The sequence below is a fragment of the Streptomyces sp. SP17BM10 genome, assembly GCF_036322405.1.
Lineage (GTDB): Bacteria > Actinomycetota > Actinomycetes > Streptomycetales > Streptomycetaceae > Kitasatospora.
This window is the reverse complement of the sequence record NZ_JAQYXB010000514.1, coordinates 1-113,882: the sequence shown is the minus strand read 5'-3', so window position 1 is coordinate 113,882 and position 113,882 is coordinate 1. Positions and strand designations below refer to the sequence as shown.

Genomic DNA, 113,882 nt, shown 5'->3' with positions numbered 1-113,882 from the left:
GACATGGCCACGGGGCGCGGGAGGGGATGGGGGCAGGAGATCACTGGAGGGTAGGCGGGCCCGTTCCGGCGGAAAGGGCCCGTTGACACAGGTGGGGCGTCGGGTGCACCTTTCCGGTCCGGTTTCCCGGGGGAACGGACGCCGGGCCGCAAGCGGCCGATTCAGTTCGCCTGCCTGATGTCGCTCAACGCCCCGCTGATGTTGAGGAGTTCGTGGCACGTCGACGCCTGCTTGCCCGAGGCCGGGGTGCCGGGCGTCTCACAGGTCACGTTCACCGTCACGGCCTGGTCCTCCGGGACCTGGATGGGAGTCACCCAGTGGTAGTCCTGGTTGCGGAAGGTCTCCAGTGCGATGGTGGTGATCGTCTGCTTGCCGGCCGTGATGGTCAACAGCCCTTGGTCTCCCTGGAAGTTGGCGGCCACGATGTCGGTGATGTCGAAGACCTTGCCGTGCGGCACCTGGTAACTGCCGGACGACGACGTCGTGTTCGCCGTCTGCACGTCGATCGTGGCGGAGCTCTGCTGCCCGGTGCCCGGCACCGCCAGGCCCCCGGGGCCGGAGCCGCCGCGGCCGCCGGTGGTCGGCTGTCCGGCACTCGGCTGCCCGGCCCCGGGCTTGCCCTGGTTGGGCGTGCTCCCGGGGGCCGGTGCCCCCGGTTCGCCGCCGGTGGCCGGACCGGGGGTGGCGCTCTGCTGGGCGACGGCCTGCTCGGCGGCCTGCTTCGCGGAGCTGCGCACCGCCGGGCGGACGAGGGCGAACCAGGCCAGCAGCAGCGCGATCAGTGCCGCCAGGAGGGCGAGCAGCCACTTGGGGAAGATCGGGAGCTGGAGGAACTCGCCGCCGAGGACGGGGCGCTGAGCCGCCGACGGCGCCTCGGCGGTGGTGGCGGCCGGCTCCCTCCCGGCCGACTCCTTCCCAGCCGGTTCCTGCCCGGCCGAACCCTTCCCGGGAGGCTTGACCTCCTCCGGTCCGACCGCGACCTCGAACGGCCACGACGCCTGCTTGCCGAACCAGATGAGCTTACGGGCGCGAGCCTGCACCCGCACCTCGCCGGACTCGCCGGGTTCGAGGCGCAGCTTCTCCGGCGTGACCTTGAACCGCAGGTCCTCGCCGGCCTGGCCGGGCGTGAACACCACGCTGGCGGGGGCGTTCCCGAGATTGCGCACCGACGTCCGGTAGCGCCCGCGCAGCCAGCCGCGACGGCGGCGGGGCGCGATGGCGCCCTGGAGCTCCTGGAACGGGGTCACGGTGACGGTGGTCTCCGGGACCGTCACCAGCTCGGGGCGCTCGGTCGGCAGCACCCGGATGCCGAGCGGGAATTCACCGGCGCGCGCGGCGGGCGACCGGGGCGGGGCGAGGCGCACCGTCACCGTCGTGGACGTCCCGGGGTAGAGGGAGACGCGGGCCGGTTCGACCGTCGTCCACGCGGCGCAGTCGCCGACGACCTCCAGCGAGTACGCCTCGACGATGTCGAGACCGTTGCGCACGGTCAGCGTCGTGGTGGCCACGCCACCGGGCGCCACCGTCAGTGTGGGCAGGCCGAGTTCGGCGGATGTGGTCATAGCGCGACGGTAGGACCGCCGGCCCCTGCGCGGAGAGGGCCGGGCGGGCAAGCCGCGGGCCGCACCCCTTGCCCCGCGCGGACAGGCGTGCCCGCCAGAGGCGAACCACAGGCCCCCGCCCGGTGCCGCCGCCGAGCAGCGCGCGAGCCGGGCGTCCCTCACCCAGGCCCACGGCCGGTCCCGCCCCGCGGCGGACGGCCGTCACATCGCAGGCCCCCTGCAGAATGGAGTGTTCGATGACGTCGACGTCGACCGATGCGTCCCGCGAGGAAGCCGTCACAGCCCCGCGGACCCCGGTGGCGCCACGGTCCGGCAGCGCCCGTCCGTCCGCGGCGCGCGTGCCCGTCCAACCGGTGCGTGGTACGGCGGGCCGGTCGTCCGGCGCCGCGGGCCAGGTAGCGGGCAAGCCGGGCCAGGTGCGCGTGGCCGTGTACGCGGAGGACCTCATCCTGCAGACCGGCGTGGTCCAGCAACTGCGCCAGCGGCCGGAGGTGGAGCTGCTGAGCGAGGCGGACGCGGGCAAGGCGGAGGTCTCGTTGCTGGTGGTGGACGCCCTGACCGACGTGGTGGCCGAGCAGCTGCGCCGGCTGCGGCTCGCCACCTCGGGCCGAATAGGCCTGGTGGTCGGCCACTTCGAGGCGGGCGGGTTGCAGACGATCGTCGAGTACGGGGTCGCCGCCGTGCTGCGGCGCTCGGAGGCGGACCAGGACCGGCTGGTGCACCTCATCACGGCCCTCGCCAACGGTGAGGGCGTGATGCCGGGGGACCTGCTCGGCGAGTTGCTCGACCGGATCGGGGCGCTCCAGCGCACGATGCTCGACGGGCGCGGGCTGACCCTGTCGACGCTGACGGCCCGGGAGGTGGAGATGCTGCGGCTGGTGGCGGAGGGCTTCGACACGAGCGAGATCGCGGCCAAGACCTCGTACTCCGAACGCACCGTCAAGAACGTGCTGCACGAGATCATCACGCGGCTGGGCCTGCGCAACCGGGCACACGCGGTGGGGTTCGCGATGCGGCGCGGGCTGATCTGAGAGGGGCGGCGGTCGCGGCCCTCCCGGAGCGCGGCGACCGCCCGCACCTGCCCTCCGGGGACAGCGGTCGCTACCCCCGGATCGGGTGCCCGGGCCCTGTTCCCGGGTACCCGATCCGGTGAGACTGCCGGGGAGACCGCCCCTGCAACCTGTGAGGTCGAGCGTGACCGGCGCCACCGCCACTCCCCGCTCCACCCGGCGGCCGGCCCGGGCCGCCGTCGCCGTCCTGCTCGCGCTGGCGGCGGCCGTGCTGACCCTGGGCTCCGCCCCCGGAGGGTCGGGCGGTCGCGCCGCGCCGGCCGTCACGGCCGACCCGCCCGGCGGACGGATCGTCTACGCCGGCACGAACCACCGCGGCCTCGGCCGGGTGACCGGCCCGGCGGACAGCGCGCCGCTGTTCGGGCCCGGCCCGGTCCATTTCGACCAGGACCCCTCGGCCCGGGGCGGCGAACTGGTCTTCACGAGCCTGCGCGACGGCCCGCTGCCGCAGGTGTACCTGCGCGACGCGGCCGGCGCGGTGCACCGCCTGACCACCGGCATGGACACCGCCCACCCCGCGCTGGCGCCGGACGGCAAGGCCGTCGTCTTCGAGGCGCTGGAGCCCACCGGAACGGGCAGCACGTCCCAGCACGTCCTGTGGGTGGTGAACCGGGACGGCGGCGGCCTGCGGCGGCTGACCGACGGCGCGGCCGACGAGACGCACCCGACGGTCTCGCCCGACGGCAGGTGGGTCGCATACGCGTGCACCGGCGACCCGGCGCACACCCAGATCCACCTGCGGCCGTTCGCCGGCGGCCCGCCGACCAGGATCACCAACGTGACCAGCGGGAACGCCGTCGACCCGACCTGGAACCCGCTCGACGACAACGAGCACCGCCACCAGATCGTCTACACCTGGGACCAGGGCGACAAGGGCCGCACGCTCATCCTCACCTCGCCCACCGGCGGGGAGAAGGCGTTTTTCCCGGGCACCGGCTCCACCTGGAAGACCGGCTCCGCCTCCTGGCTGGCCGACGGCACCGGCGTCCTCTTCCTGAGCCCCGACCTGCCCACCCCCAAACCCCCGGCGGATCCGTCGCTGCCGCCGGTCGTGAACCTCTACCGCGCGCCGACCTGCGACTGCACCGCGCCCCAACTGCTCTACAGCACCAACCGGTTGATCGCGACGCCGACGTGGCTGGGCACCCAGGCCGAGGGCGGCCCGGTGGTGGAGCAGACCAGCGCGTCCGCCGCCGACGTCGCCGACGTCCAGGACATCCGACCCGACGGCGCCGACCCGCGCGACCTCGGCATCAGCGTGCTGCGGGAGGACCCGGCCGCCGACGCCAACACCAGCACCGACCCGGCGGCCGACCCGCTCTTCCACCCCCGCCCCGGCTACGACCCCTGGTACGAGCGGCAGGCCTACACGCCCGACGGCCGCCAGATCGTGGCGACCCGCTACGAGGACTCCCCGGCCGGCCGGATCGAACGGATCTGGCTCGCCGACGCCGACGGCTCGAACCCGCACCCGATGAACCTGGCCGGACGCCGCCCGGACGACCGCGACACCGACCCCTCCTTCTCTCCGGACGGCAAGCGGATCGTCTTCAGCCGCAGCTCCCCGGGCAGCGACCGGGCGCCCGCCCGGCCGGGCCGGATCCTGATCGCCGACGTGTCCACGGGTGCCCTCCTGGGCACCGTCGAGCCGCCGGCCGGGCAGCAGGGCGCCTCGGACGGCGAGCCGTTCTGGTCCCCCGACGGCAAGCTGATCGCCTTCTCCAGGACGGCCGTCGTCAACGGCAACGCCGGCAACCTCCACGTCTGGACCGTGCCCGCCGACGACCTCGCCCGGCAGACCGACCTCAGCAAGGCCATCTGCCCGGGCACCTGCGACGTCATCGACGACAGCCCCGTGTTCTCCCCCGACGGCCGCCGCATCGCCTTCAACCGCAAGGCCGGCGACGGCGGGAACAACCGGCAGGACGGCGTCCTCGTCACCTCGCCGACCGGCACCGGCTGCACGGTCGTCCTGCCCGCCGGTCTCCGTGACGACAAGGGCGCCTGCACCCGTCCCCTGCCCGACACCTCCGCCACCGGCCCGTACCAGCCCCGCGACGTCGCCTGGACGGCCGACGGTGCGCAGCTCGTGCTCACCTCCCGCCGGGCCCTGGCGCCCAACTCGCCCGAGGGGCTCGGCGTCTACGACTTCGCGGCCGGCACGCTCACCCCGCTCGAGCGGCGGATGCCGGGACGGCAGAAGGAGCCGTCCGTCCAGCAGTCCGTCGACCTCGCGCTCAAGGCGCCCGACCGGACGCCCGACGTCCCCGTCGACAAGGCCACGGACGTGCCCGTCACCGTGACCAACAAGGGCCCCGCGCCCTCGCCCGGCACCACCCTCACGGCCTCGGTGCCGACCGGCGCCCGGCTCGGCGGACTGAGGACCCCGGTCGGGACGTGCGACGCCGGCGCGCTGCGCTGCGACCTCGGCACCCTGGCACCGGGCGCGGAGGTCCGGGTGACGGCCACGCTGATCGGCACCCGCAGCGGGCCGCAGCCGTTCGGCTGGAGCGTCACGGGGACGGTCGTGGACCCGAATCCGGAGGACGACTTCACGGAGACGGTGCTGCCGGTGGTGGAGGCGCCTTCGCCTCCGCCGACGCCCACGGCAACGCCGACGCCGACCCCGACCCCGTCGCCGAACCCGACCCCGTCCTCGACGCCGAGCCCGCCGCCGACCGCCTCGACGCCGCCCGGCTCGACCGACCCCCACGGGCAACCGGGACCGCAGCCCGGACCGCAGCCCGCGGCCGGCCCCGGCGTGGCCGTCGCCGCCCAGCCCGACCCCGGCTACGTCGGCGGCCACGTCACCGTCACCTACACCGTGCGCAACAGCGGCCAGGCCCTCGCCACCGGGCTGCGCCTGACCCTCGGCCTGCCACCGGGCGTGCCCACCGAGGCCCTGCCCCCGGGCTGCCGGGCCGGGACCTGCGCCCTCGCCGACCTGCGGCCCGGCAGCAGCCAGGTGGTCCGCGTGGTGCTGTCCCCGGTGGCCGCCCTCGACACCACCATCACCACCGAACTCACCACCACCGGCACCGATGCCGAACCGGGACCCCATCGGGCGAGCACCCCGCTGCGCATCCTCCAGCCCCGCATCGTCGCGGTGCCGCCCATCGGCAAGCCCGGCTTCGTCACGTCCGTGCGCGGCGTGGACTTCCCGCCCGGCGCACCGGTCCGCTTCACCTGGCAGCCCGGCATCACCGCCTCGGCCGCGCCCACCTACCCGCGGGCGGACGGGACGTTCGCCGGGCAGCTGCTGATCCTGCCCAAGGACGAGACGGGACCACGGACCATCACGGCCGACGGGCCGGGCTTCTCGCCCGTGACGACGCCGTTCCTCGTCGTGGAGGGCAGCATCGGCCCGCCGGGGGCGGTGGAGCGGCGGTGATCCACGAGGTCGACGAGGCACTGCGCCTCCTGCTCACCGAATCCGGGTTGCCGGAGCGTGGCGTCGAGGTCGTGTTCGACGCCCCCACCCGGGACATGGCGGCCAGGCGGGTCGCGCCGACCGTCGACGTCTTCCTCTACGGAATGCGCGAGGACACCGCCCGGCGGCAGGCCGGTGCCGTCGCCGAGTACGACGAGGACGGCGTGGTGGTCGGTCACCGGCCCGCGCCCCGCTGGTTCGAGCTGGCCTACCTGGTCACCGTCTGGACCAACCGGCCGCAGGACGAACACCGGCTGCTGGCCGAGGTGCTGCAGATCCTGACCGCCGTGGACGCGCTGCCCGCGCGGGTGCTCACCGGTACGCTCGCCCGCCTCGGGCTGACCGTCGGCCTCGACATCGCCGGGCGCGACTCGGGCCTGCCGTCGGTGTCCGACGTGTGGTCCGCGCTCGGCGGAGAGCTGCGGCCCTCGATCGACCTGAGGGTGCTCGCCCCACTGGCGGGCACCCTCGACCCCGCCGGACCGCCCGTCACCGACGGGCTCGTCGTGCGCGCCGAGGACCTCACCCGGGAGCCCCCGGCACCGGCCGACCACCCGGGCCGCCGGCTCCGGTACCACGGCGGCGCGGACCCGGGCCCGGACGGCTTCGCCGCGCCCCGGGAACGCGGGCTGCCGCCGGGCCGCCGACCGCGCGGCGGCGCGCGGTGAGCCCGCCGCACACCGGTGCCCCCGCCGGCCACCTGTGGGAACGCCTGCACCGGGTCGAACAGCGCGTCCGCACCGCCGTGCACGAGCGCCGCGCCGTCGACCCCGACCCGGACGACCCCTACCGCGGCCAGTACCTCGGCCCGGAGGCCGTCGAGCGCATCCTGGCGGCCTTCGCCGCGACGGGCAGCGACGGCCACGACGACAGCACGGACCCGCCGCCACCCGGCTCCCGGCTCGCCCGGCTCAGCGCCGCCTTCGGGCTGCTCCCGGTGGACCTCGACCTCCTCCTGGTGGCCCTCGCCCCCGACCTCGACGCCCGCTTCGAACAGCTCTACGGCTACCTCAACGACGACCTGACCCAGCGCCGCCCGACCATCGGCCTGGCCCTCGACCTGTGCGGCCTGCCGGCAGCCGGCCCCGGCCGCCTCCGGTTCTCCGCGCGGGCCCCGCTGATCGCCGGCGGACTCCTGGAGATCACTGAACCGGAGCGCCCGCTGCTCTCCCGCGCGCTGCGCGTGCCGGACCGCGTGACGGCCCACCTGCTCGGCGACGACGAGCCGGACGACGCACTCGCCGGCCTGGCCCGCCGGGCCGCCGCCCGGGCCGGCACGGCCGAGCCCGTCGACGGGCTGCGCGCACTGGCCGCAGACGGCGGCCTGGTGCACCTCCTGGACCGCAGCGGCCACGCCGGCCCGCTCGCGGTGGCCGCCCTCGCGGCCGACGGACACCCGCCGCTGGTCGTGGACGCCGCGGCGCTGGCCGCCCGCCCGCCGGGCGCCGTCGTGCGGGTGCTCGCCCGCGAGGCGCGCCTCGGCGGGAGCGGCGTGGTGCTCGGGCCGCTGGACCGCCTGGAACCCGAACGGCCCGAGCGGGCAGCCCTGTTGCGCGAGCTGTGCGCCGCGCTCACCGGTGTCCCGCTGGTCGTGCACGGCCCGCAGGTGTGGGACCCGGCCTGGGCCGACCAGAGCCCGGTGATCCTCACCGTCCCGCCGCCGGACCCGCGCGGGCTGGCCGAGCAGTGGGCCCGCGCACTCGGAGGCGTGCCCGAGGAGGAGGAACCGAAGCCGCTGGACGAGGAGTTGGCACAGGCGGTGGCCGCCTACCGGCTCGACGGCGAGAAGCTGCGCCGCGCCGCCGCCGTCGCGGCCAGGACGGCGGCCGCCGAGCAACGCCCGGTGCACGCCGACGACGTACGGGCGGCCGTGCGGGCGCAGAACGCGGCCGGTCTGGCCCGCCTGGCGCGCCGGATCGAGCCCGCGGTCGGCTGGTCCGACCTGGTGCTGCCGCCGCCCACCGAGGTCCGGCTGCGGGAGCTCGTGCTGCGGGCCCGCCACCGCGACCAGGTGCTCGGGCAGTGGCGGATGCGGCCCGGCGGCGGCCGGGGGAACGGTGTGATCGCCCTGTTCGCGGGCGAGTCGGGCACCGGGAAGACGATGTCGGCGGAGGTGGTCGCGGCCGAACTCGGCATGGAGCTGTACGTCGTGGAGCTGTCGACCGTCGTGGACAAGTACATCGGCGAGACCGAGAAGAACCTGGAACGCGTCTTCACCGAGGCCGCCCAGGTCAACGGCGTCCTGCTGTTCGACGAGGCGGACGCGCTCTTCGGCAAGCGCTCCAAGGTCGAGGACGCGCACGACCGCCACGCCAACCTGGAGACGGCCTACCTGCTCCAGCGCATGGAGTCCTTCGAGGGCATCGCCGTCCTGACGACCAACCTGCGGGCCAACCTCGACGACGCGTTCACGCGACGGCTCGACGTCATCGCCGAGTTCCCGCTGCCGGACCAGGCGCAGCGCCGTCTGCTCTGGGACCGCTGCCTCGGGCCGCGGCTGCCGCGCGGCGACGACCTCGACCTGGACTTCTGCGCCCGGAGCTTCGAGCTCACCGGCGGCTCCATCCGGGCCTGCGCGGTCTCCGCGGCCTACCTGGCCGCCGGGGCGGGTGCCCCGCTGGGCATGGCGCAGCTGGTCGCGGCGGTGGTCGGCGAGTACCGCAAGCTCGGCCGGCTGGTGCTGGAGAGCGAGTTCGGGCCGTGGCTGGGCGTCCTCGGGGACGCGGGACCCGGCTGAGCGGGTCCGTGGCGTCGGTGCCCGCTGTGCCGGATGCGACGGCTGGGAGTGCCCGCCGGGGACAGTCGTCGCTGCCCCCGGTCGGGGACCGTCGGACATGTCCCCGGGCGCCGTGCGGGCAGCAGACTCGGGGGCGACCGACCTGCCACCCGAAGGAGCGCGAATGCCGTCGTACCTCACACCGGGCGTGTACGTGGAGGAGGTCCAGTCCGGTGCCCGCCCGATCGAGGGCGTCGGCACGGCCGTCGCCGCGTTCGTCGGCTTCGCCGAGGCGGGTCCGTTCCACGAGCCCACGCTGGTGACCACCTGGGACCAGTACGTCCAGCGGTTCGGCGGTTTCACCGAGGGCACCTACCTCGCGCACGCCGTGTACGGCTTCTTCGCCAACGGCGGCGGCTCGGCCTACGTCGTCCGGGTCGGCGACCCGGCCCGGCGGGCGCCCGGCGTCGTGCCCGGTCCGGTGGCGCCGCCGCCCGTCGCCGTCTCCGGCTTCCTCTTCTCGGCCCTGCCCGGCGCGGGCGGTGACGTGTCCGTGGAGATCGCGGACGCCGAGGGCGAGAACGTCCCCGAGGACCGGTACCGCGTGCTGGTCCGCAAGGGCGCCGAGGTCGTGGAGACGTACGACGTCTCGACCCGCCGGAACACCAAGGGCTACGTCGTCACGCAGCTGCGGGAGTCCAAGCTGGTCGCCGTCGCCGAGCAGCCCGGCACCGCGCCGAGCCGCCCCGAGCGCCAGACCCACGCGCTCGCCGCCGCCCCGGCCCCCGCGCCGGCCGCGCCCGCGCGGCTCGACCCGGCCGAGTACGTCGGCGACGCCGCGGCCAGGACGGGCTTCTCCGGCCTGGAGGCGATCGACGAGATCACCATGGTCGCCGTGCCCGACCTGATGAGCGCCCACCAGCGCGGCGACCTCGACGACGAGGGCCTGCGGACGGTGCAGCTGGCGGTGATGTCCCACTGCGAGCAGATGGGTGACCGGATCGCCGTCCTCGACCCGCCGCCTGGCCTCAACGCCCAGCAGATGCGCACCTGGCGCAACGACGAGGCCGGCTTCGACTCCCGCTACGCCGCCCTCTACTACCCGTGGATCAAGGTCTTCGACCCGGCCACCGGCCGCAACGTGCTGGTCCCGCCGAGCGGGCACGTCGCCGGGGTGTGGGCGCGCAGCGACGCCGAGCGCGGCGTGCACAAGGCGCCGGCCAACGAGGTCATCCGCGGCGCGGTCGACCTGGAGATCCGTCTCAGCAAGGGCGAGCAGGACCTCCTCAACCCGATCGGGGTCAACTGCGTGCGGGCGTTCCCCGGGCGCGGCATCCGGATCTGGGGCGCGCGCACCCTCTCCTCCGACCCGGCGTGGCGGTACCTGAACGTGCGCCGGCTGTTCAACTACCTGGAGGAGTCGATCCTGATCGGCACCCAGTGGGTGGTGTTCGAGCCCAACGACGACCGGCTGTGGTCCAGCATCCGCCGGAACATCACCGCGTTCCTCACCGAGGAGTGGCGGCGCGGCGCCCTGTTCGGCCAGACCGCGGCCGAGGCGTTCTACGTCAAGTGCGACCGCGACAACAACCCGCCGGAGTCGATCGACCTCGGACAGGTGATCTGTGAGATCGGGGTCTCGCCGGTGAAGCCCGCGGAGTTCGTGGTGTTCCGGCTCGCCCAGTTCTCCGACAGCACGAGCCTCGTCAACGAGTGACCGGCACCGTCGGCACGTACGGGAATGGGAAGGTGACAGCACGCCATGGCTGAAGGCGATCCGCTCTCCACACACATATTCGGCGTCCAGCTCGGCGGCTACAACGTCGAGTCGGTGAAGGAGGTCAGCAACCTCACGGTCGAACAGGACGTCGTCGAGTACAAGCAGGTGACCCAGGAGGGCAAGCTCATCGTCCGCAAGCAGCCCGGTGCCCGGCTGCCCGGCGAGGTGACGATCACCCGCGGCCTGGACAAGAGCAGCGCGTTCTCCAACTGGATCAAGGAGACCCTCAACAACGGGGCGATCAACACCGCGCGCCAGAACCTCACCATCGAGGTCAAGGACACCACCGGCGCCACCCTGCGCCGCATCCAGCTCACCAACGCCTGGGCGAGCCGCTGGGAGGGACCCACGCTCAGCGCGGGCGAATCCAGCCCGGCGACGGAGACCGTGACCATCGTGTTCGAGGAGATCTCGGTCGAGTGAGGCGCAAGATCGGACTGGACGAGCTGCTGGAACGGGCCCCCGCCGCCCAGCAGAACAGCGCGCCGCAGCAGCACCAGGCGTCGGGACAGGCGGGGCCGGCCGCGTCCCGGGGGCGTGCGCCGCACACCGAGTTCGAGTTCGAACTGCCGCTCGGGTACGTCGACGACGAGGGCACCGTCCACCGCTACGGCGCCATGCGCCGGGCCACCGCCCGCGACGAACTGATGCCGCAGATCGACCTGCGCGTCAAGGAGAACCCGGCCTACCTGAGCGTCGTGCTGCTCAGCCACGTCATCACGCGGCTCGGCGACCTCACCGACGTGCACGCCGGCGTCGTCGAGCGGATGTACGCGACCGACGTCGCGTTCCTCCAGGACCTCTACCACCGCGTCAACAGCGAGGGGCACACCCGCGCCGCCGTGACCTGCCCGCACTGCGACGGCGCCTTCGAAGTCGACCTCGCCGGTGGGCGCCTGGGGGAATCGTGACGTACGCGCCTGCTCGGCTGCACGAGGAGGTCGCGTACATCGCCTACCACTTCCACTGGCAGCGCGAGGACATCCTCGACCTGACCCACCACGAGCGCCGGCAGTGGGTACGCGAGATCGCGCGCCTCAACACCCGCATCAGCGAGGGTGGGTGAGCGACGGATGGGGCTGCGGGACCGGCTCGGCCGGGGGCGGGATGAGGGCGTGGAGGACGTTGGGGCCGGTGCTGCCGAGCGGCGGCGTCCGCTGGCGCCGGGGGACGGGGGGTGGCGGGAGGTCGCGCCGCTGGCACCGACCCTGGGCGGCGCCGTGCGCGGTGTCAGTGACGGGCTGAACTTCCGTTCCCGCCTCGCCTCCTGGCAGGATCCTTCGCTCTGCGGCTCGCTCGGGCACGCCGTCCATCCGGGCGCTCCGGTGGGGATCCTGCGGGCGGTGGCGGTACCGGGTGCGCCGTCGACGCTCTCGGGCGGGGACGAGCTCGTGCTGCCGGACGTGTGGGGCGAGGGTGTCGAGGAGGAGCCGGGCGGGGTTCGGTCGGTGCAGCGGTCCGTTCAGCGGTCCGTTCAGCGTGTCGGGGCAGTGCGGAGGCTTCCCGTGCGGGCGGTGCGGCGCGCGGTGCGGCCGGCCGGTTCGCAGGGCGGCGCCGACGGTGATGGCGGGTCGACGACAGGCCTGGTGCCGGGCCGGTCGGGGGCCGCCGCGCCCGAGGGTGGGGATGCCGAGGCGCGCTCGGTCGGCGGTGCGGTGCGGTTGCGTCCGGTTGGTCAGTCGCTGACCGTGGCGCGGCGTCCCCGTGGCGTGTCGGTGCGTCCCGTTGCGGTTGTTCGCGGTTCGGGCAGGACACCTGAAGTCGTGGGTGGGGCGCAGCCCGTCGCGGCCGCGGGTGACGAGGTTCCTGTCCGGACGGCCGCGCCGACGTCGGAAGGGCGGGCCGAGCGGCCGGTCCAGCGTGCCACCGTCGTGCCGGGGGAGGGCGGACCCGCCCGCCCGGTTCTCGGCGAACCCATGGCGGCGTTGCCGGCGAGCGCCGCGCCTGCGGCCACTGTCGGTCCGACGGCGGATTCCGGCTCGGTGACCATGCCAGTGGTCCCGGCTGACGCGGGCGGCACCGGTCCCGTGGCAGGTACACCTGACCGGGGAAACGCGACGCCGTCCCGTTCGCGGCGTGGGGCCGTCGGTGATGCGCCCGTCCAACGCGTGCGCTCCGAAGCGCCGACGGGACGGTCCGGGCCCGACGGAACTCCTGACCGGGGCCGCCCGGAACAGTCCCGTCCCAGGCGCGAGTCTGTCCGTGACGTGCCCGTGCAGCGTGCGTCGTCCGAGGCGCCTGGTCGGGGTGGCCCGGCGCCGTCTGCGTCCAAGCGCGAGTCCGTCCGTGACGTGCCCGTGCAGGGTGTGCCGTCCGAGGCGCCTGGTCGGGGTGGCCCGGCGCCGTCTGCGTCCAAGCGCGGGTCCGCCGGTGACGTGCCCGTGCAGGGTGAGTCGTCCGAGGCGCCTGGTCGGGGTGGCCCGGCGCCGTCTGCGTCCAAGCGCGGGTCCGCCGGTGACGTACCTGTGCAGCGTGTGCCGTCCGAGGCACCCGTGGGACGGACGCGGCCCGATGGCGCCTCCGCCCGTACACGTGGCGGCCTGGGCGCGCCCCTCGAGGCCTTGCCGCCGACGGCGGCTGGGCCCGGTGGGCGACCTCCGGTCGGACGCGGGAGCGGGACGGCGGCGGAACACGGCGTGCCCGGCGGCATCGCTCCGGTGCTGGGCGAGCGACGGCCGGTCCGACGGGTCATGGGCTCCGGTGCGGCGGCGACGGCACGGGAACCGGGCGCCTCGGCCATCGGTGAAGGGATGCCCGTTCAGCGTGCCGTCGTCGACGGCACGCAGCGGGCAACAGACCTCCCTGGTGGACGTGTCGGGGAAGGAGGGGAAGGGCACGACGAGCTGCGGGTGGATGGCTCGAACACGCCGCCGTCGAGGGCTTCCGTGCCCCAATCCGGTGCTGCGGCCCCCGTCGTGGTTCCGGTGCGTCCGGTCGGCGGTGGCCGGGCCGTGCAGCGGGACGCGGACGTCGTCGGCCCCAGGCGAGGGTTGATCAGCGCTCGCCGCATGGCCGTCGCCCTCGCCGGGTCGTCGGCGGCCACCGGTAGCAGCATTCCCACCGGGACGAGCGCGGCGCCCGCTCCGCCGGTGGTTCCGGCGACCTGGCCTCATGCGCTCGGGTCTCCTGGGGAGGCCCACGTGTCGGCGAGGCCTGGCGGGGCGGCCGCGGTTCGACGTTCACGAGGTTCGTCGGACGGCAGGGAGGAACGCGTGCCGGTCGATCGCCCTTTGCCATGGGAGAGCTCGGCTTCGGCGGGGGCTCCCGGTGAATCGGCGGTGCCGGGCGGGCGGACGGTGGCCGAGGCCGCAGCCGGTGCGGGACGGTCCTCAGGCGGGCGCGGGGTCGTGGCGGCGGTTCAACGCTGGCGTTCCCGACGTTCGTCGGGATCCGGCGCGAGGGCGGCTGTGCAGCGATCGGTCACCGCGCACTCCCCGCAACGCGAGGACGATCGGCCGTCACCGTGGGGGAGTTCGACGTTTCCCGCTGCGGCACCGGTCGCCGGCACAGCGGCAGCGCTGCCGCTGAGCACCGACAGGAGCACCCGCGAGCCCGCCCCCGTACCGGGCCCGAGTCGCACCGCGTCCGGCCCGTCCGCCACCCCGGTGACCGCCCAGCGCCTCCCGCTGGTCCGGCCCGCGCCCGTCGCGGCTCCGACGGTCCAGCGGCTGCCGTCCCTCGCCCGGATCCCGCAGCCGTCCCCGGCGCAGCCGCCCGCAGCGCCGCCTCCGCCCGCCGTGCAGCGCACCCTCCCGGCCGCGCCACCGTCACCCGTCACGGCGCAGACGCTCCAACGGGTGGCCGAGCAGGCGGGGCTGTCCGGCGTGCCGCTGACCGCCGTGCCGGCGCGGAAACCGACCACCGTTCAGACGCCTTCACCCCCGGCCTCCCAAGCGGCCCCGCGCGAGGCGACCGCCCCCGGCCCCGCCGACCTCGACGACCTGGCCCGGCGCCTCGTCGAACCGGTGGGCCGCCTGCTGCGCACCGAGGTGCGCAGGGGCAGGGAGCGCGCCGGGAGGCCGTACGACATGCGCCGCTGAGCGGGGACGACAGCGGGGCCGGACGCAGGAAGCTGACCGCAGGAAGCAAGCAGGGGACGGGGAACGGACCGATGACCGACAACATCTTCGCCAGCAGCGTGTTCTTCAGCCTGACCATCGGCGGCAACGACCTGGGCGACTTCGCCACCTGCTCGGGGCTCGGCGCGCAGGTGGAGATCGAGCAGTACGCGGAGGGCGGCAACAACGGCTTCGCGTGGCAGCTGCCGGGCCGGATCACCTGGTCGAACATCACGCTGACGCGCGCGGTCACCGCCGACACCGCCAAGATCGCGCGCTGGCTGGGGGAGATCGTCCGGAAGGTCGAGCCGAAGGACGGCGAGATCGTGGCCCTGCGGCCGGACCTGAGCCGGATCGTGGGTTGGCAGGTGCTCGGGATCGTCCCGGTGCGGTGGGAGGGGCCGTCCTTCGACCCCTCCAACTCCCAGGCGGCGATGGAGACGCTGGAGATCGCCCACGCGGGCCTGCGCCCCTCCTGAGAGTCCGCCCGCACCCATTCCGTCCACCCCGAGGAGCAGCAAGGATGTCCCCAGCGGTCCCCGCGAGCGTCACGCGGGCCCAACTGACCATCATGGAGCCCCCGTCCACGGTCGGTGCCCAGCCCGGCGGGGCGATCGCGCGGCTTCCGCTGCAGTTCAACCCGGCGACCCTGGTGCTGCGCAAGACGACCGAGTGGCGGCGCACGCCGTCCCGGATGGCGGGCCAGTCCGCGCTGCCGGAGTTCGTCGGCAGCGGGCCGCGGTCGCTGTCGCTCGACGTGTTCCTGGACTCGACGGCGACGCACGACGACTCGGTGGAGCGGGCGGTGGAGCAGCTGATGACGGCGTGCGTGCCGACCCCGACGAGCCTGGCGCGCAAGACGCCGGCCAGTCCGTGGATCCGGCTGGACTGGGGCACGCTGAAGACGACCTCGTTCAACGGCGTGCTGACCGGCCTGTCCGTCACCTACACGCTCTTCGACGTCAACGGCAATCCGCTGCGCGCGACCTGCTCGCTCACGATCGACGAGGCCAGCGTCGACCCGGCCGGCCAGAACCCGACCTCGGGCTCGCCGGAGGCGCGCAGCACCCACCGGGTGATCGCGGGCGACACCCTCCCGATGCTCGCCTGGCGGGCGTACGGGGACGCGACGGCCTGGCGCACGATCGCGGAGGCCAACGACGTCGACGACCCGCTGGCCCTCCTCCCCGGCGCGGAGCTGATCGTGCCGGGGATCGACGAGCTCACCCGGGGAGGGCGCGCGTGACGACCCCCGAGGCCCGGGGCGGCCGGCCGTTCGCCGCGGATCCAGTCGTCGAGGCGCCGGGACCGCTGCCGCCGGCGTGGGCGGCGCAGCTGGTGTCCTGCGACATCGAGGAGAGCGTCGCCCTGCCCGACACCGCCGTCCTGACCTTCCGGGACGCCGACCACGCCTTCCTCACCGCGACGGGCATCACCATCGGCACGAAGGTGCGGGTGTCCGTGGTCACCGTGCAGGGGCACACGCAGGTGCGGCTGTTCACGGGGGAGGTGACGGCGCTGGAGCTGGAGGTGGACACCACCGGCTCGTACACCGTGGTACGGGCGTCGGCGGTCACGCACCGGCTGATGCGCGGGCGCCGGGTGAAGGCGTTCCGGAACATGACGACCGCCGACATCGTCCGCGAGGTCGCCACGCGGGGCTGACCTGCGGGAAGGTCGACTCCTTCCCGGTGGTTCACCAGCAACTGTCCCAGGCGAACGTGTCGGACTGGGAGTTCCTCCAGTTCCTGGCACAGGAGAGCGGCGCGCAGGTGCGGGCCGACGACGACGGGCGGCTGGAGTTCGTCAAGCCCGAGCCCGCGTCCGGCGCGCCGGCGCCGTCCACGCCGGCGCCGCAGAGCCCGCTGGTGCTGGAGTACGGCCGCAACCTGCTGGAGCTGCGGGGCGTGCTGACGGGCGGCGCGGGCGCGGACACCGTCGAGGTGCGCGGCTGGAACGTGACGACCAACAGCGCGCTGGTGGCCGTCGAACCCTCGGTGACCTCCCGGACCGTGCAGCCGGGCATGAGCCCCTCGGCGGCGGCCTCCGCCTTCGCGGGGCCGGCCCGGCTGACCGTCGCCGACACGCCGTACCGCACCCAGGCGGAGACGACGGCCGCGGCGCGCTCGCTGGCGGCCTCGGTGGCCGCCGGCTTCGGCGAGCTGGAGGCGGTCGTCGAGGGCAATCCGCGGCTGCGGGCGGGCACGGCGGTCGCGTTGGGGAACGTCGGCGCCGCCTTCTCCGGCCGCTACACCGCCACCGGGGTGCGCCACCTCGTCGAGCCGTTCCGCGGTTACCGGACCACCGTCGTCGTCAGCGCCTCGCCCGACCGCTCGCTGGCAGGGCTGGCCACCGGCGGCAACGCGCCGCCGCGCGGGCCGCGGATGCCGGGCCTGGCCGTCGCCGTGGTGACCGACGTCCGCGAGCCGGGCGACGGGCGGCGCGGCTGGGTCAAGCTGAAGTTCCCCTGGCTGGACGACACTTACGTCTCCGACTGGGTGCGCACCGTGCAGTGGGGCGGGCACGGGGGCGGCGGCGTGGTGAGCCCCGAGGTCAACGACGAGGTCCTGGTCGGCTTCGAGCAGGGTGACCTCGACAGCCCGTACGTGCTCGGCGGGCTCTACAACGGCGTGGACCGGCCTTCGCCGCACGACGTGCCGCTCGTGGACACGGCCTCCGGGACGGTCAACCGCCGTTCCGTGGTGTCCCGTTCAGGCCACCGACTGGAGCTGCTGGACGTTCCGGGCGGCAGGTCCGGCGTCCGGCTGGCAAGCGGGGACGGGAAGTTGGAGGTCAAGCTGGACCAGCAGAACGGCGAGATCGTCCTTATCGTCCACGGCGCGGGCAGCGTGGGGGGAAGCACGGTCCGCCTTTCCTCCTCCGGCATCACCCTCGACGCGGGCACCGGCGAGGTGAACGTGCGCGGCGGGTCGGTGACCGTCCGCGGGACGACGGCCGTGACGGTGGACGGCGGGGCCCAGGCCGTCATCAAGGGGGCTTTCGTGCACATCAACTGACCGGAAGTCACATGGCAGCAAGCGCCCCACGAACCCCCGTCGGGCACCCCCGGATTGGAGACCGCACATGCCCCCCGCAGCCCGGACCGGCGACCTCACCGACCACGGCGGCGCCCTCACCACCCCGCCGCCGGGCGCCCTCGCCGTCGAGACCGTCCTGATCGGCGGCCGCCCCGCCGCCGTGGTCGGCAGCGTGCACGCCTGCGTCCCGCACGTGGAGCTGGGCCCCGCCAACGTCGTCGAGCCCCAACTCGGCTCCGTGACCAGGGGAGTGGTCCTCATCGGCGGCCTGCCCGCGGCCCGCATGGGCGACAAGACGACCTGCGGCGCCACCATCACCGTGGGCGCGTTCAACGTCCTGATCGGAGGCGTCGCGTGACCGGCAACTTCATCGGCCGGGGCTGGGCCTTCCCGCTGCGCGTCAACGCCACCGGCGGCATCGGCATGGTCGAGCGCGACCGGGAACTCGCCGAGGCCATCCGACTGATCCTCGGCACCGCCCCCGGCGAGCGGCCGATGCGCCCGGAATTCGGCTGCGGCATCCACGAGTACGTCTTCGCCCCCGGCGACAGCACCACCGCCGGCCGGATCGCCCGCGAGGTGCGCATCGCCCTCGAACGCTGGGAGCCGCGCATCGAGGTCGACGACGTCGCGATCGCCTTCGACAGCGTCGACGAAGGCACGCTCTACATCGACGTCCACTACACCGTGCGCGCCACGAACGACCGCCGCAACCTCGTCTTCCCCTTCTACACCATCCCGGAGTCGCCCGGGACCGTCGACGGGAGCGTGCGCTGATGGCCCTGCCCTCCCCGAACCTGGACGACCGCCGCTTCCAGCAACTCGTCGACGAGGCCAAGCGCTACGTCCAACAGCGCGCCCCCGAGTGGACCGACCACAACGTCTCCGACCCCGGCGTCACCCTCATCGAGACCTTCGCCTACCTCGTCGACCACCTGCTCTACCGCCTCAACCGGGTGCCGGAGAAGAACTACTCCGCCTTCCTCGACCTGCTCGGCATCCGGCTCTTCCCGCCCGCCGCCGCCCGCGCCGACGTCGACTTCTGGCTCTCCGCCCCGCAGCCCGAGACCGTCCTCCTGCGGGCCGGCACCGAAGTCTCCACGCTGCGCACCGAGACCGACGACGCGGTGGTCTTCGCCACCGCCGAGGACCTCCCGATCGTCCCCAGCTCCCTGGAACACCTGGTCACGCTCTCCGCCTCCGGGGAACAGACCGACGTCACGGACCGGCTCGCCGACGGGACGGACGTGCCGTGCTTCCAGCCGCGCCCCGCGGTCGGCGACGCGATGCTCTTCGCCCTGCCCGCCGTCGTGCCCCGCTGCATCCTGGTCGTCCGGCTCGACAGCCGGGTGGAGGGCGTCGGCGTCGACCCGCGCCAGCCGCCGCTGGCCTGGGAGGTGTGGGACGGCGCGCGCTGGACCGCGTGCGAGACCGGGAGCGACACCACCGGCGGGCTCAACCGGCCCGGCGAGGTCGTGGTGTTCGTGCCCGCCGGACACACCGCGTCGGTCGTCGCCGGCCGCCGGGCCGCGTGGCTGCGCTGCCGCGTCACCGAGCCCCGGGCCGGCCAGCCGTTCTACTCGGAGTCGCCGACCGTCCGCCGGGCCGAGGTGTTCACCGTCGGCGGCACCACGGCCGTCGTCCACGCGCAGTCCGTCACCGGCGCCTCGCTCGGCACGTCGGAAGGTGTCGCCGGACAGCACTTCCGGCTCGCCCGGCCGCCGGTCCTGCTCGACGGCGAACCTCCCGTCGTCGAGGCCTCAGCGGGGGAGGGCTGGCAGCGGTGGACGGTCGTCGAGCACTTCGGCGACTCGTCTCCGGCCGACCGGCACGTGGTGCTCGACGCCACCACCGGCGAGTTCCAGTTCCCGCCCGCCGTCCGGGAACCCGACGGCACCCTCCGCTCCTTCGGCGCCGTGCCGCCCAAGGGCGCCCGACTGCGCGTCCCGCACTACCGCACCGGCGGCGGGACGGCCGGCAACGTCGCCCGGGGCACGATCACCGTGCTGCGCAGCTCCGTCCCGTACATCGCCCGGGTGGACAACCGAGAGGCAGCGCGGGGCGGCGTGGACGGCGAGACCGTCGAGAACGCCAAGCTGCGCGCCCCGCACCAGCTGCGGCTCCAGGAGCGCGCCGTCACCGCCGGCGACTTCGAGCTGATCGCCCGTCAGGCCGCGCCGTCCGCCGCCCGGATCAGCTGCGTGCCCGCCGGAGACCAGGCGGGTACGGTCCGCGTGCTGGTGGTGCCCGACGCGGTCGCCGACGACGGCGACCGGCTGCGCTTCGAGCAGCTGATCCCCGACGAACAGGTCCTGGCCGCCGTCGCGTCGGCCCTCGACGAACGGCGGCTGATCGGCACCCGGATCGCCGTGCAGCCGCCCACCTACCAGGGCGTCACGGTCGTCGCCCGGCTCACCACCCGCTCCGCCGACCCCGACCGCGTCCGCGACGCGGTGCTCGCCACGCTGTACCGGTACCTCAACCCGCTGCGCGGCGGCGCCGACGGCAGGGGCTGGCCGTTCGGGCGGGCGGTGCAGTACGGGGAGGTGTTCGCGGTGCTCCAGCAGGTGGCCGCCGTCCAGGGCGTCGAGGAGCTGCGGCTCTTCCCGGCCGACCCGATCACCGGACGCCGCGGCGTGCCCGCCGAGCGGGTCGAGGTGCCGGCGGACGCGCTGGTCTTCTCCCACCAGCACCAGGTGGTGGTCACGGCGTTGGCGCCGGGCGGGGACGGTGACGCATGACGCGCGCGGCCGTCCCGGGGCTGCCGAGCCCGCACCCCATCGGCGAACTGCTGCCCGCGCTCTTCGCCGACGACGACTTCGCCCAGCGCTTCACGGCCGGCCTGGACACCGTCCTCGCCCCCGTCTTCGCGACGCTGGACAACCTGCCCGCCTACTTCGGGCCCCGCCTCGCGCCCGCCGACTTCCTCGAGTGGCTGGCGACCTGGGTCGCGGTGGACGTCGACCCGGCGTGGCCGGAGGAGGTGCGCCGCACGATGGTCGGGCGCGCCATGGAGCTCCACCGCTGGCGCGGCACCCGGCGCGGGCTCGTCGAGCGGCTGCGGCTGGTGCTGGGCGCCGGGGCCGAGATCGCGGACGGCGGCGGCGTCTCCTGGTCGACCGTCCCCGGTGCCGCCCTGCCGCCCGCCGGGGGCGGCGAGGTGCTCGTCCGGGTCTGGCCCCTGAGCGGTGCGGACCTGGACGCGGAGCAGGTGCTGACCGTGGTCAGGGCGGGCTGCCCGGTCCACCTGACCTACCGGGTGGAGATCCTGCCCGGCCCACCGGGGCTGCCCGGACGAGCGGAGGGCTGACGGATGCCGGTGTGCCCCGAGTGCGGGACGGCCAACGGAGAGGGGGACGACTTCTGCGGGAACTGCGGTGCGTATTTGGGCTGGTCGCGCAGTGCGGCGGCGAAGGCGGAGCCTGCCCCCGCGCCTGCCCCCGTGCCTGGCCCCGGCCCTGCGCCTGGCCCTGCGCCTGCTCCGGCTCCCGCGAAGGGCGAGCCGGAGCCCGCGCCAACCGAACCCGGGACCACCCGCACCGAATCCACCTGGCGGGCGGTCTCGCGACGGGTGACGCGTGCGAAGAAGGATGAGCCGCCCACCCCCGAGGCGCCGCGGCTGCCGGTCCCTGAACCGGTCCCTGCCCCCGAACCGCCCCCGATCGTGGAGCCGGCCCCCGCGCCCGCCCCCGCCGTGAAGGCGGACCCGGTCGCCGTCGAACCCGCCAAGCCACTCCCAGCCCGCCCCGTCGTCCGCCCCTCCGCAGCCGACGAGACCCCCGAGGGCCCGCCCTGTCCCCGCTGCGGCACGCCCAACCTCCCCGACCGCCGCTTCTGCCGCCGGTGCGCCGCACCGCTCACCCCGACCGCGGCCGCACCGACGCTCCCCTGGTGGCGCACCCGCTGGCCGTTCCGCCGCCGGGCACGGATCGGCGGCTCGGGCACCGCGCTGCGCCGCACCATCGCACTGCTCGCGCTGGCCGCGCTCGTGATCGCGGCGATCCTGCTCTACCCGGCCGGCCGGCGGGCCTTCGAGGACGTGCGGGACAAGCTCGGCAGCACCGCCCCGATCGCCCCCTCCCGCACCACGGCGAGCGCCGCCGTCGAGGGCCATCCGGCGGCGGCCGCCGACGACGGCCTCACCAACACCTACTGGGGAGCACCCGCGATCGGGGACTCCGTCACCTTCGACTTCCGCACCCCCTACCGGCTCGTCGACCTGATCGTCCACACCGGCGGCACAGCCGACCCGCAGCACTTCCAGGAGCAGGCCCGCCCCCTCGTGCTGGCCCTGGACGTCACGTCCTCGGACGGCACCGTGCACCGCCAGCGGGTCACGCTCAACGACCAGCCCGGCCCGCAGACCGTGGCGACCGGCATCAGCGACGTCACCCAGGTGAGGCTCACCGTGCAGGAGGCCGCCGGAACCGCCCCGGGCCGCCCGATCGCCCTCGCGGAGGTGGAGTTCTTCAAGCGCGCCTGAGCCACCGCAGGGCAGGCAGGGCGACGCCACCCGGCCCGCACCGGAAATCCGAGGTCGTCGGCCGACCGTTGTGCTCGGAGTCCGCCACGGGCACAGCGGGCCGGGGGAGTTCTGCAGGAAAGCCGAAGGGCCCGCACCGCGCATGTGCGCGGTGCGGGCCCTTCACTGCCAGGCGGATGCCGTGGGCAGCAGGACTACAGCGGGCGAATGTTCTCGGCCTGCGGGCCCTTCTGGCCCTGCGTGACGTCGAACTCGACCTTCTGGCCCTCGAGCAGCTCGCGGAAACCGTTGGCGTTGATGTTCGAGTAGTGGGCGAACACGTCCGGGCCGCCACCCTCCTGCTCGATGAAGCCGAAGCCCTTTTCCGAGTTGAACCACTTCACAGTGCCATTAGCCATTAAGAAATCTCCTTCAAGGGACTGTCCGAAGCACGCACCGCGCGGGCTTCGAGTCACCGTATGGAGCGCCCACCGGGAAGAGCCGGGGAACAAAAAATGCGCCCGCGAAAAGTCTGCAGGCGCACACAAGTTCATGGGAACTACTACTGCAACTGAAAACGACTCTACCAGGCCCGCGGCCGTCGTGGGTGAATCTTCCGCCACCGATTTTCGGGGACGCGTGCCCGAGGGTGCCGGCCCCGGCCGTCGCGGCCGTCAACGTGCCGGGCGGGAAGGCCGGTTGGCGCAGCCGTGCGCGGTCGCCGCCCACGACCCGGAGGCCGGCTCCCGGGGTCGGCTCGAACTCGCGTGCGCCGAAGAAGACCCGCGCCTGTGGTTTCCGGCGCATACTGGAGGGGATGAGCAATTATCCAGCGGCCCGCCGCCCTCTGCCGAGCAGTCCGTTCAAGCCCCCGGTGGAGCCTCCCTCCAAGCACTTCGCCGTCGGTGACCGGGTCACCCATGACCGGTACGGCCTCGGTCGCGTCATCGGGGTCGAGGGCGACGGCGACACCGCCGTGCTCGTCGACTTCGGGTCCCGGCAGGAGCGCATCACCCCGCCGTACCGCGCGATGTTCGCACTCTGAGGGGCCGGGCCCGCCGCATGCGGCGGGCCCGGGAGGTGTCGACGGGCCTGCGGCCGCGCCGCTCGATGGCCGGTCGACCCCGTCCCCGCTCAAAGCCGAAGGTGCGAAGCCCCGTTGAGGTCGAGCACCGTGCCGGAGGCCCACGTCGCCTCCGGGGAGGCCAGGTAGAGGACGGCGGCCGCGACCTCCTCCGGGGTGCCGACCCGGCCGAACGGGCTCTGTTCGCGCAGCGCCCGGCCGGACGGCCCGGTCAGGCGGTCCGCGACGCGGTCGGTGGCGGTGAAGCCGGGGGCGACCGACGTGACCGCGATGCCGTGCGGGGCCAGGGCGACCGCGAGGGACTGTCCGAGGGCGTGCAGGGCGGCCTTGCTCGCGCCGTACGCGGGGTGGTCGGGCTCCCCGCGGAAGGCGCCGCGCGAGCCGATGTGGACGATCCGGCCGGGCGCGCCGCGCGCGATCATGCGGCGGGCGACGCAGTAGCCGAGGTTCGCCGCGCCCAGGAGGTTGACGTCGACCATCCGGCGCCAGACCCGCTGCCAGTCCTCGTAGGACACCTCCGCCACCGGGTGGGCGTTGGCCGCCGAGGTGGCGACGGCGGCGTTGTTGACCAGGACGTCCACGCCGCCGAGCGCGCTCTCCGCGGTCGCGGCGATCCGCTCGGCCGCGTCCGGGTCGGCGAGGTCGCCGCCGACGACGACATGACCCTCGCCGGGCAGGGCGGCCAACGTGGCTCCGGCCTGGGCGGCGTCCGAGCCGTAGTGGACGGCGACACGGTCGCCCCGGGCGGCGAAGGCGTGGGCCACGGCCCGGCCGATGCCCCGGGACGCGCCGGTGACCAGCACGCCCCGCGCCGGGCTCGCCGTGCTCCTCGTGCTCGCCGCGCTCATCGCGCGAACATCCGGGACTCGTCGCGGAACGCCTTGAACTCCAGCGCGTTCCCGGCCGGATCGAGCAGGAACATCGTCCACTGCTCGGCCGGCTGCCCGGCGAAGCGCAGCGTCGGCTCGATGACGAACGCGGTGCCCGCCTCCGTCAGCCGCCCGGCGAGCGCGTGGAACGCGCCGGTGCCCAGGACCAGCCCGAAGTGCGGCACGGGCACGGCGTGGCCGTCGACCGTGCCGTGTCCGGGCGCGTCCGGACGGGGAGCGGCCACGAGGTGCGTCACCAGCTGATGGCCGTGGAAGTCCCAGTCGACCCAGTGGCCGGTCGAGCGGCCCTCCGGGAGGCCGAGCACGCCGCCGTAGAAGGCGCGGGCCCGGGCCAGGTCGTCGACCGGGACGGCGAGATGAAAGGCAGGACGGGTCATGGCCCCACCTTGATCCGCGGGATGTCCTGATGTCAACATTCGAACATGACGGATGAACCCCTGCGGAAGGCAGCCCGGCGCGGCCTCGCCGACGAGTGCGCGGACGCGGTCCGCGACGCGATCTTCGACGGGCGCTTCCCGCCCGGCGCCCCGCTGCGGGAGGTCGAGCTCGCCGCCTCGCTCGGCGTCAGCCGCGGCGCCGTCCGCGAGGGCCTCGCCCAGCTCCAGCGCGAGGGGCTGATCCGTACGGGCTGGCACCGCCCGACCACCGTCGTCGAGGCGAGCGCCGTCGATGTCGAGGAGGTCTACCGCGTCCGCGCCGCGCTCGACCGCCTGGCCGCCGTCACCGCGCTGCGCCGGGCGACGCCGCAGCAGCTCGACGCGCTCGACCGGCTCGTCGACGAGATGGCCGCCGAACTCGCCGCCGGAGCCGGCGTGCCGCGCCTGCTCGCCCTCGACATGGCCTTCCACGACCGGATCTACGACGCCGCCGGCAACCGCCGCCTCACCGAGGCCTGGCAGGCCGTGCGGTCGCAGGTGTTCCTGTTCCAGCTGCAACGGGTGACGCTCGCCCACGGCCAGTACCGCGCACTGGTCGTCGACGAGCACCGCGAACTCGCCCGTCTGCTGCGGGAGGGCGGCGCGGAGGACGTGCTCGACCGGCTCGCCGGGGAGCACGTGGACGTGGCGCGCCGCAGCCTGCTGGCGCTGCTCCGGAGCTGATTCGCTCTCAGTCCCGGGAGGTGCTCAGCGCCAGGCGCGGGCACGCCCGTACGGCCCGGCGGACGTGGGAGCGCAGGCGGCGCGGGACGGTGGTGTCGAGCTGGACGGGGTAGCCCCACTCGTCGAGGGCGATGAGCTCGGGGAGGAGCTCGGCGCACTGGCCGTGGCCGGTGCAGGCGATCCGGTCGATGCGCAGGGCCTGGCGGTCGGGGGCGGTCATCTCCACTCCTCCGTCGGGGTCGCGGGCGGCACGGCCAGGGCCGTCGCGCGGTGGCAGGAACCGTGGTGCAGGTGGCGCTCGACATCGGCGCGGAAGACGGTGAGGGCGCCGGCGGCGAGTCTGGCGGCGCCGTCCGGGTGCCCGCACGCGCCGCGGCCGGGCAGGAGGCCGACCCGGTGGCGGAGGCGGTCCAGGAGCTCGGGCGTCGCGCGGCCCTCGGCGAGGGCGGTGACGTCCTCGGCGACGGCGGGCAGGCCGAAGCGGCACGGGCCGCACTGCCGGGCCCCGCCGGCGGCCAGGTAGGCGAGGATGCGCGCGGTCTCGGCGAGCGGGCAGGCGTCCTGCGGCAGGGCCGCGATCACGCCGGCACCGGGCGCGGCGTGCGGGGCGAGGCCCTCGCGGTCGAACGGCCGGCGCAGGGCGTGCGGAAGCGGCAGCCACGTGCCGGCGAAGCCGCCCACGAGCACCGCCTGGAGCGGCCGTTCGGCACCGCCCGCCTGCCGCAGCAGCGTGCCGAGCGGCGTGCCCGGGTCGGTTTCGAGGACGGCCGGGCGGCGGACCGCACCGGTCACCGTGATCAGCACGGTGCCGGGGGAGGCGGCGGTACCGGCCCGGCGGAACCACTGCGCCCCGTGCCGGGCGATCAGCGCGAGGTGGGCGAGCGTCTCGACGTTCTGGACCAGCGTGGGCCGCCCGCGCACGCCCTTCTCGTGGGACCGCGGCGGCGCGGTGGTCGGCCGGGCCGGCCCGCCGTCGAGCCACTGCACGAGGGCGCTGGACTCGCTGGTCACGTAACCGTGCGGCGCCGCCTCCACCCGGACGGGAACGGAGTCGAGCCCGGCGGCCCGCCGCTCGTCCACGGCGGCCGTCAGAGCGCGCAGTTGCCCGGCGCGGGTGCGGGGCACGCACAGGTGCACCCGGTCGGCCCCGACGGCCTCGGCCGCGAGCACGGCGCCGTCCAGGACGAGGTGCGGGGAAACGTCGAGAAGGGTGCTGTCCTTGCGGCTCAGCGGCTCGCTCTCCATCCCGTTGGCGACCACCACCGGTCGCCCGCGCCAGCGGCGGCGTTGCGCCGCGACGGCCCGCAGCTTGCGGCCGGTCGGGAAACCGGCGCCGCCGCGCCCCGTCAGCCCGGCCTCCTCGACCGTGGCGACCAGCGCTGCGCCCGGCCGGGGAGCGGGGCCGTGCTGGGCGAGGTGCGCGGCCAGGTCCAGCGGTTCGCCGGTGGCGCCGAGCAGCCGCGGGATCGGGTCGAGCGGGGAGGCGGTCACCGGGCCCCTCCGAGGGCGGCCAGCGAGAAGACCGCGGCACGATGGGCCCAACCGGGCTGCAGCGGCCCGGCGGTGAGGAACCCGGCGGCCAGGGCGGGGACGGCCACGGCGGCGAGCGCCCCGCCGAATCGGACCAGACGGCGGCCGGGCCCGGCCCGGTACAGGCGCCACCATGCGGCGGTCACGACGGCCGCCAAGCACGCGCCGTACAGGACGAGTTGGAGCGGCAGGCGGGTGTCCGTGCCGGTGCCGGCGGCGTGGAACAGCGCGACCGGCCACGCCGCGTACGCGAGCCAGTGCACCGCCTTCCAGCGCGCGCGTCCGAGGCGCAGGCGCAGCGCGGTGGTGACCAGGACGGCCAGCAACAGGTCGAAGGCGACGGTGCCGAGCCCGAGCCACAGCGGCCGGTAGCCGCTGCCGAACGGCAGGACGGCGACGGCCCAGCCGAGGTGGACGTAGGGGTCGACGATCGCGGTGACGATGTGCAGGGCGAGGAAGACGACGGTGAGGACGGCGACGTTGCGGTGGAGCAGGCTCACCTCGAACCGTCCGAGCCTCCTGGGCACGGCCCGCCCGCCGACGGCGACGCCGAGGGTGGTGCTCGCGGTGAGCAGGACGAGGGCGACGGTGCCGCCCGCGCGGGCCGCGTACCAGAGCGGGTTGGAGGCGAGCGTGCTGACGGCGTTCATCGGTGGGCTCCGGCGGGCTCGTCGGGCCGGGCACCGACGCGGGTGCGGGCGGTGGCTGCGCCGGCGTTCACGGACGTGGTGACGGCGTTCATCGGTGGGAGCCCCCGAACTCGTCGGGCCACGCGCCGGTGCGGGTGACAGCACCGTCGTGGTCGACCAGGCGGGCCGGGAGGCCGGTGGTGGCCAGCCAGGGGAACGCGGCCGGGCCGAGGACGATCGCCGCCGTGCTCGCGGTGTTGGCGTCCACGCACGTGGCGGCGGCCACGGTGACGGTGCGCCAGTGCGACTCGGCGGGGCGGCCGGTGGCCGGGTCGACGATGTGGTGGACGGCCCGCCCGCCGCGCCGCCACGCGCGGACGCCGGTGCCCGAGGTGGCGAGTGCGCCGGAGGCGATGGCCACCACCGGACCGGGGGCCGTGGCGCCGTGGTCGTCGGCGAGGCCGACGGCCCAGCCCTCGGCGGGTGCCGGTCCCGAGGTGGCGAGGTCGCCGCCGAGGTTGACGAGCACGCCGCTGCCGGTGGTGGCGGCGATCCGTTCGCAGGCCAGGTCGGCGGCGAGGGCCTTGGCCGTCGCGCCGAGGTCGAGGGTGGTGCCGCGCGGCACGCGGACGCGTCTGGCCTGGGGGTCCCACGCGACGTCCCGCCAGCCGCTCGCGGGCCGTGCCACCGGCAGCGGCACGGCGTCCTGGGGTCGCAGGGCGGCGAACGAGCGGTCGTACCCGAGCGCGGTCACGGCCCGGCCGACGGTGGGGTCGACGGCCCCGTCCGTGAGCTCGGCGGCGCGGAGAGCGGCCTGGAGGGCGAGGGCGAAGAGCCCGCCGACCGCCACCGGTCGTCCGGCGGCGGCGTTGACCTTGCCGAGCTCGGAGTCCGGGCGGAAGCGGCTGCAGGCCCGGTCGACGGCGGCGAGCTCGTCCCGGAGGATCCGCTCGGCCTCGGACAGCGCGCGGTGGTCGGCGGTGAGCACGGTCGCCGTGGTGCCCAGGGCCGGGAAGCTCGTCGCGCCGCCGCGGACGGCGTGGCGGCGGGTCACGACGCGCCGGTGGTGGTCTGCGCCGGCTTCGGGGTGGCGGCCGGAGGCTGGGCCGGTGGGGTGAGCGCGGGGGCGGCGGAGGCGGTGTGCTTCGGCTTCGGCGCGGGAGTGGACGCGGGGGCGGGCGCCGGAGGCGCGGACGTGACGTCGTCGCGGGGTGCGGTGGCGCTCGGCGTGGCCGAAGGGGTGTCCGAAGGGACGACCGAAGGAGACGCGGAGTCGGGCGTGGGCACCGGCACCGGCACCGGCGCCGGCGACGACGGCGTCCCCGTCGGCGGTGGCGCATCCTGCGCCGGAGGGGGCGCGGCGGAGGTGCCCGGAGCGAGCGCGGCGTAGGCCAGGCCCAGAGCAGTGGAGCCGGTGGCGGCGGCCACGACCGTCCAGCGGGTGGCCGCCGAGACCCGGCGGAGACCGTGGTCGCGGTGCCGGACCGCCGGATCGGGCACGGGGTGGGCGCGGCGTTCGGCCATGCGGGCGCTCCTCGGGATCCGTCGGGTCTGGTCGGGCGGCCCTGATCGGGCGTTGCCGGTCAGGCGAACCACGATCCGTCCGCCGTTCCCTGGGACCTGCTCACAACCCGTTCAGGACCGGTAAAGATCACGACGCCCGGTCGGCGTCCCGCCACAGCGGCAGGTCGATCACGACGGTGAGCCCGCCGCCCGGCGAGTCCTCCAACCGGATGCTGCCGCCGTTGGCCGTGATGAGCCGGTGGACGATGGCGAGGCCGAGCCCGGTGCCGCGCGCCTTGGTGTTGCCGAAGCGGCGGAAGGCCTGGTCGCGGGCCTCGGGGGTCATCCCGGGGCCGTCGTCGACGATCCGCAGCCGGACGCCGTCCGGTCTCCGGCTGCGGTCGACGGTCACCGTGCCGCCGTCGGGGACGGCGTCGAGGGCGTTGTCCAGCAGGTTGTCCAGGACCTGTTCCAAGGCGTCGGGCCCCAGCGACACGACCGGTCCGGCGCCCGTGCCGCCCCGGAACGTCAGCCGGATCCCCTTCTCCTGCGCGACCGGCTCCCAGGCCGCCACCCGCTCCGCCGCGACCTCGTCGACCGGCACGGCCACCGGCTTCGGCACGGTCTGCTCGGCGCGCGCGACCGCGAGCAGCCCGTCGACGAGCCGTGAGAGCCGGCCCACCTCGTCCTGGGCGGAGGCCAGCAGCTCCGGCGCGCTGTCCGGGCCGGCGGTGGCCAGGAGGTCGAGCCGCAGCCGCAGGGCGGCGAGCGGGGTGCGCAGCTGGTGCGAGACGTCCGCGACGACGGCCTGGTGGCCGTGGATCAGCGCCTCCGTCCGGGCCGCCATGGTGTTGAACGTGGCGGCGAGGCGGCGCACCTCCGGCGGGCCGCCGCTGACGTCGGCGCGCTCGCCCAGCCGTCCCTCGCCCAGGTGCCGCGCCGCGGTGTCAAGGGTGGTCAGCGGGCGTCCGACCCAGCGGGCGAGGCGTACCGACAGGAGGGCGGAGGCCGCGACGCCGACCGCGGCGACCAGGCCGATCCAGGCCCAGGCGATGGTGATCCGGTCGTCCAGCGGGTCGGTGGAGCGGGACAGGACGACGGCGCCGGTCGGCTGCCGGAAGGAGCCGACGGGCTCGGCGGCGACCAGCCGCCCGTGCACCTCGCGCGGCGCGGGCTCCTGCCCCTTCAGCGCCCGGCCCGTCAGTTCCTCCGCCGGACCGGGCGGTACCGGGCACGGGGTCGTGCCGATCGGCTGCCCCTGCGCGTCGTAGACGGCCGCGCAGTGCCCGGCCTTCGCCGCCTCGGCGAGGCCGGTGACCATCCCGGTGGCCGACTCGTGGTCCGACAGGTGCTCTTCCGCCGAGGCGGCGATCACCCGGGCGGCGGCCTGCGTCTCGATCCGGAAGGCGAGGCGCTCGCGCTCGGTGATGGACAGGCCCAGTGGCACCGCCGCCGCGGCCACCAGCACGACGGACAGCACCAGGAGCGCGAGGACGATCCGGCGGGTCACGGAGCCTCCGCGACCTCGCCGAGCCGGAAGCCCCGCCCGTACGCGGTCTCGATCAGGCCCGGGACACCGAGCTTGCGGCGCAGGGCGGCCACGTGGACGTCGACGACCTTGGTCGGTCCGTACCAGTGGGCGTCCCAGGCGCTCTCCAGGATCTCCTGGCGGGTCACCACCCGGCCCGGGTCGGTGGCCAGGCACGCGAGGATGTCGAACTCCTTCGGGGTGAGGGCCACCTCCTGCCCGTTCACCGTCACCCGGCGGGTGCGCCGGTCGACGGCGAGGGGCCCGTGGCGGACCGGCTCCTGCTCGGACGGGCGGGTGCGGCGCAGCACGGCGCGCAGGCGGGCCAGCAGCTCGGCGAGGCCGAAGGGCTTCACGAGGTAGTCGTCGGCGCCCTCGTCGAGGGCGAGGACGCGGTCCGCCTCCTCGCCGCGCGCCGTGACGGCGATGACCGCCGCGTCCGAGCGCTGCCGGATCCGCCGGCACACCTCGACGCCGTCCAGGTCCGGCAGGCCGAGGTCGAGCAGGAAGACGTCGGGGGTGGGGGCCGTCAGGGCGGCGCGGCCCGTGTCGACGCTCTCCGCGCGGTAGCCGGCCTGCCGCAGGCCCCGCACGAGGGAATCCGCGATCACCGGGTCGTCCTCCACCACCAGCACCCGCAGGGAGCCGGTCTCCGCCGCACTCATCTCGTTCCGATCGTCTCGGTGGCCCACGGCGGTCGGTTGCGCCGCCCACCGCCATACTGCCTGGTGCGCGGCGGCCGCTCAGAATCCCGGGCCCCCGGGACCTGGCGCGTGACGGTGACCGTCGTGCGGGCGGGCGACGTGCTGGGGCTGCCCGACGTCCCACCGGCCGGCCAGCGAGGGGCCGTACAGCGCGAGCGCCGCACCGGCGGCCAGCCCGACGGCCAGCACCGCCCAGCGCCGGCCGCCCCCGCCCACCGGGGCGGCCGCGCGCCGGGCGGCCCGCCGCCGCGGCAGGTCGGCAGCGATCAGCCGGGGCAGGCGCCAGACGTACGCCAGGACGTGCACGCCCGTGACGGCCGCCCAGCACCAGAAGAACGCCTTGTGCAGGAACAGCACCGGCAGCCCGAAGGCGTCCCGCCCGCCCAGCGCGAGTGTGCAGCCGGTGGCGAGGACGGCGACGGTGAGGAGCACCACCAGCGGCGCCAGCACGCGCAGCGGCGTGGCCGGCGGGCCCTGGCGTCGGTAGGCGGCCGCGCCCGCGTAGTAGCGCACGAAACGGTACCCGGTGACGGCGACCTTGAGCGCGACCGGCCCGATCAGCGCGAGCCCGATGACGAAGTGCCAGGTGAGCAGCTGGTCGAGGAAGAGGATCGTCACGCCCTGGGCGGCGAACAGCACCAGCAACAGCGCCCCGACGAGCGCGGTGAGCCGCCGGTTCCCCTCCGGCCCCGAGTCCTCGTCACCTATTCCGGACACCCGCCCGCCCCTTCGACCGATCCACCCTGCGCGACCGGCAGCAGTCTGCCGGAGCACCTCCTAAGAACCGGTGAAGCCTCCTCAAGGCACCCTGAAGGCCCGTGATCCACCCGGCTCCCCGCAGATCGACGTCGTCCGATGCGTCACCTCCCGACCGTCCTCGCGAGGAGCCCGGCCGGCGCAGGCCCGCGCTCGTAGGCGAGCGGGGCGAGGTCGGGCGGCAGGACGAAGCCGTCGGGCAGGCGACGGTGGGCGTCGGCGATCTGCTGGTGGTACGCGTCGGCGGGGGCCCGGGGCCAACTGCCGTTCAGGGGCGGGCGCGTGGGGGATTCGGTGGTCAGGGTGTGGGGGTGGGCGGCGGCTTCGGCGGCCACCGCACGGGGCGGGAGAGAACCCTTTGCCAGATCCGGGGCCCGCTAGCGCCGCGCTTCGCGGGTGGCTGGTTCGGCTCGCCGTCGTCGCCCGCCGCGACGGTTCGCAGGGCGTCGTCAGCGCAGTGCAGCCTCCCCGGCGAGGACGGCCCGGAAGGCGCGTTCGACGGTCTCCTGGTTCTCACCGACCGGAGCCACGTAGCCGATGACGTCGCGCGCGGCGTCCTCACCGAGCATGCGGCTGATGACCCAGGTGGCGAGGTACTGGGACGCCAGGCAACCGCCCGCCGTGGCGATGTTCCCCTCGGCGTGGAACGGCGCGTCCAGCACGGTGACGTCGCGGGCCTCGACGAAGGGCCGGGTCATGATGTCCGTGCAGGCGGGCATGCCCTTCAGCAGCCCGAGCCGAGCCAGCACCAGCGCGCCCGAGCACTGGGCGCCGATGAGCTGTCGCGAAGGGTCGAGCAGCAGCCCGGAGATCAGCCGGTCGTCGGCGACCACGTCCCGCGTCTTCACTCCGCTGCCGATCAGCACGACGTCGGCCTCGGTGACGAACTCCATCGGACGCTGCCCGGTCACCTCGACACCGTTCATCGACGTGACGACCGGAGTCGGCGTCGTGATGAAGGCCTCCAGGCCGTCCTTGCGGCACCGGTTGATCAACGCGGAAGCGATGAAGCTGTCGAGTTCGTTGAAACCGTCGAAGGTGACCACGGCTACCTGCATCACAGCTCCTTCATGGATGAGATGCCCTCAGTCTCCCCGGCGCGCGGCTCCACGTCGAGATCCGATCAGCGGTGGGTGGCGTGCCGGCCGCTCACCACGAGCGCACGGCCTCCTCCAGGACCTCTTCGACGCTCTTCGCACGGTGGCCGATGACGTCCTCCACGTGGATCCGGTGACGTCGAGCTCGCCGTTGCGCGAGGCCGCGAACATCGACAGTGCGAACTCGGCGGCCGGCCGCGGCATCCGGCGATCGGGCCCCGCCTCCGCCGGACGTCCGCCCCTGGGCGATGATCGTCCGCATGACCGGAGCGGCCGGCGGAGCACGCCTGCGGCCGGGGCCGTGCGGCCGGGCGGCGGCTCTCCGGAGTCGGGCTCAGGTCCGCTGCGCCGGCGAGGCCTCGCGGGCGGCCTGCTTGACGGCGGCGATCAGCTGGTGGCGGCGGGTGCGTAGGTCCTCGGGGCGGACGGCGAGGGAGACGCTCCCGATCACGGCGCCGTCCGTGCCGAGGACGGGGGCCGCGAGGCAGGCCAGGCCGGCGCGGGCCTCCTCGACGTCCAGGGCGACGCCGGTGCGGCGGATCCGCCGCAGCTCCTCGTCGAGGCGTTCGGCGGAGGCGATGGTGTTGGGGGTGAACCGGCGCAGGCCGGGCTGTTCGACGTAGCGGCGGCGCGCGGCGGCCCCGGCGGCGGCCAGCGCGATCTTGCCGTGCGCGTAGGCGTGCGAGCGCGGGTCGACGCCGACGGCGAGGTCGGCCTGTTCGTCGCCGTCCGCCGCGACGGTGCGCACGTCCGCGACGACCAGGCCGTCGCCCTGGTAGGCCACGTAGTTGGCGCTGGCGCGGGTGGCGTGCCGCATGCGGGCGAGGACGCCGTCGATCCCGTCGGCGCCGTCGGTCAGGCCCGCCTGCCGCCGGAACGCGCGGTGGAGCGCGGCGACCTGGTAGCCGAGGGTGTAGCCGCCGTCGGTGCGCACCAGGTAGCCGCGGTCGGTGAGCGGGGCGAGGAGCGTGTAGACCGTCGAGAGGGCGCAGCCGAGGCCGCGGGCGAGGGCCTTGGCGGAGACCGGCGCGGCCGCCCCGGCGACGAGCTCCAGCACCTCCAGGGTGCGGTCCGCGGCGCGCGGTCCGGTCTGACCGGCCATGGGGTGCTGCTCCTCGTGCTCGTCCTCCGTGATCACTCCAGTGTGCCGGTGATCCGCCCGGTGCGGTCACCGGCCCCCTGGTTCAGGCGTCCGGGCCGGAGGACTCAGGCCTCGCGGGGCGCGAGCTCGCCCATGAGGTCCCAGCCCTCGCGGTCGGGGAGGTCGACGCTGATGATCTTCGGCCGGGCGGCGATCGCGTGGGACAGCTTCTCCATGGCCTCCCGGAAGTGCGCGGACTCGACGTGCGCCCGGCCCGCCTCGCCGTCGCGGAAGCCCTCGACCAGGACGTACTCGTCGGGGTCGTCCACGCTGCGGGACCACTCGTAGAACAGGTTGCCCGGCTCGGCCCGGGTCGCCACGGTGAAGTCGTGGACGATGTCCAGCCACTGCGCGCTGTACTCGGGGCGGACGGGGAACTTCACGGTGATGAAGATCATCGGAGACCTTTCGGATCCGGGCGGTCGGTGGGTGAGTGCCTCCCCACCGTGACCGACCGCCCGGCGGTGCGCGAAAAGCGCGCGGCCGGGATTCCACCCATGCCGGAAAACGCGCGGCGCCGGGGCGGCGACGCGAGGCCGTGACGCCTGTTCTCAGGTGGCCAGCAGCTGCCGCAGCTGGTCGACGATGAACTGCGGTTCCTCCTCCAGCACCCAGTGGTTGGCGTTGGGCGCCACGGCGGTGGTCACGTGCGAGGCCACCTTCCCGAGGTCCTCGCCGACCGACCCGCGCATGCTGTTCTGACCGCCGAGGCCCAGCACCGGCATGGCCAGCGGGGCGGAGTCGAGCAGTGCCTGCACGTCGTGCTCGCCCTGGTCCTGCTGACGGAAGAACTCGAAGCCCGCGTGCGTGCTGCCCGGACGGCTGTAGGCGGCGACGTACTCGCGCTGGTTCCTCGCGCTCGGCGCGCGGCCGTCGCGGTTGTAGACCGAGCCGTAGAAGACCTTCTCCCGGCCCGCGACCAGTTGCTCGGTGACGCCGTTGGCCTGGCCGTTGACGAAGGAGTCCCACGAGAGGAGGTTCGGCTTCGAGGCGACGAGCTGGAGGTACCAGGTGGTCGGCGGCGCCTCCAGGACCGCGAGGTGGTCCACCTGGTCGCGGTACCGGGCCGCGTAGGCGAGCGCCACCGCGCCGCCCACGTCGTGGCCGGCCACCGCGATCTCCGCGTCGCCGAAGCCGAGGTGCTCGACGACGGAACGCACGTCGGCGGCCAGGGTGAGGGCGGTGTACGTGCCGTACTCGTCGCTGCCCGCGGGCTGCGAGCGGCCGAGGCCGCGCAGGTCGACGGCGATCACGGTGCGGTTCGCGGTGAGCGCGGGCGCGATCTGGCCCCAGGCCTGGAGGGTCTCCGGCCACCCGTGCAGGAGCACCAGCGCGGGGCCGTGGCCGGCGACCGCGTAGTGGATCCGCAGGCCGTCGCTGAGCGCGTAGCCGTCCGTGAACCCCGGCAGGCCGCCGGGCGGGGTGGCGGCGGCCTCGGCGGCCCCGCCGGCGGCGGTGAACATCGTGGTCGCGGCGAGCGCGACGGCGGCCGCGGCGACCGGCCAGCTGCGCTGACGCTTCGTCAATCAACGTGCGGACGGCATGACGTCCCTCGGCGTGATCGGTCAGGTGATCGTTCTCACTCCGGGCGCATTGTAGGACGGCAAGTCGACTTTCCGGGCGCACGGTCGGGGAATCGCGGCTGTTCCTTCGGCCGCCCGGTCGATGCCGCCGCTGGTCAGGGCTTGCCGGAGTCCACCGTCGGGGGCCCGTCCCGTCCTTCGACTTGGCTCGAATCAATGGCCTCCGCTGGCGTGATCCACTCGCCGGGGCCCGTCCTGCGCCGCCACTCCGTCGTGTTCACCCCCTGTACGTGGATGGGCACCCTATGGTGACATGTTCGCGTCATATCCGGGGTGAGGCCGGCCCGGGCCGGCCGTGCCCGCCCGCCCCGGACCCGTGGACGAACGAACAGGGGAAGCCCATGCTGCTCCGCGTGCTCGCCGCGACGGGCGTCGTCGCCTCGCTCTTCGGCTCACCGGTCTCCGGTGGCGACTCGCTCCCGACACCGCCCGACCGGATCGTCATCGACGTCGCGACGGTCAACGGCTCCGGCTGCCCGGTCGGGACGGCCGCCGTCGCCGTCTCCCCGGACAACACCGCCTTCACCGTCACCTACAGCCAGTACCTCGCCCAGGTCGGTGTCGGATCGAAGCCCACCGACTTCCGGAAGAACTGTCAGCTCGACCTCCGCGTCCACGTCCCGCAGGGCTTCACGTACGCGATCGCCTCCACCGACTACCGCGGCTACGCCCACCTGGAGAGCGGAGCGGTCGGCATCCAGCGGGCCGGCTACTACTTCCAGGGCGACCCGCAGACCGCCTACGGGACCCACCGCTTCAACGGCCCGCGCGACGACAACTGGCAGGCGACCGACACCGTCGGCGTCGCCGCCCTGGTCTGGGCTCCCTGCGGGGAGGAGCGCAACTTCAACATCAACACCGAACTCCGGGTCGCCGCGGGCTCCTCGGACCCGACCTCCACCACGAGCTTCATGACGATGGACTCGACCGACGGCAGCATCAACACCGTCTACCACCTCGCCTGGAAGACCTGCCCCTGATCCGGTGGGGCACGGGGCGGTCGGAGCGCCGCCGAGCTCCGACCATCCCGTCGGTGAAGGCCTGACGGCCCAGCCGTGACCCGCAAGGCGTCGGCCCGGCGTCCTCCCACTGAGGACACCGGGCCGACGGCCGTTCCGCGCGAGCCCTACCGGGGGCTGCTGCTGATGATCAATATCGCGAGCAGGACGCCGAAGGCGAGGTTCGCGATTTCCAGCCAGCCGAAGATCTTGGCGCGCTTGGCGTACTTCTCGCGCTCGTCCGGGTCGACGGCGTTCCTGGCGCGGTTGCGGTTGGTGACCCACAGCACGATGAAGATGATGTCGAGCATGGCGAACTCCTGCAGGCCGATGGGACATTGACGATCAGCCGAGGTGGGCGAGCGCCTTCCCGGCGAGTTCGGGCTCCAGGATGGCGGCGCACCCGAAGGGTGTCAACTGAGATGATTGCCAAATCCTCTGAAATTTACGACAGTTGATGGCCGGACGGTTCGCCCTCGTGCAGTCCCCGGCGCACCTGCGCCACCACCGCCGAGCGCGCGAACGCCCGGGACACCGTCACCAGCCAGGCCGTCTCGGCGGCGAGGTCGGCCGCGACCTCGCGCGGCGCGTAGTCCGTCCCGTCCGCGGAAGGAGGCTGCCCGGCCGCCGACGACTGCAGCGCGGCCGCGAGGACGGCCGCCTCCACGACGGCCGCGTCGCCCCCGCTCGCCGCCGCGGCCCACCCGAGCACCCGGGGATCGGCGTGCGACCGCAGCGTGAGCTGACCGTCGCGGATCTCGATGACGCGCCGGTAGAGCGCGAACTCCGGGTTCCGCAGCGGCCCGCCGAGGCCCAGCACCCCGACCTGTGCGGTGAGCGAGATCTCCGGCACCGCCGAGTGCAGCGCCGACCACAACGGTTCGAGCCGCCGGTAGTCCCGCCAGGCCCGCACCTGCCGCGCCGAGCGGGCCAGGAAGGCCGCCCACACGGCGAGCGTCATGCCGCCGATGCCGAAGAGCAGCGTGCCGAGGGCGAACGGGGCCGAGACGGCGTCCTCCGCGAGCTCCTGGCGGCCGGTCGTCAGCGTCTCCCACAACGGCACCGCGCTCAGCGCCGACCAAACGAACCCGCACGCGGTCCCGGCGACGATCAGCCGCAGCCCCGTCCTCGGCAGCCCGGGCGAGACCTCCCCGGCGGACCGCAGGACCGCCAGGCCGAACACCGCGACGCACCAGCAACCGTGCACCGTGAAGAGGGCGTTGAAGAGCGTCAGCGGCAGGCGCCCGACCGGACCGGCCACCAGGTCCGCGCCCTGCGGCCGGACCCCGCCCGCCACGTACGCGACCGCGCTCACCGCCATGACGACCGCCGAGCCCACCGCCTGGCGCCGGACGGCGGCCGGACCCGAGGCGGCCGGCCGCACCGCGTACCCGAGCAGGGCGATCGCGCACTCCGAGCCGAGCTTGAGCTCGTAGCCGAGCAACGGCACGTACCGCGCCACGCCCTCCCACGGCACGGCGGCCCGGGTGGCCGGGGCGAGCACGGCGATGGCCGTGCCGATGCCGAGGATGAAGGCCAGCAGCCGGCGCTCGCCGGGGCGGTGGCACAGGCCGCGGGTCAGGACCAGCCGCGCGGCCGTCGCCAGCAGGGCCAGGGCGCAGACCAGGTAGTCGACGGTGTCGCTCAAGGGACCGTCCGGTCGGGATCGTGGGGATGGGGAGGTGGTGCGAGACCGAAGACGGCGTCGAAGCTCGTCGCGGTTGCCGTCGCCGGCCGGTAGTCCGTGAGCGGGCTGCCGGGCTGCCGGGCCGCCGGGTCGGTATGGCGATCACCTCGGGATCCGCCGTGCGGTTGGCGGGCCGTGGGACCGGCCCGCGACCAGCCGCGATCATCCCGGCCGGTCGCGGGACGGGGCACCCCGGGTCCGGACGGTCCGGACGAGCCGGGGCACCGGGGCCCGGGACGATCGGGACGGGCCGGGGTGTCTCCAATCCACGCCGGCCGGAGTACCAAAGTCCCGGTCAGCGGCGTGGGACGGGTGGGACGGGCACGACCGGGCTTGCGCCGGGGCCATCGCCCGGCAGACTGACGGGACCGGCGGCAGCGGGTCGATCCCCGCCGACGGCCCCCGGGTGACGAATCATCGGAGATTCGCCCGGAGATCCACGAGATCCTCAGACACCTGGAGCGCCCACCCGTGCGTACCTTCCTTCCCGCCCGCCGCCGGTTATCGCTCGGCCTCGCCCTGGCCGCCGCACTGACCGGCCTCGGCGCGTTCACCGCCTCCGCCGCGCCCGCGGCCACCGCGCCCACCCCGATAGCCCTGACCTCGTCGGCCTGTCCGGTGGACGTGCAGCAGGGCGAGTCCGACGGCTGCGTCACCCAGCTCCAACTGGAGCTGGACCTGACCGGCGCCACGATCGCCGTGGACGGCCGGTTCGGCGCGGGCACCCTGACCGCCGTGCGCGTCTTCCAGGCCGCGCACGCCCTGGCGGCCGACGGCATCGTCGGCCCCGCCACGAAGGCGGCGCTCGACGCCGCCGCCGTGGCCGCCTCCGGTGCCGTCGACCTGCGCACCCAGTGCGGCGACCTGCGGTCGGGCGCGAGCGGACCATGCGTCGCCACCCTGCAGACGATGCTGAACAAGCTGGGCGCCCGGCTCACGGTGGACGGCCGGTTCGGGCCGGCCACCGACACGGCCGTGCGCGACTTCCAGGCCTTCCACGGCCTGGCCGTCGACGGCGTCGTCGGCCAGGGCACCAAGGCCGCCCTCTACAGCGGCGACGCCGGCTCCACCGGCACCCCGCCGCCGCCCGGCACCCCCGTCGACCCGGTCAGGGTCCTCTCCGCGGCCAAGGCCTTCCTGGGCGTCCCGTACGTGTGGGGCGGCGGCCACTCGCTGCGCGGCGAGGGCGCAGGCCCGTCGCTGGGCACCTGCGACGGCTACACCGGCTCGATCCAGCCCTGCCCGGCCGACACCACCGCCGGGCTGGACTGTTCGGGTCTGGTCCGGGCGGCCTACTGGTTCGGCGCCGGCTTCGACCTCGCCAACGGCGGCGACACCGACCAGCAGACGCTGGACCGCCACCTCACGCCGATCACCGAGTCCCAGCGCCGCCCCGGCGACCTGGAGTACTTCGGCACGGACGCGCACACCACCACGCATGTCGTGCTCTACGCCGGCACCGACCCCGCCACCGGCGCGGACACGATGTACGAGGCCAAGGAGACGGGCACGGACGTGCACGAGGTCGGCCTGCGCACCGGCGGCTTCTGGTACCGCGTCACGGCCTGACGCGTCACTCGAAGCGGCTCGGGTCCCCGGCGCCCCGGCGCACGATCTCCGGCTCGCCGCCGGAGAAGTCGACGACCGTCGTCGGCTCCGTGCCGCAGTCGCCCGAGTCGACCACGGCGTCCAGCACGTGGTCCAGGCGCTCCTTGATCTCCCAGCCCTGCGTCATCGGCTCGTCCTCGCCGGGGAGGACCAGGGTGCTGGAGACCAGGGGCTCGCCGAGTTCGGCGAGCAGCGCCCGGGTGACGGCGTGGTCGGGGATCCGGACGCCCACCGTCTTCTTCTTCGGGTGCAGGAGGCGCCGCGGCACCTCCTTGGTGGCCGGGAGGATGAAGGTGTAGCCGCCCGGCGTCGCGGCCTTGACGGCGCGGAAGACGTTGTTGTCGAGCTGCACGAACTGCCCCAGCTGCGCGAAGTCCTCGCACATCAGGGTGAAGTGGTGCCGCTCGTCGAGGCGGCGGATCGTCCGGATCCGTTCGAGGCCGTCGCGGTTGTCCAGCCGGCAGCCCAGGGCGAAGCAGGAGTCGGTCGGGTAGGCGATGAGGGCCCCGGAGCGGAGGCTGTCGGCCACGGTGCTGATGGTGCGCGGCTGGGGGGAGTCCGGGTGGACGTCGAAGTACTTGGCCATTGGTCGACCCTAAGGGATGCCGGCCGCTGATCGCCGCACGTCTCAGCGCTTCGGCGTGAAGTTCGGGAGCCGTTCGAGGCTCTCGGTCACGGCGGCGAAGCCGTACGCGAGCATCTCGTGCTCGTACGACTCGACGGCCTCGTGCAGGCCGGTCCCGTCGCGATGGGCGTCCGTGAGCATGCGGCAGAGCAGGGCAGCGTCGCGCAGGGCGGTGTTGGCACCCTTGCCGGCGCTCGGGGGCATGGTGTGTATCGCGTCGCCGAGGAGGGTGACCGGGCCGGTGCCCCAGTGCGGGACGGGCTCGGTGTACCGGAGCGTCAGCGGCGAGCTGTTGACCACGTCGGACGCGCGGACGAGCTCGACGAGGTCGGGATGCCAGCCGTCGAGGAGCGGGAGCAGCAGGTCGCGGACGGTCGCCCAGTCGTCGCCGGTCAGCTGCTCGGGGAGGGTGACGACCCAGCGCAGATAGCTGTCGGTGTCGGGGAGTTCGACCTCGGGGGCGAGCTCGGCCGCCGCGAGCCTCGGCGGGCGGCGGAACTCCATCCGGCCGAGGAGCATCGTCAGCCCGGGGCCCTGCACGAGGGTGCCGAAGCCCGGGACGAGGGCGGCGAAGCGCCCGGTGAGCGGGGTGCGCCCGAGGAGCGAGTTGCCGGGGATGTCGACCAGCCGGGCGTCGGGGAGCAGTTGGCGCCGTACGGACGAGCCGACGCCGTCCGCGCCGACGAGGAGGTCGCCCGCCGTGCTGCCGCCGTCGGAGAGGCGGACCTCGACGCGGCCGTCCGGCAGTTCGGCGTAGCCGGTGACGGCCCGGCCGAACTCGACGCGGTCGCCGAGTCCGGCGAGGAGGATCTCCCGCAGGATGCGCCGGTCGGCCGCCGCGCCGCCGTCGGTCGGGTCGAGCCGGCGGAGCTCGGTGAGGTGCCGGTCGACCACCCGCGGCTGCCCGACGAGCGGACCGGTCACGGCCTCCAGCAGCCGGTACAGCCGGGGCGGCAGGCAGTCGCGCAGCGCGCCGAGCCCGTGCTCGTTCAGGGCGATCCGGAAGCCCTGGTAGCGGCTGTCCGCCGCCGGCTCGCGTTCGTACACCCGTACGTCGATCCCGGCGCGGACCAGCCCCTGTGCCAGGCACAGTCCACCGATTCCGGCCCCGGCCACGATCACCTTCATGCCCCGCTCCTCACGTTCCGTCATGGGCACCAGCATCGCCGCGCGGAGGCCGCGGCGGCAGGGCGTTCGCTCACGGACTGCCGATGACATCCGTCACAGGGGCGCCTCCCGCAGTGCGCTGGGCCGCGTGTTGGGGGCTGACGTCGGTGACGGAGGCGTCCGTGCCGATGCGACGCCGGCGAGGTGCTCGAGCTTGTCGGCCGTGCGCCGGATGGTGAACGGCTCCAGGGGCAGGGCGAGTTCGTCCCGGTAGGTGTGGCGGAGGCCGCCTCCGGTGGGGGACGGAGGCGGCGCTCCTGGGGGGCTTGTGGGGGAAGAGGGGACGAGGGGGGTCAGGCAGGCAGGCCGACGGCCCGCTCGCGCCCGCGCCGCTGCTGGATGACGACGGCGACGACGAGCAGGAGCCCCTGGGCGACGTTCTGCCAGAAGGAGTTGATGCCCTCGACGGTGAGCCCGTTCTGCAGCGCGCCGAGCAGCGCGACGGCGAGGAGCGTCCCCGCGATGCCGCCCTTGCCGCCCTTGAGCGCGCACCCGCCGAGCGCGGCCGCGGTGATGGACTGGAGCTCCAGGCCCTCGCTGCCGGAGGTGGGCTGTCCCGAGCCGGTGCGGGCGGTCAGCAGGACGCCCGCGACGGCCGCGACCATGCCGGTGAGCGCGTACACCGAGAGCAGGTACTTGTTGAGGTCGATGCCGGCCAGCCGGGCGGCGGTGGGGTTGCCGCCGAGGGCGTAGATGTTGCGGCCGATGTCGGTGTACGTGAGCAGCACGTGCACGGCGGCGGCGACCAGGATGAGGATCCACACCATCGTCGGCAGCCCGGCGATCCTGCCCCGGCTGAGGAAGACGAACAGCGGGTCGCCGAGGACGTAGCCCTGGGCGCGGCCGTCCGAGATCAGCTGGGCGACGCCCTTGTACGCGGCGAGCCCGGCCAGGGTGGCGATGGTCGGGTTGACCCGGCCGTAGATGATCACGACGCCGTTGAGCAGGCCGACGGCGGCGCCCGCCAGCACGGCCGCGCCGATGCCGTAGGCGGCGCTGGAGCCGGTGGACGTGAACACCATCGCGCTGACCACGGAGGCGAGGCCCGCCTGGGAGCCGACTGAGATGTCCAGGCCGCCGCAGATGATGACCACGGTCTGGACCACCGCGAGCAGCCCGGCGATGGTCACCGCCTCGGCGATCACCTGGATGTTCTGCCAGCCCAGGTAGTTGAGGTTGAGCGAGCCGAACAGCGCGAGCACGGCCGCGAGGGCCAGCAGCAGGATGAGGTTCTGGCCACCGACGGCGCCCAGCACGGCCCGTGCGCCGGTCGGCCGGGCGGGCCCGCCCGGGACCTGCTGCCGCTGGTCGGCGGTGGTGGAGGGGGCGGTCATCGGGCAGCTCCGGTGGTGGGGTCGTGGGGGCCGGCGGGCGCGAGGTCCTCCGACATGGCGAGGGCGAGGATCGCCTCCTCGGAGGCCTCGGCGCGGGGGAGTTCGCCGGTGATCCGGCCGTTCTGCATGACCAGGATCCGGTCGGCCAGGCCGAGGACCTCGGGCAGTTCGGAGGAGATCACGAGGACGGCGACGCCGTCGCGGGCGAGGTCGGCGATGATCTGGTAGATCTCCGCCTTGGCCCCGATGTCGACCCCGCGGGTCGGCTCGTCGAGGATCAGCAGCTCGGGGCGGCGGGCCAGCCAGCGGGCGAGCACGACCTTCTGCTGGTTGCCGCCGGAGAGCGTGCGGACCTCGGTCTCGATCGAGGGCGCACGGACCCGCAGCCGGTCCGCGTACTCCTGCGCCAGCTGCTTCTCGGCGCCGCGCCGCACGAACCGCCGCCGCCGGAGCCGGTCGAGGCTGACCAGTGAGGTGTTGTCGCGGATCGTCCGGTGCAGGAAGAGCGCCTGCGCCTTGCGCTCCTCGGGGGCGAGCCCGAGGCCCGCGCGGATCGCGTCCTTGGGGGAGCGCAGGCGCAGCGCGGTGCCGCCGAGGAGGACCTCGCCGGAGCGGATCGGCACGTCCCCGGCCAGGGCGAGGGCCAGTTCGGAGCGCCCGGCGCCGATGAGCCCGGCGAGGGCGACGACCTCCCCGGCCCGCACCCGGAGGCTGACGTCGTGGACGTCGTCGGTGCTCACGCCGCGCACGTCGAGCACGACGCGGTCGGTGGCGACGTCCTGGCGGACGAACAGGCCGGCCAGGTCGCGGCCGACCATGAGCCGGACGAGTTCGCGCTCGTCCGTCCCGTCGGCGGGCAGCACGCCGGTCAGGGTGCCGTCGCGCAGGACGGCGATCCGGTCGGCGAGCCGGAAGATCTCCTTCATCCGGTGCGACACGTAGATCACCGCGATGCCGCGGTCGCGCAGTCGGCCGATCAGGGCGAACAGGGCCTCCACCTCGTGCTCGGAGAGCGAGGAGGTGGGCTCGTCGAAGGCGATCGCCCGGGGCGGCACGGCGCCGGTGAGCGCGCGCATGATCTCGACCAGTTGGCGTTGCGCGGCGGTGAGTTCGGAGCCGAGGAGGTCCGGGTCGAGGACCTGTTCGAAGCCGAGTTCGGCCAGGTCGGCGGTGACCCGCCGGCGCAGTTCGGCCCGGTCGAGCCGGCGTCCGGCCCGGCGCGGGAGGCTGCCCGCGTAGACGTTCTCGGCGACCGACACGTGCGGGATGATCTCCGGCTCCTGCGGGATGATCCGGATGCCCGCGCGGCGCGCGTCGGTGGGGGAGGAGAGGTCGAGGGGGACGCCGTCGAGCAGGACCCGGCCCTCGGTGGGGCGGTGGTCGCCGCTCAGGATGCGCAGCAGGGTCGACTTGCCGGCGCCGTTCTCGCCCATCAGGGCGGTGACCTTGCCGGGCGGGAAGTCGACGGTGACGCCGTGCAGCGCCCGGACGCTGCCGAAGGTCTTGCCGACGTTCTCGGCGACGAGGCCCGGGGCGGGCCTGGGGGAGGAGCCGGAGCCGGGTGGAGACTCGGGTGCGGTCATACGTGCCTCGCTGGAGGTGCTGGGGGGTCGCTGGGGGGATCTGGGCGGAGGCTCAGCTGCAGGTCATGCCGGTGCTCTGCCAGGTCGAGGCGTCGACCATGGTGGTGGGGGCGAAGGCCTCGACGGGGAAGTCCTTGCCGTTCTTGAGCTTGTCGACCATGGTCTGGACGGCCAGTGCGCCGACGTCCTTGCCGTTGATGAACAGCGCGGCCTTCATGCCCGAGGGCTTGCCGCTGGTCCAGTCCTTGCAGGCGAGGTAGGCGCCGAGGCCGACGCCGTCGATGTCGTCGGGGCTGACGCCGGCGTTCTGCAGGGCGGTGACCGAGCCCTGGACGTTCTCGTCGTTGCAGCCCCAGACCACCCAGTGCTTGACGCCCGGGTTGGCGGTGAGGGTGGCGGCGGTCTTGTCCTGGGCGCCGGTGGGGGTGTTGTCGGTGGCGACGTCGATGTTCTTGACGTCGGCCCCGCCGGCGGCGGCGAAGGCGGCCTTGGCGCCCTTGATGCGGTCGCCGCAGACGGTGACGTCCTGCTTCCAGGCGGAGATGATGCGGGTGTCGGCGGCGCTCCAGCCGGCCTTCTTGAACTCGGCGGCGGCCCGCTTGCCGACCTCGCCGCCCATCTGCTCGCCGGAGAAGCCGACCCGGGCCACGAGGTCGCCCTTGCCGCAGGAGGCGGGCGCGGGGCCGGTGGCACAGATCTGGTCGTCGGAGGTGAGCAGGGCGACGCCGGCGTCCTTGGCGGTCTGCACGACCTGCGGGCCGACGGCCGGGTCCGGCACGACGACGATCAGCCCGTTGCTCTTGCGGGCGATGGCCGACTGGACCTCGCTGACCGTCTTGTTGGCGTCGTTGCCGAGGTTCACGACCTTGAGGTCGATGCCGAGTTCGGCGGCCTTGGCCTTGGCGCCGGCCGCCTCGCCGACGAAGTACTCCTGGTCGCCCTGCTTCTGCAGGTAGGTCAGCGAGACCTTGCCGTCCACCTTGGCGACCGGGCCGGAGGACGACTCCTGACCGGTCGAGCAGCCGACGGCGCCCACGAGGGTCACACAACCCAGGACGGCGGCGGAGAGGACACGGTTGCGGCGAATGGACATGCGGATACTCCCGATGAAGAGATGAGGGGGGAATGAGGCATGGAGTGCGCTGCGTGAATCAAACACAATCGATCAGAAGTGAACTTGATCAAACGTGCTCGCACAGGAAACTCTCCGGCCGGACTTTCGTCAAGGGTCTTGGATGCGCTCGCGTCAATTCGAGACGCTCCCGTTATGCATCGGCACCCCACGGGCCGGCTTGATCGACGGGACGTCATGAGGACGCCGGGCGGACGTGGTTGAGGCCGCGTCCGCCCGGCGGTGGTGGTGCGGGGTCAGGAGAGGGTCGTCCAGGACTGCCCGGCCGCGCCGGGGGTGGGCTGGTCGGTGACGACGGCCGACGTGGCCGTCGGGGCGGCGGCGTCCAGCGCGAGGCCGGTCGCCACGTTGGTGACGGTCAGCGCGCCGGACGCGGTGTTCTGGAGCACCCGCCACTTCTGGTACGCGTTGTCCGGGTCGTAGCCGTTGGTGACGTACGCGGGCGCGCCGGGCGAGCCGGGGGCGGTCAGGGTGCCGTGCACCTGGGTGCCGGTGTAGCAGTTGTCGGTGACGCGGACGGTGCCGTCCGGGTTGGCGGCGAAGTTCCACTGTTCCGAGGTGTGCGTGCTCCACCACGTGTTGACGTCGACGGCCGCGCCGTCCGCGGCGCCGCACGTGCCCTGGACCTCGAGTGCCTGGCCGCCGGTGCCGCCGGCGCTGACGGCGTGGTAGGCACCGTCGCCGATCACCGCCGCCGGCGTGAACGCGGCCTGCGGGGTGAGGCGGAACATCGCGACGCCGTGCGGGGCGACCCAGGTGCCGCCGACGGTGCCGCCGGCGGCGACGGTGCCGGTGGCACCGGTCCACAGTTCCTTGTACGTGTGGCCGCCGGTCAGGCCGAGGGAGCCGAGCGTGCTGCCGATCATCTGCCAGTTGTTCGGGTCCTGGTTGACCAGCAGGACGGCGGTGTCGCCGCCCGCCAGCTGCCGCTTGAGGACCACCGGGGCGGTGCTGCTCGCGGGCGGGGCGCCGACGAGCGTCGCCGGCTTGGCGAGCGCGTCCTGGTCGATCCGGATGACGTCGGCGTTCTTCATGAGCGCCAGGCCGGAGGCGGGGATGCCGGTGGACCAGCTCGCGCCGCCGTCGGTGTGCCGGGCGTCGGCGTAGTTGCGCAGGTCGGCGCCGGAGATGAGGGGCGAGGCCGTCATCGACAGCACCGACAGCTCGGTGCGCGACTCGTCGTCGGTGAACGGCTTGTGGCACGCGCAGGTGTCGGTGACGCCCCACGAGCCGTAGACGTCCTGCCAGCCGGTGAACATCATGTCCAGGTCGTTCCAGCTGCCCGGGCGGACGTTGCCCGGGTACTGCAGCGCGGTGCCCAGCTGCTGCCCGTAGAGCACACCGCTGAGGTCGCTGCCGCGGTCGCCGCCGATCCGGCAGAGGTTGGCGACCTGCCCGCACCAGACGCCGGTCGGCGCGTAGCCCGGGGACCGGTACGCCGGGGTTCCGGCCGCCCGGATCACCGGGTCGGTGCGGGCCGGGTCGTCGGCGCCCAGCAGGTACGGGACGCCGGTGTGCACGGGCTGGGCGGAGACGCTGAGGGTCACCCTCGGCCTGCCCTGCGCGGCGGAGGCGGCGTCGAGGGCGCGCTGGAACGTCTGCACCCGGGCGTACATGGACCGGGTGAGCTCCTTGCCCTCGCCCTGGGTGTAGTAGTTGTGGCCGTCCGGGCCGATGATCTGCGGGCCGTACGGGCAGTCGTCGTACTTGACGTAGTCGACGCCCCAGGAGACGAAGTCGCTCGCGTCGGTGGTCTCGTGGCCGAGGCTGCCGGGGTGCATCTGGCAGGTCAGGTAGGTGTCGGTGCCGTACAGGCCGAACTTCATGCCCTTGCTGTGGGCGTACCAGGCCAGGTACTGGATGCCGTTGACGCTCCGCCCGTCGACGACCTGGCTGGGGAAGGTGTCCGGGCGCGGGGCGAGGTGCCCCGAGGTCGGGTCGTTGCCGGTGCCGTCGGTGCCGGCGACCGGGTTCCCGGCGGCGTCGTAGAGCTGCATCGAGCCGTAGGACGTCCGCACGATGTCGGTGGTCTGGCCGTCGCGGTGCCACAGCGACCAGCCGTCGTCGATGGTGACGGTGTCGTAGCCGGCCGCCACCAGGCCGTTGGCGGACATGAAGTCGATGGTCTGCTTGACCTGCTGCTCACTCACGTCGGTGCCGAGCGAGTTCCAGGAGTTCCAGCCCATCGGCGGGGTGAGGGCGGTGCCGTTGTCGAGGGCGGCGGCGGGGGTCGCCGCGGTCAGCGCGAGGGCGCCGAGGCTCGAGGCCGCGAGGGCGAGCGACAGCAGCGCGCCGGCGAGTCGTCGGGATCCGGGCATGCGTGGGCGCATCGGTGCTCCAAGGGTGGGGGCGGTTGGGGTCGCCAGAGCGAACGCCTGTTGGAATCTGTTTGATCATGTCGGAATATGACTGGATGGGATCGGATCCCAACAGGGCCAGGCGCAGGCTAGTGGTTCCACCCGGCCGGGCTCAAGAGGCGGGTTCTGCGCGATAACAAGGCGGTATCGGCAGCAAGTTCACTGGACGTCAGGGCTTGACGGGCAGGTGAACGTGGCGTTTCCTGTCACCGCCACGTTCGATCGCGTTCGTTTATGAGTGTTTGAACGTTCAAATCACCAAGCCCCCCACCTTGGAGCAGCCCATGCGCCTGCGCCTGTGCACGTCCGGCGTCGCCGCCTTGACCCTCGTGCTGACGGGCTGTTCGGCGGACCCGCCCGACCCGGCGGCGCACGGCCCGCTGACCATCACGTTCCTGCAGAAGCAGGGCGACCAGGGCTACTTCGTCGAGGAGGCGGCCGGGGCCAGGGCCAGGGCGGCCCGACTCGGCGTCGAGCTGACCGTCGTCGACCTCGGCAACGACCGCGACCGCGCCCTCAAGGAGGCCGGGACGGCCGTCGGCAGGAAGACCGGCGGCCTCATCGCCGTCGTCCCCGACCCGTCCGTCGGCCCCGACCTCGTCTCCCTCGCCCGCCGCGCCGACGTCCCGCTGCTCTCCACCGACGACCAGCTCTGCGCCGACTACCCCGACCCCGGCGCGTGCTTCGCCAACGGACTCGTCCCGCGCGTCGGGTTCGACGGAGGCGCCATGGGCGCGGCGGTCGGCGAACGCGCGGCCATCGAGTACGGGAGGACGGGCTGGAAACCCGCCGACACCTGGACGCTGTCCATCGCCAACGACGACATCCCGGTCTGCCGCGACCGGGTGAACGCGGCGACCCAGGCGTTCTCGGCCCACGCCGGCGCCGTCCTGAAGAACGCGAAGGTGTGGGCGGCCAACACCGTCGACGACGCCCGCAAACGGACCGCCTACGCCCTCACCGGCAGCCCCGGCGTCCGGCACTGGGTGGTGTGGGGCTGCAACGACGAGGACGTCGAAGGCGGCATCAAAGCCCTGGCCGAGGCCGGCTTCGGGCCCGAGAACGTCGTCGGCATCGGCATCGGCGCGTACCTGGCCTGCAAGGACTGGCGCACCGGCAGACCGGCGGCGATGCGGGCGGCGCTCCTCATCAAGGGCGCCGAGGTCGGCGCGCTCGCCGTCCAGCAGATGGCCGACCGGCTGCGCGAACACAAGGAGCTCCCGCACGAGACGATCGTCCCCACGGTCATGGTCGACCCCGCGAACTGGCAGGCGTCCGGCGCGGCCTGCACCTGAGCGGGTCCGGCCCCGCCGACGGGGCCGCCGGACGGCGCTGTAGGCTGCCCCAGCCCCGTCCGGGCCCGGAGACACCCCAGCAGACCCAGGAGTCGACAGCACATGTCCGCCCCCGCACAGCGCCGAAAGGTCGACCTGTCGCAACAGCGCGTGGCCGACAGCCCGTTCGGGCCCCTCCAGATCAGCCACGACCGCTGGCCCTCCGTCATCGTCCGGCTGACCGGTGCCGGCATCCCCACCGTCACGGCGGTGCCGGACCGCGAGCACGGCGCCCTGTCGATCAACGGCCACCACGTGCCGACGGTCCGGGGCAGCCGCGGCTGGGACCCTCGCCGCAAGGCCCGCACCCGCACCGCCCTCGTCGGCGCCCGCGGCTACGAGCTGCGGCCGACCGGGTTGTGCCGGGCCGAGCTGCGCCGCGACGGCGCGGTCATCGGGCGGGCGCGCAGCGGCCTGAGCGCCTACTCCCCGTTCCGCTCGATCCCGGGCCTCGACGCGGCCATCGCGTGGTCGCCGGGTGTCGACCCGACCGACGTCGCGATCGGTCAGGCGATGGTGGTCGCCTTCGGCGCCGGCGCGCCGGGCGCGTTCCAGCAGTGCTTCATGTTCTGGCTCGACTGGGTCAACTGACACCCGTACGGGGGGCGACGGCCTCCGGCGCCGAGTCCCGGATCGCCCGGACGATCCGCGCCGCCCAGTCCGCGGGCCGTTCGCGGCCGAGGAGTGCGGAGAGGCGCTCCATGCGGGCGCGGCGTTCGGCCGCGGAGAGGGCGAGGGCCCGGGACAGGACGGTGCTGAGGTCCTCCGGCGAGTGCGGGTCGGTGAGGAGGGCCGCGTCGCCGAGCTCGGCCGCGGCGCCCGCGTGCCGGGAGAGCACCAGCACGCCCGGGGTGCGGGCGGGCAGTGCGGCCTGCGCGGCGACGAACTCCTTGGCCGTCAGGTTCATCCCGTCCTGGAACGACGTCACCCACAACACGTCCGCGGCGAGGTACTCGTGGACGACCGCGGCGGCGGACAGGCTGCCCGGCAGGTAGTCGACCGGCCGCCAACGGCCGTGCTGCCAGCGGTCGTTGACTTCGGCGACGCGCTGTTCCAGCTGCCGGCGGGTGGTGTCGTAGGCGGTGATGCCGGGCTCGGGCGGCGGGCACACCAGCCGGAAGACCAGCCGCCCGCGCAGCTCGGGCCGGCGCTCCAGCAGGTGCTCGAGGGCGTCGACCTTCTGGACCGGCGCCTTGGCGTAGTCGAGCCGCTCGACCGAGAGCACCACCCGCTCGGCGGCCGGGCGCGGCCGCGGCCTGCGCAGCCGGGCGAGCCGTTCGACGGCGGCCCGGTCGACGCCCAGCGGGTGCACCTCGGTGCGCGGGGCACGCCGTCCCAGCGTCCGCCGGAAGTGCTCGGCGAAGGCGTCGGTGTGGAAGCCCGCCCAGTCCAGGCAGGCGAGGGAGGCGCGCAGTTCGGCCGCCACCGGCAGGGTCGCGAAGACCTCGGGCGTGGGGAACGGGGTGTGGTGGAAGAGCCCGGTCCTGAGGTCGGGGCGGGTGCCGCGCAGCAGGCCGGGGACGAGCCACAGGTTGTAGTCGTGGAGCCAGACGGTGGCGCCGGGCGCGGCCTCGGCGGTGATGTGCTCGGCGAACCGCGCGTTCACCGCCCGGTAGGCGGCCCAGGCCTGCCGGTCGAGCACGGTGCGCCCGGGCTCGGACATCAGCACCGGCCACAGCGTCTCCTTGCACGCCCGGTGGAAGTATCCGGTCCACTGCTCCGTGCTGAGCGGCACGAGGGACAGCGGCAGTCCGGTGGGGTGCGGGCGGGCGGCCTCGCGGTCGCCGCCGGCCAGCGCGGTGACCCACACCCCCGGCAGTCCGTCGGTGAACGCGCTGGTCAGCGTGGGGAGTATGCCGTTGGGGCTGCTGGGCGGCTGCCACCTGGTGCCGGTCCAGTGCATCGGCGGCCGGTGGTAGGCGACCACCACGTCGTGCCGGCGGCGGGGGCGGTCCGGGTCGGGGTCGACCCAGCCGAGGTCCTGGAGCACCGCGTGGATCCCGGCGGCGCCGGTCTGCCGGGGGCGGCGGACCAGCGGGTCCCCCGCGACGGCGTCGAGCAGTGCCGGCTCCGCGCCGCCGACGACCACGCCGTGCGCGCCGGTCCCGAACAGCGACAGGTCGTTGAGGGAGTCGCCGGCCACGAGGATCTGCTGCGGTGCCCAGCCCAGCTTTCCCGCGAGGGCCCGCAGCGCGTTGCCCTTGGACGCCCCCGACGGCAGGACGTCGAAGTAGCGGCCCGCCGAGTACTCCCAGCCGCAGCCGAGCGCCCGGACGGCGTCGGTGATCTCTGCGGTGAGCCGCTCCGGGGCGACGTGGTAGGAGCAGCGGCCCTCCTGGGCGACCCCGAACTGGTAGGTGAGGGCGGGGAAGCGGCGCAGCGCGGCGCGGATGCGGGCCGGTCCCGGCCAGCCTGCGCGCAGCTGCTCCAGGAGGGGGTCGACGGGGGAGAAGTCCGTCCCGTCGGCGATGGTGGCGCCGACGTCGGCGATGATCCAGCGCGGGCGCGGGACGAGCGGGTCGCGCAGGACGTCGCGCACGGAGGCGAGGCCGCGGCCGGTGGCGAAGACGAGGGTCACCTCGGGGTGGCGGGCCAGGGCGTCGCGCAGCCCGCGGCGTTCCTCCCGGGTGCCGCCGAGTAACGTGCCGTCCAGATCGGTGACCAGAACCCTCGTGACGGGTGACATCCGTGACATCCGCCGGACGCTAGCACGATCACTCAGCGGTGTGAAGTGTTCACCTCAGGTGTGCGGCGCCGCCTCGAGGGGCAGCCGGGCGGCGAGTTCGTCCGCGCGCAGGGCCGCGTCCGACCCGGGGCCGGTGGTCGCCGCCGCTCCGCAGACCACCGCCGCCGCGAGGCAGTCCGGCAGGTCCAGGCCGTCCAGGAGGCCGTGGACGAGGCCCGCGTTGAAGCAGTCCCCGGCGCCCGTGGTGTCGACCGGCCGCACCGGGACGGCCGGGACGTCGTGGCGCTCGCCGCCGCGCACGGCGGTGGCGCCGTCCGCGCCGCGCTTGACCACCAGGGTCGGCACCAGACGGGCGATTTCGGTGATCGCTTCCTCAAGGCCGGCGGCGCCGGACAGGCGCAGCGCCTCGGCGGAGTTCGGAGTGAGGACGTCGATCAGCGAGAGGATCCGGCGGACCGCCGGATCGTCGAGCGTCGCGGGGGAGTCGTGGCAGTCCATGACCACCTGCGTGCCCAGCCGCCGGGCGGCCCCGGCGGCGGCCACCATCGCGTCGTCCCAGCGCAGTTGGGGCACCATCAGGACGCGCGGCCGGTAGCGCCGTAGCAACGGGACGAGCGGCGCGGGCTCGACCGGGTCCTGGAAGCTGACCAGAGCGCGGTCGCCGGGGTACGCCATCGCGACGGTCACGCTCCGCACGGGCCCGGGGTGGTGGCGGAAGGCGGAGGCGTCCAGGCCCTCGCGGCGGGCACCGGCCAGCACCTGCGCGCTGAAGGCGTCCGTGCCGAAGTCCGTGCTCCAGACCACGTCCCGTCCGAGCCGCCGCAGCGCCATCGCGGGCGTGTACGCGCCTCCCGGCACCCACGCGAAACCGTCCGCGAACACCTCGCCGCCGGGTTCCACCGGGCGGGGCAGTCCGTGGAACACGAGGTCCGCGAAGTACGCGCCCACCACCAGTACTTCGCACGGCTGTAAGGTCCCGTTCGACTCCATCCGGCGAGCATAGGCGTCCACATCGCCCCGGGAGGCGCGAACGCGTCGAAGACGGGTCAGTAGGAGAGAACGCGTTCGTTCACTAAAATCGGAGGTGGATCCGGGGAGCGGAGAGCGAGAGGTGGTGCCGTCATGTCGGCCGAACCCGAGGCCACGCGCGGAGCGGCCGAGACAGGCCCGCTGCGCCGGCGCGGCGAGGTGCTGGAGAGCGCGATCTTCGCGGCCACGCTCCAGCAGCTCGTCACGGACGGCTACGCGCGGCTCACCATGGAGGGCGTCGCGGCGGCGGCGCAGACCGGGAAGGCCGCGCTCTACCGCCGCTGGTCGTCCAAGGAGGAGCTGGTCATGGACGCCCTGCGCGCCAGCCTGCCCCCGGCCGGGCCGGCCCCGGACACCGGCGGCCTGCGCGGGGACCTCGTCGAGGTGGTCACCCGGCTGCGGGCGGCGATGTTCAGCGAGTCCGGCGCGGCCGTCCGCGCCGTCATGAGCGAGCTGGACCACGAGCGGGCGCACGCCTTCCTGGAGATCGTGCTGGCGCGCGTGGTCGAGCCCACCACCCGGCTGATCGCCGAGGTCCTCGCCCGGGGCGCCGCCCGCGGCGAGGTCCGCCCGGCCGCCGTGACGCCGCTGGTCACCGACGTCGTCCCGGCGCTGATGCTCTACCGGATCAAGATGTGCGGCGGCGCGCCCGTGCGGCTGGAGCCGGAGGCGATCGTGGACGAGGTCCTGCTGCCGATCGTCCGCCCGTGACGGCGGCCGCCGGCGCTCAGTCGTCCGCAGGGGAGTCGGGCGCCGCCGCGTAGGCCTTGGCGGCGGCGCCCTCGAAGAAGCGCAGCAGCTCGACCGGGAACGGCAGGACCAGCGTGGAGTTCTTCTCGGCGGCCACCTCGACCACCGTCTGGAGGAGGCGCAGCTGCATCGCCGCCGGCGTCCGCTCCATCGTCGTGGCGGCCTCGGCGAGCTTGGAGGCGGCCTGGAACTCGCCGTCGGCGGTGATGATGCGGGCGCGGCGCTCGCGGTCGGCCTCGGCCTGGCGGGCCATCGAGCGCTTCATGGTCTCGGGGAGGGTGACGTCCTTGATCTCCACCCGGTCGATGTGCACGCCCCACCCGGTGGCCGGGCTCTCCAGCATGATCTCCAGGCCGCGGTGGAGCTGCTCGCGGCCCGAGAGCAGGTCGTCGAGCTCGCTCTTGCCGATGATCGAGCGCAGCGAGGTCTGGGCGACCTGGAGCATCGCGAAGCCGTAGTTCTGGACGTCGACGGTGGCCTTGATCGGCTCGACGACGCGGAAGTACAGGACGGCGTCGACGCTGACCGAGACGTTGTCCTTGGTGATGCCCTCCTGGGCGGGCACCGGCATGGTGACGACCTGGACGTTGACCTTGCGCATGCGGTCGACGACCGGGATGAGCAGCGTGAGCCCGGGCTGGCGGGCCCGGGCGCGCACCCGGCCGAGCCGGAAGACGACCCCGCGCTCGTACTGCTGGACCACGCGGACGCCGGTGACGAGCCAGAACAGGGCCAGGACCACGATGAGTACGACGAACGCCACGGTGCTGCGACCTCCCCCGTCGCGGCGCAGCCCGCGCCGGGACCGGAGTGGCCCTGTCGCACGGGTGCGAGCCGCGGAGCACAGTATGCGCCCGGGGTGTGACGTCCGACAGGGAGCGGAAGGGGCCTTGACGAATCGTTACGCTCCGGACGCCGCCGGTGTGGCGGAACGGCGGTGCCCCGTCGGGGCGTTGAGCGCGGCAGGGCGGGCCCGAACGCGGTCTGCGCGCGGCCTGGCGGTGACAGGAGCTCTCGGCGGGCGTGAGCGGCAGCCCCGCGCGCCCCGGTGGCGGATGCCTCCGATGCCCGGCGGATTCAGCCAGGATGAACCTCAGGACACAGTTGATCCATGCCAGTTGACAGTGCGGCGGCGGGTGGCGAATGCTGGTGCCCGGCGCCGGACGCGACCGAGCCACCCGCGCCTCGCCGCGCACCGGTCGCCGCCACCGGACCCCGGGTGCGCCCCGTCCTGCCGTACCCCCGTCGGCGGGTGCGGGGCGCACCCGGGCCGGTATCACCTCCGCTCGGCCAGTACCGGGAAAGGGACCTCCGCCATGGCCCGTCTGCCGCACCGCTTCCGGCCTGCCGCCTCCTTGCCCGCCGTGCTGGGCCGATCCGCCGTCCTCGCCGCCGCCGTCCTCGCCGGGGTGCTGGCGGGCGAGGCCGTCGAGGCCGTGCGGCGGCGCCGCGCCGTCCTGGCGGACCCCGCCGACGAGCGGACCATGACCACCATGGCGGGCAACGTGCTCGCCTACCGCGTGCGCCGGCCGGCGGACGACGCCCAGGCCGACCCGTTCGCCCCGGTCGTCGTCTTCGACGGCGCGCTCGGCGACGGCGCCGGCCACGCCGAGTGGCTCCTGCGCGAACTCGCCGCAACCGGACCGGTCGTGACGTACCACCGCGCCGGCTACGGCCGCAGCAGCTACACCGGTGGCCGGCACTTCGACATCGACACAGCCGCCGCCGACCTCGCCGACCTCGTCCGGCACGTCGCCGGAGACCGGCCCGTCGTGCTCGTCGGCCACTCCCTCGGCGGTTACCTCGCCGCCACCGCCGCCCGCCGCCTGCCCGGTCACGTGCTCGCGCTCGGACTCGTGGACCCCTCCCACCCCGGGGAGCCGCTCAGCCGCGTCGACCCCGGCCCCGCGAGCGCGTCCCCGGACGGCGTCGTCCTGCGCCTCCACGCCGACGCCCGCACCTGCGCGGCCGTCCGGCGCGAGTGGCGCGGCGCCCGCGCCCGGTTCCTGCGGCACGAGGGCCGGCTGCCCCGCGCCGACGTGCCCACGATCGTCATCACCGGCAAGCGCTCCGGGGACCTTCGCGACCGGCTCCGCCTCCAGCGCGAGTACTGCGAGACCGCTCCGACCGCCGTCCACCGCGAACTCGACGTCCCGCGTGAGCAGTTGGTGACCCATTGGGCGGCGGCGCAGCACGTCGGCCAGCTGCTGGGCGAGTTCGTCGACTCGCTGGCCGCGGGCTGGGCCGTCACCGCTCCCCTCGCGCCCGGTGCCACCCGCGGACGCGCCTGAGCGTCCGCGCGCCCAAGGCTCCCGCTTCCTCCCGGTGGCACCCCCCGAAGGAGGAAGGGGATTCGTTGGATTCGTTCCCTGTGCTAACGCGGGCGCTGCGGCCCGTCCTCGTCGTCGTGCACTTCCTCGAACTCCACCACCAGCGAGCCCTGGCGGCGCATCTTCGCGCCGGGCGCCGGGTGCTGGGCGGTGACCACCCACACGCCCGGCCAGGTCAGCGCGCGGACGGGCGGGCCGTCCGGGTCACCGCTCGCGATGGCGAGGCCCGCCTCCCACGCGACCTTGCGCGCCTGCGGCACGAGCAGCCCGACCACGTCGGGCACCGTCACCTCGGGGGCCGTGCTGGGTCCGATCCACGTCATGTCACCCTCCCGGGGACCAGCCTGCCGCCGATGCCTCCCGGAGGGAAGACGGCCGGGAGGGAAGACGGCAGCACCGCCGGCCCCTGTGGTGCGGGGCCGGCGGTGCCGGTGGGACGTGCGCGGGGTCAGCCGAGGTTGGTGACGGCGGCCTTGACCTTGTCGCCGATGGCGGCGGGCATCGGGACGTAGCCCTTCTCGCCGACCGCCTTCTGGGCGGCGTCGCTGGCGGTGTAGGTCAGGAAGCCCTTGAGGGTGTCGAGGGTGTCCGCCTTGTTGCCCTTGTCGCAGACGATCTCGTAGGTGACCAGGACGATCGGGTAGGCGTTGTCGGCCTTGGTGCCGTAGTCCAGGGAGAGCGCGAGGTCGCCGTCGGCGCCCACGACGGTGGAGCTGGCGAGGGTGGCCGCGGCGTTGGCGGCGGTGGCGGCGACGGGCTTGGCGGCGCCGGTGCCGATCTGGGCGCTCTTCAGGTTGTTGGTCTGGGCGTAGGACAGCTCGGCGTAGCCGATCGAGTTCTTGACCTGCTTGATCTGGGCCGCGACGCCGGCGCTGCCGTTGGCGGACTGGCCGCCCTTGCCCTTCCACGCCTTGTCCGGCGCGGCGCTCCACGCGCCGCCGGAGGTCTTGGCGAAGTAGGAGGTCAGGTTGAAGGTGGTGCCGGAGTCGTCCGAGCGGTGGAAGGACTGGATGTCCGCGTCCGGCAGCTTGGCGCCCGGGTTGAGGGCGGCGATGGCCGGGTCGTTCCACTTGGTGATCTGCGAGTCGAAGATCTTGGCGGCGGTGGGGCCGTCCAGGACCAGGTTGTCGAGGTTGTCGACGTTGTAGACCAGCGAGACGAGGCCGCCAACCATCGGCAGGTCGATCGCCTTGCCGCCGGTGCAGACCGCCTTCGAGGCGTCGACGTCGGCCGGCTTGAGCGCGAAGTCGGTGCCCGCGAACTGCACCTTGCCCTGGTTGAACTGCTGGACGCCCGCGCCGGAGCCGCCGCCGCTGTAGTTGACGGTGGTGCCCGAGCAGGACGCGGCGTACAGGTTCTTCCACACGTCGATCGCGGGGGCCTGCGCGGTGGAGCCGGCGCCGAGGAGCGAGCCGTTCTTGCCGCAGCTGATCGACGCGCCGGTGGCGGGCGCGGAGCCGCTCGCCGTGGTCGTCGGGTTGTTGTCGTCGCTGCCGCACGCCGTCAGCGACAGGGCGCCGACCAGTGCCACCGCACTCAGGGCAAGGCTGCTGGACCGGCGGTTCCGCTGGAGCATCTCTTCTTTTCCCCTCGTTCAACAAGGCCCGCACTCGACGCGGGTTTCGGGGGCCTGATGATCCCCGGGGTGAAGAATTTAGACGGGAGAGGTGAACGATTCTTCCTCCCGTGCTGAACCGGGGGTGAACCGGGGCGGTCCGGAGTGGCGGCGGTCACACGGCCGGAGTAGCCGCTCCGGGGCACTCGGGGCACCCGGGGCGGCGACACGCACGGTGGCCCGGCCGTGCTCGACTTGGCGGCGGCCGGGCGGTTGGATGGGCCCGCGCCAGTGCCGGGGCCCGCCTGAGCCGAGGAAGCCGGGAGCCGTCCGGACCAGCAGAGCCGAGGAGCCGCCACCGTGACCGACACCCCCGCCGTCGAACCCGACCCGGCCGCCGCGGCCCGCCGGATCACCGAGAGGCGTGAGCAACTCGGGATCGAGGAGGAGGAGTTGGCACGGCGCGCGGCGATGGCGCCGAACTACCTGCGCCACCTGCTGACGGCCGGCCCGTCCTTCGACCCGGGTGGCTTCGTCCGCATCGCGGCCGCGCTCGGAACCACCAGGGAGGCCCTCGTGGAGGGCCGCTCCGACGCCCCGCCCGGGCAGGGCGCGCCCGGTCCGCGCCCACGGCTGCTCGATCTCACCGAGGCGGAGTGCTGGGAGCTCGTCGGCACCCACGGGGTCGGCCGGGTCGGGCTGCCGGTGCGGCCGGGCCCGGTGGTGTACCCCGTCAACTTCGTGGTGGACCGGCACACGGTCGCCTACCGCACCGCCGGCGGCAGCGCGACCGACCCGGCGGACGACGCGGAGGCGTCCTTCCAGGTCGACCACCTCGACGAGTACCTGGGCCGCGGCTGGACCGTCCTCGTGCTCGGCACCGCGCACCACGTCACGGACGAGGAGGAGCTCCGCCACCTCGCGGGCCTGCCCGGCTCGGCCCCGTGGGCGGGCGGCGACCGCCCGCTGTGGGTGCGGATCCGGCCGGACGACGTCACCGGACGGCGGATCGTCAGCGGGTGAGCGGACACGCCGGGTTGATGCGACCGTGGCGGTTCGTCGTCTGGTGGGGCATCGTCAGCCTCCTGGCGGACTTCGTGTACGAGGGCGCCCGGTCGGTGACCGGCCCGCTGCTCGCCTCGCTCGGCGCCTCCGCCGTGGTGGTCGGCACGGTGACGGGCGCCGGGGAGGCGGCGGCGCTGGGCCTGCGGCTGGTGTCGGGCCCGCTGGCCGACCGCACCGGGCGCTTCTGGGCGCTGACGATCGCGGGCTACGCGCTCACCGTGGTGTCCGTGCCGCTGCTCGGTGTCGTCGGGGCGCTCGTGCCGGCCTGCGTGCTCGTCGTCGCGGAGCGGGTCGGCAAGGCCGTGCGCTCCCCGGCCAAGGACACGCTGCTCTCGCACGCCGCCGCCGCGACCGGCCGCGGCCGGGGCTTCGCCGTCCACGAGGCGCTGGACCAGGTCGGCGCGGTGGTCGGACCGCTCACCGTCGCCGGGGTCCTGGCGGCGGGCGGCGGGTACGGCCCGGCGCTGGGCGTCCTCGCGATCCCGGGTGCGGCCGCGCTGGTGCTGCTCGGGTGGCTGCGCACCCGCGTGCCGGACCCGGCGGTGTACGAGCCCGCCACCGTGCCGGAAGCCCGTCGGGAGCAGCCCAGGTCGCGTCGCCTGCCACGGGTGTTCTGGGTCTACGCGGCCTTCACGGCCACCACGATGACGGGCTTCACGACCTTCGGCCTGCTCTCCTACCACCTCGTCCAGCGCGACCTGATCGCCGTCTCGCTGATCCCGGTGCTGTACGCGGGCGCGATGCTCGCCGACGCGGCGGCGGCCCTGGTGGCCGGGTGGCTGTACGACCGCGTCGGCCCGCGCGTCCTTCTGGCGCTGCCCGTGCTGGCTGCCGTCGTCCCCGCGCTGGCCTTCACGGACACCCTCGGGGCGGTCGTCGCGGGCGCACTCCTCTGGGGCGCGGCCACCGGCCTCGGCGAGGCGACCCTCCGCGCCACCATCGCCGACCTCGTTCCGACGCCCCACCGCGCCACCGCCTACGGCGTCTTCGCGGCCGTGACGGGCGCGGCCACCCTGGCCGGCGGCGTCCTGACCGGCGCCCTGTACCAGACGTCGATCCCCGCGCTCGTCACGGTCGTGGCCGCGATCCAGGCCGCGTCCCTCGTCCTGCTGGCGGTCGTCCGCCGACGGTGAGAGCGCGGACGGCGTGCCCTCGACCAACTGGAGGGCCCTAAGGTCGCCCGTCATGCGGAACACCGGCACCACCACGCCCGTCAGGCCCGTCCCACCGGGTCGGCGGCCGGCCCTGCCCCGGCCCTACCTGCTCTGGCTCGCGGGCACCCGGGCGTCGCTGGCCGGCGACGCGGCCCCGACCTTCGCCCTCGGGTGGGCGGCGAGCGCCCACGGAGGCCGGACGGCGGCGCTCGTGCTCACCGCCGTCACCGTGCCCCGCACCGTCCTCCTCCTGCTCGGTGGGGCCGTAGGGGACCGTGTCGGTGCCCGCCGCATGATGATCGCCGGGGACGCCGTGATGCTCGCCGCCGCGCTCGGGCGGCCCGCGTGAACGCGGGCCGCGGGCGCCGGGTTGAGTCCGGTCCTTACTTCTTCTTCAGGTTCGACGGCAGGACGTCGAGCGGGTGATGGTGGTGGTCGCCGATGTGCAGCTGCTCCTCCGGCTTACCGGCGAGCTTCGGCAGGACGTGCTTGCCGGTCGGGTCGGTGATCACGATCGCGTCGCCGGTGCGGCGGACGTCGTGCGGCGAGCCCTTGGCGTAGGAGGCGGGCTCCGCGCCGAGGCCGGTCGGGGTGGAGTCGGCGACGGTGCCGAACACGCTGGTGGGCAGGGTCAGGCCGGTGGCCGTCGAGCCGAGGGTGGTGTAGGCGGACTGCTCGCCGCCGTACGCCGCGCCGAAGGTGCCGCCACCGGCGACGGTGGTGCCCGCCGGGACGGTGACCGGGACGTTGGTGCCGGCCGGGCCGTTGACGGTGACGACGCCGCCCTGGACGTACCCGGTGACCGAGCCCGCGTTCTGGGTCTGCTGCCAGGCGTTCTGGTTCTGCAGGACGGTCCCGGCGTCGGTGAGCGTCTGGTCGACGACCGGGGTGTCGGAGGTGAACCAGGTGCGGTAGGTCGAGAGGATGCCGCTCATGGTCTGCAGCGCCAGCTGGTCGTCCGTCAGGTTGGACTGGTGCATGAAGAACGGCCGCGGGTCGTTGGAGAGCACGTACCCGAGGGTGATCTTGGTCTGCAGCGGCAGCACGTAGCCGGACCACGCCGTGTTGATGTCCAGCGGCGAGATGCAGGTGGTGGTGGCGGGGTTGGCCTCGCAGTTGCCGCTGCCGCCGTTCGCCTTCGAGGTGTAGAGCCAGTTGTACTCGCTCACCTCGTCCTGCTGCGTCGAGACGTTGTAGAACACGTTGATCGGGTGGCGCGGCACGCCCAGCGCCGAGGAGATCTGACGCTGGCCGGTCTCGCGGGAGGCGTCGACGCCCAGCCACTGCACGTTCTCGGCGGCCAGTGACGCCAGGAAATCGGGGTTGTCGCTCGGCTGCTGCGGCAGCATGATCGTGCCGGAGTGCTCGCCGCCCACCAGCTCGTTGGGCCGGAACGGAAGGCCGTTGGCCTGGCCGAACTGGATGTTCTGGGCGATCTGGCCGTTGACGGTCGCCTGGTCGACGTACTGGATGGTGCCGGAGGCGTCGGTCTGGCATCGCCACGGGATGACCGAGAAGTCCTGGACGCAGCCCAGGAATTCGTGGTCGTAGGTGTGGTTGAGCCACATGAAGCTGTTCTTGTTCGCGAGGAGCGCGACGCTCAGCGGGTCGGTGCCGCCCTGCGCCTGCGCGTACTCGAGGCCGGGATCGGCGTTGAACAGGAAGTCCAACCGGTAGTCGTTCTGCTGCTGCCAGTTCACCACCGTGGAGACGTCCGCGGCCGTCATCCGGATCGGGTTGGTGCTCGCCACCCCGGGCGCGCAGTCGCCCTCGCCCGGCGTGCACTTGCCGCTCTGGCTCCAGCGCGCGTTGGCGTTGAAGAGGTCGTCGATGTGGGCGGAGAAGTAGTTGCGCCAGTACCCGAGGTGTACTCCCCGCGTCACCCAGTCGACGATGCCGTGGGCGAGCAACTGGAACTGCTGCTGGTAGTAGTTGTAGGCGAAGGTGAGCACGAGCTGCTGGCGCCCGCCGCTCGTGTAGATGCCCGCGAGCACGCCCTGCGTCGACGTGCCCGGGATGGTCTCGGTGACGTACGGCTCGAAGTGCGAGCCCGTGCTCGGGTCGTCGGGCAGCGGGGTGGGCAGCGCGCCGTACGAGCCGCTGCCGCCGGCGGTGCCCTCGAACGGCACCGGGCCGTTGAGGTAGTGGAAGGCGTCGCCGCGGGCGGAGGCGCTCGCGGTGGCGGTGGTGGCGTCCATCGAGCCGGTCCACGTGGGGGCGCTCAGGCCGGTGCCGGCGCCGGGCCACACGTACGAGTCGACCTGGCGCACGTGGTACGAGGCCTCGTAGCCGGTGAGCGCGGAGAGTTCCGCGGCGGAGAGCTGGCCGGGGGAGTCGCTGGGCAGCACGACGCCCTCGAAGTGGCCGTGCGGCGTGCCGTCGGCCAGGGTGTCGGCGAGGAAGGTCGCCGAGATGGTCGCGCGGTTGGCGCTCGTGAGGTCGACCACGGTCGTCGGGACACCCTCGGAGACCAGCTGCCTGCGGATGCCCTCGACCCAGGGGTTGCCGTCCGTGACGACGAGGACGTTGAGGTCCACCCGGGATGTCGCGGCCGAGGCGGGCACGACCGTACCGAGCGATATGACCACGCCGGCGGTGGCCAGCGCGACCAGCGGCAGGGCGCGGAAGGGCGTCCGGCGGGACCCCTTCCTTGACGTGCGCACTGCGGCGGAGGAGTTCTTGCTTCTCATGTGATCACCCTGCCTGACCTGCGACGTCGTACTCTCCGGTTACACGAGAGATTGACCATCTGATGGGGGATTGTTTGGAAACGGTTCCCATTGTCGATGGCCCGTCATGATCCCCGGCCCGGGGCGTGCAGCGGGCCGACCGCTGCACGCCCCTCTGCTTCTCAGCCGGCGGTGGCCGACCCGTCGTAGACGTTGTCCGGGGTCGCGATGGCGGTGATCGCGCGGGCCAGGAGGGTGGAGGGCTCCTGGTTCCCGGTCCCGGAGTCCGTGTTGATCATGATGACCAGGGTGGCCTTCTGCGTGGGCAGGTAGACCGTCACCGTCTCGTAGCCGGGGATCGAGCCGTTGTGGCCGATCCAGCCGTTGGTCTCGAAGATGCCCAGGCCGTAACCGGTCCCGGGGAATCCGGTCGGCAGCGTCATGAGCCGCTGCGCCTGGGTCTCCGGGCTCAGGAGGCGCCCGGTGGCGACGACTTCGGCCCAGCGGCGGAGGTCGTGGAGGTCCGAGATCATCGCGCCGGCCGCCCAGGCCCAGCTCGGGTTCCAGTCCGTCGAGTCCACGGTCTCGCCGGTGGGGGTCTGGTCCGTGTACCCGCGCGGGTGCGGCTGCGGGAACTCCGCTCCCGCGGGGAGGAACGTGTGGCGCAGCCGCGACGGACGCACCACCCCCTCGCGGATCACCTCGGCCAGCGGTCGGCCGGTGACCTTCTCGACCACCAGGCCGAGCAGGACGAGGTTGGTGTTGGAGTACTGGAACCGCTCGCCCGGCCCGAACGTGTTGTCGTGCCGGTAGCCGTACGCGAGCACCTCCCGCGGCGTGAAGGACCGCGTCGGATCGCTCTCCAGGTCGTGGATGAAGCCCGGGTCCGACGTGTACGGGAACAGGCCGCTGCGCATCTCGGCGAGCTGGCGCAGCGAGATCCGGTCACCGCAGGGGACGCCCTCGACGTACTCGGAGATCCTGTCGTCCAGCCCGACCCTGCCCTGGTCCACGAGCTCCAGCAGCGCGGTGACCGTGAAGGTCTTGGTCTCGCTGCCGATCCGGACCCGCGAGTCGAGCGCCATCGGCGCCCCGGTCACCTTGTCGGCGACGCCGGTGGCGCGGACGTAGCTCCCCTTCCCCGGCATCCACAACCCGACGACGACCCCGGGGATGCCCGCCTGCTGACGCACCTCCTCGATCGTCCGGTCCAGCTGGGAGGTCAGTTCCGGGCTGAGGGTGGAACCCGGACACTCGTCGCCGTGGCACCGCCCGACAGCCGCGGCGGGAACGGTCACGGCGGGAGCCGCCGCCACGGGGGCGAGCACGGAGGCCACGAACAGAGTCGCGGCGAACAGCCCGCGGTCATGGGTACGTCGCACGTCGGGGCGCCTCTTCCAGGGTTGACGGGGGCACGGACGGCACCATTCACCACGCCGCCCCCTGCTCGGGCGCGTCTGCGCCACCCACCCCGGCGAGTCCACTCGTTCGGATCACCGGGTCAGGGCCGAGTGGTGCTCGCGGCCGGGGAGCGGCTCCTCGCGCCGGGGACTGCGGAAAACCACAGGGTGGCCGGGCGGTTGACCGCATGGTGGCGCCTCGGCCCGCCTCCTAGCGTGAAGCGCATGATCACAACACCGGCCTCCGCGCCCTTCCTCACCGCCTCCGCCGAGCCCGCCGGCGGCGTCGCCGGCTGGGCCGTCGACGTCATGGACGCCCTCGGTGCCGCCGGCGCCGGCCTGGCCAACCTCGTCGACACCGTCCTGCCGTTCGTGCCCAGCGAGGTCATCCTCCCCGTCGCCGGGTTCGCGGCCGGGCAGGGCCGGTTGAACCTGCCGGCCGTCATCGCCTGGACCACGGTCGGCTCGGTCGTCGGATCGTGGACCGTCTACGCCGCGGGCGCCCTGCTGGGGCGTGACCGCACCCGCGCGCTCGCCGCGCGCATCCCGCTCGTCCACCTGCACGAGATCGACCGGGCCGAGGCGTGGTTCCAACGGCGCGGCCGCGCCGCCGTGTTGCTGGCCCGCATGGTGCCGGTGGTGCGCAGCCTCATCTCCGTCCCGGCCGGGATCCAGCGCATGCCGCTGCCGGCCTTCACCGCCCTGACCGCCATCGGCAGCCTCGTGTGGAACACCGTGTTCGTGTTGTTGGGATACTGGCTCGGCGACAACTGGCGGTTGGTGGAGGAGTACGGGCGATGGGTGTCGACGGCGGTGGTGGCTCTGGCGGTGCTGGCGGTCGCCCGCTGGTTCCTGGTGCGGGTGCGCCGCCGCCCGAGCGCCCGGCACCGGTCGTGAGGACGGTGCGTGCCGTGGCCGGCCTCGCGCTCGGCGCGGTGTCGGCGTGCGCGGCGCCCGCAGTCCTGGCCGCGGGGGCGTTGTCGCGGTCCTCCGGGCCGGTGGTCCGCCTGGCGGCGCTGGAGAAGCGGCGGGTCGCCGCCCTGCTCGGCGGCGCCGCCACTCCGTGGGAGGACATCGAGCCGCGGCGGGCCGCCGCCTACCTGTGGTGCCGCGTTCCGGTCGGGCTGCTCGGCGGCGGGGCGCTGCTCCTGCTGGCGGCGGGCGCGTGGACGACCGCGTCGGGACTGTCGCGCTGGCTGGGCGGGCAGGACGCCGACGGCATGGCGCCCACGTGGCCGGTCGCCGGGTACCTCCTCGTCGTCGGCCTCCTGCTGCTCTTCCTCGACCTGGCCGGCCTGGCCGCCGTCGCCGAACTGGAGCGGAGGCTGGTGCACCGCTTCCTGGGCCCCGACGAACTCGCCCGGCTGCGCCGCCGGCTCGACGAACTGGCCGCCACGCGCTCCGGGATCGTCCAGGCCGTGGACGCCGAGCGGCGCCGCATCGAGCGCGACCTGCACGACGGGCTGCAGCAGCGGCTGGTCGTGGTGGCGATGCTGCTCGGACGGGCCCGGCGCAGGAACTCGGACGAGCTGTACCGGCAGGCGCAGACCGAGGCCGAACAGGCCCTGGAGGAACTGCGGCAGGTGGCGTGGCGGGTGTACCCGGCCTCGCTGGACGAGCTGGGGCTGCGCGAGGCGCTGGCCGTGGACGCCGAACGCTCGCCGCTGCCCGTGCGGTTCAGCGGGGACCTGGCCCGCCGACCGGCCCCGGCCGTCGAGACGGCCGCGTACTTCGCGGTGCGGGAGGCCCTCACCAACGCGGCCAAGCACGCCGGGGCCACCCGGATCGACGTCACGATCGGCCAGGACGGCGACGTGGTACGGGTGTCGGTGCGCGACGACGGCCGCGGCGGCGCCGACCCCGCCGGTCCGGGACTGTCCGGGCTGGCACGCCGCATCGCCGCTCTGGACGGGCATCTGACCGTCGACAGCCCGCCGGGCGGCCCCACGCACGTCGCCGCGGAGTTGCCGTGCGGTTGATGATCGCCGAGGACTCCGCGCTGCTGCGTGAGGGCCTGGTCCGCCTGCTGGCCGACGAAGGTCACGAGGTGACCGCCGCGGTGGGTGACGCGGACGCGCTGCTGGCCGCCGTCGCCGCCGACCCGCCGGACGTCACCGTCCTGGACGTGCGCATGCCGCCGAGCCACACGGACGAGGGGCTACGGGCCGCGCTGCGCCTCCGGTCCGCGCACCCCCGGGTGGGAGTGCTGGTGCTCTCGCAGTACGTGGAGCAGCGGTACGCCGCCGAACTGCTGGCGGCCGACACCCGGGGCGTGGGGTACCTGCTGAAGGACCGGGTCGCGCGGGTGGAGGAGTTCCTGTCCGCGCTGGAACGGGTGCACGCCGGTGACACGGTGTTCGATCCGGAGGTGGTGCGCCGCCTGCTGGCGCGCACGCGCCGCACCGACGACCTCGATCTGCTGACGGGCCGTGAGCGCGACGTGCTGACCCTCATGGCCCAGGGGTGCACCAATGCGGCCATCGCGCAGCAGCTGTTCGTCTCCAGGAGCGCGGTGGAGAAGCACACCAACGCGGTGTTCGACAAACTGCGGCTGCCCCGTGACGACGGTACGAACCGCAGGGTGCTGGCGGTCCTGCGGTTCCTGGGGAGCTGACCGGCGGGGGGAAACTCCTACTGGTCGGGCACGGTTGGCCGGACGGTTGGGGGCTTCGGGCGCCGGTGGCGGGGGAACGGGCGGTGTCAGTGCTGGACGCCGGTGGCGAGGCTGAAGTGGGCGAAGTACGCGTACTGGTCGGTGGACGGGCCCCACGACGTGTCGTGGCCGCCGTAGAAGGTCGAGAAGAACACGCCGCTGAAGGGTATCGACGCGAAGTCCGGGGCGCCCGCGCCGGGCTGGGTGAGGACCTGGGTGCCGTCGAGCCAGACGGTGATGTCGCCGCTGGTGCGGTCCACGAGCTGCTCGACGCTGTGCCAGGCGCCGTCGGCCGGCCACTGCCAGGAGCCGAGGCCGAGGTCGACGCCGTAGCCGGTGGGGCCGGAGTTGGTGGGGGTGTAGAGGTACACCTCGCCGTCGCCCGCGCCGGAGCCGGGGTTGCGCCACATGTAGCGGGTGGACCACGCGTTCCCGTGGTTGCCGCCGGACGCCTCGCCGGGGGAGCCGCCGTACAGGCCGGGGAGCTTCCCGGCCTTGCCGAAGTCGAAGCCGGCGGGCAGCTTGAGGCCGTACTTCAGGTCCAGGGTGGTGGAGTTGGCGAGGTCGCCGAGCCCGAGGGTGGAGAGATCGGTGTAGAACTGGCCGCCGCCGCTGGAGGGGCAGTCGGAGCAGGAGTTGGCGGAGGACCCGGCGCCGTAGAACACCTGGAGCGCGGAGCCGTCGCCGGGGGCGGAGGGATCGTTGACGAGGCTGAGGTTCTGCTGGCCCCACTTGCCCTTCGTGAGGGTGCCCCAGGAGTTGGTCCAGGTGCTGGTGCCGTAGCCGGTGAAGTCGCCGGTCCAGCCGGCCGCGTCGGTGGTCTTCGCCTCGAGCGCCGTGGTGGTCGGGAGGGGAGCGGCGGCGAGAAGGGCGAGGGAGGCACACAGGGCGGTGAGCAAGCGCTTCATGACTGTCCTTCGACTCTGGAGACGGGGGGAGGTCGTGCTGCGTCGTGCGGAGGCGGGAGCGGGGCCGCTCTCCATGACACGGCGGTGGACGTGTCCCAGTCAAGAGTCTGGACAAGGTTCAAGGATGTGAACGCTCCGTCGGTTTCGGCGCCGACGGCCCGGCTATATTGCTCTCGCAGTCCACGCGCACGCGAACAGGGAGGACCCCGATGGCGCAGCCGAGTTCCGCCGCCACCGCCGCCACGGTCACCGCCGCGGCGGGCGTGAAGTCCGCCGTCCGCACGGTCGAGGTGCTGGAGTACTTCGCCGAACGCCCCGGACTGCACAGCCTCGCCGACGTCCAGGAGGCCCTCGGCTACCCGAAGAGCAGCCTCTACATGCTGCTGCGCACGCTCGTCGACCTCGGCTGGGTGGAAACCGACCTGACGGGCACCCGGTACGGCATAGGGGTACGGGCCCTGCTCGTCGGCACCGCCTACATCGACGGCGACGAGGCCGTCGCCGTCACCCGTCCCGCGCTCGACCGCCTCGCCGACGACACCACCGAGACCATCCACCTCGCCCGGCTCGACGGCACGGACGTCGTCTACCTCGCCACCCGCGCCTCCCAGCACTACCTGCGCCCGTTCACCCGCGTGGGCCGCCGCCTGCCCGCCCACGCGACGGCCCTCGGCAAGGCGCTGCTGGCGACGCTCCGGGACGAGGAGGTCGAGCGGCTGCTCCCCGAGCGCCTGGAGCCGCTGACCGACCACACCCACACGACCCGGGCGGCGCTGCTCGACGACCTCCGGGCCATCCGCGAACGCGGCTTTGCGACCGACCGGGAGGAGAACACCCTCGGCCTGTGCTGCTACGCCGTCGCCGTCCCGTACCGCACACCGGCGCGGGACGCGGTCAGTTGCTCCGTCCCGATCGCGCGGCTCACGCCGGGGCGCGAACAGATGATCCGCGACGCGCTGATCGAGGCCCAGGAGCGGCTGGTGCTGGCGACGCGTCACCTGTGAGGTCCGTCCGGGTCCGGTAGGGCTCCGCGGCTGACCGGGTTCAGCGGGCTCAGTGCGCGAAGGGGCCGAACACGGTCACGGCGAGCCGGAGGGCCGGTGCCGGGGTGCCGCTGCTGCTGCCGGACGAGTAGACCAGCCGCCGGCTCAGGTCCGGGGTCGCGAAGATCCCGTCGGAGTAGCCGAGATCGTGGCCGGTCTTGCCCCAGACCACCGTGCCGTCCTGCAACGGGATGGCCATCAGCCCGGCGCTGTAGCAAGCCCGGCCCTTGTCCGGTCCGAACTGGCAGTCATCGGGGGCGAGCGAGGGCACCAGCTGCCCGGCGGCGTCGCGCGGGAGGGTGAGCAGGTCGCGCAGCTGCTGCGGCGGCAGGAGTTCACCGTCCAGCAGGGCGCGCAGGAAGCGGTCGAGGTCGGCGGGAGTGGAGACCATCGACTCGGGATTGCCGCCCTGTTCGGAGACGTCCACGGGGGTGTGGCTGCTGTCGTCGAGGTAGCCGGCCAGGTGCGGGGTGGGCAGCCGCGGAGCGCCCTCGGTCACCTCGGTGTGCCGCAGACCGAGCGGGCGCAGGATGCGGGCGGTCACCTCGTCCTTGAACGAGCGGCCGGTGACCTGCTCGATGATCCGGCCCGCCACCCGGTAGTTGATGTTGTCGTACCGCTGCGCGCTGCCCGGCTCGAAGACCGGTCCCGGCCACGGCCGGTCGGTGGGGCGCAGCGTCCGCTGGATCACCTCGTCGAGCGACTCGACCATGAACCGGTCGGCGATCACGTCGTCGTTGCCGGCGTCCTCGGGGCCTTCCACGACCGGCGGCAGGCCGCTGGTGTGGTTGAGCAACTGCCGGACGGTGACCGGCCGGAAGGCGTCGGGCAACGCGCCGGGCAGGTACTGCTGGACGGTACCGTCCAGGTCGATCCGGCCCTCGGCGGCGAGCTGGAGCAGCACGGCGGCGACGAAGGTCTTGTTGATGCTGCCGATCCGGAAGGACGCGTTCGGTGCGACCGGCTCGCCGCTCACCGGGTCGTCGTCGCTGCCCCGCCAAGTCCGCCCGTCGACGGCCACCCTGGCGATCGCCCCGGCCGCCGGATCCCCGGCGCGGGTGGCGAAGGCGGCCTGAAGAGCACCGTCGTCCGGTCCTGCCGCCAGCGCGGGCGACGGCGCCGCGGCGAGTAACAGCCCGGCGAGGACGGGGGCTGCGAGGGCGGTCCTGACGATGGCCATGAAGGGCTCCTGGTCCTACGGGTGTGATCGGATTCGTGTCGATCATGCGGGCGGCCCGGTGCGGCCGGCATCAGGGACCGTCCCCGAGGCACCCCTGAGGCTCCCCTGACTGATCGTCAGGGCAGGAGGGTTTCGGCCCATCGGCGGAGGGCGGCGAAGTCGTCGGCGGTGAGGCCGGTTCGGTCGTCCACCCGGTGGAGGAGCGCCGGGCCGTCGTGGTGGGTGTCCGTCCAGGCGCGGTCGGCGTCGGTGATCTGGTCGTCGACCCACGCGAACGGGCGGCCCTCGGCCCAGGCGACGATCTGCGGGGTCTTCCAGAAGACGCCGTGGGGTGGGGCGGGCCGTGGCTCGGACCACGTGATGACGGGAAGGGCGGGCAGCCCGAGGACGGGGGAGATGACGGTGTTGGCTTCGTCCTCCCAGGTGGTCGCCCAGACGAGATCGAACGGGAGAGCGGCCAACTGCGGCCCGTGGTCGGGGTTGAGCCAGAGCCGGAGAGGCTTGGGCGCCTTGTTCGGCAGCCCCCACTCGACGAGCCGCCGCCGCTCTGCGGCCTCCCAACGGGGCGTGAGGACCCGGTGCGTCTCGTACCCGGCGGGCCGCCGGTGCGGCTTGCGGGCGGCAGGGTTCAGCGGCCCGTCGACGTCCAGTAGCAGCAGCGGCCGCATGGGCGCACCCCCTTCGTGATCTTCCTGGGGACGGTAGCGGGGTGGGGATGGCGACGGCGATCGATTTACGGCCCGCTCGGCCGGGAGTCCCACGGCGTGGGCCAGCCAGTCGTTGCCCCAGGAGCTGGACTCCGATCACCTGCGGAATTGGGTTGCACCGGCCCCGTGATCTGCGGCGATACTGCGGGCCATGAGCAGAATTGCCGAGGTCATCGTGTTGGCGAAGGACGCGGAGGAGGTCATGGAGCCGCTCACCCGGCCCGACCCCGCACGCACCTGGCTGGGGTGCTTCGCCGCGATGCGGCCGGGGGGTGACTGGGGCTTCGGCTGGGGTGCGGAGTTCGAGCACATGAGTTGGAGGTCCGGGTTGCTGAAGCACCTGGAGTCCCTGCCGTGGCCCCGCCCCGAGACGGTGCAGGTGCTGATCCACGACGAGGAGGACGACTGCTTCGGCCTCTGGATGATCCACGGTGGCCGGTTGGTGGAAGTACCCCTTCCCCACACCCGGCGGGCCTGGTGGAGCGGGGCCCCGGAGGAGGGCCACGCACCCGACCCCGGGATCCTGAGCCGAACGGACTGCGGCCCGGTGGACTGGCCGGAGGAGGTCGAAGGCGGCGACCACTCGCGGCCGGCGGCCTGGTGACCTGCTCAGGTGCGTCGCCCGGGGAGCCCGGGTTGCCGCACCTTCTCGACGGTGGCGCGGACGGCGGCGAGGTCCTGGTGGGAGGCCAGGCCGAGGTGGTACAAGCGCAGCTCCGCCGCGCCGGCCGCGGCCAGGTCGGCGCACCAGGCGGGCAGGTCGGCGGTGTCGCCGCCGAGGCCGGCGACGGCGCCGACGGTGGCCACCACTCGGCGCCCGGCGTAGGCGGCGACGGCTTCGAGGGCGGTCCGTGAGCGGGTGGGGGCGAGCAGGACGGGCGTGGCGCCACGGGCGTCCTCGGGTGGGAGGCCGGGCGAGGGCCCGAAGCCCAACGGGTCCGGCCGGGCGTGCAGGAGGACGGGGAGGTCCGGCCGCTCGGCCGCCACGGCCGCCAGGACGGTCCGTCGCAGCTCACCAGCCGCGCGCACCCGCATCCGGGCCACGGCCTCGGCCGACTCGGGGTCGAGCGCCGCGTCCTGGACGGCACCGCCGAAGACCGGTTCGAGCGCGTCCCGGACCTTCGCGCGCAGGGACCACGGCTCGGCGCCCTCCGCCGCGTAGCCGTCCCGGCAGTGCGGACAGAAGCAGAGCGAGAACAGCAGCCGAGCCGACGGCGGCAAAGGCACCCCCGCGACCTTGTCGTGTGCGTGGAGATGATCGAAGCCGTACCAGCCGCAGGACTCCAACTCCAGCCCCGATATGCCCGGTTGGGCGGCGACCTCGGCGGCCAGCGTGGCGCAGTAGAGTCGCACGGCGGGGGAGGAGACGCACAGCGCCCACGGGTAGCGGTCGCCGTGGGCGTTGAGGACGGCCGCCTCGGGGTGACGTACGCCGAGGTGCTGCCCGTGCGCGAGGACCGTCCAGGCGTACGTCTCCACCCCGGCTGCGGCCAGCGACTCCACGGCCCGGCCGAAGGAGCGCGGCGACCACGGCGCCTCGAGGGGGCGCAGCCGTCCGGGGCCGGACCAGCGGTCCTCGTCGGGCCGGTAGTAGACGGCGGCGTGCTCGGCGGTGACGACCTTGTGGCGCGGGTGGCGGGGTGTCAGCGCGCGCACGCTGTGGTACGCGGCGGCGACGGCGGCCCGGCGGATGCCGAGCCCGGCGAGGCGCTCGCCGCAGGCCGGGTCGCCGTCCGCGTCCCAGGGGTAGAGGTACGCGCCGAACTCCGGTGTCACGCCAGCGCCTCCCGCGTGCGGTCGACGAGCTCCAGCAACGCCCGGACGTGCTCCGGCGCCGGTTCCGTCAGTGGCGCGCGCACGCCCCCGACCGGGTGGCCCACGGCCCGCGTCGCCGCCTTGACCAGCGACACCGCGTAGCCGGGACGCAGGTTGCGCAGCTCGACGTAGGGGCGCAGGAAGAGCTCGATCAGCATCGTCAGCGTGCCCCGGTCGTCCTCGGCGAAGGCGCGGTGGAAGGCGAGCGCGACGTCCGGGGCGAAGCAGAAGACGGCGGAGGAGTAGAGCCGCACGCCGATCGCCCGGTAGGCGAGCTGGGTCATCTCGGCGGTCGGCATGCCGTTGAAGAACAGGAAGTCCGGATGGCCGGCGGCGCGGACGGCGCTGACGGTGCGCAGCATCCGGTCGAGGTCGCCGAGGCCGTCCTTGAAGCCGATGACGCCGGGCAGCGCGGCGAGCTGGGCGACGGTGCCGGGTTCGTAGGCCGTGTGGTCGCGCTGGTAGAGGATCAGGTCGAGCGGCGTGGCCTCGGCCAGGGCCGCGATGTGGCGGAGGAGACCGTCCTGGCCGTTGCCGGGGCCGTACGGGGGCAGGACGAGCAGGGCGTCGGCGCCCGCGTCCTGCGCCGCGCGGGCGTACTCGAGGGCGAGCGCGGTGCCGTAGCCGGTGCCGGAGACGACGGGCACGCGCCCGCCGGCGGCGTCGACGGCGACGGAGACGCAGCGTTCGTACTCGGCGGGGGCGAGGGCGGGGAACTCGCCGGTGCCGCAGGCGGCGAACACGGCGGCGGGGCCGTCGTCGAGCCGCGCGTCGAGGTGGGCGCGGTAGGCGCCGGGGTCGAAGGAGCCGTCGGGGTCGAAGGCGGTGACGGGGAAGAAGAGGAGCCCGTCGAGCGCGGGCGGTCCGGTGCGTGCGGGCACGGGGGCGGGTCCCTTCGTGGAGGTCGTCCAGCGGTGGGAACACGGAGGAGCGTAGGAGGGCCCGCGCGCGGAGGTCAAGGGATCGGCGTTCGAGTACCTGAATGTCAGTCATTCTTGTGAACTCGCTTGAACCTCTGTGACCATGGACCCGGACACCCGTCCCCGGCCAAGGGAGTCACCGTGCCCCGCATCCTCGTCACCGGCGCGGCAGGCGCCGTCGGCAGCCTCGTCCGCCCCCGGCTCGCCCGCCCCGGCCGCACCCTCCGGCTGCTCGACGTCATGCCGCTCGAACCCGGCGAGGGCGAGGAGGCCGTCCAGGCATCCGTCACCGACGCCGACGCGATGCGCGCCGCCTGCGAGGGCGTCGACGCCGTCATCCACCTCGGCGGGATCTCCCTCGAAGCCCCCTGGGAGCGGATCCTCCACGTCAACATCCACGGCACCTACACCGTCTTCGAGGCCGCCCGCCGCGCCGGCGTGCCGCGCGTCGTGTTCGCCTCCTCCAACCACGTCGTCGGCTACCGCACACCCGCCGAGTACCCGCTCACCGCCGACACCCCGCCCCTGCCCGACACCTACTACGGGGTCTCCAAGGCGACCGGCGAGGCCCTCGGCGCCCTCTATCACCACCGCTACGGCCTCGACGTCATCTGCGTCCGCATCATGACCTGCTTCGCCGAGCCGCCGAACCCCCGCGCCCTCTCCACCTGGCTCTCCCCGGACGACTGCGCCCGGCTGCTGGAGGCCTGCCTGGCCGTCGAGAAGCCCGGCTACCGCATCGTCCACGGCGTCTCGGCCAACACGCGCGGCGGCTGGGTCTCCCTCGACGAGGCCCGCGCGCTCGGCTACGCCCCGGCCGACGACGCCGAAGCCCACGCCGAGACCGTGCACGCGGCGCACGGCGAGCCCGCCCCCGACGACCCCGTCTTCGCCTACCTCGGCGGGCCGTTCACCTTCCCCGACCTCGACGCCGACCGCCTGCAATGACCCCGAGGTGCGTAAGGCTCAGGTGCGCAGGCCGAGTTCGATCTGCTCCAGGGAGCGGCCCTTCGTCTCCGGCACGAGGCGGAGGGTCAGCACCAGCAGTGCCGCGTTGACGCCGGCGAACACGTACATCGAGGTACCGACCCCGAGGTGGTGGCGGTCGGACATGACCGGGTAGACGGCGGTGACCACGCCGGTCGCGGCCCACAGCACCACGGCGGTGACGCCCGTCCCGGCGCCGCGCGCCTTGAGCGGGAACACCTCCGCCATCATGACCCACACCACCGCGCCCCAGCCCAGCTCGTACCCGGCGAGGTAGAGGACGAGCAGGACGACGGTCAGCGTGCCGAGGGTGCCCTTGTCGTGGACGTGGGTGACGACCCAGCCGGTCAGGGCCAGCGTCACCACCATCACGGCGCTGCCGATCAGCAGCAGCGGCTTGCGGCCCCAGCGGTCGACGACGAACACCACCCACGCGGTGAACGCGAGCTTGGTGACGCCGAGGATGATCGCCGAGAACAGCGCGGTGTCGGTGGTGAGTCCGAGCGAGACGAGCATCGTCGGGAAGTACGCGTTGATCGCGTTGACGCCGCCGAACTGCTGCCCGACCGCGAGCAGCAGGGCCACCAGCAGCATCGGCCGCACCCAGGGCGCCCACAACTCCCGTACACGGTAGGCGCTCTGCGTGGCGTCGAGCCGGATCACCTCGCGGATGGCGGCGAGTTCGGCGTCGACCTCCCCGGCCGGGTGGGTGGCGGCGAGGACGGCCCTGGCCTCGTCCTCCCGGCCGAGGTTGACCAGCCAGCGCGGCGTCTCCGGCAGGAACGCGAGCCCGGCGACGAGGATCACGGCGGGCACCAGCGCGCCGGCGAACATCCAGCGCCACAGGTGGTGCGGCTGGAGCCGGTAGTCGACGAGGAACGCGATCAGGATGCCGCCGACGATGAAGATCTGGTTGAGCGAGCCCATCGCCCCCCGGATCCGGGCGGGCGCGAGCTCGGACAGGTACGTCGGCACGGTGGCCGAGGAGAGCCCGACCCCGAGTCCGAGCACCGTCCGGAAACCCACCAGGGACGCGAAGTTCGGCGCGAACGCGCAGGCGAGCGTACCGACGATCACGACACCGCCGGCCGCCATGATGCTGCGGCGGCGGCCGATCCGCCCGTTGAGCCGCGCGGCGAGGCCCGCGCCGAGCATCGCGCCCGCGGACAGCGAGGCCGTCAGGACGCCCTGCTCGAAGCCGGACAGCTGCCAGGACTCGGCGACCACCACGAGGATGCCGGCGATCACGCCGAGGTCGTACCCGAAGAGGATGCCGCCGAGTACGCCGAAGGCGTACAGCAGGACGGGATTGATCCTGCGAGGAGCGGAGGGAGTGGGACCGGACCGGCTCATGGCGGATCGCCTCGTCTCGGGGATGGCGCGCGAGTGGTGGGTGCCGTGCGAGGGAGGTGCGGTACGGGGAGTGAAGCGGGCGGAAGGGTGGTGGTCAAGACCTCTCGTCCAGATCCGCGAATCCGGGGAGATGTCGAATGTGATGCTCTGGGCCGGTACTTGACGATTGGCCCGTTCAAGGAGCTGAATCGTGGCCCGGATTCGGAACGCCAGGGAGCGACGAGGGCCCCTGCCCGGTGCGGGCAGGGGCCCTCGGGGCGTCGGACGACGGTCCTAGACCGGGCTGCCGGGCTTGCCCGAGTCCTTGGCCTTCACCTGGCCCGACCACGGGGTGAGGGAGGAGTAGACGCACAGGCCCTCGCGGTCGTCGAACAGCCACCAGCGGCCCTGGCTCGGGTAGAAGTACCCGATCATCCCGTCCTCCGGGAGGTCGGCGGAGCTCGCCCGCGCCTGGCACAGCTGACGCGTACTGGCCTCGACGCTCGCGACGCCGGGATAGCGGCCGCTGCCGGGGAGCGTCACCGTGGCGAAGACCTCCAGCCGGTGCGGCTGGGCGCACGGCACGATCTGGTAGTGGTCCGACCCGCTCCGGTAGGAGTGGATGTCGTCGACCGCGCAGTCGCCCTCCTTCAGGTACCAGGAGCCGGCGCGCCCCGCGACGACCGGGTGGCCGTCGGCGCCGCGCGTCGGGCCCGACGTCAGGTCGTGGTACGCGAAGGCCATGATGCCGCCGACCATGGCGAGGAAGATCGTCCAGGTGACGGACAGCACCAGGGCGACGGCGGCGAAGCCGAAGCCGCCCTGCCGGCGGCGGAAGATCCGGCCGAACGAGCCGACGGCGAGGCCGATCGACACCAGCGACAGCGGCGGGAGGAACCCGAGGAGCCCGAGCACGAAGGAGGCGACGGCCATCCCGCTGACCTTGGCCTTCGGCTGCGGGACGACGGGCGGCGGCACGGGGGCACCGGGCGCGCCGGGGGTGTACGGCGGCCAGGCCTGCCGGCCAGGGACCGGCCCGAACTGCCGCCCGGCGGCGAGGCCGGCGCCGGACGGGCCGGTGGCGTACGGGTTGTGGTTGACGTCCGGTGCGGCGGACGGCGCGGGGACTGCCGGGGCGGGCGCTGCGGGGGCGGGCTGGGCGTCCTCCGGCTTCGGTGCGGCGCTCGGCCCGGCGCTCGACCCAGGGCCCGGCTCGGCGATCGGCCTGGGCTCGGCACCGGGGGTCGGCGGGGCGGCCCACGGGTCGGTGGTGGCGGGTTCGGCGGACGAGTCGTCAATGGGCCGTGACACGGTGGCTGCTTTCCCCGGCGTGGTTCGGACGAAGGGCCCGCTCCGGGCGGGCCGCCCGGCGAATATAGCCGATCATCAGACCGATGCTCACCCGAGATCTTCCGTGGGCGAACGGCCGGCTCCTGCGAAGGCGCCGTCAGTGGTCGAAGTCGTGGCAATCCCATGGCGCGACGACCGCGCCCGGCGCCACGAACGCCGCGGGGATCCCGACCAGCCGCAGAAACGATTCGCCACTGTCGTCCTCCGGCCCGTGTTCCATCTCGACGGCCAGGATGCCGAGGAACCCCCGCTCGAAGTGCAGCTCCGCGCGCACCGGCCGGGCCGGAGGCCGCCCGGTCAGGACGCCGAACACGCCCACGCCGTCGGCGGTCTCGTCCACCACCTCGTGGATCTCGAACCGCCAGTGGTCGGCGGCCAGCGCCATGAGCCACCGGCCCTGGTCGCGGTGGAGCAGCACCACGTCCTGCCGGGCCCGGACGAGGTCGGCGAGCACGCAGCACACCTTGAGACCGGGCAGGCGCGGGCCGCCGGTCCGGCCGAAGTCGGGGTCGGGGAAACGATTCAGCAGCGTCCGGAGGAGGTCGAGCGCTGCCGAGGCGGCCCGCCGGTGGCCGTGTTCGACGACGTCCAGCAGGATCGGCGCCGCGAGTGCGGCGGCCGGGTTCACCGTGCCCTCGAAGTCGTCGGTGATGGCGCTCTCCAGCAGCCTGGTCATCGCGTCCGCGGCCTGGTTGAGGGTGGCCGCGCCGGCCAGGGCCCGCAGGTTCACCGCGGTGGCGGCGTTCTCGGGGTCCCGGCGGTGCGGGTGTGCCTCCCAGTCGACGGCGTCGATCGCTTCGAAGATCGCTTCCAGCTCCACGCGCGGCATCCTGCCAGATGCCCGGCCCGCCCCCGTGCGGTTTTCAGCGCGAGTGTGACGCCAGGCTCAGCAGCAGGTGCGCCGACTCCGGGTGCTGGAAGTCCGAGTGCGCGCCCGCCGGTGCCAGTCGGGTCGCCGGGCCGCCCCGGTACACCTCGCTCGCGTCCACGTTCACGATCGGGTGGTCCAGCACCTCGTGCGGGTACGGCGAACCGGCCGGGCGCAGCGGCGTGGAGAACTGGTGCACCGGCGCCACGCCCGTGCCGGAGTGGCCGATCCCCGGGCGGCCCTCGGCCCGCAGGTGCCAGAAGCCGGTGGCGCGGTCCCAGCGGGAGTGGGTGAGCACGAGCGGCCCGCGCAGCGGTGCGGCGTGGGCCGGTTCGCCGCCGGACTCGGGGAACAGGCGGGGGAAGAGCCGGGAGAAGGCGTCGCGGGGCGCGGCCATCTGGAAGACGAGCGCGCTGTCGACGGTGAACGGCCGCGCCGGATCGCCCGGCCGGCTCCAGCTCAGCACCCGGGGCCCGGCGGGCCGCCCGGCCGCGTGCTGGACGGCCTCGCACAGGAACCGCCCGCCGAAGGAGTGCCCGACCAGGTGCAGGTACTGGCCGTTGCGGTTGGCCAGCACGGCGGGGTCGGCCGGGTGGCCGCGGTCGGCGTCGAGGTACCCGAGCAGGTGGCCGAGCACGTACCCGGCCTGCCCGCGGCCGGGCGCGCTCATCGCGTGCGCCCGTTCGCGGATGCGGCGGTACCCGCCGAGCGACGGGAGGCTGGACGACGGCCAGCGCACCACGACGCACCACGGCCGGTAGCCGCGCGCCAGGCCCGGGTACGCGCCGGGGCGGGCCCGGTGGAGGCCGGCGGCGCGCGAGAGCAGCGCGCCGGCCGCGCGGTCCGCCGCGGCGGGGCTGGTCTGCCAGCCGTGGACGTACACGTAGACGTCGGTGGCGCGCTCCGGCACGCGCAGGCGCCGGGCGAGGTGCTCGGCGACGCGCGCCTCGGGCACCGGGGTGCGGGTGCCGGGGACGAGCAGCCGCCCGTTCTCGTCGAGGTCCACGGTGACGGGCCGGACGGCGGGGGTCGCTCTCGTGGTCGGACGGCGGGTCACGGGGTGAGCTCCAGGATGCTGTCGATGCCGCAGTGCAGGGAGTAGGTGAGCGCGAGCGGGTTGCCGTGCTCGCGGGCGAAGCGCCGGACGAGGGTCTGGGTGATCTCGCCCGCCGTGAGCCCGCCGGTGAGGTAGAGGTCGAGGAAGGCGAAGGCGTACTCGGCGGCGAACACCTGCGGGATCTCGATCTGCGGCCCGAGCACGCCCTCGGCCCCGAGGTCGACCAGCGCCCGTCCCAGGTGGTCGAGTTCGCCCTCCGAGGACTGCCCGGTGTGGCAGGCGTTCAGGAGCACGAACGGCCGGAACATCGCCTCCGGGGCGTCCAGGTGGCGGCGCCGGTGGCGGCGCACGAGGTCGGCGTCGATGTGCCGGTCGTCGGAGAGGCGCACGGCGAGCTGCTTGAAGGGGGAGCCGTCGGCGACGAACTGGCCGTGGCACCAGAAGTACATGACGTCCTCGTCGAGCACCGCACGCGACAGGGCGTCGAGCAGGCCTCGGGACTCGGTGCGGACGGTGAGGTGCGAGCGGTCCTCCAGCAGCTTGCGGACCTCGGGGGCGCGGCCGATGGATTCGAGGGTGTCGTCGGTGTTGAGGCTGGTGATCGGTCGGGGACGGGCCGGGTGGGGCGGCTGGATCGGCGGGTAGGCGGCCCCGGTCTGCTCGATCTGGTGGCGGTGGCCGAGGAAGTCCGCCCACGGGTCCGGGCGACCGTCGGGGCCCGGGCCGCCGTCGACCGCGAGCATCGGCCACGGCAGGTGCAGGTCGGAGTCGAAGCTGATCCGCAGCGGGCCGTGCTCGGTGAGCGTCCGGTTGAGGTACTCCCGGAAGACGGTCAGCTCCCGGCCCGGCCCGTCGAGCATCGTCTCCAGGAAGTACCGCCCCTCCTCGGCGAGTTCGGCCGCCCGGCCCTCGGCGACCGGCCGCAGGTGGGAGACGTCGACGGCGGAGGCGAACGGGTAGTCGTCGGGCATCCCGAAGTCGTCGACGGTCGCGTACCGGACCAGCTGGTCGCGCCAGGTGGTGCGCAGGCGGGCGGCCTTGGCGAGGAGCTTCGTGCCCGAGACCGCGAGCTCCGCGCGGTGCGGGCGGGTGCGCGGGGTGCGCTCGCCGGGGCGGAACGCGGAGAGGTGGAGGCTGTCGTCGCGGTGGCGGCGCAGGGAGACGATCAGGTCGAGGGGGAGGGGAAGCGGGTCGTCGGCGTCCTCGGCCTCCCTCGGGCCGCGCTGGCGGGGCAGGCGGGTGAAGTCCGCGGACGGGTTCTGCCGGATCTCGACGAGGAGCTCCTGGGGCACGGGGGTACTCCTGGGGTCAAGGCTGGCTGATGATGGCGCCGAGCGCGTAGCCGTCGTCGGGTCCCTCGCCAGGGCGGACGGGTTCGCCGACTTCGGAGCCGGGGCTCCCTCGCCCGTCCACGACGGCGGAGAGTTCCTTGGGGGCAGCGCTCCGGTGCGGTGGCATGGACGGCACGTCCACGACGGCGTCGAGGTCCTGGAGGGCGGCGCCGTGGCCCGCGTCGTACACGGTGATCCGCACCCGGTGCCGGCCCGGCACGGCGGGTGTCAGTGCCAGGACGGCCGGTTCGCGGCCGGGGGTGTAGGCGGCGACGGGCGGTTCGAGGACGGCGTCCGAGGCGACGGCGGCGACGAGTCGCAGGTCCGGCAGCTCGCGGGGGTCGGCGCCGGGCGCGGCGGGCTCCAGCCGCAGTTCGAGCCGGACGGTGGCGCCGGGCGCGGGTTCGTCGAGCAGGGTGAGCCGGGGGTGCCAGGCGCTGCGGGACACCGTCACGGCCGCCCGCCGGGCCCGCCGGGCGGGGAGCGGGAGGTCGGGCACGGCGGTGAGGGCGGGCGGCTCCGCGGATCCGTTGAGCGTCGTCCGGCTCTCGGCCGTCAGCGGGTGTTCTGGGCCCATGACGGCCTCCCGCGCGAACCGGACGGCGTCGAGGAGTTCCTGCGCCGCCTCCGGCCGGCCCGCCCCGGCGAGGGCCCGGGCGAGGCCGACGGCGAGGGTGGGGTGGAGGCCGAGCACGTGGGGCCGCTCGACCCCGGCGGACAGGACCCGCTCGTCGAGCCTCCGGTGCCCGTCGGCGAGCAGGGCGGGCGCGCTGGATCCGGCGGGCGGCAGCAGCTCCGCGACGACACCGGAGTAGACACGGACGGCCCCGGCGTGGTCCCCGGCCCGGAGGCGGGCGTAGGCGAGGCTCTGGCGGATGCTCAGGGTGCCCGGGTGGCGGGGGCCGTGTGCCTCGGTGACCTCGTCGGCGAGCTCCGCCAGGAGCACGACGGCGCGCAGTGGGCGGGGGCCGTCGGCGAGGACGAGGCCGTGGATCTCGCGGGCGAGGAGGGCCCGGGGGTCGACCGGGTCCAGGGTCTCGCGCGTGCGGGCGACGAGTTCGCCCGCCAGACGGGTGGCCGCCTCCTGGTTGCCGCCCGCCCGGTGCGCGAGCGCGAGGCTGCCCTCCGTCCCGAGGACCATCGGATGGGCGGCGCCCAAGTGCCGGGTCGCGTCGGAGACCAGGGCGGTGTAGTCGGCCACGGCGGCGTCGGCGTCACCGGCCAGGAGCCGGGTGTCGGCGAGGTCGCGTCGCGTCGTCAGCACCTGGAGGCTGCCCCCGCCGAGGGCCGGGGTCGCTTCCGCGAGCACGTCCTCGTAGCAGGCGACGGCTTCGGCGTAGTGCCCGGCGTCGCGGTGGTTGAGGGCGATGTCGTCCCAGGCGCCGAGCGTCAGGGGGTGCCCGGCGCCGAGGGCGCGGACGCGACCGGAGCGGACGCGCTCGAAGACGGTGGCGGCGCGGTCGTGCTGCCAGGTGCGGCGGAGCCCGTGGCCGAGCTTGTCCGCGGCGGTGAGGGCGTCGGGGTGGTCGGGGCCGTGGAGGCGGGCGTGCGCGGCGAGGACGGCCTCGCGTTCGGCGGTCGCCGCGCGGTGGCGTCCGGTCAGGGTGAGGGCGGCCGCGAGGCTCTCACGCTCGTCCAGGGTGTCCGAGTGGTCCGGACCCTGAAGGCGGGAGCGGTCAGCGACCAGCCGCTCATAGAGCTCCACGGCTTGCGCGGTCTCGCCGAGTTCGCGGTAGGTCCAGGCCACGTCGGACCGCAGCCCGAGAACGTGAACGTGGTCCGGGCCCTGGAGCCGGGTCTGGTCGGCGAGCAGTCGCTCGCGGTCCTCCAGCGCGCGGTGGAGGAGGCCCGCTTCCTGGCGGATGGCCGCGAGGGTGGCGCGTTCGCTGAGGGTGCTCGAGTGGTCGGGGCCCTCGACTCGGATCCGGTCCTGAAGCAGATCTTCCAGGAGGTCGGCTGCGAGGCGCGTGTTGCCCGCCATCTTGTGCGTCCAAGCGAGGACGGACCTGGTGGTGAGGGTTTCGGAGTGGTCGGGCCCCTGCAGTCGTAGCCGATCTGAATACAAGGCCTCACAGAGCTGTGTGGCCCGCGGGAAGGCGTTGACTTCTCGGTACTCAATAGTGAGCCACAAGCGGTCGTTCAACGCGGAAGGGTGATCGGCGCCGAGAATGCGCGCACGGTCGGACGCCAGCGATTCGAAGAGGGCGATCGCCCTGCGATGGTCGCTCGCCGCCCGGACGGCCCACGCCAGTGTGGACCGGGCGTGGAGGGTTTCCGTGTGGTCCGGTCCCAGCGATCGGGTCCGGGCTGCCAGGACTTCTTCGGCGATCTCCACGGCACGGCGGTGGTCTTGCGCGGCCGAGCAGCTCGAGATCATTCCGGCGCGGGCCTGGAGCGTGTCTTGGTGGTCGGGGCCGTGGAACCGAGTGCTGTCGGTCACCAGGGCGTTGAAGAGTTCGAGTGCACGTGTGTGGTGGCCGGCGTCGCGGTGCGTCGTGGCTTGCCACCATCGGTTGTTGAGCGTCTCGTGGTGGTCGGACCCGTACACCCGGGTGCTGTCGGCGACGAGGGCGTCGAAGAGTTCGAGCGCGCGCGCCTGATCGTTCGCGACCCGGTGTGCAAGGGCCTGCCACCAGCGGATGGTGAGCACAGTGGGGTGGTCAGCGCCGAGGACACGAGTGCCGACGGCGGCCAGCGTCAAGTAGAGGTCGATCGCGCGCCGGTGGTCGCCCGAGATCGTCAGGGACCGGGCCAGGGCCAGGAGGTCGTTCAAGGTCTCCGGGTGATGCGGGCCTTCCACGCGGGCCCGATCGGCGGCGAGCTCCTCGAACAGCGGGATGGCCTTGCGGACATCGCCGCTGTCCCGGTGCGTGGCGGCGAGCCAGTGCCGGGAGTCCAGGGTGTCGGGATGGTCCGGGCCCAGCACCCGGGTGCGGTCCTCCAGGAGCACGAGGTAGGCCGCCAGGGCACCACGGTGGTCGCCCGCGAGCTGGCAGGCGGAGGCCAGCCAGTAGCGGCTGGTCAGGGTGTCCGGGTGGTCCGGCCCCAGGATCCGGGCTGCATCGGCCGTGAGCGCCTCAGACAGGGTGAGCGCGTGGCGATGGTATCCGGCGACTCCGTGGGCGAGGGCTTGCCACCGTCGGGCGCGGAGGGTGTCGGGGTGGTCCGCCCCCTGGATCCGGGTGCGGTCCTCGACCAGCGCGTCGCACAGCTCGACCCGCCGCCGGTGGTCCCCCGCGTCGCCGCAGGCCTGCGCGAGGCCCAGCCGCGCGTTGAGCGTCTCCCCGTGGTCCGGGCCGTGGACACGGCCGTGCTCCTCGACCAGCCGCTCCCACTCGGCGAGCGCCGCGCGCGGACGCCCGGCGGCCTGCAACGCCCAGGCGAGCCGGTGGCGTTCGGCGAGGGTGTGCGGGTGGTCCGGGCCGTGGAGCCGGATGCGGTCCGCCACCAGGCGCTCCCGCTCCGGGAGTTCCTGCACGGCCGGCCCGGCGAGGCGCAGCGCGAACGCGAGGTCGCCGCGCTCCTCCAGGACGTCGGGGTGGTCGGGCCCCTGGACGCGCTCGCGGTCTTGCACCAGCGCCCGGTGCAGTTCGACCGCGCGCCGGTGGCGGCCGGCCTCGCGGTGCGCGCGGGCGAGGCCGGTGCGGGCGGCGAGCGTCTCGGGGTGGTCGGGGCCCAGGGTGCGGGCGTAGTCGGCGACGGCCTCCGTGTACTCCGCGAGGGCCGCGGCCGGGCTGCCCGCGTCGCAGCGCGCGAGGGCGAGGCGGCAGCGGGCGGCGAGGGCCTGCGGGTGGTCGCGGCCCTGGACGCGCTCGCGGTCGCGCACGACCGCCTCGTAGCCCGCCACCGCCGCCGGGTGGTCGCCCGCGACGGCGTGCGCGGCGGCCAGCCAGCCGCGGCTCGTCAGCGTGTCGGGGTGGTCCGGGCCGAGCACGCGGATGCGGTCGGCCACCGCCTCCTCGTACAGGGCGACGGCCAACCGGTGCTCGCCCGCCGTCAGTCGGGCGAAGGCCAGGCCGATCCGGCGGGTCAGCGTGTCCGGGTGGTCGGGGCCGAGGACGCGGGCGGCATCGGCCAGCACGCTCTCGAACTCGGCCACCGCCTCCGTGTGCCGCCCGGCCACCTGGAGCGCGTACGCGAGGCCGGCCCGGCTGGACAGGGCGCCCGGGTGGTCCGCCCCGAGCACCCGGGCCCGGTCCGCCACGACCGAGACGAACTCCTCGACGGCCAGCGCATGCTGGCCTGCCCGCCGGTACGCGTGGCCGAGCGTGTTGCGGTCACCGAGGACCGCCGGGTCGTCGGGCCCGAGCAGGTGCAGGCGGTCCGCGATGACGGACCGGGTCAGCGCGATCGCCCGGGCCGGGTCGCCGGTGCGGGCGTGCAGCTCGGCGAGCCGGCCGCGGGTGGCGACGGTGTCCGGGTGGTAGGTGCCCAGCAGCCTCGCCTGGCCGTCCGCCAGTGCCGTCACCAGCGGGAGCGCGAACACCCGCTGCGCCTTGTCGGTGAACTCCTGCGCCGCCAGCCGGTAGAGCGCGACGGTCTGCGCGGTCGGCCGCTCGGACGGGCCGGTGGCGGCCAGCTCGCGGATGTGCGGCAGCAGCGCCCGGCGGATCCGGGGGTCGTCCGCCGACCACAGCCGGGCCGCCGCCTCGGCGAGTTGCTGCTCGGCGCGCCCGCGCATCCTCCGCCCGCCGTCGGCGGTGCGCAGCACGCTCTGCAGCAGCCGGTGCACGGCGACCGTGGACGTGCCGAGGGTGATCAGGTTGTAGTCGGCGAGCAGCCGGAGGGCGGCGGCGACCTCGTCCGGCCGGCGCGAGCCGAACGGGACCAGGGCCTCGCGCGGCAGTGCCTCGGGGGCGTACCAGGCGAGGGTGCGCAGCAGCTCGACGGCGAACGGCGCGGTGGTCTGGACGGTGTGCAGTGTCGTCTGCCACAGCCGCGCGACCGTGTCGAGCGTCGTCGGCCGGTCGGAGGTGTTCGGGCCGGCGGAGCGCAGCAGACGGCGGCGGTAGGCCGCGAACGTGGTGCGGGTCTGCTGGACGAACGCGCCGGCCTGGGCGAGGGCGAGCGGCAGGTGGCCGAGCTCGTCGGCGAGCGAGCGGGCCTCGGCCTGCTCGTCCGCGTCCACGGCGGCGCCGGGATAGGCGGTGTCGCACAGCAGCCGCGCGGCCTCGGGCCCGTCGAGCACGTCGATCCGCACCCGCCGGATGCCCGGGTGCCAGCCGCCGGCGCGCCGGCTGGTGACGAGCTGGTGGCCGCAGCCGAGGAGGCGGCCGAGGTAGGGGGTGAGGTGGAGCGGGTCCTCGGCGTTGTCGAAGACGAGCAGCCAGCGGTCGTGCGCCCGCAGCCAGGCCAGCGCCCACTCGACCTGCTGGCCCGGCGACGCGGTGAGCGCCCACGACGGGTACAGCTGGACGGCGAGGTCCGCGAAGGCCTCGGCGAGCTGCTCCTCGGACTCGGCGGTGATCCACCAGATGAGGCGGTAGTGGTCGGCGTGCGCGTAGGCGTAGTGCAGGGCGAGCGTGGTCTTCCCGACGCCGCCGAGGCCGTGCAGCGTGGTCGCCTGGGTGACGAGCCCGCTGCCGTCGCCGTCCGCGAGCGCCTCGCCGATGGCCTGCAGCGCGGCGTCCCGGCCGACGAAGCCGCCGCCGGAGCGCGGCGGGAGGTTGTGCCAGGGCGGGGTGGCCTCGACGCTGAGCGCGGCCCGCGCGGCGGCGGGCGGCAGGACGACGCTGCGCTGCTCGGTGTGCGGGTTGACGGCGGTGGCGGAGGGCGCCGACGGGCGGCGGCGCTGCTCGAACGCGTCGTGGTCGGGCAGGCCGCCCTCGGGCCGGGCGTGGGTCGTCATCGACGTGATCATCGTGTGCTGCCCACCCCCCGTTGACGTTTGCTCGCCAACCGTAACGGTGGATCAGCGGGCTGTCAGCGGATTCGGGCAGGTGGGTGAGTCGGTGGGTGATGTCCCGTCAGTCCGCGAGCCCCAGTGGGTCCTCGGCGCCGTCGAGGAGCTCCGGGCCGTTGGAGCGCACGCTGTTGACGGCCGTCGACACGGCCCGCACGCGCAGGGCGCCGTCGGCGGGGCGCCGCAGCAGGTGGTGCAGTTCGGTGGGGTCGGTGACGTCCGGGGCGAGCCAGGTGGCCACGTCGTCGGGGGCGATGGTGAGCGGCATGCGGTCGTGGACGCGGCCGGCGGTGTCCGTCGCGTCGGTGGTGATGATGGTCGCGGTGGCGAGCCAGGCGGCGGGGTCGTCCTCGGCGCGGGTGCGGTCGCGCCAGAACTCGTACAGGCCGGCCATCAGCATCACCGAGCCGGTGCTGAGGAAGTACGGCTGCTTGTACTTCTTGCGGTCGGCCTGCGCCGGGACTTCGCGCCACTCGAAGTAGCCGTCCGCCGGGATCACGCAGCGCCGGGCGGTGAAGGCCTTGCGGAAGGCGGGCTTCTCGTGGACGGTCTCCGAGCGCGCGTTGATCATGCGCGCGCCGCCGGACGCGTCCTTGGACCAGGACGGGACGAGGCCCCACCGCAGCGGCCGGAACCGGCGCAGCAGCTCGCCCGTCTCGCGGTCGACCCGTTCGAGCACCGCCGGGACGGGGTCGGTCGGCGCGACGTTCCAGCTCGGGGCGAGCGCCTCGGCGGGGTCCCAGCGGAGCTCACCGAGGAGGCCGACGAGGTCCTGGGGGGTGGTGGTGGAGACGAAACGGCCGCACATGCTCCCCACCCTGCCACTCCCGACCGACAAACGCCTTCACCGCCCACCCGTTCCGGGAATCTCGGCGAATGCTGACCGGGAGCTGTTCTGCCGTGGGGCTGAGCGGTCGAATCCGCCGGTGGGTCGTGCGGGGAGGAACCGGTCGATGACGGGGTCGAGGTTATGAATGGGACGCCTGGCCTCTCATGAACACCGACCTCAGGAGCCACACGATGCGCCCCATCAGAACGGCCTGTCTCGGCGCGGCCGCTGCGCTGGTCACCCTCCTCGCCTCCGCCCCGGTCGCGACCGCCGCGACGAACACCGAATCGCCCACCCCCCAGACCCGGGACCGGGTCATCACGCTCATCGGTCACCTCGCCCAGCAGTCGTTCTTCCCCGTCAACCCCGGCGGCGCCCCCGCCCAGGGCGACCGGACCGTCTTCCGCTCGGTCCTCTTCGACCTGGACGGCAACCAGCTCGGAGAGACCGACGGCACCTGCACGACCACCCGCACCGACAACGGCGGCGCCGAGGAGTGCACGGTGACCTACACCATCCCGGGTGGCCAGATCACCGCCCAGGGGATGGTCTTCGGCAACCTCAACCCGGGCCCGCCGCCTTCCTTCGACAACGCGATCACCGGCGGTACCGGGGACTTCGACCGGGCCCGAGGCTCGATCCACGCCGACACGGTCGCTCCGGGCACGAGGCGTTTCACGATCGACCTCGACCGCTGATCGACCCTTCTCCCGCCCGCGGCCGTGCTGACCGGCATCGGCCGCAGGCGGTGCCTCTGCGCGCCGCGAACCCGGACACAGGGACGACGGGGCCCCGTCCTGACCCGAGCCTAATCGGAGACGGAGACGGTCAGCGTCTCACCGGGGGCGATGTGGAGCGGCGTCGTGGTGGGCCGGGTGGCCTGTGGTGTGCCGTTGATGGTGAGGGTGGGGTGCGTGCCGGGGAAGTGGGGGGTCCAGGTGAGGGGGGTGGGGCCGGTGTTGGTGAGGGTTGTGGAGTGGTGGCCGTCCTGGCGGAGGGTGATCCGGGTCGTGCCCACCGGGATGTCGGCGACTTGGAGCCACGGCATCGAGGTGGGGAGGTGGGACGTGGTTTCCACGGAGTCTGTGGCGGCGTCGGGGGTGAGGCCCAGGAGGCCTTGGACGGTCTGGGAGAGCAGGGTGAAGGGGATTTCGGGGTAGTCGCCGTTCAGCATGCGGCCACTGGTGTGGATGTCGGGGGTGGCTTCGTAGATGGTGCGCATCCACTTCCAGGCCGTGTCTCCGTCGCCGGCCGCGAAGAAGGCGTCGGGGAGGTAGGTGTAGGCCTCCAGGTTGTCGGAGCGTTGGGGGCCGGAGTCCTGGGCGTCGAGGTCGGCGAGGAAGGCGTCACGGCGAGGGCCCGGGTCCAGGAGGTGTTTGGCGGGCATCAGGATGCTCGCCTCGTAGCCCCAGTCGGTGAGCGGACGGCCGCCGGTGTCGTAGCCGTGGACGATGGTGCCGGGGTGGTGCGGGTCCACCGTCCAGACGGAGTTCGCGTAGTGGCGGAGGGTTTCGGCAGCCTGGCGGTGGGCGGCCGCGGTGGAGCGGTCGCCGCGCGCGTCGGCGAGGGTCGCGGCGGCGAGGTAGGCCTGGTACTGGGCGGCGAGGGCGTCGCCGGCCTCGGCGTAGGTGGCGGTGGCGTTCTCGGCGTAGCTCGCGGTGCCCTGGAAGATGTTGCGGCTGGTGGCCTGCGGGATCGGGACGCCGCCGTCGTCGACCGGGCCGGGGTGGCGGGTGATGTACGGGCCGAGGGTGTTGCGGACGTAGCGGGTGAGGACGGGGTCGTCGGTGTAGTCGTGGTCGCCGGTCCAGCGGTAGGCCTCGCCGGTCTTCTCCACGAGCTCGAAGGGTGCGGGGAGTTCCCGGACGAAGCTGCTCGGGCCGCGGTAGTCGATGCTGCCCGGGGTCTTGGCGTCGAAGTTGACGGACCACACCGGGTCGAGCCCGTTGGTGTCGGTCGCGGAGGCGGCGAAGGCGCGCAGCATGGTCTTGTTCTGGGCGTCGAGCCCCAACAGGTGGGCGCCGAGCAGCTGGTGGGCGAAGTCGCGGCTGTAGAAGTCGGAGCGGAACGGGTAGCCGGCCCAGTAGGTGGTGTCGTAGGCGGCGGTGCCCGTGCCGTCGGGGTGGTTCTCGTCGAGGTTGAGGACGCCGGGGGCGCCGGCCTGCTGGACCCAGCTGTTGGCCTTGGTCTTGGCCCAGTCGAACAGGGCGACGACCTCCGGGTCGGAGGAGTCGATCAGCGGGTCGTTCGGGGCGGAGGGGGCCACGGAGGCCTCGTCGACGTTGACCCAGCCCGTGGGGGAGGAGCCGATCGCGAGCGTCAGCCGGTCGCCCGGGGAGAGGTGGATGCGGGGGAGGGTGTACTTGCCGTAGACGGGCTGGGCGGGGAGGGCGAGTCGGCGGACGACGGTGCCGTTGACGGTGGCCGAGAGCGTCCCGCCGGCCGCGCCGCTCGCGATCCACGCGGACAGGTCGTACGTCCCGTCGGTGACGGCGGTGATCTCCTGGCTCACCCGGAGGCCGGTGCCCGCGTCGAGGTAGGCGAGGCGGGTGCCGGTGTGCGGGTTGTTGGTGGCGATGCCGGTGTGGGCGGTGAACGTCCAGCCGGCGGGGCCCGTTTCGAAGCCGGGGTTGGTGAGGAGGAGCGGCTCGGTGCGGGTGAGCGTCCAGCGCTGGGCGGGTCTCGGCGTGCAGGGCTCGGCGCGGACCGGGCCGTTGTGGTGGGGCGTGAGGCAGCGGCCGTCCGTGGTGAGGGTGTCGCCGCCGGGGACGGGGGAGACGGTGAAGCGTGCTGCGGCGCCGCAGTCGGTGGCGGTGAGGTCGGTGGCGAGGCAGCGGCCGGTGGCGGCGTTGGTGAGGAGGTAGCCGTCGGGGCTGCGGTGCAACTGCCACCGTTGGCTGAGCAGGCCCTGGCAGGCGGCGGTGACGACCGGCGTGCCGAGGGCCGGTTGCGCGAACCGTGGGCCCAGGCAACTGCCGTCCGCGGATGAGGAGATGACGTACGTGGCGCCGTCCACCGGCACCTCGGCGGAGGCGTGGGCGGGCGTCTGGCCGGCGAGGACGGCCAGCATGGCCAGGCCGGACAACGCGGTGCTGGGTACGGGAGGCATCAGCGGCTCCTATGAACGTTCAAATCGCGGCGGACCAGTGCGGGACGACGGGCGGGACGAGGGGCGGGACGGGCCGGGACGACCGCGGATCGAGGGTGGGACACCTGCGGGCGCGAACCTCGGGCCGAAGGGCTTGACCCATGTGATCGGTGACATGTGTCATTTCACATGCCTCCCTGAGGGTCCGTCAACGGGCGTGCAAGGGCTCGCCGTCCCCCTCTCCTCCTCCAGCCGGGTCCCTGTGCCTGCCGCACGCTCACGTCTCGCCGGATCGCTCCGGAAGCTCCTGCTCGGGGCGCTCGTCCTCGGGCTCGCCGGCACCGGCACCGCCGGTACGGCCCTCGCCCAGGGCGAGCGGCAGTCCGGGCCGGCTTCGTGAGGTGCCGGAGGGCAATCGGAAAGGGGGTGCGCCACTTGTGCCACGTCCCTTCCGGGGCGGGCCCGGAATCTCTAGCGTTGTGCGCATGACAAAACCTGGTGCGTCGGTCGCCGCCCAGCAGGCCCTCGACCAGGTGTTGGCCGCGGCCCGTGCGGGGAAGCCCGCGCTCGCGGGCGCGGCCCTCGCCGACTCGGGGCCGTTCTCCTTCCACGTCCGCGCCTACGGCGACGGTTACTGCCTCGACAACTTCGCCGGCGGCGGTGCGAAGAACTCGCCCGCCGGTTTCTGGACCCGGAACAACGGGCCCACCGAGCAGTGGCGGTGGCGCGTGTACGACGCGGGGGCCTTCTACGGGCTCGAACTCGTCAGCAACGCCTCCGGTCGCTGCCTGGACTACCCCGAGTCGTGGGGCAACACCGTGGGGGCGCAGTTCAACGTCTGCGACTGCAAGGACGGCGGCGCTCCGGGGCCGACCTTCCACCCCTACGGCAACGGCGCCGACATCTCGCTCACCTCGCCCAGGACCAGCAGCGTCGTCGCCCTCGACGGCTACTCCTCGCGCTGGCAGGGCGACGGAAGCCCGGTCGGCCTGTGGTATGCGGACACCGACAACTTCAACGCATGGCAGCGCTGGTACTGAGTCGCTCGCCGATTCCCTCCGGCCCCGGTCCGCAGCCAGCGGGCCGGGGCCGGACGGGCGTCGGGGCGGGATCAGCGCCGCAGGGTGGCGAGGGTGTCGTCGAGGGTCGGGGCGCCCGGGCGGGGGCGGTTGTGCGGGAGGCGGCCGAGCAGGTTGCCCATCGCGCAGGTGTCGCTGAGGGCGGAGAACACCAGCCCGCCGCCGACCGCCGCCGCGAGCCAGCGGGCGCCGGGGCGGACGATGTCGGCCAGGACGGCCGCGAGGACCAGCGAGCCTGCCACCAGCCGGACTTGGCGGTCCATCGCCCACACCGTGCGGGCGCCCTCCAGCCGGTTCAGCGGGTGGCCGGCGCTCGCCCAGGCGCCGGTACCGCCGACGATCGACACCGCCGGGATGCCGGCGGCCGTCAGACGCTCGCACGCGGTGGTCGCGCGCGGGCCGGAGGCGCAGGTGACGGCGAGTTCGCCGCGCGCAGCGGCCTCGCGCAGGGCGGTGAGGGCGTCGTCGAGGCGGTCGAGGGGGATGTTGAGCGCGCCGGGGATGTGGCCGGAGGCGTACTCGCCGGGGGAGCGGACGTCGATGAGGGTGAGCTGCTCCAGGCGGGGGCGGAGCTGCTCGACGGTCAGCGGCGTGGTCATGGGGCCTTCCAAGGGGGGAGTCGTGCGCGGGGGGCGGGGGGTGGAGCTTCAGTGAAGGGCAGTCACGAGCATGAGGCCTGCGACGCCCAACAGCGCGAAGGCGAAGGCCTTCTGGAGTGTCCGGCCGCCGAGGCGGTCGGCGAGCCGCTTGCCGTCCCACGCGCCGAGGATCGCGGCGCCGGTGAAGGGAGCGGCGACGCCCCAGTCGACGGCGGCGGTGGCGCCGAGCCGGGGGACGAGGGCGGCCAGGGAGTTGGCGGTGATCACCAGCAGGCTGGTGCCGACCGCCTCGGCCATCGTGAAGGCGAGGACGGACACCAGCGCGGGGACGGCGAGGAAGCCCCCGCCGACACCGAGCAGACCGGTGACGGCACCCAGGCCCGCGCCCGTCGCCGTCGAGCGGGCCGGGCCGGCGGCGGAGCGGTGCCCGGCCCCGACCTCGCGCCGCGGGGCGAGCATCCGCCAGGCGGCGAGCGCGGCCAGCACCGCGAACCCGGCGGTGAGCAGCGCGGACGGCAGGTGGGCGGAGAGCGCCCCGGCCGCGGCGGCGGCCGGCAGCCCGGCGGCGGCGAACAGGACGCCGGTGCGCCAGCGCACCCGTCCGGCCCGGGCGTGCGCGATCAGGCCGGTCAGCGAGGTGGCGGCGACGATCAGCAGGCTGGCGGTGGCGGCCCGGGCCGGGCTGAAGCCGAGCAGGTAGACGAGCGCCGGGACGGCCAGCATGCTGCCGCCGCCCCCCAGACCGCCGAGCGCCAGGCCGACGACGGCGCCGGCCGCGAGGGCGAGGATCAGGGTGGTCATATGACGAGCCCCGCGTCACCGCCCGGCGTGGTCACGGGTAGGCCCGTGTATGCCCACGCGGTCATGCCGCCGACGACGTTCAGGGCGGTGATCCCGCGCGTGACGAGCAGCTCGGCGGCCCGCTGGGACCGGTGCCCCGTGCGACAGATCGCGAGGACGGTCCGCCCCTCGCACGCGGGCGGGAGCGGGGCGCCCGCGGCCAGTGCGACGAGGGACAGGTGGACGGCACCGGGCGCGTGGCCGGCGGCGTACTCGGCAGCCTCGCGGACGTCGAGCAGGACGGCGCCGTCGCGGGCGAGGCCGTGGGCGTCGGTGGCGGTGGTCTGCCCAGGGGCGGGCGGCAGTGAAGGCATGGGCTTCTCCAGTGATGGGCGGCTGCGTCGACGGCCCCGTGCGGTTGACCGCGACGGTGGCCGGATCCCCCCTCCCGTTCACCATAGTACCCCCGGGGGTATCATCAAAGGTGTTCGGCGATACCCCTCCCGGTATTCGGTCGCGGTGGCCCCATGTCGGTTGGCATACCTAAGGGGGTATCGAGATCGTCTCGCGGTGCCACCGCTGCGCCGCCCGGGAGGTGTCCGTGTACTTCGTGAACGCGTGAGGGGCTCGCCCTGCACGGGTGGACCCCTCACGTACAGCGCACGAAATGCCCCTAAGGGTATGGCCAGATTGTCAGCCCCAACTATTCAGACCCCAACGAGGAGGCACCCCGTGATCTTCAGTCAGTATTACCTTGACTGCCTCTCCCAGGCGTCCTACCTGATCGCCGACGAGACCACCGGCCAGGCCGTGGTCGTCGACCCCCGCCGGGACGTCGACGAGTACCTCGCCGACGCCACGGCTCGCGGCCTGACCGTCGTCGGCGTCATCAACACCCACTTCCACGCCGACTTCCTCGCCGGCCATCTCGAACTCGCCTCCCGCACCGGCGCCTGGATCGGCTACGGCCGCCGTGCCGAGACCGAGTACCCCATCCGCCCCCTCGCCGACGGTGAGCGCATCTCCCTCGGTGACGTCGTCCTCCAGATCATGGAGACGCCCGGACACACCCCCGAGTCGATCAGCATCGTCGTCTACGAGCACGCGACCGACGAAGCTCCTTACGGCGTCCTCACCGGCGACGCCCTGTTCATCGGCGACGTCGGCCGCCCCGACCTGCTCGCGTCCGCCGGCGTCACCGCCGAGGACCTCGGCGCCATGCTCTACGACAGCGTCCACCGCAAGCTCATGGCCCTGCCCGACGAGGTCCGCGTCTTCCCGGCCCACGGTGCCGGCTCCGCCTGCGGCAAGAACCTCTCCACCGAGAAGCAGTCCACCATCGGCACGCAGCGCCTGACCAACTACGCCTGCCAGCCCATGGACCAGGAAGCGTTCGTCCGCATCGTCACCGCCGGTCAGCCCGCCGCCCCCGCCTACTTCGGCCACGACGCCGCCCTCAACCGGCAGGACCACCCGCTCCTCGACCGCTCGAACGCCGACCGCCCCCTGTGCCCCGAGGGCTTCAAGGAAGTCCGCACCGAAGGCGCCGTCGTCCTCGACACCCGCAGCCCCCAGGAGTTCGGCGCGGGACACATCCGCGGCGCCATCAACGTCCCCATCGACGGCCGCTTCGCCGAACAGGCCGGGACCGTCCTCACCCCTGACAGCACCATCGCGATCATCGCGCCGCAGGACCGCGAGGACGAGGTCATCACCCGCCTCGCCCGCATCGGCTTCGACCGCATCGCCGGCTACCTGCGCAGCCCCGGCAGCGCCCTGCCCGCCCTGGCCGACGAGGTCACCCCGGCCAGCCGTCTCACCGCCGACCAGCTCCGGACCGCGCTCGCCGGCGAGCAGCCCCCCACCGTCCTGGACGTGCGCAGCTGCGGTGAACGCGAAGCAGGATTCATCGAAGGATCCCTGCACATCACCCTGGCCGACCTCCCCCGCCGCCTGAGCGAGATCCCCACCGACCGCCCCCTGGTCGTCCACTGCGCCAGCGGCCACCGCTCCTCCATCGCGGCCAGCCTGCTGCGCCACCACGGTCACACCGACACCTCCGACCTTCTCGGTGGCTACAACGCCTGGCACACCCTCACGCACCCCGATCGAGGCTGAGCCCATGGGCGAAGGCGATGCCCATCGCTTCGCCGAGACGTCTGCGGGGCGCCGGCTCAGTGGTTGAAGCCCGTGCACTGCCTCAGCGGCGGCCGTTCCCGTCGACGCTGCGAGAGCCCTGACGATCAGTCGGCGAACCGCCGGACAACGTTCAGCGGAAGTTCATTGGTTCAATTTCGTACGCATTTCGTGTGCTTGTGATTCTCGTCGCATCCACCCCTCCTGACGGCCTTTTAGCACGGTGGCGGTCCGGCGCACCGATGCGTGAGCGTTACTGTGGTGGAGCGGCAACGTGGCTGCTCGGACCGGGCACGCCTACTTGCGACTCAAGTTTCTTTCGTGGTGCGCACGCGATGAACCGTGTTCGCGCCGCCCTTTGGGAGAGGCGACTTGTCCCTCGAATTCATCCCGGCCCGTCTTGATGACGTGGACGGTCTGTTGACGCTCTACCGCCAGGTGTACGGGCGGAGCTACGCGCTGCCGCTCGGCACCGACCCCGAGGTGATGGCCCGTGAGATCGCGGCCCCGGACACCACCTGGCTGGTGGCCCGGGAGCCCGGCGGCGACCGGCTGCTCGGGTCCATCCTCGGCACGGTCGACCCGGCCGCGCGGATCGGCAAGCTGCAGGGTCTGGTGATCCATCCCGACGCCCGTGGGCTCGGTGGGGCCAATCTCGCCGTACAGCAGCTCGCCGACCAGCTGCTGACGGGCGACCACCCGGTCGACTCCGTGTACGCGACCGCCCGGACCGACACCACCGCCCCGCAGCGCATCTGCCTGAAGTCCGGCTTCCGCGCGCTCGGCGTGCTGCCGAACCTGCGCAAGGCCGCCTGGCACGAGACCATGGTGCTGCTGGCCAAGCACCGCTCGGGCGTACTGGAGCAGCGGCTTCCGGTGTACAAGGTCCCGTCCGCGCTCGGCGGGCTGGTACGGGCGCTGGCGGACGTGCCGGGGCCCGCGCAGCGACCGGAGCCCGTGAACGAGCCGCTGCCCAGGCCGAGGAAGGGCGGGATCGCCGTCCGGGAGCTGGAGTTCATCGACGCACCGGCCTTCGTGAGCCGCCGGTTCGGCGGGCTGGGGGAGTGCTTCTACCCGTTCCACGAACCGAACGTCATGCTCTCCGCCGCCGACGGCGCCTACGAGGTGTACGCGCACCTCAGCCCCGCCGACGGATACTGCACGCTGATCGGCATCGAGCTCGCGGAGATCGGCGAGGACCTCGACACCATCACCGACCGGCTGGCCGCGCACGGCGCCCGGTACATCGAGGCCCTGGTGCCGCTGGACAGTTACCACTCGCTGCGCCGGCTGCTCGGGCACGGCTTCCTGCCGGTGGCGGCCTACCCCGCGATGCGCCGGGAGGCCGAGGGTTTCCGCGACTACGTGGTGCTGGCCCGGATCCTGCAGCCGCTGGACTTCCGGGGCCTGGCCATCGACGCCGCATTCCAGCCGTTCACCGAGCAGTACATCGAGCTGTGGAAGCAACAGCACCTCGACACCCACGGGATATTCCAATGAACAAGTACCTCCAACCGGTCTCGGCACCGGACCCCGAAGCACTCGCCCGCGTACAGCAGCTGGCCGACCTGGCCGAGCCGTACCGCGCCGGGGACGACGTGGACGCCCTGTTCACGGCGGCGATGAACGAGATCAACGCCTGGCACGCCGAGCGCTCGCCCTACTACGGCAGGCTGTGGGCGGCCGAGGGGCACACCCTGGAGTCCATCGAGGAGCTCCACCGACTGCCGTTCGTGCACGCCAACTTCTTCAAGCTGCACGAGGTGCTGTCGCTGCCGCGCGAGGAGACGCTGCTGACCCTGACCTCGTCCGGCACGACCGGCCAGAAGTCGCAGATGGCCTTCGACGACTTCACCCTGCGCAACGGCCAGCGGATGGTCGCCCGGGTCTTCGACCACTACGGCTGGATCAAGTCCGAAGGCGACGAACCGGTCAACTACCTGCTCTCCAACTACCAGCCCCGGCCGGGCCTGAACCTCGGCACCTCGTTCACCGACGAGTACCTGTGCCACTTCGCACCCGTCCGCTCGGTCGAGTACGCGCTCAAGCACACCGGCAGCGGCCACGAGTTCGACCCGTTCGGCTGCGTCCGCGCGCTGATCCGCTTCGCCGAGGAGGGCGCGCCGGTCCGGATCCTCGGCTTCCCCGCCTTCCTCTCCTTCACGCTGGACCGGATGCGCGAACTCGGGCTGCCGCCGCTCCAGTTGAACCCGGAGTCGCTGGTGGTCTTCGGCGGCGGCTGGAAGGGCAACGCGGACAAGCAGGTCGCCAAACCGGAGCTGTACCGGCGCATCCACGAGCAGCTCGGCATCCCGGACGAGCGGATCCGCGACGGCTACGGCGCGGTGGAGCACTCCGTCCTGCACATGGAGTGCCCCAACCACCGTCTGCACGTCCCGGTCTGGGCCCGCCAGCTGGTCCGCGACGTGCGCACGCTCCAGCCGCTGCCGTACGGCGAGAGCGGCTACCCCCAGTTCGTCTCGCCGTACATCACCTCGGTGCCGGCCCAGTCCGTGCTGATGGGCGACCTGGTCACCCAGCACGCGCCGGAGGAGTGCGGCTGCGGCCTGCCCACGCCCTGGTTCGAGGTGCACGGGCGGGCCGGGCTCAGCCGCAACCGCAGCTGCGCCGTCGCCGCCGCCGAACTGCTCAAGACCGAGGGGAAGAAGTGACTCAGCACTACTGGCAGGGCACGTGGGTCGACGACGCGGAGGCGGCGGCCCGCCTGGAGCGCCTCGACGAGTACGCCGCCGGCGCGCTGGCCGAGCGGCTCAGCCCGATCACCGTGATCGCCGCGTGCGAGCGCCTGGCCGTCGCGCTGGCCGACCCGGCGAGCGAGCACGCCGTCCGGCTGGCGGGTCTGCTGCGCGAGGCGGGCGTGCCCGAGGACGAGACCTCGCGGACGATGCGCGACCTGACCGAGGCGCTGTCCCGGGAGGAGCTGGAGGTCAAGCTCACCCGCGAACTCGGCGGCATCGACCCCGGGCGGCTGGCGCGCTTCGACTTCCGCCGGGAGATCTTCGAGGGCTGGCTGCCGGTCGGCCTGCTGGTGCACATCGCGCCGGGCAACGCCCCCGCCGCCGGGGCGCTCACCGTGGTCGAGGGCCTGCTCGCGGGCAACCTCAACGTCGTCAAGACCAGCGGCGAGGGGCGGTTCACCCATGAACTGCTCGCCACCCTGGCGGAGTTCGACGCCACTGGAGCGATCGCCCGGCAGGTCGTGGTGCTCGGCTTCCCGTCCTCGCGCACCGACTGGCTCCAGCGACTGTGCGCGGCTGCCGACGCCGTCGCCGCCTGGGGCGGCGAGGAGGCCATCGCCTCGATCGCCGCGCTGATACCCGCCGGCTGCCGGCTGGTCGACTGGGGACCGAAGCTCTCCTTCGCGTATCTGACGGCCGATGCCTGGTCCGCCCCCGAGATGCTGGACGGCATCGCCGACGACATCTGCCGCCTCGAACAGCAGGCCTGCGCCAGCCCGCAGGTGGTCTACCTGGACACCGAGGACGAGGACGAACTCTTCGCCTTCGCCGAGCGGTTCGCCGCCGTGCTCGCGGCCCGCGCACCCGCCCCGCACGACCGGGAGCTGCTGGAGAGCGCCGAGATCACCAACACCGTCCTGGTGGCCCGGCTGGAGGAGCACCTCGGGCTCACCAAGGTGCATGCCGCTCCCGACGCGAGCTGGCACGTGCTCGCCGACACCCGCAGCGCGCTGCGTGCCTCGCCGCTGCACCGCACGGTCTGGGTCAAGCCGCTGCCGCGCAAGCGGATCGCCGAGGTGCTGCGCCCGATGCGCCGCTACCTGCAGACCGCCGGGATCGGCGCGAGCCGCACCGACACCGCGGAGCTGGCCGGCGCCGTGCTGGCGGCGGGCGTCCAGCGGGTGACGGTGCCCGGCGGAATGCTCGGCAGCTACGACGGTGAGCCGCACGACGGCGTGTACGCGCTGCAGCGATACAGCCGCCGGGTGGACGTCCAGCTGGACGGGCGGTTCACCGGCGACGCCTGCCTGGACGACCTGGTCGGTGCGCGTGAACTCACGCCCCCGGCGGTCGCGGTGACCGTCAAGACCGACTTCGAGCAGTTGCAGACCGACCTCAGCCGTGCGGAGGTCTTCTTCCGCAGCGGCGGCAGCTCCGGCGCGCCCAAGCTCTCCGCGTTCAGCTGGGACGACTACCACGAGCACATGCGCTCCGGCGCGGAGGGCCTGCTGGCGGCCGGGTTCGACCCGCGGACCGACCGGGCGATGAACCTCTTCTTCGGCGGGCAGCTGTACGGCGGGTTCTCCAGCTTCTTCTCGGTGCTGGAGACGCTCGGGGCGGTCCAGTACCCGATGATGGCGCAGGACGACCACGCGGCGGTCGCCCGGTCGGTGGTCGAGCACCGGGTCAACACCCTGTTCGGCATGCCGAACTACCTGCTGCGGGTCTTCACCGAGGGCGCGGACCTGCTGCGCGAGTACCGCGGTGTGCGCAAGCTGTTCTACGGCGGCGAGCACTTCCCGGCACGCCAGCGTGAGTGGCTGCGCGAGGAGTTCGGGGTCGAGCTGGTGCGCGCCGGCGCGTACGGCAGCGTGGACGCGGGCCCGCTCGGCTACCAGTGCCCGCAGGCGCCGGACCGGGTGTACCACCTGTTCAGCGGACTGCACACGCTGGAGATCCTCGACCGTGAGGCGGACCGGCCGGCGCCGGCGGGTGAGGCCGGACGGCTGGTGTTCACCGCGCACACCCGACGCGGGCAGCGGCTGGACCGGTACGAGATCGGTGACCTCGGGCGCTGGCTGACCGAGGACTGCCCGTGCGGTCGGCGCACCCCGCGTTTCGAACTGCTGGGGCGCTTCGGCGACATCTTCCGCAGCGGCAGCCACTTCCTCAACTACCGGCGGTTCGTCCAGGTGGCGGAGGAACGGCTGGAGCACCACGGTGCGCTGCAGATCCTGCTGGACGAGGACGACGCCGCCAACGAGACGCTGACTGTCCGGCTGGAGGGCCGGCCGCAGGACGGGCCGGGCCTCCGGGAATTCCTGGAGGGGTACCCGGACCTCGCGGCGGCGGTGGAGCGGGACCGGCTGGTGGAGCTGCGCGTGGAACGCGTACCGGCCGCGGACTTCGCGCAGACGGCGGCGAGCGGGAAGCTGTTGGCGGTCGTGGACCGACGGTCCAGGAACCGCTGACGTTCCGGAAGGCGCGCAGGAACCGCGCGCCGGCCATGCAGCATCCCAAGCCGCATGGCCGGTCGCGCGGTTCCTCGCGTTCCTGCCGGTCCGCCGTGGGCCCGGACGTCAGTTCGCGCGCTGGTCGACGAGACGGATCAGCTTGCCCGTGCGCGGGTTGATGTCCAGACCGTCCGGGCCGACCCACTCGAAGGCGAGCGGGTGGATGTTCCCCTTCCGCACTTCCGCGCCGAACATCGGTCGGGCCTCGTCCAGCACCGCGACCAACTCCCGCTCGAAGTCGGCCGACCGGGCCGGGCCGGCCAGCCGCAGGAGCAGTTCGTCCTTGGCCTCGCGGTGCCGGAGCACGACCTGCAGGTCGCCGACCGCACCCTGCCGGTCGGCCCGGGCGGCCATGGCGCGCAGGTCCTCCAGGTAGACGGTGACCACGCCCACCCGGGCACCCTCCTCGGAACGGCCGAGCAGCCGGAAGCGGCGCCGCGGGTAGTCGACCCACTCGGCGATGTCGCCGACCGGGTAGCGGATCACCGGCATCAGGCGACGCACCAGGTCGGTGGCGATGACCCGGCCCGGACGGCCCTCCTCGGTGATCGGCTCGCCGCTCTCGGGGTCGAGCAGCTCGATCACCTTGTCGGTGCCGAACACCTCGTGCACCCGGGTGTCCGGCTCGTCCGCCACCGGCCCGGCCAGGATGCCCGCGTCCACGCTGGCGTAGCCGATCGAACGGACCCGCGCGTTCGGGAAGGCGGCGGCCATGAGCGCCAACTGGTCGCCGTAGAAGGCCTCTCCGGCGAACAGCGCCAGCCGGACCTGCGGCAGCGTCCCCACGGTCTCGGCCACCTGGCGGGCCAGCCGGCACAGCGAGGTCGGCGGCGCGGAGATCACCGTGGCGCGGAAGTCGCGCAGGGTCTCGATGGTGAAGTCCAGCGGCGCCGCACCGCCGATCGGCAGCTGCACCACCGGGACCGGCGCCTCCTGGAAGGCGTTGAGGGTGAAGACGAAGCTGGAGTACAGCTCCCCGGCGTAGAACAGATTGGCCACCCGGTCGCCCGCGCGCACCCCGGCGGCGGGCAGCCCGTCGGCGAAGCGCCGGGCCATCGCACGCCACTCGTCGCGGGTGTAGACCGAGACGCGCGGTGCGCCGGTGGTGCCGCCGGTCTTGAAGACGATGCCGTCCTGGTGCGGGCCGGTGAGCAGATCGCTGCGCTCGATGCCGTGGGCGCCCCAGTAGGCGGTGTGGTCGATCAGCGGGAGCGCTGACAGGTCGGCGACGTCGCCGGGCAGTCCGGCGTAGAGGTCGCGGTAGAAGGGCGAGTGCTCGCGCACATGGGCCAGGAGATCGGCCAGCTGAGGGTCAGTCATGTCATCCAAACCTGCGATGGGATTACCAGGTGATCGTAACCGCATCGTCGCGGGTCGGGGCCGCCGCGCCTCCCGCGCGGCAACCCGGACCACAGGGACAACGGGGCAGGGATCCTGATCGCAGAGGAGACCGGCGACGAGAACTCCCCACCGAAGCAGTCAGTGCCGGCCCGTGAAGTCGCACGCCGCTGTCATGGACACCAGCAGACTGAGGTTGCCAGGCCTTCGCCGGGCCGGCCTGCGGCAGAGGCACGAACTCCGTCAGGCCCTCGGCCTGGAGCCGGGTCGGCCGCTGGCCTCAGCCGATCCGGAAGGTGGCCGACACGATCTGGAAGTAGCGATTGGCCTCGTCGAGCCGACCGGTCGGCGCGGAGACCCAGAAGTCGTAGCTGCGGCCCTGCTCCCCGTGACGGGTGATCCCCGAGATTCTCGGCCGCCGGGGGCGTGGACGCCAATTTCCGGGGAGATCTCACCTTGTTCCCGTGCCCGCCGGGTCGGCGTCCCGCAGCGGGCGGTGAGGCCGGTGTCCTGGCGAAGGGATCACCGGGGCGTCCCAGGCTCAGCGAGTCACAGATCGCCAGGCTGGAACGGGAGTTGGAGCGAGGCCCGCTGGTCCACGGCTGGGAGGACCAGCGGTGGACGCTCGCGCGGGTCAAGATGCCGATCGGCCGCCTGTTCCGCGTGAGCTACACGGTGGAGGGGACCTGGCAGCTGCTGAAGCGGCACGGCTGGTCCTGGCAGCAGCCGGCCCGCCGGGCGATCGAACGTGACGATGCGCGTTCCACGGCCTGCAGCCGGATCCGCTCCCTCGCGGCCCTCCCGGCGTCGGTCAGGCCACCGCCCTGCGTATCTCACGGTCCATGGCCATCTGGTCCGTGAAGCCGCCGCCCTGGATGAAGCCGGGGATCACGCGGTGGAAAGATTGTCCGGAGGTACATGAACATGCGTGGACGGAACGGGAGCGGGAAGAGGAAATGATCTACCGCGCACTCGACTACCAGCTGACCTGCTGCACGTGCGGTCATGACGTGACGGGCTCGCGCGGCCAGCAGATCGTGGCCGAGGAGTTCGGCTGGTTCGACGAATGGCAGTGCGAGAACTGCGGTCTGGTCAGTGACGACTACGGCGGCGGGCCCGGGCGGGAGGACGTCAGGCAAGGTCTGCTGGCGACGTTCGGAGGATTCCGGCCCCGGCTCGTGGACGGCCGGGACGGGACCGTCGCGGCGGCCCGCCGCCTGCGGGAGATCCTCGACTACAGCCCGGCCGAGGCGATCGGCAGGCTGAAGGCGGCGAAGGCCGGGGAACCCCTCGGAACCGCCGTCGAAGTCGAAGCCCTCGTGCAGGCACTTCGCCGGGACGGTTACGCCTACGAGACGGTCGCCGCCGGATCGGAGGACTGAGCAACCGGATCCGCCGCGCGGCGAGCACACCGCTCCCTGCCGCGCGGCGTAACGGCCGATCGCCCGACCCCTCGGTCGCCTACAGCCAGGCCGCCCGTAGCCGACCGCGCCAGCCCGGAGGCCGGAACGCCCGGCTCGCGAGAAGAGAAGACCGAGACTCGCGAGCGGGCTTTCAGGTGTGGTGCAGCCGACGGCGGCCGCACCACAGAACGTGATCTCCTCCTTCTACTGGGCCCGCTCGGCCGGCCGTTGCGGGGGCCGCACCTGCGGGGGAACGGCCGGCGGTCGCGAGCGCCACCGCCGGAGCGGGACTGGGACGTCCACAGCCGCGGCCGGCTCCCGGGCCAGGACATCGCCGGCGGCGCGGCCGATCGACTCCCTCAGCCACAGGATCTCCGCCTCGGCCTCGGCGAGCCGCTCCTCGACCTCGGACAGCCATCCGCCGCCGTCACGCCCGTAGGCCACGCGCCGCAGCGCCTCGACCCACTCGGTCTCCTCCTCGGAGGTGGCCCCGCAGGCCCGGACGAACTCGACGAGGATCCTCTCCGTGCAGTCCCGTTCGCCCGCCAGCACCCCGTGCAAGGTGCTCTTCGGCAGTCGGCTGACTCCGTCGCGCACGGCCCGCGCCTCCAGTTCCCGCAGGGACGGGCTCCCGGAACGCAGCCACAGCCGCTTCATCTCGACGTACAGCTCGGCGCGGTCCGTGACGTACCGCAGGGCCCGCCCCGCGGTCGTCACGCTCGCCGCGCCCCGGCCCCGCTTGCGGCGTCCAGGCCGGTTGGCGTCGGCACGCAGCCACAACCGCTCCGCGGTGCGCACCGACCCGCCGCAGGCCCGGGTGTAGGCCTCGGTGACCCGCCACGTCGGGACCGAGCGGCCCTCGTCGGCCCGGGAGAGGGTGGCGATGGACACGGGCAGCGAGAGCTCGATGGTCTTCTGCGCCATCTGGCTGTAGGTGAGGCCGGAGCGCTTGCGCAGCGTGCGAAGCCACTGCGCAAGCGCCCCGGTTTCCTTGACCTGCTCAGCCAGGGCGCTGTTCAGGCGCCCCACCGCGCTCTCCTAGCGGGTCCGGCGGGTGCTGAACGCCTCGACCAGGCGCCGGACCAGCTCGACGCCGAGCAGGCCGGCGGTGGCCAGGGTGGTCACGACGGTCTGCGCCGCCATGCCCTGCGCGGTGAGCGCGGTGGTGAGGAGGAGGACGACGACCACGAGCACCGCGGCCGTGACCGGCACCTGGGTGCCGGCCGCCGTCTGGCCCTCCACGCACGCCGCGGACGCGACGCTCTTGTTGGTGTGCTTCTTTCGCAAATCGGTCTCCCTACGTGGTTGCCACTCGACAGGGGGCCCACACGACGCCCGCCCGGCCTTCCAGAGCCGAGCGGGATGGGCTCCCATCGCACAGATTCGTTGGTCCCGTAGGGACAGTCCAGTCGCTCCAGACCCGGTTTCTCGCCCTGTCCCACTGTAAGTTGAGACGCCGTCAGCAAAGAATCCCAGCTCACAGCACTCAACCCGCCGGCTGCCCGAGAACCCGTAACGGCAACTTCGTCCGAGCACGCCGGGACGACGGAGCTTGCTTCGGGGCGGCCGAGGCGCGATTCTCGGGACTACCAAGCGGGGCTGGACACAAGGCCCGCGCGGTAGCGGGCGCGCCCAAGCGCGCGACGCGTGACACGGGATGGGAGGACGGGAATGAACGCCACACACCAGAAGCCATCAGCGCGGCCGGAATCCCGCCAGCAGTCCCCACCAGTCCGCGCACGCGGCCGGCCCCATGCCGTCCGCACGGCGCTCCCATGTTCCGACATGCGGCCCCAGCACGCCCACACGCCGCAGCACGCGACAGTGCTCGCCCCGCCATGCCAGCTCCGGCGGCATAGGCCCTCACATCGCCATGTCCGCATGCCCTCGGGGCATCCATCCCGGACATAGAGCGCCCTCCCCTGCCCACGAGCAGGGCCTCCCTACGCGGTCTCCCCGGCCGTTGCCACTCGACACACATAGGGGAACCGGCTTGCCTTGTTCCAGCAGGGCCGGCCAGGTGCGGAACTCCGCACCGAAACCAACGCCAGGACGTCCGGCCGGCCGCCACAGCCTCGTGCCCACGCGGCCGGCCGGACATCCCGGCACCCTCGCCAAAACCGCCAACGCCCCACCGCAACCGGCAGGAACGCCCTAATCTGAGAACCTGCCGACCAGCACCAGGAGAACGCGATGCGGATGGTGTTCGACCCCGCCGAAGCCGACGGGCTGCGCGCCGCCGCGCGCGACGCGGCGATGGAGGACCCGACCCTGGCCTACGTCCTGGCCGACCTGGCCGACCGCGGCGTCGACCTGAACGGCTGCCGCACCTGGGACGACATCAAGGCCGAACGCGGCCTGGCCGAGGACACCCCCGCCCCCGGAGAGCCGCGCGTTGCCTGACCGTCAGCCCCGCCGCGCCACCATCCTCTTCCACGAGGTTGCCGAGCGGCAGCTCGCCGAGATGGACGACGCCGGGCTCGCCCGCCTCGGCCCGCACCTGGACACCATCGCGCGGGAACCGAGAGCCGCCGGTGTCCAGGCGCGTCCCGACAGCCCCGTGCGCGACTACGACGAGGACGGAGTCCGCATCGCATTCGTTCCCCCGGAAGGACCGGCCGGGCAGGGGTCTGGAACTGCGGTCCGGGCGAGCTCTGCGGCAACGACGGGTCCCGGTCGGTTCCGCGCCGGGCCCTGGCCGGGTCGGCGCGGAACTGGGACCATGGCTCGATGCGCATACTGATCATGGGCGGGACCCGCTTCGTCGGCCTGCACTTCGCCCGGGCCGCGCTCGCCGCCGGACACGACGTCACCGTGCTCCACCGCGGCAAGTCCGGTCCCGATCTCCTTCCGGACGCCACCCACCTCATCGCCGACCGCGACGCGGACCTGTCCCCGCTGCGCGGCCTCCGCTGGGACGCCACCGTCGACGTCAGCGCGTACTTCCCGCGCCAGGTGCGGCAGTTGGCCGCCGCCCTCGATGATCCCGGCGCCGCCGGGCACTACCTGCTGGTCTCCTCCATGGCCGTCTACGACACCCCCGCCGCCCCGGGGTTCACCGAGGACTCCCCGCTGCTGCCCGCCGACGGTCCCGAGGCCGAGGAGATCACCGCCGACAGCTACGGCGTCCTCAAGGTGCAGTGCGAGCTGGCCGCGCGCCGGTGCTTCGGTCCGGACGTGCTGCTGGTGCGTCCGACCTATGTGATCGGCCCGGAGGACTACACCCACCGCTTCGACCACTGGGTGCAACGGCTCGCCCGGGGCGGCGAAGTGCTGGCCCCGGGGCGGCCCGAGGACCCGCTCCAGGTGGTCGACGCCCGCGACCTCGCCGACTGGATGCTCGCCCTGCTCACCCGCCGCGCCTCCGGCGCCTACCATCCGGCGACGCCCCCGCCCTCCAGCATGGGCGACCTGCTGGAGGCCGTCGCCTCCGCCGTCGCCCCACCCGGCACCACGCTCACCTGGGTGGCCGACGACTTCTTGCGGGCCTGCGACATCCCGGCCCGCGCGCTGCCGCTGTGGACCACCGACCCGCACTCCCGGGCCACCCGCACCGCCGACCCCGCCGCCGCCCTCGCCACCGGACTCAACCTCCGCCCCGTCGCGGACACCGCCCGCGACATCAAACCCTTCGACCCCCTGCCCGCAGCCCTGACCCCGGAGCAGGAAGCCGCCCTGCTCACCGCCTGGCACCGCCGCTGATCATGCTCCTGGTAGCCCCTCCATCCGGCCCTGAGCGGGCACGGGGACGGTGGGTGTGGGCATGGCGGGGATCCGGACCAAGGTGACGAACAGGCGGTCGGCCACCCGGCAGTGGCCGCGTCTGGTCTACAGAACCGCGCCAGCGGTCGCAAACGGGTTCCCCGGGGCGTCAATCCGCCGTTCCCGCGACTTCCGGTGGTCCTGGCGCGCGAAGGCCTGCCCGGACCGGCCGACGTGACCGGTCACCCGGCGGCCGGCCGCCGGCCGATCACCGAGCTGGAGCGGCGAGATGGTGAAGCGACGAGAGGCGGCCGGCGCCGCTCGGTCACCTGTGGCGGTGGTCGTTGGGGGCGAGGCGTGGTCCGAAGCGCGGGGCCCGGGTTCCGGTGGCCCGGATCAGCCGGCATACCCGGTGACGCTGGCCGGCGTACGGTTCCAGGAGTTCGAGCATCTGCTCGTCGGTGCTGCGGGCGCGGCCGGTGAGCGCGTAGCCGATGTGGTTGGCGAGGTGGTAGTCGCCGACGGAGACGGCGTCCGGGTCGCCGTTGCTGCGCTGCAGGGTCTCGGCCGCGGTCCAGATGCCGATGCCGGGCACGGTCATGAGCCGCTCGAACGCGTCCGCGCTGGTCATGGTGGAGGCTTCTTCGAGCCGGGGTGCGAGGCGTACGGCGCGGGCGATGGTGGCCGCTCGTTTCGGGTCGACGCCCGCCTTGTGCCACTCCCAGCTGGGGATCAGGGCCCACTCCCTGGCGGAGGGCATCACCCGCAGCTCGGGCCGGGGCCCGGGCGCAGGAGCACCGAACCTCCGGACGAGGTAGCGCCACCCGCGGTAGGCCTCGGTCACGGTGACCTTCTGCTCCAGTACCGCCGGGATGAGGGAGTCCATCACGAGCCCGCTCCTGCCCAGTCGCAGATCGGGGTTGCGGCGCTGGACCTCGCGCAGCGGCCCGGGCGGCAGGACGAGACGCTCGGGCTCGTCGTCGGCGCCGAGCAGCGCGGGCAGCTGCTCCAGGAGCCAGTCGGCGCCCGGGCCCCACGCGGTCGCGGCGATCTCCCCGCCGCAGGGGCGGACGGCGATGCGGACGGTGCCGACGCCGGCCGGCGTGCGGAAGGCCCGCCACAGGACGCCCGCCTCCCAGGCCGACACCGGATCGCCGCCGCCGCGGAAGAGCGGCCCGAGGATCCGGGCGAGGTCGAGCGGGTAGTGCGGACGCCAGGTGCGCACGAGCGGCTCCATGGCGTTCGGTTTCCTCTCAGAGCTTCGCCGCCGACCGCGGCGCGCCGAACGATACCCCATCCACGCCTCTCGTGACCTGCAGTAATGCCACTCACTCGAACGAGTGACCGATTTCCTTTTGGCTTCCCTTTCTCGCTCAGATGTTCGATTCTTGGGGTGTGGAGGCAACACTCGCCGCACTGGCACCCCAGCTCCAGTTGTCCCGTCCCGGGCCGCTGGTGCCGGTGCTGCCCGCCCTCCGGGACCTCCTGCCCGAACGCGGCCTGCGGCCGGGCGCCGTCGTGTCGGTGACCGGCGGCGGCACCGCACTGCTCCTGGCCCTCGCGGCCGCGGCGTCGTCGACCGGTACGTGGTGTGCCGCGCTCGGATTCGACGGGCTCGGCCTGCTCGCGGCCGCCGAGCTCGGCGTCGACCTGTCGCACCTGGTCGTGGTGGAGGATCCGGGCGAGCACTGGGCGGAGACCGCGCTCGCCCTGGCCGACGGCTTCGGTCTGCTGCTGCTGCGCGGAACGCCGCCGGGCCCGCTGCGCGAGCGGCTGGCCACGGTGGCGCGCCGCAGCGGGTGCGCGGTGGTGGTGTCCGGGGACTGGCCGGGGGCGCGGGTGCGGCTGCGGGTGGTCTCGCGGGCGTGGACCGGGCTGGGGGCCGGGCGCGGACGGCTGCGGGCGCGGCGGATGTCGGTGTCCGCCGGCGGGCGGGGCGCGGCGGCGCGCGAGCGGAGGATGGAGCTGTGGCTGCCGGACACGCAGGGCGCCGTGCGGGCCGCCGGGCCGGCCGTGTCGGGGGCCGGGGCGGACCGGGCGGCGCCGGCCGGCCGGGGCCCGCTGGCGGTGGTCTGAGATGGGCGAGGGCGTGACGCGAGTGCTCGTCGGGTGGATCCCCGACTGGCCGGTGGTCGCGGTGCTCGGCGCGGAGCCGGATCCGGGACGGCTCGCCGCTGTGGCCGAGCGCGCGCGGATCCTGGCCGCGAGCGGCGCCGCGCGCGCGGCCGGCGTCCGGGGCGGCCAGAAGGTGCGCTCGGCGCAGGCGCTCGTTGCGGATCTGGAGGTCTTCGAGCGCGACCTGGACGCCGAGGCGAAGGCCTTCGAGCCGGTCGCGGACGCGGTCGGCGCGCTGGCCGCGCACTTGGAGGTCGTGCGGCCCGGTGTGCTGGCGCTGGCGGCCGCGGGCGCGGCGCGCTTCCACGGGGGAGAGGAGGTGCTGGCCGAGCGGGTGATGGACGCGGTGGAGGCGATCGGGCACCCGTGCCGGGTGGGCATCGCCGACGGGCTGTTCGCGGCGCGCCTGGCGGCCCGCGCGCAGCGGATCGTCCCCGCGGGCGAGAGCGCCCGGTTCCTGGCGGCGCACCCGGTGGCGGAGCTGGGCGACGGCCGGCTGGCCGACCTGCTGGGCCGGCTCGGGCTGGTGACGCTCGGCCAGTTCGCCGCACTGCCGGCCGCGAGCGTGGCGGAGCGCTTCGGCCACGACGGCGTGCTCGCGCATCGCCTGGCCCGCGGGCTTGAGGCCCGGCCGGTCGTGGCCCGGCCCCCGGGCGCGGACCTGACGGTCGAGGAGCGCTTCGAGCAGCCGGTCATGCTCGCCGAGCCGCTGGCGTTCACGGCCCGCGGCCTGGCGCAGCGGCTGCACGCGGGCCTGGCCGGTGCGGGACTGGCGTGCGAGCGCGTCGAGGTGGAAGTCGAGTGCGCGGATGGCACCACCGCCTCCCGGGCCTGGCGCCACGAAGGCGTGCTGTCGGTGGGCGCGGTTGCCGACCGGGTGCGCTGGCAGCTGCAGGCCTGGCAGCAACGTGCCGTCTTCGACGAGGACGCCGGCGGGGTGGTGGCGCTGCGGCTGCTCCCGGACGGCCTGGTGCGTGACCCGGGCCGCCAGCTCTCCCTCGAGGACGGCGACCAGGAGACGCGCGCCCGCGCGGAGCGGGCCATCGCGCGGGTGCAGGCGATCCTCGGCCACCACGCCCCGGTCACCGTCGAGCTGGCAGGCGGCCGCGCCCCCGCCGACCGGGTGGTGCGCACCCCCTGGGGCGATGCCCACCGGGAGCGGCGCGCCGACGGGCCGTGGCCCGGCCGCCTGCCCGCACCCTCACCCACCCACGTCCCGGCCCGCCCACGGCCGGTGCGGCTGCTGGACGCCGACGGCCGCGACGTCCAGGTCAGCGCCCGCGCCGAGATCCACCATGCCCCGGTACACCTGGTGCTCGGCCCCGACGACACCGCGCGGGTGACCGGCTGGGCCGGGCCCTGGCCGGAGCAGGAACGCTGGTGGGACCCCGAGGAAGCCCGGCGCACCGCCCGCCTGCAGGTCACCGTCGAGGACGGGCGGGCCTTACTGCTCGCCGTCACCGCCGGGCGCTGGCACCTCGAAGGCGACTACGACACCTGACCCCGCCGGCCCCGGTACCGGGACCCGGCCCACCACGAAGCAACACCAGGACACGCAGGATGGGATTCAACAGCCACCACGACCTCCCCTGGGCCGAGCTGCACCGGCGCATGACCGGCAGCCACCCCGCCCGGCACGAGGGCGAGCGCACCGTGCTCCCGTTCCCCGGCCCGCCACCGCGCCCCGAACCGGCCCCACCACGTACCGGCGGCCGCGGCGGGCCCGGCTGGGCCGAACTGCACGTCCACTCCACCTACAGCTTCCTCGACGGCGCCAGCGACCCCGCCGACCTCGTCGCCGAGGCCGCCCGCCTGGGCACCGAAACCCTCGCCATCACCGACCACGACGGCCTCTACGCAGCCGCCGTCTTCGCCGCCGAGGCCCGCCGCGCCGGCATCGGCACCGTCTTCGGCGCCGAACTGACCCTGGACGCGGCCCTCGCCCCCACCGGGGTCCCCGACCAGGACGGCGAACACCTGCTCGTCCTCGCCCGCGGCCCCGAGGGCTACCGCCGCCTCGCCAGGACCATCGGCGACGCCCACCTCACCGGCGCCGGCAAACGCCGCCCCCGCTACGACACCGACCACCTCACCAACGCCCACGGCGGCCACTGGGCGATCCTCACCGGCTGCCGCAAAGGCGCCGTACGCCGCGCCCTCGACACCGAAGGCCCCACCGGCGCCGAACGCGAACTGCACACCCTCGCCGACCGCTTCGGCCCCGACAACCTCTACATCGAGCTGACCGACCACCAACTGCCCGGCGACGACGACCGCAACACCGCCCTCGCCCACCTGGCCCACCGCCTCGACCTCACCGTCGTGGCCACCACCGCAGCCCACCACGCCACCCCGGCCCAGCTACGCCTGGCCCAGACCCTCGCCGCGCTGCGCCAGGGCCGCTCGCTCGCCGACGCAGAGCCCTTCCTCGCCGCCGCCGGCACGGCGCACCTGCGCTCGGCGGCCGAGATGGCCATCCGCCTCGCACCCTGGCCGGGCGTCCAGCGCAACACCGTCGACCTCGCCCGCGCCTGCGCCTTCGACTTCCGCACCCTCAACCCCGAGCTCCCCGGATTCCCGGTGCCGGCCGGCCACACCGAGTCCAGCTGGCTGCGCGAGCTCACCCAGCGCGCCGCCACGCACCGCTTCGCCCCCGGCAACGAGCAGGCCCGCCGCCAGATCGCCTACGAGCTCGACGTGATCGAGCAGCTCGGCATGGCCGGCTACTTCCTGATCGTCCACGACATCGTCGACTTCTGCCGCCGCAGCGGCATCTGGTGCCAGGGCCGCGGCTCGGCCGCCAACTCCGCCGTCTGCTACGCCCTCGGCATCACCGCCGTCGACCCGATCCACTACGGCCTGCTCTTCGAGCGCTTCCTGTCGCCCGAGCGGGACGGACCGCCGGACATCGACCTCGACATCGAGCACCGGCGCCGCGAGGAGGCCATCCAGTACGTCTACGAGCGCTACGGCCGCGACCACGCCGCCCAGGTCGCCAACGTCATCACCTACCAGCCCCGCCTCGCCGTACGCGACGCCGCCCGCGCGCTCGGCTACGCCACCGGCGACCTCGACCGCTTCGCCAAGGAGACCGGCTGGCACGAGATGCCGCCACCGGACGCACCCGTGCCGGCCGACGTGCGCGAGCTCGCCGGGCACCTGCGCGGCCTGCCCCGCCACCTCGGCATCCACTCCGGCGGCATGGTCCTCACCCGCCGCCCAGTCGCCGAGACCTGCCCCACCGAGTGGGCCACCATGCCAGGGCGCAGCGTCCTGCAATGGGACAAGGACTCCGTCGCCGAAGCGGGCCTGGTCAAGATCGACCTGCTCGGCCTCGGCATGCTCTCCGCCCTCCACGACACCTGCGACCTGATCGAGCGCCACCACGGCATCCGCTACGACCTCGCCACCATCCCCCCGGACGACCCCGCCGTCTACGACATGCTCTGCCGTGCCGACACCGTCGGCGTGTTCCAAGTCGAATCCCGCGCCCAGGCCAGCGCGCTGCCCCGCCTGCGCCCGCGCCGCTTCTACGACCTCGTGGTCCAGGTCGCCCTCATCCGCCCCGGACCCATCCAGGGCGGATCCGTCCACCCCTACATCGCCCGCCGCAACGGCCGCGAGAGGGCCGACATCCCCCACCCGCTGATGGAACGCGCCCTGAAGAAGACCCTCGGCGTCCCCCTGTTCCAGGAACAGATGATGCAACTCGCCATCGACTGCGCCGGCTTCACCCCCGCGGAGGCCGACAAGCTCCGCCAGGCGATGGGCGCCAAGCGCTCCCACGAACGCGTCGCCGAACTACGCGAGCGCCTGCTCGCCGGCATGGCCGAGCGCGGCATCCCCACCGAGGTCGCCGAGGACGTCTACGGCAAGATCGACGCCTTCTCCTCCTACGGCTTCCCCGAGAGCCACGCCGCGAGCTTCGCCCTGCTCGTGTACGCGAGCGCCTGGCTCAAGCACCACTACCCCGAGGCGTTCACCTGCGCGCTGCTGGCCAACCAGCCGATGGGTTTCTACGCCCCGCTCACCCTCATCGCCGACGCCAAGCGCCACGGCGTCACCGTGCTGCCCGTCGACGTCAACCACAGCGCCGCCGCCCCCACCCTCGAAGACGCCGCCCCCGATGGCGGGGGAGCGGCGGGCGCCCGGCCGGCGATCCGCCTCGGCCTCGCGGCTGTGCGCGGCCTCGGCGACGACCAGGCCGAAGCGATCGCGGCCCACCGGCCCTACACCGACCTCGAGGACTTCGCCCGCCGCACCGCCCTGCCCGCCCCGCTCCTCGAAGCCCTCGCCACCGCGGGCGCCTTCACCAGCCTCGGCGTCACCCGCCGTCAGGCCCTGTGGTCCGCCGGCCTGCTCGCCCGCACCACCGACGCCATGCTGCCCGGCACCGCCCCCGCGCTCACCGCCCCGCCCGGCCTGCCCGAGATGACCACCGTCGAGGAGACCATCGCCGACCTGTGGGCCACCGGCGCCTCCGCCACCACCCACCCCGTCCAGCACGCCCGCCCGCACCTGGAGCGCTGCGGAGCCATGACCTGCGCCGACTTCAAGCACGGCGCCACCCCCGGAACGATGGTCGCCGTCGGCGGCCTCGTCACCCACCGCCAGCGCCCGCCCACCGCAGGCGGCGTCCTGTTCATCTCCCTGGAAGACGAGACCGGCCTCGTCAACATCATCTGCCAGCCCCACGTCTGGGAACGCCAACGCCGCGTCGCCCTCGGCAACGCCGGCCTGCTCGTCCACGGCACCGCCGAACGACGCGACGGCGCGGTCAACCTCGTCGCCACCCGCCTCACCCCGCTCACCCTCGCCCCCGGCGCCCGGAGCAGGGACTTCCGATGACCGCCCCGCACACCCCACGACCGGCATCCGGCCAGGCCAGGCCAGGCCAGGCCAGCGGCCCGGACACCCTTGTCGCACCGCGCGGGATACAGTCACCCACCGAACGATCGGGAGGGCACCATGGCCGACACCACCCCGACCCGCTCCCGCGGCGGCCGGCCCAAAGGCGTCCGCACCGACGAGGCCGGGCTCACCGAGCGCCAGCGCCGCGTCATCGAGGTCATCCGGGATTCCGTCCAGCGCCGGGGCTACCCGCCGTCCATGCGCGAGATCGGCCAGGCCGTCGGCCTGTCCAGCACCTCCTCGGTCGCCCACCAGGTCAAGGCCCTGGAGCGCAAGGGCATCCTGTACCGCGACCCGCACCGCCCCCGCGCCTACCGCGTCTGGGACGATCACCAGACCGACACCACCCCCGGCCCCGCCGTCTCGAATGTGCCGCTGGTCGGCCGGATCGCCGCCGGCGGTCCGATCCTGGCCGAGCAGACGGTCGAGGACGTCTTCCCGCTGCCGCGCCAGTTGGTCGGCGAGGGCGAGCTGTTCGCGCTCACCGTGCGCGGCGACTCGATGATCGAGGCC

The 113,882-nt window shown here is 74.0% G+C and carries 98 protein-coding genes and 4 pseudogenes; 50 read left to right on the top strand and 52 right to left on the bottom strand.

What is annotated here, in order from left to right; translation table 11 throughout:
- Positions 1-161 precede the first annotated feature (161 nt).
- Complete coding sequence (locus tag PUR71_RS09835) at positions 162-1,562, bottom strand: COG1470 family protein (RefSeq protein WP_329926150.1); 1,401 nt, start codon at positions 1,560-1,562, stop codon at positions 162-164.
- 236 nt (positions 1,563-1,798) lie between these two features.
- Between PUR71_RS09835 and PUR71_RS09830 the strand changes: the two genes are divergently transcribed.
- The 18 genes and pseudogenes from PUR71_RS09830 to PUR71_RS09750 all read left to right on the top strand — a co-directional run bounded on the left by PUR71_RS09830 (position 1,799) and on the right by PUR71_RS09750 (position 22,137).
- Entirely contained in the window at positions 1,799-2,593 is a 795-nt protein-coding gene (locus tag PUR71_RS09830; protein WP_443077413.1) for a response regulator transcription factor, read from the top strand.
- Between the two features lie 163 nt (positions 2,594-2,756).
- Positions 2,757-6,023 carry a hypothetical protein gene (locus PUR71_RS09825; protein WP_329926148.1) on the top strand — a complete coding sequence of 1,089 codons (3,267 nt, stop codon included), beginning with the start codon at positions 2,757-2,759 and terminating at the stop codon, positions 6,021-6,023.
- On the top strand, positions 6,020-6,730 hold the full coding sequence (locus PUR71_RS09820; protein WP_329926146.1) for a DUF4255 domain-containing protein: 711 nt from the start codon (positions 6,020-6,022) through the stop codon (positions 6,728-6,730). Before PUR71_RS09825 ends, PUR71_RS09820 begins: the two co-directional genes overlap by 4 nt.
- Positions 6,727-8,799: an ATP-binding protein gene (locus PUR71_RS09815; protein WP_329926144.1), complete on the top strand. Its 2,073-nt coding sequence runs from the start codon at positions 6,727-6,729 to the stop codon at positions 8,797-8,799. Before PUR71_RS09820 ends, PUR71_RS09815 begins: the two co-directional genes overlap by 4 nt.
- 163 nt (positions 8,800-8,962) lie before the next feature.
- Positions 8,963-10,495, top strand: a complete 1,533-nt coding sequence (locus PUR71_RS09810; RefSeq protein WP_329926142.1) for a phage tail sheath family protein — start codon at positions 8,963-8,965, stop codon at positions 10,493-10,495.
- Between the two features lie 45 nt (positions 10,496-10,540).
- Positions 10,541-10,981 (top strand): phage tail protein, encoded by a 441-nt coding sequence (locus tag PUR71_RS09805; RefSeq protein ID WP_329926141.1) that lies wholly within the window; start codon positions 10,541-10,543, stop codon positions 10,979-10,981.
- On the top strand, positions 10,978-11,469 hold the full coding sequence (locus PUR71_RS09800; RefSeq protein WP_329926139.1) for a hypothetical protein: 492 nt from the start codon (positions 10,978-10,980) through the stop codon (positions 11,467-11,469). Before PUR71_RS09805 ends, PUR71_RS09800 begins: the two co-directional genes overlap by 4 nt.
- Complete coding sequence (locus tag PUR71_RS09795; protein WP_329926137.1) at positions 11,466-11,624, top strand: DUF6760 family protein; 159 nt, start codon at positions 11,466-11,468, stop codon at positions 11,622-11,624. The genes PUR71_RS09800 and PUR71_RS09795 overlap by 4 nt, the downstream gene beginning before the upstream one ends.
- 2,539 nt (positions 11,625-14,163) lie before the next feature.
- Positions 14,164-14,598, top strand: coding sequence for a hypothetical protein (locus tag PUR71_RS09790; protein ID WP_329926135.1), 435 nt, complete (start codon positions 14,164-14,166; stop codon positions 14,596-14,598).
- A gap of 71 nt (positions 14,599-14,669) precedes the next feature.
- Positions 14,670-15,095: a phage tail protein gene (locus PUR71_RS09785; protein ID WP_329926133.1), complete on the top strand. Its 426-nt coding sequence runs from the start codon at positions 14,670-14,672 to the stop codon at positions 15,093-15,095.
- A gap of 44 nt (positions 15,096-15,139) precedes the next feature.
- A complete protein-coding gene (locus tag PUR71_RS09780; protein WP_329926131.1) occupies positions 15,140-15,862 on the top strand; it encodes a CIS tube protein in 723 nt (240 codons plus the stop codon).
- Positions 15,859-17,633, top strand: a pseudogene (locus PUR71_RS09775) (VgrG-related protein). The gene PUR71_RS09780 and the pseudogene PUR71_RS09775 overlap by 4 nt, the downstream one beginning before the upstream one ends.
- Before the next feature lie 67 nt (positions 17,634-17,700).
- The gene (locus PUR71_RS09770; RefSeq protein WP_329926129.1) at positions 17,701-18,012 is read left to right on the top strand and encodes a PAAR domain-containing protein; all 312 of its coding nucleotides are present in this window, start codon (positions 17,701-17,703) and stop codon (positions 18,010-18,012) included.
- Positions 18,009-18,431, top strand: coding sequence for a GPW/gp25 family protein (locus tag PUR71_RS09765; protein WP_329926127.1), 423 nt, complete (start codon positions 18,009-18,011; stop codon positions 18,429-18,431). Before PUR71_RS09770 ends, PUR71_RS09765 begins: the two co-directional genes overlap by 4 nt.
- Positions 18,431-20,395, top strand: a complete 1,965-nt coding sequence (locus tag PUR71_RS09760; RefSeq protein ID WP_329926125.1) for a putative baseplate assembly protein — start codon at positions 18,431-18,433, stop codon at positions 20,393-20,395. The genes PUR71_RS09765 and PUR71_RS09760 overlap by 1 nt, the downstream gene beginning before the upstream one ends.
- Complete coding sequence (locus PUR71_RS09755) at positions 20,392-20,964, top strand: phage tail protein (protein ID WP_329926123.1); 573 nt, start codon at positions 20,392-20,394, stop codon at positions 20,962-20,964. Before PUR71_RS09760 ends, PUR71_RS09755 begins: the two co-directional genes overlap by 4 nt.
- 3 nt (positions 20,965-20,967) lie before the next feature.
- Positions 20,968-21,033, top strand: a pseudogene (locus PUR71_RS41225) (zinc-ribbon domain-containing protein); the annotation flags it as partial.
- Positions 21,034-21,318: 285 nt separating this feature from the next.
- Positions 21,319-22,137, top strand: coding sequence for a zinc ribbon domain-containing protein (locus PUR71_RS09750; RefSeq protein WP_329926121.1), 819 nt, complete (start codon positions 21,319-21,321; stop codon positions 22,135-22,137).
- Between the two features lie 194 nt (positions 22,138-22,331).
- Here PUR71_RS09750 and PUR71_RS09745 read toward each other — a convergent pair whose 3' ends face one another.
- Positions 22,332-22,535 (bottom strand): cold-shock protein, encoded by a 204-nt coding sequence (locus PUR71_RS09745; protein ID WP_045694210.1) that lies wholly within the window; start codon positions 22,533-22,535, stop codon positions 22,332-22,334.
- Positions 22,536-22,933: 398 nt separating this feature from the next.
- Here PUR71_RS09745 and PUR71_RS09740 point away from each other — a divergent pair, with 398 nt between their 5' ends.
- On the top strand, positions 22,934-23,161 hold the full coding sequence (locus PUR71_RS09740; RefSeq protein ID WP_329926111.1) for a hypothetical protein: 228 nt from the start codon (positions 22,934-22,936) through the stop codon (positions 23,159-23,161).
- 89 nt (positions 23,162-23,250) lie between these two features.
- Here the strand turns inward: PUR71_RS09740 and PUR71_RS09735 are convergent, their stop codons facing one another.
- Both PUR71_RS09735 and PUR71_RS09730 read right to left on the bottom strand, forming a co-directional pair.
- Positions 23,251-24,048: an SDR family NAD(P)-dependent oxidoreductase gene (locus PUR71_RS09735; protein WP_329926109.1), complete on the bottom strand. Its 798-nt coding sequence runs from the start codon at positions 24,046-24,048 to the stop codon at positions 23,251-23,253.
- On the bottom strand, positions 24,045-24,467 hold the full coding sequence (locus tag PUR71_RS09730) for a VOC family protein (RefSeq protein WP_329926107.1): 423 nt from the start codon (positions 24,465-24,467) through the stop codon (positions 24,045-24,047). Before PUR71_RS09730 ends, PUR71_RS09735 begins: the two co-directional genes overlap by 4 nt.
- 45 nt (positions 24,468-24,512) lie before the next feature.
- Here PUR71_RS09730 and PUR71_RS09725 point away from each other — a divergent pair, with 45 nt between their 5' ends.
- On the top strand, positions 24,513-25,190 hold the full coding sequence (locus PUR71_RS09725; RefSeq protein WP_329926105.1) for a GntR family transcriptional regulator: 678 nt from the start codon (positions 24,513-24,515) through the stop codon (positions 25,188-25,190).
- Between the two features lie 7 nt (positions 25,191-25,197).
- Here PUR71_RS09725 and PUR71_RS09720 read toward each other — a convergent pair whose 3' ends face one another.
- The 13 genes from PUR71_RS09720 to PUR71_RS09660 all read right to left on the bottom strand — a co-directional run bounded on the left by PUR71_RS09720 (position 25,198) and on the right by PUR71_RS09660 (position 35,604).
- Complete coding sequence (locus PUR71_RS09720) at positions 25,198-25,410, bottom strand: ferredoxin (protein WP_329926103.1); 213 nt, start codon at positions 25,408-25,410, stop codon at positions 25,198-25,200.
- Entirely contained in the window at positions 25,407-26,681 is a 1,275-nt protein-coding gene (locus PUR71_RS09715) for an NADH-ubiquinone oxidoreductase-F iron-sulfur binding region domain-containing protein (protein WP_329926101.1), read from the bottom strand. Before PUR71_RS09715 ends, PUR71_RS09720 begins: the two co-directional genes overlap by 4 nt.
- Positions 26,678-27,370 carry a ferric reductase gene (locus PUR71_RS09710; RefSeq protein ID WP_329926099.1) on the bottom strand — a complete coding sequence of 231 codons (693 nt, stop codon included), beginning with the start codon at positions 27,368-27,370 and terminating at the stop codon, positions 26,678-26,680. Before PUR71_RS09710 ends, PUR71_RS09715 begins: the two co-directional genes overlap by 4 nt.
- Before the next feature lie 88 nt (positions 27,371-27,458).
- Positions 27,459-28,403 (bottom strand): FAD:protein FMN transferase, encoded by a 945-nt coding sequence (locus PUR71_RS09705; RefSeq protein WP_329926097.1) that lies wholly within the window; start codon positions 28,401-28,403, stop codon positions 27,459-27,461.
- Positions 28,400-28,873 (bottom strand): hypothetical protein, encoded by a 474-nt coding sequence (locus tag PUR71_RS09700; protein ID WP_329926095.1) that lies wholly within the window; start codon positions 28,871-28,873, stop codon positions 28,400-28,402. Before PUR71_RS09700 ends, PUR71_RS09705 begins: the two co-directional genes overlap by 4 nt.
- 127 nt (positions 28,874-29,000) lie before the next feature.
- Positions 29,001-30,362: a sensor histidine kinase gene (locus tag PUR71_RS09695; RefSeq protein WP_329926093.1), complete on the bottom strand. Its 1,362-nt coding sequence runs from the start codon at positions 30,360-30,362 to the stop codon at positions 29,001-29,003.
- Positions 30,359-31,045, bottom strand: coding sequence for a response regulator transcription factor (locus PUR71_RS09690; RefSeq protein ID WP_329926091.1), 687 nt, complete (start codon positions 31,043-31,045; stop codon positions 30,359-30,361). The genes PUR71_RS09695 and PUR71_RS09690 overlap by 4 nt, the downstream gene beginning before the upstream one ends.
- A 78-nt stretch (positions 31,046-31,123) precedes the next feature.
- Positions 31,124-31,801: a hypothetical protein gene (locus tag PUR71_RS09685; protein WP_329926088.1), complete on the bottom strand. Its 678-nt coding sequence runs from the start codon at positions 31,799-31,801 to the stop codon at positions 31,124-31,126.
- Between the two features lie 143 nt (positions 31,802-31,944).
- Positions 31,945-32,175, bottom strand: coding sequence for a hypothetical protein (locus PUR71_RS09680; RefSeq protein ID WP_329926086.1), 231 nt, complete (start codon positions 32,173-32,175; stop codon positions 31,945-31,947).
- 114 nt (positions 32,176-32,289) lie between these two features.
- The gene (locus PUR71_RS09675) at positions 32,290-32,898 is read right to left on the bottom strand and encodes a DJ-1/PfpI family protein (protein ID WP_329926084.1); all 609 of its coding nucleotides are present in this window, start codon (positions 32,896-32,898) and stop codon (positions 32,290-32,292) included.
- Positions 32,899-33,271: 373 nt separating this feature from the next.
- On the bottom strand, positions 33,272-34,039 hold the full coding sequence (locus tag PUR71_RS09670; protein ID WP_329926082.1) for an IclR family transcriptional regulator: 768 nt from the start codon (positions 34,037-34,039) through the stop codon (positions 33,272-33,274).
- A 104-nt stretch (positions 34,040-34,143) separates the two neighbouring features.
- Entirely contained in the window at positions 34,144-34,476 is a 333-nt protein-coding gene (locus PUR71_RS09665) for a putative quinol monooxygenase (protein ID WP_329926080.1), read from the bottom strand.
- 153 nt (positions 34,477-34,629) lie between these two features.
- A complete protein-coding gene (locus tag PUR71_RS09660) occupies positions 34,630-35,604 on the bottom strand; it encodes an alpha/beta fold hydrolase (protein WP_329926078.1) in 975 nt (324 codons plus the stop codon).
- A 401-nt stretch (positions 35,605-36,005) separates the two neighbouring features.
- On the opposite strand from PUR71_RS09660, the gene PUR71_RS09655 reads away from it, so the two are divergent.
- On the top strand, positions 36,006-36,641 hold the full coding sequence (locus PUR71_RS09655) for a DUF4360 domain-containing protein (RefSeq protein WP_329926260.1): 636 nt from the start codon (positions 36,006-36,008) through the stop codon (positions 36,639-36,641).
- A 146-nt stretch (positions 36,642-36,787) separates the two neighbouring features.
- Here the strand turns inward: PUR71_RS09655 and PUR71_RS09650 are convergent, their stop codons facing one another.
- Both PUR71_RS09650 and PUR71_RS09645 read right to left on the bottom strand, forming a co-directional pair.
- Positions 36,788-36,970 carry a hypothetical protein gene (locus PUR71_RS09650; RefSeq protein WP_329926076.1) on the bottom strand — a complete coding sequence of 61 codons (183 nt, stop codon included), beginning with the start codon at positions 36,968-36,970 and terminating at the stop codon, positions 36,788-36,790.
- 134 nt (positions 36,971-37,104) lie between these two features.
- Entirely contained in the window at positions 37,105-38,307 is a 1,203-nt protein-coding gene (locus tag PUR71_RS09645; protein WP_329926074.1) for an MAB_1171c family putative transporter, read from the bottom strand.
- 510 nt (positions 38,308-38,817) lie between these two features.
- On the opposite strand from PUR71_RS09645, the gene PUR71_RS09640 reads away from it, so the two are divergent.
- Complete coding sequence (locus PUR71_RS09640) at positions 38,818-39,915, top strand: C40 family peptidase (RefSeq protein ID WP_329926072.1); 1,098 nt, start codon at positions 38,818-38,820, stop codon at positions 39,913-39,915.
- 4 nt (positions 39,916-39,919) lie between these two features.
- Here the strand turns inward: PUR71_RS09640 and PUR71_RS09635 are convergent, their stop codons facing one another.
- The 6 genes from PUR71_RS09635 to PUR71_RS09610 all read right to left on the bottom strand — a co-directional run bounded on the left by PUR71_RS09635 (position 39,920) and on the right by PUR71_RS09610 (position 48,113).
- Positions 39,920-40,540: an L-threonylcarbamoyladenylate synthase gene (locus tag PUR71_RS09635; RefSeq protein ID WP_329926070.1), complete on the bottom strand. Its 621-nt coding sequence runs from the start codon at positions 40,538-40,540 to the stop codon at positions 39,920-39,922.
- Positions 40,541-40,582: 42 nt separating this feature from the next.
- A complete protein-coding gene (locus PUR71_RS09630; protein ID WP_329926068.1) occupies positions 40,583-41,731 on the bottom strand; it encodes an FAD-dependent oxidoreductase in 1,149 nt (382 codons plus the stop codon).
- A 308-nt stretch (positions 41,732-42,039) separates the two neighbouring features.
- The gene (locus tag PUR71_RS09625; protein WP_329926066.1) at positions 42,040-43,080 is read right to left on the bottom strand and encodes an ABC transporter permease; all 1,041 of its coding nucleotides are present in this window, start codon (positions 43,078-43,080) and stop codon (positions 42,040-42,042) included.
- On the bottom strand, positions 43,077-44,663 hold the full coding sequence (locus PUR71_RS09620; RefSeq protein ID WP_329926064.1) for a sugar ABC transporter ATP-binding protein: 1,587 nt from the start codon (positions 44,661-44,663) through the stop codon (positions 43,077-43,079). Before PUR71_RS09620 ends, PUR71_RS09625 begins: the two co-directional genes overlap by 4 nt.
- Before the next feature lie 52 nt (positions 44,664-44,715).
- Positions 44,716-45,756 carry a substrate-binding domain-containing protein gene (locus PUR71_RS09615; protein WP_329926062.1) on the bottom strand — a complete coding sequence of 347 codons (1,041 nt, stop codon included), beginning with the start codon at positions 45,754-45,756 and terminating at the stop codon, positions 44,716-44,718.
- A 275-nt stretch (positions 45,757-46,031) separates the two neighbouring features.
- Complete coding sequence (locus PUR71_RS09610; RefSeq protein ID WP_329926060.1) at positions 46,032-48,113, bottom strand: alpha-galactosidase; 2,082 nt, start codon at positions 48,111-48,113, stop codon at positions 46,032-46,034.
- A 323-nt stretch (positions 48,114-48,436) separates the two neighbouring features.
- On the opposite strand from PUR71_RS09610, the gene PUR71_RS09605 reads away from it, so the two are divergent.
- Together PUR71_RS09605 and PUR71_RS09600 are read left to right on the top strand one after the other, a co-directional pair.
- The gene (locus tag PUR71_RS09605; RefSeq protein WP_329926058.1) at positions 48,437-49,447 is read left to right on the top strand and encodes a substrate-binding domain-containing protein; all 1,011 of its coding nucleotides are present in this window, start codon (positions 48,437-48,439) and stop codon (positions 49,445-49,447) included.
- A 102-nt stretch (positions 49,448-49,549) separates the two neighbouring features.
- Complete coding sequence (locus PUR71_RS09600; protein ID WP_329926056.1) at positions 49,550-50,077, top strand: hypothetical protein; 528 nt, start codon at positions 49,550-49,552, stop codon at positions 50,075-50,077.
- Here the strand turns inward: PUR71_RS09600 and PUR71_RS09595 are convergent.
- Both PUR71_RS09595 and PUR71_RS09590 read right to left on the bottom strand, forming a co-directional pair.
- Positions 50,070-52,181 carry an HAD-IIB family hydrolase gene (locus PUR71_RS09595; protein WP_329926054.1) on the bottom strand — a complete coding sequence of 704 codons (2,112 nt, stop codon included), beginning with the start codon at positions 52,179-52,181 and terminating at the stop codon, positions 50,070-50,072. The genes PUR71_RS09600 and PUR71_RS09595 overlap by 8 nt on opposite strands.
- 45 nt (positions 52,182-52,226) lie before the next feature.
- Entirely contained in the window at positions 52,227-53,162 is a 936-nt protein-coding gene (locus PUR71_RS09590) for a carbohydrate kinase family protein (protein WP_329926053.1), read from the bottom strand.
- A gap of 132 nt (positions 53,163-53,294) precedes the next feature.
- Between PUR71_RS09590 and PUR71_RS09585 the strand changes: the two genes are divergently transcribed.
- Positions 53,295-53,912, top strand: a complete 618-nt coding sequence (locus tag PUR71_RS09585) for a TetR-like C-terminal domain-containing protein (protein ID WP_329926051.1) — start codon at positions 53,295-53,297, stop codon at positions 53,910-53,912.
- 16 nt (positions 53,913-53,928) lie between these two features.
- Here PUR71_RS09585 and PUR71_RS09580 read toward each other — a convergent pair whose 3' ends face one another.
- Positions 53,929-54,714, bottom strand: a complete 786-nt coding sequence (locus PUR71_RS09580) for a slipin family protein (RefSeq protein WP_329926049.1) — start codon at positions 54,712-54,714, stop codon at positions 53,929-53,931.
- 553 nt (positions 54,715-55,267) lie between these two features.
- Between PUR71_RS09580 and PUR71_RS09575 the strand changes: the two genes are divergently transcribed.
- On the top strand, positions 55,268-56,242 hold the full coding sequence (locus tag PUR71_RS09575) for an alpha/beta fold hydrolase (protein ID WP_329926047.1): 975 nt from the start codon (positions 55,268-55,270) through the stop codon (positions 56,240-56,242).
- An 83-nt stretch (positions 56,243-56,325) separates the two neighbouring features.
- Here PUR71_RS09575 and PUR71_RS09570 read toward each other — a convergent pair whose 3' ends face one another.
- A complete protein-coding gene (locus PUR71_RS09570) occupies positions 56,326-56,604 on the bottom strand; it encodes a PASTA domain-containing protein (protein WP_329926045.1) in 279 nt (92 codons plus the stop codon).
- Positions 56,605-56,729: 125 nt separating this feature from the next.
- Entirely contained in the window at positions 56,730-57,857 is a 1,128-nt protein-coding gene (pstS, locus tag PUR71_RS09565; protein WP_329926043.1) for a phosphate ABC transporter substrate-binding protein PstS, read from the bottom strand.
- A gap of 339 nt (positions 57,858-58,196) precedes the next feature.
- On the opposite strand from pstS, the gene PUR71_RS09560 reads away from it, so the two are divergent.
- Genes PUR71_RS09560 through PUR71_RS09550 form a run of 3 tightly spaced genes read left to right on the top strand, consistent with a single transcriptional unit; the run spans position 58,197 to position 60,404 of the window.
- Entirely contained in the window at positions 58,197-58,859 is a 663-nt protein-coding gene (locus PUR71_RS09560) for a pyridoxamine 5'-phosphate oxidase family protein (RefSeq protein WP_329926041.1), read from the top strand.
- A complete protein-coding gene (locus PUR71_RS09555) occupies positions 58,856-60,034 on the top strand; it encodes an MFS transporter (protein ID WP_329926039.1) in 1,179 nt (392 codons plus the stop codon). The genes PUR71_RS09560 and PUR71_RS09555 overlap by 4 nt, the downstream gene beginning before the upstream one ends.
- Positions 60,035-60,086: 52 nt before the next feature.
- Positions 60,087-60,404: a hypothetical protein gene (locus PUR71_RS09550; RefSeq protein WP_329926038.1), complete on the top strand. Its 318-nt coding sequence runs from the start codon at positions 60,087-60,089 to the stop codon at positions 60,402-60,404.
- A 34-nt stretch (positions 60,405-60,438) separates the two neighbouring features.
- Here PUR71_RS09550 and PUR71_RS09545 read toward each other — a convergent pair whose 3' ends face one another.
- Together PUR71_RS09545 and PUR71_RS09540 are read right to left on the bottom strand one after the other, a co-directional pair.
- Positions 60,439-62,745: a hypothetical protein gene (locus PUR71_RS09545; RefSeq protein ID WP_329926036.1), complete on the bottom strand. Its 2,307-nt coding sequence runs from the start codon at positions 62,743-62,745 to the stop codon at positions 60,439-60,441.
- Positions 62,746-62,906: 161 nt separating this feature from the next.
- Positions 62,907-64,106 (bottom strand): serine hydrolase domain-containing protein, encoded by a 1,200-nt coding sequence (locus tag PUR71_RS09540; protein WP_329926034.1) that lies wholly within the window; start codon positions 64,104-64,106, stop codon positions 62,907-62,909.
- 243 nt (positions 64,107-64,349) lie between these two features.
- Between PUR71_RS09540 and PUR71_RS09535 the strand changes: the two genes are divergently transcribed.
- Genes PUR71_RS09535 through PUR71_RS09525 form a run of 3 tightly spaced genes read left to right on the top strand, consistent with a single transcriptional unit; the run spans position 64,350 to position 66,738 of the window.
- Entirely contained in the window at positions 64,350-65,021 is a 672-nt protein-coding gene (locus PUR71_RS09535) for a DedA family protein (RefSeq protein ID WP_329926032.1), read from the top strand.
- 14 nt (positions 65,022-65,035) lie between these two features.
- Entirely contained in the window at positions 65,036-66,103 is a 1,068-nt protein-coding gene (locus tag PUR71_RS09530; RefSeq protein ID WP_329926030.1) for a sensor histidine kinase, read from the top strand.
- Positions 66,094-66,738: a response regulator transcription factor gene (locus tag PUR71_RS09525; protein WP_329926028.1), complete on the top strand. Its 645-nt coding sequence runs from the start codon at positions 66,094-66,096 to the stop codon at positions 66,736-66,738. The genes PUR71_RS09530 and PUR71_RS09525 overlap by 10 nt, the downstream gene beginning before the upstream one ends.
- Before the next feature lie 86 nt (positions 66,739-66,824).
- Here PUR71_RS09525 and PUR71_RS09520 read toward each other — a convergent pair whose 3' ends face one another.
- Positions 66,825-67,685 (bottom strand): polysaccharide lyase, encoded by an 861-nt coding sequence (locus tag PUR71_RS09520; protein ID WP_329926026.1) that lies wholly within the window; start codon positions 67,683-67,685, stop codon positions 66,825-66,827.
- A gap of 209 nt (positions 67,686-67,894) precedes the next feature.
- Between PUR71_RS09520 and PUR71_RS09515 the strand changes: the two genes are divergently transcribed.
- On the top strand, positions 67,895-68,689 hold the full coding sequence (locus PUR71_RS09515; RefSeq protein ID WP_329926025.1) for an IclR family transcriptional regulator: 795 nt from the start codon (positions 67,895-67,897) through the stop codon (positions 68,687-68,689).
- 49 nt (positions 68,690-68,738) lie between these two features.
- Here the strand turns inward: PUR71_RS09515 and PUR71_RS09510 are convergent, their stop codons facing one another.
- Both PUR71_RS09510 and PUR71_RS09505 read right to left on the bottom strand, forming a co-directional pair.
- Entirely contained in the window at positions 68,739-69,908 is a 1,170-nt protein-coding gene (locus PUR71_RS09510; RefSeq protein WP_329926024.1) for a serine hydrolase domain-containing protein, read from the bottom strand.
- Between the two features lie 116 nt (positions 69,909-70,024).
- Positions 70,025-70,576, bottom strand: coding sequence for an HAD domain-containing protein (locus tag PUR71_RS09505; protein WP_329926022.1), 552 nt, complete (start codon positions 70,574-70,576; stop codon positions 70,025-70,027).
- A gap of 190 nt (positions 70,577-70,766) precedes the next feature.
- On the opposite strand from PUR71_RS09505, the gene PUR71_RS09500 reads away from it, so the two are divergent.
- Positions 70,767-71,219, top strand: a complete 453-nt coding sequence (locus PUR71_RS09500; protein WP_329926021.1) for a hypothetical protein — start codon at positions 70,767-70,769, stop codon at positions 71,217-71,219.
- Between the two features lie 5 nt (positions 71,220-71,224).
- Here the strand turns inward: PUR71_RS09500 and PUR71_RS09495 are convergent, their stop codons facing one another.
- Both PUR71_RS09495 and PUR71_RS09490 read right to left on the bottom strand, forming a co-directional pair.
- A complete protein-coding gene (locus PUR71_RS09495; protein WP_329926019.1) occupies positions 71,225-72,391 on the bottom strand; it encodes a hypothetical protein in 1,167 nt (388 codons plus the stop codon).
- Complete coding sequence (locus PUR71_RS09490; protein WP_329926017.1) at positions 72,388-73,311, bottom strand: 5-dehydro-4-deoxyglucarate dehydratase; 924 nt, start codon at positions 73,309-73,311, stop codon at positions 72,388-72,390. The genes PUR71_RS09495 and PUR71_RS09490 overlap by 4 nt, the downstream gene beginning before the upstream one ends.
- 180 nt (positions 73,312-73,491) lie before the next feature.
- On the opposite strand from PUR71_RS09490, the gene PUR71_RS09485 reads away from it, so the two are divergent.
- Entirely contained in the window at positions 73,492-74,298 is an 807-nt protein-coding gene (locus tag PUR71_RS09485) for an NAD-dependent epimerase/dehydratase family protein (RefSeq protein ID WP_329926015.1), read from the top strand.
- Between the two features lie 18 nt (positions 74,299-74,316).
- Here PUR71_RS09485 and PUR71_RS09480 read toward each other — a convergent pair whose 3' ends face one another.
- From PUR71_RS09480 to PUR71_RS09450, 7 genes are all read right to left on the bottom strand, one after another.
- Complete coding sequence (locus PUR71_RS09480; protein ID WP_329926013.1) at positions 74,317-75,690, bottom strand: sugar porter family MFS transporter; 1,374 nt, start codon at positions 75,688-75,690, stop codon at positions 74,317-74,319.
- 273 nt (positions 75,691-75,963) lie between these two features.
- Positions 75,964-76,980, bottom strand: a complete 1,017-nt coding sequence (locus PUR71_RS09475) for a hypothetical protein (RefSeq protein ID WP_329926011.1) — start codon at positions 76,978-76,980, stop codon at positions 75,964-75,966.
- 136 nt (positions 76,981-77,116) lie between these two features.
- A complete protein-coding gene (locus PUR71_RS09470; RefSeq protein WP_329926009.1) occupies positions 77,117-77,839 on the bottom strand; it encodes a hypothetical protein in 723 nt (240 codons plus the stop codon).
- Positions 77,840-77,882: 43 nt separating this feature from the next.
- On the bottom strand, positions 77,883-78,944 hold the full coding sequence (locus PUR71_RS09465; protein ID WP_329926007.1) for a hypothetical protein: 1,062 nt from the start codon (positions 78,942-78,944) through the stop codon (positions 77,883-77,885).
- A complete protein-coding gene (locus PUR71_RS09460; protein WP_329926005.1) occupies positions 78,941-80,236 on the bottom strand; it encodes a CHAT domain-containing protein in 1,296 nt (431 codons plus the stop codon). The genes PUR71_RS09465 and PUR71_RS09460 overlap by 4 nt, the downstream gene beginning before the upstream one ends.
- 16 nt (positions 80,237-80,252) lie before the next feature.
- Positions 80,253-86,123: an FxSxx-COOH system tetratricopeptide repeat protein gene (fxsT, locus tag PUR71_RS09455; RefSeq protein WP_329926003.1), complete on the bottom strand. Its 5,871-nt coding sequence runs from the start codon at positions 86,121-86,123 to the stop codon at positions 80,253-80,255.
- A gap of 118 nt (positions 86,124-86,241) precedes the next feature.
- The gene (locus PUR71_RS09450) at positions 86,242-86,985 is read right to left on the bottom strand and encodes an SOS response-associated peptidase (protein WP_329926001.1); all 744 of its coding nucleotides are present in this window, start codon (positions 86,983-86,985) and stop codon (positions 86,242-86,244) included.
- A 212-nt stretch (positions 86,986-87,197) separates the two neighbouring features.
- Here PUR71_RS09450 and PUR71_RS09445 point away from each other — a divergent pair, with 212 nt between their 5' ends.
- Entirely contained in the window at positions 87,198-87,704 is a 507-nt protein-coding gene (locus PUR71_RS09445; protein WP_329925999.1) for an allene oxide cyclase barrel-like domain-containing protein, read from the top strand.
- Positions 87,705-87,814: 110 nt separating this feature from the next.
- Here the strand turns inward: PUR71_RS09445 and PUR71_RS09440 are convergent, their stop codons facing one another.
- The gene (locus PUR71_RS09440; protein WP_329925997.1) at positions 87,815-90,115 is read right to left on the bottom strand and encodes a hypothetical protein; all 2,301 of its coding nucleotides are present in this window, start codon (positions 90,113-90,115) and stop codon (positions 87,815-87,817) included.
- 241 nt (positions 90,116-90,356) lie between these two features.
- Between PUR71_RS09440 and PUR71_RS09435 the strand changes: the two genes are divergently transcribed.
- Both PUR71_RS09435 and PUR71_RS09430 read left to right on the top strand, forming a co-directional pair.
- Positions 90,357-90,494 carry a hypothetical protein gene (locus PUR71_RS09435; protein WP_329925996.1) on the top strand — a complete coding sequence of 46 codons (138 nt, stop codon included), beginning with the start codon at positions 90,357-90,359 and terminating at the stop codon, positions 90,492-90,494.
- Positions 90,495-90,579: 85 nt separating this feature from the next.
- The gene (locus tag PUR71_RS09430; RefSeq protein WP_329925994.1) at positions 90,580-91,134 is read left to right on the top strand and encodes an RICIN domain-containing protein; all 555 of its coding nucleotides are present in this window, start codon (positions 90,580-90,582) and stop codon (positions 91,132-91,134) included.
- Positions 91,135-91,205: 71 nt separating this feature from the next.
- On the opposite strand, the gene PUR71_RS09425 is transcribed toward PUR71_RS09430, so the two are convergent.
- From PUR71_RS09425 to PUR71_RS09415, 3 genes are read right to left on the bottom strand one after another with little or no spacing between them, the layout of a single operon-like run.
- Positions 91,206-91,772, bottom strand: coding sequence for a rhodanese-like domain-containing protein (locus tag PUR71_RS09425; protein ID WP_329925991.1), 567 nt, complete (start codon positions 91,770-91,772; stop codon positions 91,206-91,208).
- A 48-nt stretch (positions 91,773-91,820) separates the two neighbouring features.
- Entirely contained in the window at positions 91,821-92,573 is a 753-nt protein-coding gene (locus PUR71_RS09420) for a sulfite exporter TauE/SafE family protein (RefSeq protein ID WP_329925990.1), read from the bottom strand.
- Complete coding sequence (locus tag PUR71_RS09415; protein ID WP_329925988.1) at positions 92,570-92,926, bottom strand: rhodanese-like domain-containing protein; 357 nt, start codon at positions 92,924-92,926, stop codon at positions 92,570-92,572. Before PUR71_RS09415 ends, PUR71_RS09420 begins: the two co-directional genes overlap by 4 nt.
- 358 nt (positions 92,927-93,284) lie before the next feature.
- Here PUR71_RS09415 and PUR71_RS09410 point away from each other — a divergent pair, with 358 nt between their 5' ends.
- The 4 genes from PUR71_RS09410 to PUR71_RS09395 all read left to right on the top strand — a co-directional run bounded on the left by PUR71_RS09410 (position 93,285) and on the right by PUR71_RS09395 (position 99,858).
- The gene (locus PUR71_RS09410; protein ID WP_329925986.1) at positions 93,285-94,670 is read left to right on the top strand and encodes a rhodanese-like domain-containing protein; all 1,386 of its coding nucleotides are present in this window, start codon (positions 93,285-93,287) and stop codon (positions 94,668-94,670) included.
- Between the two features lie 390 nt (positions 94,671-95,060).
- On the top strand, positions 95,061-96,188 hold the full coding sequence (locus PUR71_RS09405) for a GNAT family N-acetyltransferase (protein ID WP_329925984.1): 1,128 nt from the start codon (positions 95,061-95,063) through the stop codon (positions 96,186-96,188).
- Entirely contained in the window at positions 96,185-97,360 is a 1,176-nt protein-coding gene (locus PUR71_RS09400) for a LuxE/PaaK family acyltransferase (protein WP_329925983.1), read from the top strand. The genes PUR71_RS09405 and PUR71_RS09400 overlap by 4 nt, the downstream gene beginning before the upstream one ends.
- The gene (locus PUR71_RS09395; RefSeq protein ID WP_329925981.1) at positions 97,357-99,858 is read left to right on the top strand and encodes an acyl-CoA reductase; all 2,502 of its coding nucleotides are present in this window, start codon (positions 97,357-97,359) and stop codon (positions 99,856-99,858) included. Before PUR71_RS09400 ends, PUR71_RS09395 begins: the two co-directional genes overlap by 4 nt.
- A 108-nt stretch (positions 99,859-99,966) precedes the next feature.
- Here the strand turns inward: PUR71_RS09395 and PUR71_RS09390 are convergent, their stop codons facing one another.
- Entirely contained in the window at positions 99,967-101,220 is a 1,254-nt protein-coding gene (locus tag PUR71_RS09390) for a phenylacetate--CoA ligase family protein (RefSeq protein ID WP_329925979.1), read from the bottom strand.
- 513 nt (positions 101,221-101,733) lie between these two features.
- On the opposite strand from PUR71_RS09390, the pseudogene PUR71_RS09385 reads away from it, so the two are divergent.
- Together PUR71_RS09385 and PUR71_RS09380 are read left to right on the top strand one after the other, a co-directional pair.
- Positions 101,734-101,994: pseudogene (locus PUR71_RS09385) on the top strand (helix-turn-helix domain-containing protein); the annotation flags it as partial.
- A gap of 200 nt (positions 101,995-102,194) precedes the next feature.
- Positions 102,195-102,620 (top strand): hypothetical protein, encoded by a 426-nt coding sequence (locus tag PUR71_RS09380; RefSeq protein ID WP_329925978.1) that lies wholly within the window; start codon positions 102,195-102,197, stop codon positions 102,618-102,620.
- Between the two features lie 225 nt (positions 102,621-102,845).
- Here the strand turns inward: PUR71_RS09380 and PUR71_RS09375 are convergent, their stop codons facing one another.
- Both PUR71_RS09375 and PUR71_RS09370 read right to left on the bottom strand, forming a co-directional pair.
- Entirely contained in the window at positions 102,846-103,670 is an 825-nt protein-coding gene (locus PUR71_RS09375) for a helix-turn-helix domain-containing protein (RefSeq protein ID WP_329925976.1), read from the bottom strand.
- 9 nt (positions 103,671-103,679) lie between these two features.
- Positions 103,680-103,928, bottom strand: a complete 249-nt coding sequence (locus tag PUR71_RS09370; protein ID WP_329925974.1) for a hypothetical protein — start codon at positions 103,926-103,928, stop codon at positions 103,680-103,682.
- 906 nt (positions 103,929-104,834) lie between these two features.
- Here PUR71_RS09370 and PUR71_RS09365 point away from each other — a divergent pair.
- Positions 104,835-105,044, top strand: a complete 210-nt coding sequence (locus PUR71_RS09365) for a hypothetical protein (RefSeq protein ID WP_329925973.1) — start codon at positions 104,835-104,837, stop codon at positions 105,042-105,044.
- Positions 105,045-105,371: 327 nt separating this feature from the next.
- Entirely contained in the window at positions 105,372-106,343 is a 972-nt protein-coding gene (locus PUR71_RS09360) for an NAD-dependent epimerase/dehydratase family protein (RefSeq protein WP_329925972.1), read from the top strand.
- A 325-nt stretch (positions 106,344-106,668) separates the two neighbouring features.
- Here PUR71_RS09360 and PUR71_RS09355 read toward each other — a convergent pair whose 3' ends face one another.
- Complete coding sequence (locus PUR71_RS09355; RefSeq protein WP_329925970.1) at positions 106,669-107,580, bottom strand: DNA-3-methyladenine glycosylase family protein; 912 nt, start codon at positions 107,578-107,580, stop codon at positions 106,669-106,671.
- 158 nt (positions 107,581-107,738) lie between these two features.
- On the opposite strand from PUR71_RS09355, the gene PUR71_RS09350 reads away from it, so the two are divergent.
- The 4 genes and pseudogenes from PUR71_RS09350 to lexA form a co-directional block, all read left to right on the top strand.
- Positions 107,739-108,419: a hypothetical protein gene (locus PUR71_RS09350; RefSeq protein WP_329925968.1), complete on the top strand. Its 681-nt coding sequence runs from the start codon at positions 107,739-107,741 to the stop codon at positions 108,417-108,419.
- Positions 108,420-108,432: 13 nt separating this feature from the next.
- A complete protein-coding gene (locus PUR71_RS09345; protein ID WP_329925966.1) occupies positions 108,433-109,959 on the top strand; it encodes a DNA polymerase Y family protein in 1,527 nt (508 codons plus the stop codon).
- 59 nt (positions 109,960-110,018) lie between these two features.
- The gene (locus tag PUR71_RS09340) at positions 110,019-113,306 is read left to right on the top strand and encodes an error-prone DNA polymerase (RefSeq protein ID WP_329925964.1); all 3,288 of its coding nucleotides are present in this window, start codon (positions 110,019-110,021) and stop codon (positions 113,304-113,306) included.
- A gap of 141 nt (positions 113,307-113,447) precedes the next feature.
- A pseudogene (gene lexA / locus PUR71_RS09335) lies at positions 113,448-113,882 on the top strand (transcriptional repressor LexA); the annotation flags it as partial.

What these genes read in the sequence shown, in the direction of transcription:
- PUR71_RS09575 (WP_329926047.1), top strand. Translation starts at nt 55,268, where the DNA reads ATGGCCCGTCTGCCGCACCGCTTCCGGCCTGCCGCCTCCTTGCCCGCC.
- PUR71_RS09400 (WP_329925983.1), top strand. Translation starts at nt 96,185, where the DNA reads ATGAACAAGTACCTCCAACCGGTCTCGGCACCGGACCCCGAAGCACTC.
- PUR71_RS09805 (WP_329926141.1), top strand. Translation starts at nt 10,541, where the DNA reads ATGGCTGAAGGCGATCCGCTCTCCACACACATATTCGGCGTCCAGCTC.
- PUR71_RS09535 (WP_329926032.1), top strand. Translation starts at nt 64,350, where the DNA reads ATGATCACAACACCGGCCTCCGCGCCCTTCCTCACCGCCTCCGCCGAG.
- PUR71_RS09450 (WP_329926001.1), bottom strand. Translation starts at nt 86,985, where the DNA reads ATGTGCGGCCGTTTCGTCTCCACCACCACCCCCCAGGACCTCGTCGGC.
- PUR71_RS09835 (WP_329926150.1), bottom strand. Translation starts at nt 1,562, where the DNA reads ATGACCACATCCGCCGAACTCGGCCTGCCCACACTGACGGTGGCGCCC.
- PUR71_RS09520 (WP_329926026.1), bottom strand. Translation starts at nt 67,685, where the DNA reads ATGAAGCGCTTGCTCACCGCCCTGTGTGCCTCCCTCGCCCTTCTCGCC.
- PUR71_RS09830 (WP_443077413.1), top strand. Translation starts at nt 1,799, where the DNA reads ATGACGTCGACGTCGACCGATGCGTCCCGCGAGGAAGCCGTCACAGCC.
- PUR71_RS09500 (WP_329926021.1), top strand. Translation starts at nt 70,767, where the DNA reads ATGAGCAGAATTGCCGAGGTCATCGTGTTGGCGAAGGACGCGGAGGAG.
- PUR71_RS09585 (WP_329926051.1), top strand. Translation starts at nt 53,295, where the DNA reads ATGTCGGCCGAACCCGAGGCCACGCGCGGAGCGGCCGAGACAGGCCCG.
- PUR71_RS09690 (WP_329926091.1), bottom strand. Translation starts at nt 31,045, where the DNA reads ATGAGTGCGGCGGAGACCGGCTCCCTGCGGGTGCTGGTGGTGGAGGAC.
- PUR71_RS09720 (WP_329926103.1), bottom strand. Translation starts at nt 25,410, where the DNA reads ATGACCGCCCCCGACCGCCAGGCCCTGCGCATCGACCGGATCGCCTGC.
- PUR71_RS09510 (WP_329926024.1), bottom strand. Translation starts at nt 69,908, where the DNA reads ATGGCCATCGTCAGGACCGCCCTCGCAGCCCCCGTCCTCGCCGGGCTG.
- PUR71_RS09610 (WP_329926060.1), bottom strand. Translation starts at nt 48,113, where the DNA reads ATGCCCGGATCCCGACGACTCGCCGGCGCGCTGCTGTCGCTCGCCCTC.
- PUR71_RS09625 (WP_329926066.1), bottom strand. Translation starts at nt 43,080, where the DNA reads ATGACCGCCCCCTCCACCACCGCCGACCAGCGGCAGCAGGTCCCGGGC.
- PUR71_RS09515 (WP_329926025.1), top strand. Translation starts at nt 67,895, where the DNA reads ATGGCGCAGCCGAGTTCCGCCGCCACCGCCGCCACGGTCACCGCCGCG.
- PUR71_RS09760 (WP_329926125.1), top strand. Translation starts at nt 18,431, where the DNA reads ATGGCCCTGCCCTCCCCGAACCTGGACGACCGCCGCTTCCAGCAACTC.
- PUR71_RS09390 (WP_329925979.1), bottom strand. Translation starts at nt 101,220, where the DNA reads ATGACTGACCCTCAGCTGGCCGATCTCCTGGCCCATGTGCGCGAGCAC.
- PUR71_RS09670 (WP_329926082.1), bottom strand. Translation starts at nt 34,039, where the DNA reads ATGGCCGGTCAGACCGGACCGCGCGCCGCGGACCGCACCCTGGAGGTG.
- fxsT (WP_329926003.1), bottom strand. Translation starts at nt 86,123, where the DNA reads ATGACGACCCACGCCCGGCCCGAGGGCGGCCTGCCCGACCACGACGCG.
- PUR71_RS09785 (WP_329926133.1), top strand. Translation starts at nt 14,670, where the DNA reads ATGACCGACAACATCTTCGCCAGCAGCGTGTTCTTCAGCCTGACCATC.
- PUR71_RS09665 (WP_329926080.1), bottom strand. Translation starts at nt 34,476, where the DNA reads ATGATCTTCATCACCGTGAAGTTCCCCGTCCGCCCCGAGTACAGCGCG.
- PUR71_RS09550 (WP_329926038.1), top strand. Translation starts at nt 60,087, where the DNA reads ATGCGGAACACCGGCACCACCACGCCCGTCAGGCCCGTCCCACCGGGT.
- PUR71_RS09735 (WP_329926109.1), bottom strand. Translation starts at nt 24,048, where the DNA reads ATGAGCGCGGCGAGCACGAGGAGCACGGCGAGCCCGGCGCGGGGCGTG.
- PUR71_RS09440 (WP_329925997.1), bottom strand. Translation starts at nt 90,115, where the DNA reads ATGCCTCCCGTACCCAGCACCGCGTTGTCCGGCCTGGCCATGCTGGCC.
- PUR71_RS09445 (WP_329925999.1), top strand. Translation starts at nt 87,198, where the DNA reads ATGCGCCCCATCAGAACGGCCTGTCTCGGCGCGGCCGCTGCGCTGGTC.
- PUR71_RS09595 (WP_329926054.1), bottom strand. Translation starts at nt 52,181, where the DNA reads ATGTCACGGATGTCACCCGTCACGAGGGTTCTGGTCACCGATCTGGAC.
- PUR71_RS09430 (WP_329925994.1), top strand. Translation starts at nt 90,580, where the DNA reads ATGACAAAACCTGGTGCGTCGGTCGCCGCCCAGCAGGCCCTCGACCAG.
- PUR71_RS09635 (WP_329926070.1), bottom strand. Translation starts at nt 40,540, where the DNA reads ATGGCCAAGTACTTCGACGTCCACCCGGACTCCCCCCAGCCGCGCACC.
- PUR71_RS09770 (WP_329926129.1), top strand. Translation starts at nt 17,701, where the DNA reads ATGCCCCCCGCAGCCCGGACCGGCGACCTCACCGACCACGGCGGCGCC.
- PUR71_RS09570 (WP_329926045.1), bottom strand. Translation starts at nt 56,604, where the DNA reads ATGACGTGGATCGGACCCAGCACGGCCCCCGAGGTGACGGTGCCCGAC.
- PUR71_RS09415 (WP_329925988.1), bottom strand. Translation starts at nt 92,926, where the DNA reads ATGCCTTCACTGCCGCCCGCCCCTGGGCAGACCACCGCCACCGACGCC.
- PUR71_RS09615 (WP_329926062.1), bottom strand. Translation starts at nt 45,756, where the DNA reads ATGTCCATTCGCCGCAACCGTGTCCTCTCCGCCGCCGTCCTGGGTTGT.
- PUR71_RS09605 (WP_329926058.1), top strand. Translation starts at nt 48,437, where the DNA reads ATGCGCCTGCGCCTGTGCACGTCCGGCGTCGCCGCCTTGACCCTCGTG.
- PUR71_RS09505 (WP_329926022.1), bottom strand. Translation starts at nt 70,576, where the DNA reads ATGCGGCCGCTGCTGCTACTGGACGTCGACGGGCCGCTGAACCCTGCC.
- PUR71_RS09740 (WP_329926111.1), top strand. Translation starts at nt 22,934, where the DNA reads ATGAGCAATTATCCAGCGGCCCGCCGCCCTCTGCCGAGCAGTCCGTTC.
- PUR71_RS09650 (WP_329926076.1), bottom strand. Translation starts at nt 36,970, where the DNA reads ATGCTCGACATCATCTTCATCGTGCTGTGGGTCACCAACCGCAACCGC.
- PUR71_RS09355 (WP_329925970.1), bottom strand. Translation starts at nt 107,580, where the DNA reads ATGGAGCCGCTCGTGCGCACCTGGCGTCCGCACTACCCGCTCGACCTC.
- PUR71_RS09730 (WP_329926107.1), bottom strand. Translation starts at nt 24,467, where the DNA reads ATGACCCGTCCTGCCTTTCATCTCGCCGTCCCGGTCGACGACCTGGCC.
- PUR71_RS09710 (WP_329926099.1), bottom strand. Translation starts at nt 27,370, where the DNA reads ATGAACGCCGTCAGCACGCTCGCCTCCAACCCGCTCTGGTACGCGGCC.
- PUR71_RS09380 (WP_329925978.1), top strand. Translation starts at nt 102,195, where the DNA reads ATGATCTACCGCGCACTCGACTACCAGCTGACCTGCTGCACGTGCGGT.
- PUR71_RS09365 (WP_329925973.1), top strand. Translation starts at nt 104,835, where the DNA reads ATGCGGATGGTGTTCGACCCCGCCGAAGCCGACGGGCTGCGCGCCGCC.
- PUR71_RS09810 (WP_329926142.1), top strand. Translation starts at nt 8,963, where the DNA reads ATGCCGTCGTACCTCACACCGGGCGTGTACGTGGAGGAGGTCCAGTCC.
- PUR71_RS09545 (WP_329926036.1), bottom strand. Translation starts at nt 62,745, where the DNA reads ATGAGAAGCAAGAACTCCTCCGCCGCAGTGCGCACGTCAAGGAAGGGG.
- PUR71_RS09755 (WP_329926123.1), top strand. Translation starts at nt 20,392, where the DNA reads ATGACGCGCGCGGCCGTCCCGGGGCTGCCGAGCCCGCACCCCATCGGC.
- PUR71_RS09480 (WP_329926013.1), bottom strand. Translation starts at nt 75,690, where the DNA reads ATGAGCCGGTCCGGTCCCACTCCCTCCGCTCCTCGCAGGATCAATCCC.
- pstS (WP_329926043.1), bottom strand. Translation starts at nt 57,857, where the DNA reads ATGCTCCAGCGGAACCGCCGGTCCAGCAGCCTTGCCCTGAGTGCGGTG.
- PUR71_RS09600 (WP_329926056.1), top strand. Translation starts at nt 49,550, where the DNA reads ATGTCCGCCCCCGCACAGCGCCGAAAGGTCGACCTGTCGCAACAGCGC.
- PUR71_RS09725 (WP_329926105.1), top strand. Translation starts at nt 24,513, where the DNA reads ATGACGGATGAACCCCTGCGGAAGGCAGCCCGGCGCGGCCTCGCCGAC.
- PUR71_RS09340 (WP_329925964.1), top strand. Translation starts at nt 110,019, where the DNA reads ATGGGATTCAACAGCCACCACGACCTCCCCTGGGCCGAGCTGCACCGG.
- PUR71_RS09420 (WP_329925990.1), bottom strand. Translation starts at nt 92,573, where the DNA reads ATGACCACCCTGATCCTCGCCCTCGCGGCCGGCGCCGTCGTCGGCCTG.
- PUR71_RS09360 (WP_329925972.1), top strand. Translation starts at nt 105,372, where the DNA reads ATGCGCATACTGATCATGGGCGGGACCCGCTTCGTCGGCCTGCACTTC.
- PUR71_RS09745 (WP_045694210.1), bottom strand. Translation starts at nt 22,535, where the DNA reads ATGGCTAATGGCACTGTGAAGTGGTTCAACTCGGAAAAGGGCTTCGGC.
- PUR71_RS09620 (WP_329926064.1), bottom strand. Translation starts at nt 44,663, where the DNA reads ATGACCGCACCCGAGTCTCCACCCGGCTCCGGCTCCTCCCCCAGGCCC.
- PUR71_RS09425 (WP_329925991.1), bottom strand. Translation starts at nt 91,772, where the DNA reads ATGACCACGCCGCTGACCGTCGAGCAGCTCCGCCCCCGCCTGGAGCAG.
- PUR71_RS09780 (WP_329926131.1), top strand. Translation starts at nt 15,140, where the DNA reads ATGTCCCCAGCGGTCCCCGCGAGCGTCACGCGGGCCCAACTGACCATC.
- PUR71_RS09630 (WP_329926068.1), bottom strand. Translation starts at nt 41,731, where the DNA reads ATGACGGAACGTGAGGAGCGGGGCATGAAGGTGATCGTGGCCGGGGCC.
- PUR71_RS09675 (WP_329926084.1), bottom strand. Translation starts at nt 32,898, where the DNA reads ATGCAGGTAGCCGTGGTCACCTTCGACGGTTTCAACGAACTCGACAGC.
- PUR71_RS09590 (WP_329926053.1), bottom strand. Translation starts at nt 53,162, where the DNA reads ATGGAGTCGAACGGGACCTTACAGCCGTGCGAAGTACTGGTGGTGGGC.
- PUR71_RS09700 (WP_329926095.1), bottom strand. Translation starts at nt 28,873, where the DNA reads ATGGCCGAACGCCGCGCCCACCCCGTGCCCGATCCGGCGGTCCGGCAC.